Here is a 102,410-nt window from a genome sequence, read left to right on the forward strand (position 1 = left end):
GGCGCTCGATGCACGCTGGGGCCGCTCGGTCATCGACGGCCGCCTGTTCACCGCCCTCGTCTACCGCGGCGTCTGACGTTCGCACCCAAAGGAACATGCAGATGAACCGTCACCTCGCCACATTCGCGCTCGCGACCGTGCTGCTCGCGTCGGCCGCGCACCCGGTCCATGCCGCGCCGCCGCGCGCCGCCGCGATGGCTCCCGTCCCCGTGCCCCACTACCGCAGCATGGTCATCGACGGGGTCCGCATCGCCTATGTCGAGGCGGGGCCGAAGGACGGTCCGGTCGTGCTGCTGCTGCAGGGCTTCCCGACGTCCTCGCACCAGTTTCGCAAGCTGATCCCGCTGCTCGCCGACCGCTACCGCGTCATCGCACCCGACTATCCAGGCTTCGGTGAGAGCGACGCGCCCGACCACAAGGCGTTCGAATACAGCTTCGCCAAATACGCGACGCTGATGGACCAGCTGCTCGGCCAGCTCGGCGCGAAGCGCTACGCCATCTATCTATTCGACTATGGCGCGCCAGTCGGGCTGCGGCTGGCGCTGAAGCATCCCGAGCGCGTCAGCGCGCTGATCGTCCAAAATGGCAACGCCTATGAAGACGGTCTCGGCGACTTCTGGAAGCCGATGAAGGCGGACTGGAAGGAACGCTCGCCCGAAACGCGCGAGAAGCTCGCCTTCCTGGTCGCGCCCGAGACGACGAAGTTCCAGTACACCGACGGCATGCAGGACGTGTCGCGGATCGACCCGGCCAACTGGCGGCACGACCAGCCGCTGCTCGACCGGCCCGGCAACCGCGAGATCCAGCTCGACCTGTTCCGCGACTACGGCGGCAACGTCGGCCTGTACCCGCAATTCCAGGCGTTCTTCCGCAAGTACCAGCCACCGACGCTGATCGTCTGGGGGAAGAACGACAAGATCTTCCCGGCCGCCGGGGCCGAGCCCTATCGCCGCGACCTGCCCAAAGCCGAGTTCCATCTGCTCGACACCGGCCATTTCGCGCTGGAGGACCAGCTCCACGTCATGGCGCCGATGATCCACGACTTCCTCGACCGCACGGTGCGCAAATGAGCCGCACCCTCGCCCTGTTCGGAGCCGCGATGATGACCGCCCAGCCTGCCGTGGCGCAGAGCGCCTATGACATCCTGGGTGCCGCCGGCGTCGTGCCGCTCGATAGCCCGCAGCCCGCGCCGAAGCTGGTCGTCGACCCGCCGCTGCCCGGCCCGCTGTCGTTCGGCCGCGTCGTCATCCAGTACCGCGCCGAGAACCTGCGCATCGTGCCGGTGTTCGGCCCCAAGGCGCTCGAGGTCACCCCGCGCATCGGCCATATCCACGTCACCGTCGACGACCTGCCGTGGCACTGGGCCGACGCCAGCGGCGAGCCGCTGATCCTCAACGGCTTTCCGCCAGGGCCCCACAAGGTGCTGATCCAGCTGGTCAACGCGAACCACGTGCCGTTCACGCAGAGCGCGGTCGAGTTCGTCATCCCGACCCCCAAGCCGCGCCGCTAGGCGGGGCGATGGTCCGCTATCACGCCGAAGGGCTGTCCGGTTATCTGGTCGCCCTCGCGCAACCGGCGCTGGCCGAGATCGACTTCGACGACCTCGCCGACCTCGCCGAGGACCCCGCCAACGGCTGGAGCATCGGCAGCTTCGGGGCGCTCGGCGAGTTCGTGCGCGATGCCGATGAGCCCGCGCAACTTGTCCGGACAAGCGACCGCCTGACCATCGTCACGGCGCGCGGCGCGATGCGGCTGGAGCGACGGCCGCTCGCTGGCCTCGCCTGGGAAAGCCTGTCGTCGGACGGGCGCGGCTGGGGGCATAATCTCGCGCTGTGCGTCCCGCGCGGCGACGCAGACTTGTGCGGTATCGTCCCGCTGGGCCCCGACGACGGGGCGGCACGTCCGGAGGACCGCGAGGGCTGGCTGTTCGACCTGGGCGTCGCACGCGGCTGCGTCAGCATGTGCGTCCGGACCCGCGATGCCGTGCTGAAGACGATGCTCGACGACGCGGCCGGCCAGTCCCTGCTCGGATTGCCGGATCTCGGCGCGGCGATCCTGCGCGCGCAGCCGCATCGCGTGATGCTGTCGCCGGCGGGACGGATCGAGGTGTTCCAGCCGATTCCCGCGCCGCACGACGTCTCGCCGGAGGGGCCGCACACGCATCTGCTGCCCGGCCTGATTGCCAGCGGTCGCCTGCACGGCGCCAACGATCCGATCCCCGCCGGCTGGCAGGCGGCGCTGTCGATGCATCCGCCGCCGCCTTGGCCCGGGCCGCGCGGCCAGCGCCGGCTGGTCGAGGCACGCGTCGCCGCCTTCGCGCCACTGCTCGCCCGCTACGGGAGCCGGGACGACGCGGCCACCGCCCGGCGCCTGATCGGAGCGCTGGTCGAAGGCCGCTCGCCCGAAGGCTTCGCATGGTTCGAAGACCGTCGCAGCCGCGCGAAGGCCCGGATCGTGCTGCGCCAGCTGGCGGCGCGCGATCGTTCGGGCGTCGTCGCCCGCTGGCGGCGCGTCCATGACCGCGGCGCCTCGTCGTGCCGCGAGGTCGTGGTCTGGCAGCCGCGGCTTTCGCGAGCGGTGCCGCCGCCGGCCCCGTCCGGCGACTATCTGCGCTCGCTCGACGTCGCCGCAGGCATCTTCCGCATAATCGACCGCGAGGCGGGCGAGGGGTTGCGCCCGCTCGTGCGGATAGGCCTCGCTGCGCTGTTCCAGGCCAGCCGGCACGTCGCGGGGGACCGCCATGTCCGATGACCGCTTCGCGACCGTTTTCCCCGAGGGCGAACGGGCCGCGTTCAAGGCCGGCGACCGTGTCCGCATCGCGACGCGCGCGCCGATCGGTCACTACCGCGTGCCGACCTACCTGCGCGGCCGAGCTGCAGTCGTCGAGGCCGTCATCGAGCCGGCGGCGGTCGACAACGAGGCCGAGGGCTTCGGCCGCGATGCCGGGATGAAGCGGCACTATTACCGCGTCGCCGTGCCGATGACCGAGATCTGGCCCGACTACGCCGGCTCGCCGCGCGACGGCCTGTACATCGAAGTGTTCGAGACCTGGCTCGAGGAGGCACCATGAGCGGCCACGACCATGACCACAACCATCCCCATGCGGAGGTCGGCGGCGAAGGCCCGCCCGGCTATTACGACATCATGGAGACGGCGGTCCGCGAGCTGCTGATCGAGCGCGGCCTGCTCAGCGCCGCCGAGATCCGCCGCCAGATCGAGGTGCTCGACTCGCGCACCCCCGCGCTGGGGGCGAAGGTCGTGGCGCGCGCCTGGGTCGACCCGGCTTTCAAGGCGCGGCTGCTCGCCGACGGCTGGGCGGCGTGCGGGGAGCTCGGCATCACCTCGTACGACGAGACCGCGATGATCGTGCTCGAGAACACGCCGCAGGTGCACAACCTGATCGTCTGCACCCTGTGCTCCTGCTACCCGCGCCCGCTGCTCGGCCTGCCGCCCGACTGGTACAAGCTCAAGCCCTATCGCGCGCGGGCGGTCAGCGAGCCGCGCAAGGTGCTCGCCGAGTTCGGCACGGTCATTCCCGACGACGTCGAGATCAGGGTCAGCGACTCCACCGCCTTCGTCCGCTTCCTCGTGCTGCCGCAGCGGCCCGCCGGCACCGAGGGCCTCAGCGAGGACGAGCTTGCGGCGCTGGTCACGCGCGACGCGATGATCGGGGTCGTGCCCGCAACGCCCATCGGAGGACCCGTGCCATGAGCGATACGCGCGACTTCGTGCGCCGCCTGCCCAACGACATCGGCGGGCTGGCGGCCGACCGCATCGACCGCGTCGAGCACGCGCTGCAGCCATGGGAAAAGCGCTGCCACGCCCTCGCCGACGTGCTCGACTATCACAAGATCATCAGCACCGAGGCCAAGCGCCGCGGTGTCGAGGCGCTGGGCAGCGAGGTCATCGGCAAGCTCAGCTATTACGAACGCTGGATCGTCGCCTTCGCCAACATCCTGTTCCAGCAGCAGATACTTACGCCCGTCGATCTCGCCCGCAAGATGGCCGAGGTCGGGGCGCGGTGGGAGACACACGCATGACGCCCGAAGGCCTGACCCGCTTCGCCAGCCGCTACGCGGTCGGCGTCACCATCGACCATCTCGCGGCGGCGGTCTTCGCGCGCGGCATGACGGTCTTCGCGCGGATCGACCACGCCGCCGGTGCCGCCGCCGCGGGCCTGTCGATACCTCCGACCGAACTGCTGATTTTCGGCAACGCGCGGGGCGGCACGCCGCTGATGCAGGCCGCCCCGACCATCGGCATCGACCTGCCGCTGAAGGCGCTGGCGTGGCAGGACGACAGCGGCGCGACCTGGCTGGGCTTCAACGATCCTGCCTGGCTCGCGCGGCGTCACGCGCTGCCCGCCGCCTGCGACGCGAACCTGCAGGCGATCACCGCCAGCCTGATCGCCGTGGTGCGCGAGGCGATCGCAACCGGCTGACGCGCGGCGTGTGGATTCCGGGCGCGGCCGCGTCCTGACAAGCGAGTACCGGCGACGGCGCTCGTGTTGCCCCGGATAGACCGGCATCGATCACCCCCCCCTGATCGATCGCCGGGCGGCAGCACTCAGGACGGGCGGCCCGCCACCCCACCGGCCGCCCGTCCCATTTTCAACGCTTGCGTGGAGACCGTCGGATGCCGAGCGTCACACCGGCCACTTCCACCGACTGCCAGCTGCGCTGGGCGTACCAGCGCACCGCGATGGCGTTCGAGCGCACCTTCGCCGCGTGGATCAGGACCGGCCTCGCGGCGCTGGCGTTTGGCATCGCCATCCACGGCCTGAAGGGCGACGCGCCGGGCTGGCTGTCGCGCGTTGCCGAGACCGGGCTGATCCTGTTCGCCGCCTTGTGCTTCGTCACCGGCCTGCGCCGTTTCCACGCCTTCGCCGGCGCCGCGCCTGCGGACAGGTTCCTCGCGCTGCGCCTGTTGCCCGCGATGAGCTGGACCCTGCTCGGCGCGTCGCTCGCGGCGCTGTTCGAAATCTGGCTGGCATAGCGCGCGGTCCCGCTGCGGGGCGGCGACGATTGGCAGATCGGGCGCGACTGGTTTACGGGCACCCGCCTCGATGATGCGTGCCGTCCCCCTCCATCAACCCGATCGCGCTGCCGCCGGCCTCGAGGCCGTGTTCCTCGACAATCGCGCCGTGCTGCTCGCCTTCCTGCGCGCGCACGGCGCCGGTGAAGCCGCCGAGGACGTGCTGCAGGACCTGTGGCTGCGGGTGATCGCGGCCCCGCCCGGGCCCGTCGCGCAGCCGCTGTCGTACCTCTACCGCGCGGCGAACAACCTGATGCTCGACCGCTACCGCTCGGCGCGACAGGCGGCGCGGCGCGACCACGACTGGAGCGAGACGCGGCCCGAAGCGCAGGCCGCGACCGGCGAGCGCGCATTGATCGCGCGCGACCAGATCGAGGCGGTGCGCAGGGCGCTGACCGCGCTCGGCCCGCGCACCGAGGCGATCTTCCGCCGGCACCGCCTCGACGGTGTCGCACAGCGCGACCTTGCATCCGAGTTCGGCGTCAGCCTGAGCACGGTCGAGGCCGACCTGCGCAAGGCCTATGCCGCGCTGATCGCCCTGCGCCGGAGCTTCGACGATGCATGACCCGTCAAGGCTGGCCCGCCGCGCCTCCGTCTTGGGGTTGAGAGTCGCATGACCGAGGACCCGACCCTGCACGACGAGGCGCTCGACTGGATCATCCGGCAGCGCGATCCCGCGTTCGACGCCTGGCCCGAGTTCGCGGCGTGGCTCGGTGCCGACCCGGCGCGCGCCGAGGTGTATCAGGCGATGGCGGACGCCGACCGCGACCTGCCCGCGATGCTGCCTGCCGCACCCCGGCCGCAGGCGGTCCCCGCGCGCCGCGTCGGGCGCCGCGCCTGGCTGGGCGGGGCCGTCGCCGCGTCGCTGGTCGCGGCCGGCAGCTATTCCTTCCTGTCGCTGCGCCCCGAGCCCTACGAGGTCGCGACCGCCGCCGGGCAGACGCGGCTGCTGGTGCTCGTGGACGGTACGCGGATCGACATGAACGGCGCGACCCGGCTGCGGCTCGACCGCAACGACGAGCGCTTCGTCGAACTGGTCGACGGCGAGGCGGTGTTCACCGTCGTCCACAACGAGGCACGGCCGTTCGAGATGCGGGTCGGGGGCGCGACACTGCTCGACGTCGGCACGGTGTTCAACGTCAAGCGCCACAAGGGCGCGACCGACGTCGCGGTCGCCGAGGGCGAGGTCATCTTCAACCCGCAGACCGAGAACATCCGCCTGCCCGGCGGGCGCTGGCTGCGCACCGTCGACAAGGAAACGCGGCTGGTCATCGGCGAGATCGAGCCTGGCGTGATCGGCGCGTGGCGGACCGGCCGGCTGGTCTATCCGGGCACCCCGCTCGAGCTGGTCGCGCAGGACCTGTCGCGCAACCTGGGCATGACGATCGAGGCCGCGCCCGCCGTCGCGGGGCGCAGGTTCCGCGGCGTCATCAGCTTCGGGCGCGACCGCCAGGGCGCCGTCGCACGGCTGGGGCCGCTGCTCGGGGTGCAGGTGCGCGGGGCCGGCGACCGCTGGCTGCTGACCGACGAGGACGGATGACGGGCGGCTGGCTCCCCGTCGCTGCCCTGCTGATCGCAACCCCCGCGCTGGCAGGCCCGGCGATCGACCTGCCGGCCGGGCCGCTCGGTCGCTCCGTCGAGGCTCTCGCGCGGCAGAGCAATATCAGCGTCGCCATTGCGGACGGGGTCGCCTGGGCCGCGCCGGTCAAGGCGGTGCGCGGACGGCTCACCCCGGTCGCGGCATTGAAGCGGATCGTCGCGGGCACCGGCGCGCGTGTCGTGGCGATCGACAAGGTGACGTTCCGCATCGAGCCGGCTCTGCGGTCCAAACCAGTGGCGCGCTCCATGCCGCCACTGCCGGTGGCAGCCGTCGAAGATGATCCCCCGATCATCGTCACCGCCAGCAAGCGCGACACCCGCTTCGGCGACTATCAGGGCATCGTGCAGCGGATCGACGGCGACGCGCTCGGCTTCGGCGGCGAGATGGGAACCGACGGGCTGATCTCCCGCTTGGGCAGCCTGTCGTCGACGCACCTCGGCGCGGGGCGCAACAAGCTCTTCATCCGCGGCGTCGCCGACTCCAGCTTCACCGGGCCGACGCAGGCGACGGTCGGCCAGTATCTCGGCGACATCCGCCTGACCTACAACGCTCCCGACCCCGACCTTCGCCTGTACGACATCGCCGCGGTCGAGGTGCTCGAGGGGCCGCAGGCGACCTTGTACGGCGCAGGCTCGCTCGGCGGTATCGTCCGCATCGTGCGCAACCCGCCGCGGCTGGGCGCTGCCGAAGCCGCGGTCTCGGCCGGCGTGTCTTTGACCCAACACGGCGACCCCGGCCTCGACGTCGGCGGCAGTGTCAACCTGCCGGTGCTGGACGACCGCATCGCGCTGCGCGCCGTCGCCTATGGCATCACCGAAGGGGGTTATATCGACGATCCCGGGCGTGGGCGCGACGACGTCAACCGGACACGCATCGCCGGCGGCAGGGCGGTGCTGCGCTTCGATGCCGGCAACGACTGGACGGTCGATCTCGGCGCTACGCTGCAGCACATCCGCGGCGAGGACAGCCAGTTCGCCGACCGCGACGCCCCGCCGCTGACCCACCGCAGCGCCTTTGCGCAAGGCTTCACCGCCGACTACCGCCTCGCCGAGCTCGTCGTCGGCAAGGACTGGGACGGGCTGCGCCTGTTGTCGTCGACCGGCGTCGCGCGCCAGCGCCTGTCGGAGCGCTATGACGCCGGTTCGGGGCGCGTCTTCACGCAGGACAACCGCACGCTGCTGATCTCCAACGAGACACGGCTGTGGCGGCCGATGGACGACCGTTTCGGCTGGGTGGCCGGCGCCAGCCTGGTGCACAACCGCGCCGAACAGGCGCGCGCGCTGGGGCCGGTCGATGCGCCGGTACCATCGACCGGGGTCACCAACCGCATCTTGGAGACCACGGCGTTCGGCGAGGCGAGCCTGATGCCGATCGCAGGCCTTACCCTGACCGCGGGCGGACGCCTGACCCACGCGCGCCTGTCGGGCGACGGCGAGGACGCGGCGCCCGCCTTCAGCGCCGCCGCCGCCGCAGCGCGTGCGCGCATCGTCGCCGACCGCAGCGAGACGCGCTTCCTGCCCTCGGTCGCGGCGTCGGCGTCGGTGCTGCCCGGCACAATCCTATTCGTCCGCTACAACCAGGGCTTCCGGCCCGGCGGCCTGTCGGTCGACAACGACTTCGTCCAGCGCTTCCGCAGCGACCGCGTCGCGACGCTGGAATCGGGCGTGCGCTACGGCCAGCCCGGGCGCGATAGCCTCGACCTGGCGGCGTCGGCCGCGTGGACGCGCTGGTCCGACATCCAGGCCGACTTCATCGACGGCGCCGGGCTGCCCGCGACCTCCAACATCGGCGACGGACGCATCTACAGCCTCGCCGTGAACGCCGGCTGGCGGCCGACGCGCGAATTTTCGTTCGACGCGGCGATGGTCTTCAACGACAGCCGCGTCACCGACCCCAGCACCGCGGCACAGACCCGGCCGGCGATCCCGCTGCGCCGCATTCCCAATGTCGCGCGCTGGACGGGGCGGCTGGGTGCCGAATATCGGACCGATCTCGACGGCGACCTCGAACTCAGGGTCGGGGCGTCGGCGCGCTACACCGGGCGCTCGCGGCTCGGTGTCGGGCCGATGCTGGGCGACGCGCAGGGCGACTATCTCGACACGTCGCTGACCGCGCGCGTCGGCCGAGATCGCATGGGCGTCACGCTGTCGCTGACCAACCTTGCCGACAGCATCGGCAACCGCTTCGCGCTCGGTACGCCCTTCGCGCTCGACCGCGAGCAGATCACGCCGCTGCGGCCGCGCACCGTCCGCCTCGGGGTCGACGCCCGCTTCTGAGATTTTCGCGCGCGTCCGGCCAAGGCTGAGCGGCGACGTCCCCGTCTTCCCTCCTGACGGCAGCCCGCACTGGCGCGGGACGCCCCCCGGAGACTTGCCTTGCGCCTGTTGTTCGCTTCGACCTGCCTGACGCCGATCGCCCTGCTCGCCCTCGCGCCCGTCCATGCCGAGACCCTGATCGACACCCGCCGCACTACCCCCGCCGCGACCGCGACGATCAAGTCGGGTGCTGCCGACGATATCCGCATCACCACCGCCGGCTCGGTCGTCCTGACCACCGGCACGGGCGTGACGCTCGACAGCGCCAGCAAGGTGACCAACGAGGGCACGATCCAGATCACCGATGCCGACGGCGCGACGGGCATCCTCGCCGTCGCCGGCAGCACGGGCACGATCGCCAACAGCGGCAGGATCACGATCGACGAGACCTACGAGCCGACCGACACCGACAAGGACGGCGACCTCGACGGCACGCTGGCGAAGGGCAGCGGGCGGACCGGCATCAAGACTGCGGGCGGCTTCACCGGGACCATCACCAGCACCGGCCAGATCACCGTCGAGGGCAACGATTCGGCCGGCATCGCACTCGGCGGCCCGCTGACCGGGGCGCTGGTCAACAACGGCACCATCGCCGTCGTCGGCGACCGCTCAATCGGGATCCGGACCGAGGCGGTCAGCGGCTCGGTCCGCCTCGCCGGCACCATCGCGGCGCAGGGCAGGGACGCCGTCGCCGCCGCGATCCGCGGCGACATCGGCGGCGGGCTCGTCGTTCAGGGCGCGCTGACCGCCAGCGGCTATCGCTCGACGGCGCTACCCGGCGACGTCAGCAAGCTCGACGCCGACGACTTGCTGCAGGGCGGCCCGGCGCTGGTTGTCGCGGGCAATGTCGCGGGCGGCATCGTCTTCGCCATCCCGCCCAAGGACGCCGACACCAAGAACGACGACGAGGACAAGGACGGCATCCCCGACGCCAGCGAGGGCTCGGCCTCAGTCACCTCCTATGGCGCCGCCCCAGCCGTTCAGATCGGCAGCGCGACGCGTGCAGTCAGCATCGGCGCGGTCGCCGGAACCGGCCTCGGCATCGTCGTCGACGGCCGAATCGAGGGCAGCGGCGTCTACAAGGATGTCGCCGCGACCGGCTTCGCGATCGGCGGGCTGGGCGGCACGGTGAGCATCGCGGGCGGCATGAGTGTCACCGGCACCGTCCAGGCGACGTCGAACAACGCCAGCGCCACCGGCATCCGCATCGGCAGCGGCGCGACCCTGCCCGAACTGCGCATCGGCGGCACGGTCGCCGCAGCCGGCGGGGGAATTGCGGTCGCGCAGAGCAGCGCGCTCGCCATTGACGCCGGGGCCACCATTCAGACCGTGCGCAACACCGGCCAGGTCAAGGCGACCGCAGCGGGCGTGGACGGCTCCGCGACCGCTATTCTCGACCGGTCGGGCACGCTGACGCTGATCGAGAACAGCGGGACGATCGCCGCATCGGGGGCCGCCACCACGTCCGCGCGCAACGTCGCGATCGACCTGCGCGCCAACACCAGCGGCGCGACCGTCCGCCAGATCGCGGGCGCGACCGGCGCGGCGGCGCCGAGCATCGCGGGCGACGTGCTATTCGGCACCGGCAACGACACGCTGTCGCTCGCGGGCAAGTCGAGCCTGCGCGGCACCGTCGACTTCGGCGGCGGCACCGACCAGCTGACCATCGTCGAAAACAGCAGCTTCAGCGGTGCGCTGTTGCGCAGCAATGGGCTGGCGGTGAACGTCGCGAGCGGCACGCTGGCGCTGAGCACGCGGGGCCCGGTGGCACTCGGCTCGCTCGCCGTCGGCGCGGCGGGGGTCATCGGGGTCACCATCGATCCCGCGGCCAAGACCAACACGCAGTTCCAGGTCGGCGGCAACGCCAGCTTCGCGGCGGGCTCGAAGGTCGCGCTGACGCTGACCAACGTCGGCAATGCCGAGGGCAGCTACGTCATCGTCAAGGCGGGCTCGGTGACCGGCGGCGGCAATCTGGCGGCGAGCGCGATGCAGCTGCCGTTCCTGTTCAGCAGCAGCATCAGCAGTACGGCGACCAGCGTGTCGGTCGACCTGAAGCGCAAGACCGCGACCGAACTCGGCCTCAACGGGTCGCAATCAGTCGCCTATGACGCGGTCGTCAAGGCGCTCGACAGCGACGCCAAGGTGGCGAGCGCCTTCCTCGACATCGGCGAAGCCAAAAGGTTCGGCACCCAGCTGCGCCAGATGCTGCCCGACCATGCCGGCGGGGTGTTCGAGGCGGTGACACAGGGGTCGCGCGCGACCGCCCGGCTGCTCGCCGACCCCGGGACGCCGGTCGCCGTCCGCGGCCGCTTCACCTCGTGGCTGCAGCAGGTCGCCTGGGGCTCATCGAAGGACCTGAAGAGCACCGCCGCATACGACGTCAACGGCTGGGGCGTCGCGGGCGGCGGCGAGCTCGCGACCGGGGCGGGCAGCTTCGGCCTGTCGGCCAGCTTCTTGAACGGCAAGGTCGCCGACGGCGGCACCGACAACGAGGTGACGTCCGGCCAGTACGAAGCCGCCGCCTATTGGCACGGCCAGTGGGGCGGGTTCAGCGCCAACGCCCGCGCGTCGGCCGCGCATATCGACCTGAACGGCCAGCGCCGCTTCCAGGGCAGCATCGGTAACGAGGCCGTCGAGCGCACCTCGAAAGGCGACTGGAACGGCCGCCTGCTGTCGGCGTCGGGCGGCATGGCTTACGAGGTGCGTGTCGGCCGGCTGACGCTGCGGCCGATCGCGGCGGTCGACTATTACCGCCTACGCGAGGGCGGCTACACCGAGCGCGGCGGCGGGAAGGCGTTCGACCTGACGGTCGACAGCCGGCACAGCGACGAGCTGGCGGTGTCGGGTACGGTCGCCGCGGGCCTGAACTTTGGCGGCAGAGAGGCCGAAGACAGCTGGATCCGCGTCGAGGTCGAGGGCGGGCGGCGGCAGATCGTCGGCGGCAGCCTGGGCGATACCATCGCGCGCTTCGAGGGCGGCCAGAGCTTCACCCTGCGCGCCGAGGACCGCACCAGCGGCTGGGTCGGCAAGCTTCGCGCGGTCGGCGGCAACCAGGGCTTCAAGATCGCCGGCGAGTTCGGCGCCGAGGAGCAGCAGGGCAAGGCCGCGGTCGCCGCCCGCGCCAGCGTGACCTTCGCGCTGTGACGGGCAGCCGGCGCAAGCATCTGGCCGCGGCGGCAGGCCTCGCGCTGCCGCTCTGGCTGCTGCCGGCCGGCACCTCGGGCGGCACCGTCGGCGCCCCACCGCACGTCGATGCGGCGCTTTTCGGAGACGATGCGGGGGCGGCCCGCCGCCTCCGCGTCGTAGATCGGGCGGTACTGCCGCAGCTGCGGACAGCGCGGTCAGAGCCCAAGTCGTTCAATCCGGCATGACCGTCCGGCCGGCGGCCCGGCGACCATTGCCGCCGGGCTCCGACCTCTTCACGGTCACCGTTCGTCCTCGGGCAGGCGGTTCGGCACGGTGTTAGGATCGACGGGCGCCAGGCCGGCGAAGTGCCGGGCATAGGCGGCGATCTGCGGGTCGGGCATGTTATGCGCGATCCGCGCCATGTTGCCGGGCACTGCGGCATCGCCGCGCGCGCCGTCGCGGAATAGCCGCAGCTGGTTGGCCAGATAGCGCGCGTCCTGGCCACGCAGCTGCGGATAGACGAGCGCATTGCCCGCCACGAGACCATGGCATCCGTTGCAGCTGCTGGCATCGACAGCGGGTGCGGGACTAGTCGGCGCGGCCCGCGCGACGGCGGGCGTGAGGCCAGCGTAATAGCGGGCGACGCCGTCGATCTGCGCCGGCGACAATTGGGCGGCCACAGATTGCATGATGGCGCTGCGCCGCGTCCCGTCCGCGAACTGCGTCAGCGCCCGGCGCAGCTGCGCCGCCGTCTGCCCGGTCAGGTTGGGGAACCCGCCCTCCGGCCGGCCGGTGCCCGCGACGCCGTGGCAGCGCGCGCAGGTCGACAGCGGATTGCCGTCGCGGGCGAAATCGGCAGGGCCCCAGACGGGCGTCGTGAAGCTGCTGGTCTGCGGCGGGGCGCTGGAGTTGCGGCTTGCGTAGGGGCGCAGCGGGGAGGGCGGCCCGAATGCGATCGCCGGCAGCGCCGCGGCCTCGGCATCGCCGACGGTTAGCTGGCGAAAGCTCGCCTGCGTCTGGCGCGGTAATGTCCGGACAAAGGCGACCATCGACCAGATTTCGTCGTCGCGGCCCTGCGCGGGCCAGCCCGGCATCGCGGTGAACTTGACGCCGTGCTTGATGACCCAGAACAGGTGCCGGTCGCTCATGCCCCGTACCTGCGCCGGCAGCCACGGCGGCCGCGGCGACATGGCGAGCGCCGACGGGCTCTGGCCGAAGCCCGGCGCGCCGTGGCAGTTGGCGCAGACATTGGCGAAATGCCCCGCGCCGATCGCGATCCGCGACGGGTCGTTCAGGTCGCCGGGCACCTTGACTCCGGCCGACTGGACCTTGGTCGAGCGCTCGAAGACGGCATGGACGACCGTGCTGAACAGCGGCGGATCGGGCGTCGTCGCGGACAGGTCGAGCCAGCCGCTCGCCGCCACCGCCGCCGCCCCCGCGGCGACCACAACCCCGGCGACGGCAACGGGCAGGACCCATCCGAACCGGCCTCGTCCGCGTGGTTCCTGCACCATCGTCTGCTCTCCCCTGCGGCGGCTTCTCGCGTCAGAACCGGTAGCCTACCCCGGCGAGCTGGTTCTGGCGGAAGCCGCCCGATGTCCGGCCGAGGCGATCGTCACGACCGTAATGAGACTAGCGATACTCGCCCGAAACATAAATGTTTCCAGCAATCGCTTACTGCTGGCCGCTGCCGACGCGGACGCCGCTGCGAGTGGTCACCAGCCGTAGGGACCGAAGCCCCAATGAGAGCCCCACGGCCCCCAACCGCCCCAATTCCAGCGGGCATCGGCATAGGTCTGCGCGGCGAGCGTCTGCTGATCGGCGAGGCGCCGGTCCTGCATGTCGCGCAAGTACTGGGCATAGGCATCCTGCGTGCCGACGTAGAGGCAGGCGCACACCTTGGGGTCCGCGTAGACGTAGGTGACGGCGTCGCCGTTCGCGCGCTGGACGAAGGTGTTTGCGGGCAGGCGCGTCAGCATGTCGACGCGCTCGGGCGTGTTCGCCGGCTTCGCCAGGAACCCGGCGGCGGTCAGGTTGTCCTCGATCTTCTCGATGTGCCGCTTGGTCTTGGCCGCGACCGGCGATGCGATCAACATCGCGAGCGCGGCAGCGGTCAGCAGGGGCATGGATTTCGGCGCGCGTTCGACTGCAGACATTTTCGATCTCCGGCTAATCCGTTCGGTCGAGCCATCGGCTGTCGACACAGGTTGAGGACGCAGGAGGGCCGGAGACCCGCATCGGCAATTCGCGTTTCGACCAGCAGGGCGCGCAGCGGTCTGGCGGGGCGCCGCCGCCAGGCACCGCTGCCGCACCGGTCCGAAAATCGCGTCCGGAAATGCGGTTTCCGCACCCAACCCACGGAAAAGGCAGAGGCGAAACAAGCGCGCGGCGGGCGCCATCGTCAGGAACCATCGGACAAAATCATGGTTTTGTTTAGGTTCGGTTAAGCAGTCTTACTTGGCCCGGTCGATTTTTCCGTCCTGAGCGACCTGCATTTCGATGAGGCTCTCATCGTGATTGGGTGGGGGCTGGTGCTCAAATGGGGGGCTGCGAGGAGGCGTCGATGTTTCGCGACCGGCATGTCGACTTCGGGGGCTCGAGGCCCGATGAACCATCGATCGGGGTCGCTATCGCGGCAGATGCGGACCTTGAGATCTTGTTGCATCGCGTCCTGCGGCTGCTTGCAGCGACCGATGTCTCCGCCTTCGTGCACCAGGGCGGCAAGGCGCCGCGCCTGCTCGGCAGGGTCGGAGCGTCAGACGATGAGGGCGGATGTTTCGGCGCGTCTCCCCAACCCGTCGGCCAGGGCCGTCCGGCCGATCGCAACGGCGTGTCGGTCGCCCGGCAGAGTGCCGATGGCGGTCCCGCCAATATCGTGATCACGATCGACGTCGACGCCACGACCGTGCTGACCGTCGTCGCGCAGCGCGAAGGCGATACCACGCTCGAGCTCGGCCTGAACGAGGAGCGTGCGGCGCGGCGTGCCGGCGACTGGATCGGCGATTACCTGCGGCTGTGGTGGCGGCTGCGTCGCGACCAGGAGCGCAGCGAGGGCCTGCGCGACGGGCTCGACCTGTTCGGGATCGGCGTGCTGATGATCGATGCGGGCGGCGGGCTGTTCGAGGTCAATCGCGCGGCGCAGGTCATGCTCGACGATCGTGACGGGCTGACCGCGCATGACGGGCGGCTTGGAGCCGCGAACCTCAACGACGCGGCACGGCTGCAGACCGCGATCATGCACGCCCGGACCGACCATGGCAGCCGCGACCGCTCGGGACGCCAGGATGCGCCGCTGATCAGCATCCGGCGCCGGGGGCGACGGCCGCTGTCGGTCGCGGTGATGCGCGGCGTCGCCAGCCTCGCCGGCCCCAACGCGGTGGTCATCCATGCCGTCGATCCCGAGCACGACCTGGAAAGCGCGATGGCCCCGACCTGCGCGATGTTCGGGCTGACCGGTGCCGAGACGCGCCTGACCAACCTGCTCGTCACCGGTGCCAGCCTCGCCGAGGCCGCGGCCCGGCTGCGCATCCAGGCGCCGACGGCGCGCACCTATCTGAAGCAGGCGTTCGCAAAAACCGGCACCAACCGGCAATCTTCTCTGGTTCAGCTGCTGCTGACCAGCATCGTCCGCGCAGGGCCAGGCGTGGCGCTAACCGCACTGCGCTGATCCAGGTAAAGCGTTTCGGCCCCTCATCCAGATGGGCGGGTTGCATCGGTACGGGCGATGCCGCCGCTGCGGCCCCTCGACTACTACGCTGACGGCCCTCCGAACCGGATGGGCGCCGGTCGTCCGTCCGGATGTTCGTAGCGTAAAGGATTAGTCTCGATGAAGAATCTGTTCATGATCACCGTGTCGGCGGGCGCGATGGCGTTCGCGAGCATGGCGACCGCCCAGTCGGCCACGCCCAACACCAGCAGCTCGTACAACGACCAGTCGGTCGCCGATTCGTACAACGACAATTCGACCGCCAGCACCGACAACACGCGCAACACGTCGACCAACACCGACAACACGCAGACCACGACGAACACCGATGGCTCGACGCGCACCAGCAGCAGCGACAGCAGCAGCGGCGTCGTCTCGGGCACCGTGGGCGCGAACAACGGCGGCTCGGCCAGCGACTACCGCGATTCGTCGAACAACAGCGACAACTCGGTCCGCAACACGTCGACGAGCACCGACAACACGCGGAATACGTCGACCAACACCGACAACACCCGCAACACGTCGACCACGACGACGAACACCGACAACAGCGACAGCTCGCAGCGCTACAGCGACAGCAGCGGCGTCGGGAGCGGCACGGTCGGTGCCAACAACGGCGGCAGCGCCAGCGACAGCAGCGACAATTCGGTGCGCAACACGACGACCAGCACCGACAACACGCGCAACACGTCGACGATGACGACGAACACCGACAATAGCGACAATTCGTACAGCGACAGCAGCGGCGTCGGCAGCGGCACCGTCGGCGCCAACAACGGCGGCAGCGCCAGCGACAGCCGCGACATGTCGGATCGCAGCGACAATTCGGTGCGCAACACCACGACGACCACCACCGACGCCAGCGCCGCGAACGCCGGCACGGTCGGCGCCAACAACGGCGGCACCGCGACCGACAACAGCGACCGCTCGACCAACGAGCAGACGTACAACTCGAACGATCAGCGCACGACCAACACCGACAACACGCGCAACACGACGCGCAACACCGACAACAGCGACAACTCGATGCGCACGACGACGACGAACACCGACAACAGCGACAATTCGCAGCGCACGCGGACCACGACCACGACCAACACCGATGCCAGCAGCGCCACCGGTGCCCAGGTTGCGGCGAACAACGGCGGCAGCGCCAGCGACAGCCGCGACATGTCGGACAGCTCGACCAACGGCTCGTACAACGACAGCTCGAACAACTCGGTCAACGACTCGGGTAACGACAGCTCGCAGCGCACGGCCAACACCAGCTCGGGCAGCGGCTCCAGCGTCGGTGGCGGGTCGGCGACCTATAGCGACAGCTCGACCTACACCTACGGCTACGCCACGACCACGGCACCGGGCACGGCCGCGACGAACAACCAGTTCGGCGGCGGGTCGGTCGTCTCGTCCTCGACGCTCGCGGGCTACGTGACTGGCAACAGCGTCAGCTACGACATCCCGGGCAGCGGCGGCAGCGGCACCAGCAACGGCGGCACCGCCACCGATCCGACCGGCGGCTCGACGACGAGCGGCCAGCCGGGCGGCACGGCCACGGGCGCCGCGGCGTCGGGTTCGGTGAACAACAGCCTGAACGTCTCGGGCTCGGCGTTCCAGAACTTCGCAGGGTTGCAGGGCCTCAACCAGAACACCGGCGTCGGCGCGTTGCAGAACGCCTCGGTCAACGTCGCGGTGTCGGCGGGCACGATCAACGTCGGCGGTCCGCGCTGACCTGACCGGTCCCTTCGAGTCCGGGGCGGGCGTTCGCGCCCGCCCCGGCTCTTCTCATGCCGAAAGACACCACATGGTTCGCGATCTTCTCATCTTCGCGGTCGGCTTAAGTGCCGCAACCGCAGCGTCCGCCGGCCCGTTCGACGCTGCGCCAGTCGCCGACACCGCGCTCGCCACCATCGCCGGCAAGGCCGATCCAGTGCAGGCCGTCCTCGCCAGCAACAGTTCGACGGTCGCCAACAACCGCATCGTCGGCATCTCGACGACCGGCGTCATCAGCATCGACGGCAACGCCTTCCAGAACCTCAACGGCCTCGCGGTGATCAATGCCAACACCGGCAACAACGTCGCGATCAACGCCTCGCTGAACGTCAATGTCGCGATCCGCCCGTAACGTCGCGGTGGTCGCGCTGCTGCTCGGCGGGTGCAGCGCGGCGACGCCGTCGGGCACCAATCGGCTGGCGATCGGCAATTTCGAGGCCGGGCTTCCGGTCGCGTCGATGTACGAGCGCCGCTTCGCCACCGTCATCCGCCAGAATTACGATTTCAGCTGCGGGTCCGCCGCGCTCGCGACGCTGCTGCGCTTTCATTACGCGCGCCCCGTCGACGAGCAGGCGACCTTCGTCGGCATGTGGGCGGGCGGCGACCGCGCCGCGATCCGCAAGCTGGGCTTCTCGCTCCTCGACATGAAGCGCTACCTGGCGGCGAACGGCCTCAGCGCCGACGGCTACCAGGTCAGCCTCGCGCAGATCGCGAAGGCGCGCATCCCCGGCATCGCGCTGATCGAGACCGGCGGCTACAAGCATTTCGTCGTCGTGAAGGGCATCAAGCAGGGCCTGGGCGACGAGACCGTGCTGCTCGGCGACCCCTCGACGGGCCTGCGCCGCATGCCGGTGCACGAATTCATCAAGGCGTGGAACGGCGTGTTCTTCGTCGTCGGCACGTCGGGGCCCGAGGTCCAGGCGACCTTCGCCCGCGCGTCGGAGCTGGCGCTCGCGCCGGGCGCGCGCACGACACTTCAGATGGAGCCGATCAGTCAGGCCGCGCTGGCGCTGACGCGGCCGGGACCGGGTGACCTATGATCGCTGCCGCACTCGTCGCCGCGACGCTGTTCAGCGCCGTGCCGCTGCCCGATCCTGTCCTCGCCGCGCAGCGCGGGGGCATCCTGCTGCCCGACGGATCTAGCGTCGCGATCGGCATCGCGCTCGAGACTCGCATCGACGGCGTCCTCGCGCTGCGCACCATGTTCTCGACCGAGACGTCGGGCGTGCAGGTCTTCGCCGGCAACGGTCAGGCCGCGTCCGACGACGGCACGACCCCCGCGACGACCGGCTGGATGATGCCCGAGGTCAGGATCACCCGCACCGGCGTCGGCACGACCATTGCTGCCGCGCCTGCGGCCGGCGTTTCGCAGATCCGCTTCGGCACCGTGACCGCGGCTCCGTCGGGTCCGGCGCTCGACCTCGACGGCGGGCGCAGCGTCGCGACCCAGTTCGGCACGGTGCAGGCGCTGCAGACCGCGAACGGCACGATCGTGCAGCTGACCGGTCCCGACCTGACGGTGCAGCAGAGCATCGGACAGGCGATCGGCACCGTCGTCGCGAATACCGCCGATAACCGGATTATCGATACAGTAACCTCAGTTAACATTGACTTGCGCGGCATGGTTATACCGTCGGGCATGACCTCTGCGCTCGAAGCAGTGGCGATTTCGGTCGCGACGCGCGGGCGCTGACAAGCAAGGAACGATTATGCGCCGTACCGGGACCTGGGCCTGTCTGCTGCCCGTTGCGCTGGCTGCCGCACCGCTGCATGCCGAACCCGTCTTCGACAGCCTGAAGGCCGAGATCGCGGCACAGCGGCAGGAGCTCGAAACCCAGCGCCTGCGCCTGCAGAAGCTCGAGGACCGGTTGCTCGGGCTCAGCCGCGGCACCGCCGCCGCCGACCAGATTGCCGCGCCGTCGCCGCTCGCCCCCGATCCCGCCGCACCGCCGTCGTCGCCGGTCCCGGGCACCCAGGTCGTCGGCGTCGCGCCGCCCGAGCGCGACCGCGCACCCGAGGTCGCGGTGATGTCCGAACAGGGCGGCATCGTCACCCGCGCCGGCCAGTTCACCGTCGAGCCCAGCTTCGAATATGCCCGCGCCGACCGCAACCGCGTGATCTTCCGCGGCATCGAGGTGCCGCAGTCGGTGCTCGTCGGCGTGTTCGATATCAACGAGAGCCGCCAGGACATCCTGACTGCAGCGCTCGGCCTGCGCTACGGCGTCAGTTCGCGGATCGAGCTCAACGGCCGCGTGCCCTTCGTCTACCGCAACGACGTGTCGGTGCTGACCGCCGCGGCGCCCAACCAGAACAGCAGCGTCGACCGGTCGGACGTGCCGGCACGCGGCCGCAACATCGGCGATGTCGAGTTCGGCGCGCGGTACCAGCTGACCAGCGGCCGGCGCGGCTTCCCCTATCTGATCGCCGGCATCCAGGCGGTCGCGCCGACGGGGAGCAACCCATTTACCGTGCGCCGCGACACCGGCACCGGCGTCGCGCTGCGCTCGGCGACGGGCGCGGGTTTCTGGGGCGTCACCCCGACGCTGACCGCGCTGCTGCCGACTGACCCGGCGGTGCTGTTCGGCTCGCTCGGCTATACGCGCAACTTCGGGCGCAGCTTCGAAGGGGTGCAGCTCAGCCAGGACGTGCTGATCGACTACGTCAAACCCGGCGACGCGATCCAGGGCAGCGCCGGCATCGGTATCTCGCTCAACCCGCGCGTCGCGCTCAGCCTCGGCTATGCGCACAGCTGGTCGTTCGGGACGCGCACCGTCGGCCGCGCCATCCAGCGCGGCGGGCTGACCGGCCCGACGACCAGCGCGCCGTTCGACAGCCGGCTGCGCGATCTGCAGGTTGCGCGATTGCTGTTCGGCGTCAGCTACCGCACATCGCCGTCGACGACGGTCAACTGGAACGTCGAGCTGGGTGCAACTGCGGATGCCCCCGACGTCCGCACGACGCTGCGCATCCCGTTCAGCTTCGGCGGCCGGAACTAGCCGCCTGAGTCACGCGACGGCGGGCAGCTTCTCGAAGAACTTGTCGAGGGTGATCGGATAGTCGCGGACGCGGACGCCGGTGGCGTTGTAGATCGCGTTCGCCACCGCCGCCGCGACGCCGCAGATCCCGAGCTCGCCGACGCCCTTGGCTTTCATCGGCGACGACAGTGGGTCGACCTCGTCGAGGAAGATGACCTCCTGCGCCGGGATATCGGCATGGACGGGCACCTCGTAGGTCGCGAGGTCGTGGTTGACGAAGAAGCCGAAACGCTTGTCGACAGCGAGCTCCTCCATCAACGCCGCGCCGGCGCCCATCACCATGCCGCCGATGACCTGGCTGCGCGCCGACTTGGGGTTGAGGATGCGGCCCGCCGAGCAGACCGCGAGCATGCGCCGAATCCGCGTCTCGCCGGTGTAGCTGTGCACGCCGACCTCGACGAAATGCCCGGCGAAGGTCGACTGCTGCGCCTTCTCCTCGTTCTTCTCGCCGTATTCGATGCCGTCCTCGGCGACCAGCGGCGCATCATGCGCCGCATCGCGCAGCGACACGCTGCGGTTGCCCGCGCGCACCTTGCCGCCGGCGAAATCGACCTCGCCCGAGTTGAACCCCAGCTTCTGCGCGACCTGCTCGCGCAGCTTCACGCACGCAGCGTAGACACCAGCGGTCGAATTATTGCCGCCCCATTGGCCGCCCGATCCCGCCGACACCGGGAAGTCGGAATCGCCGAGCTTCACGACGACGTCCTTCAGGTCGACGCCCGTCATCTCGGCCGCGGTCTGGGCGATGATCGTGTAGCTACCGGTGCCGATGTCGGTCATGTCGGTCTCGACCGTCACGACGCCCTTGCTGTCGAGGCGGACGCGCGCCGCCGACTTCATCTGCATGTTGTTGCGGAAGCCCGCGGCGACGCCCATGCCGACCAGCCACTGGCCGTCGCGGACCTGGCCCGGCTTCGCACTGCGCTTGCTCCAGCCGAAGCGATCGGCACCTTGGCGCAGGCACTCGACGAGCTGGCGCTGCGAGAAAGGCCGCTCGGGCTTCTCGGGGTCGACCTGCGTGTCGTTGACGATTCGCACCTCGACCGGGTCCATGCCCAGCTTCTCGGCAAGCTCGTCCATAGCGATCTCGAGCGCCATCAGGCCCGGCGCCTCGCCGGGCGCGCGCATCGCATTGCCCTCGGGCAGGTCCATCACCGCACGCCGCAGCGAGGTCAGTCGGTTGGCACCGGCATAGAGCAGCTTGGTCTGGGCGGTCGCGGTCTCGGGGTCGCCCTTGGGCAGGTTGCCCGACACGCTGTCGTGCCCGATTGCGGTCAGCCGGCCGTCGCGCGTCGCGCCGAGGCGGATGCGCTGGATCGTCGCCGGGCGGTGGGTCGTGTTGTTGGCGACCAGCGGGCGTTGCAGCGTCAGCTTGACCGGCTGCCCGGCAGCCTTTGCGCCGAGCGCCGCGAGCACGACATCGGCGCGGATGAACAGCTTCGCGCCGAAACCGCCGCCGATGTAGGGCGAGATCACCCGCAACCTGTCCTCGGGCACGGTCAGCGTCTTGGCCAGGTCCTTCTTCGCCCAGGCGATCATCTGGTTCGACGTCCAGACGGTCAGCTTGTCGCCGTCCCAGCGCGCCAGCGTGGCGTGCGGCTCCATCATCGCGTGGCTCTGGTCGGGCGTCGTGTAGCGCGCGTCGAGCTTGACCGGCGCCTTGGCATAGGCGGCCTCGAAGGCGCCCTTGCGCGTGATCGGGTTCTCGTTCTCCTTCTCCGGGCTCTCGGCCTTGTCGGGCGGTGCGGTCGGGGCGAGGGTCGCGAGGTCATGCTTGCCCTTTACGCGGGCATAGTCGACGCGGATGAGATTGGCGGCGGCGCGAGCCTCTTCGAAGGTCTTGGCGACGACGAGCGCGACGGCCTGGTGATAATGCTCGACGACCGCGCCGCCGAACAGGTGCGCGGTATTGTGCTCGGATAGCGGCAAGGGCTGCATGTCGAGGGTCGAGACGACCGCAATGACGCCGGGGGCGGCACGCGCCTGCGTCGTGTCCATCGAATTGATCCGGCCCTTGGCGATCGCCGAGCCGAGGAGGTAGCCGTAGGCGGCGTCGGGCGCGATGTCGTGGCGCTCATAGGCGTAGGGCGCGGTGCCGCTGGTCTTGTACTTGCCGTCGATGCGATCGGTCGGCTGGCCGACGATATTCAGCCGGTCGATCGGGTTGGGGCCGGCGGCGGTCTCGAACTTCATGCTGTCCTCGCTTCGGCAAGGACCGCGCCGAGCGTGCGCTCGACGAGCGGAACCTTGAATTCATTGTCGCGGGTCGGCGTCGCACCCGCGAGCAGGAGCGCGGCAGTGGCCTTGGCACCCTGGGGCAGGGCGGCCTCGGCATTCTCCCGGCGCCACGGCTTGTGGGCGATGCCGCCGATCGCGACGCGACCGGTGCCGCCCGGCTGGATGACCGCGGCGACCGAGACCAGGGCGTAGGCGTAAGACGCGCGGTCGCGGACCTTGTGGTAGATGTGGCGGCCGCCGATCGGGGGCGGCAGCGTTACCGCAGTAATCAGCTCGCCGCGCTCAAGCGTCGTGTCGATGTGCGGCGTGTCGCCGGGCAGCTTGTGGAAGTCGGCAATTGGAATGGTCCGCGTCGTGCCGTCGGGGCGCACCGTCTCGACGGTCGCGTCGAGGACGCGCATCGCCACCGCCATGTCGCCGGGATAGGTCGCGATGCACGTGTCGCTCACGCCGATCACCGCGAGCTGGCGGCTGTACCCGCCGATCGCGCCGCAGCCCGACCCCGGGCGACGCTTGTTGCACGGCTGGTTGGGGTCGTAGAAATAGGGGCAGCGCGTGCGCTGGAGCAGATTGCCCGCGGTCGTCGCCTTGTTGCGCAACTGGCCCGATGCACCCGCGACGATCGCGCGGCTGAGCACACCGTAGTCGCGACGCACGCGGGCGTCTGACGCGAGCTTCGTGTTCGTTGCCAGCGCGCCGATGCGGAGGTCGCCGTCACGCGTCGCCTCGATCGCGTCGAGCTTGAGGTCGTTGACGTCGACGAGGTGCGCCGGCGCCTCGATCTCCAGCTTCATCAGGTCGAGCAGGTTGGTGCCGCCAGCGATGAACTTGGCGTTCGGCTGGCGCGCTACCGCCGCAGCGGCCTCGGCCGGCGTGCGGGCACGCTCATAGGTGAATGGCTTCATGCCCGGACCCCCGCGACGTCGTTGATCGCGTCGACGATGTTCGCGTAGGCGCCGCAGCGGCAGATATTGCCGCTCATCCGCTCGCGCAGCTCGTCGTTGCTCAGGCTCGGCCTAGTCGTCAGGTCGTCGGTGACGTGGCTCGGGATACCCGCCTTGATCTCGGCAAGCACCGCGACCGCCGAGCAGATCTGGCCCGGGGTGCAATAGCCGCACTGATAGCCGTCGTGCTTGACGAACGCCGCCTGCATCGGGTGCAGGTCGCCGGGCGTGCCGAGCCCTTCGATCGTCGTGATCTTGTCGCCCTCGTGCATGACCGCGAGGCTGAGGCACGTATTGATGCGGACGCCATCGACGAGCACGGTGCAGGCGCCGCACTGGCCATGATCGCAACCCTTCTTGGAGCCGGTCAGTTGCAGGTGCTCGCGCAGCGCGTCGAGCAGGGTGGTGCGGGTGTCGAGCTCCAGCGCGCGACGCTTGCCGTTGACCTCGAATGCGACCTTCATCAGCTTCGGTGCTTCCACTTTGCCAGGCGCGGCGGTCGCGACCGCCGGCAGGGCCGCCGACGCCGCACCCGCGGCGAGCACGCCACGCCGCGACAGTCCGAATGCTTCGGGGCTGTCCATCATTACCTCAAGTTCCGGGATTCAGGACAGTCAACGCGCGCAAAGCCGCATTGGCTGCACAAAAAAAGGGGGGCGTCGCGATGTGCGACACCCCCCGCATGCGTGGGACCGATCAGAACACCAGGCGAAGGCCGCCGGTGATGCCGTTGATGTTGCGGTCCTTGGCGAACTCGCCGGTGTAATCGACGACGAGCGACAAGGGGCTGGTCGCGCCGCTGACCGTGAAGCCCGCGCCCGCGGTGTAGTAGCTGCGGCGCAGCGGCGTCGGCGTGAAGGCCAGCGCGCCGTTGTTGCCGGTGCCCGCAAAGCCGAAGCTGAAGGCCGCCTCGCGGTCGTCCTTGAACTCGTAGCGATAGGCACCGCGGACTTCGGGACGCACCGTCGCGTTGCCGACGGTGAACTCGCCGCCGACCTTGGCGCCGAAGTTGCCGAGGACCGACTCATAGGTCGTGCGGCCCAGCGTCAGCGCGCCGATGCCCGTGCCGTCGCTGAACCCGTCGATCTTGACGCGGGCGTAGCGGGCACCGGCGAACGGCTCGAGGACGAAGCCGCCGGCCTTGATGTTGATGCCGACCGTACCGCCGCCGAAGTAGGTGCGGCTCTCGGTCGTCGAGGCGAAGTCGAGTGCGGTGGTGCCGCCGCCGAACTGCACCGTGCGGCGCAGGTCGTAATCGGCCTCGCCGTACGAACCGAACAGGTCGATGAAGCCCGGCCCCAGGCGCGCCGTCGCGTACCCGCCGACGAACCAGTTCTCGATCTTCGAATTACGCGTGCTGCCGAGGCGGACGCGGGCATCGTCGTAGCCGCCGGTGATGCCGACCAGCAGGTTCTCGCGCAGGCGCAGATCGACGCCGCCAATGACGCCGGCTGCGCCATACTCGACGCGGCTGCGGTCGGTGGCGGCGTCGTAGCGCCCCTCACGCCCGCTCGCGACGAGGAAGCTGCCGATCTTGGCATCGCCGCCGACGCGGTTGCCGGTGCCGCCGTCGCGGAAGTCGCGCAGGTAGCGCTGCAGCGTGTCCTGCTGGAACTCGACGGTGCGCAGCGTCACTTCGGGCAGCAGCGAATAGGCGGCGGGCGTCAGCTGCGACAGTGCATCGGCGCGGGCACCGGGGGCGAGGCCGTCGATCGACGCGAACAGCGCGCCGAGCCCGGCGCCGGGGACGCCAACGAAATTGTCAAGCGCGCCGCCGACCGCGGTCTGGTTGGCGGTCGTGCCGAAGCTGGCGACGCTCGGCAGCGCGATGGCGAGGCCGGTGTAGGTCTGGCCCGCGGTGCCGACGGTGCCGATCAGCGTCGCGGCGCCCGTCGCCAGGTTCAGGCTGTACAGCGAGGTCGTGCCCGTCGCCGGCGAGGTGAAGCTGGCGAGCACGGTGCCGTCGCGGCCGATGTCGAAGCCGGCGGCATCGGTGCTCGTCACGCCGGTCGCGCCGACGGTGAACAGCTGGCCCGAATTGGGCGACACGGGCGCCGAATTGACGCTGCCCTGCGTCGCCAGAACGCCGCGGCCGGTGTCGATGACGTACAGCGTCGTCGGCGTCGCGCCCGGCAGGTTGTTGGTATAGGCGGCGGCCGTGACCCGCGGTGCGGTGCCGAAGCCCGCATCACCCGCGGCATAGGCGAGCGGCGCGTCGGTCGCGGCGAGCGCGCCGTTGTCGGGGTTCAGGCGCAGGTCCTGGCCCGCGCTGGTGACGACGCGAATGCGGTCGACCGACGGGTTGAAGTCGACGCCCGCGGCGGTGCCGGTGATCACCACCGGCGCACCGAGCGCAGTGGCGCCACCGGTCAGCGGGTTGATCGCATAGACGCGGCCGGTGCTGCCGAGGCCGTAAAGGACGCGCGGCGAGGCGGGGCGATAGTCGAAGCCGAGCAGCGTTTCGCCCGCCTGCAGGCCGGTCAGCGCGGTGGTCGAGCTGACGGTGCCGGGGGTCGCGCTGTCGACGCGGATCAGGCGGTTGGCGTTATCAAGGAAATTGACCGGCACGGCGTGCGCCGCGCCACCCGACACGAGCGCCAGCGCAAGGCTGGCGGAGAGCTTCGATCGGATAAACATCTATCATTTCCTTCGGCAAGTGAGCCGCAGGAACGTGGGCCATGGACAATGGACGCATGATCTTTCCCATTAATCGGTGTCGTGGCGGACGGGACACATTGGTCCGATGGCAGTTCGCTGCCGAAACTACCAGCGCCAGCGCCAGGCAAATCCGCCGATCAGGACAGGCAGCGTCGCGTACACCATCGGCGCATAGACCGCTGCGCGCCCGCCCTGCGCGGCAAGGATGGTCGAGACGATCGCGGTGCCACACAGGATCAGCCAGATGATCATGTCGCCCAGCACGGGGGCCCGCTGCGCCGGGGTCAGGTCGGGACGCCGCAGCACGTCGGCGAACAGCGCCGCCATCGTCGCCGACATGGCGAGGAAGGCGACCCCGTAGATGGTGAACAGCTCCTGCAGCGAATGTTCGTCGGGACGGCCGAGGATATAGGCCGAGAAGCTGTCGGCCATCGCCGCGAGCGGGAAGACGAAGACCAGTACGACGAAAACCAGCACGAAGGTCAGCAGGACCGACAGACCGTCGCCCGGCCCGCGGTGCCGCCGCCAGCGGACATGCGCGTGCCAGAACATGCCGATGATCGCGAAGCCGATCGCGAACGCCGGCACGTCGGCCAGGCGGCTCCACAGGTCGGTCCCGCCGTTGCCGCCGCCGCCTGCGACCAGCAGCGACACCGCGAACGCGAAGGCTGCGTCGGTGAAGCCGTCGAGGCGCTCGGCGGAGCGGTCGGTCATTCGGCGGCGATCGCCTCGATGCCTGCCACGGGCGTCGCGGCGATTTCGGTCAGGCGTTTTTCCAGCGCGCGCAGGCGGGCGGCGTTGTCGACCTTCTGGCCGGTCAGGTCGGTCAGGTAGAACGTATCGGTGGCACGCTCGCCGTAGGTCGCGATGTGGGCGCTGTGGATGGTCAGGCGCGCGGCGAACAGCGCGTGGGTCAGGCTGTAGAGCAGGGCAGGGCGGTCGAGCGCCGCGACCTCGATGACGGTGTAGCGGTTCGACGCCTTGTTGTCGGTCAGCACCGCGGGCTCGACGCGGAACACCTCGGCACGGCGGCGTGCCAGCGGCCGGGCCGCGAGGCGATCGGCGAGGCGGATCTTGCCGGTCAGCACGTCCTCGATGCTCCGCTTCAGGCGCGACAGCTGCGCCGCTTCCGCGAACGGCCTGCCGAGCGGATCGCAGACGACGAAATTGTCGAGCGCCTGGCCGTCGCGCGTCGTGTGGATGCGCGCGTCGAGGATGTTCGCGCCGCCGAGCGAAATGGCGCCCGCGATCCGGTAGAACAGGCCGGGGTGGTCGGCGGCGTAGACGGTGACCACGGTCGTGCCGCTGCCCGGGTCGGCGGTCATGCCGATCGACAGCGGCGCGCCCTCGAAATCGGCGCGCTCGACCAGCACGGCGTTGCCGACCAGCACCTCGTGCGGCTCGGCGATCCAATAGGCCTCGGTCATGCGGCGTGCGTAGGTGGCGAATTCGGCCGCAGGCCATTCGAGATCCGCGGCAAGCGCTGCCTGCTTGGCGGCGACGCGCTCGCTGCGGCCCTTCTGCTTGTGGCCGAGGCGCAGGACTTCCTCGGCGGCGTCGTAAAGCTCGCGCAGCAGCTGGCCCTTCCAGCCGTTCCACACGCCCGGCCCGACCGCGCGGATGTCGACGACGGTCAGGATCAGCAGCAGGCGCAGGCGTTCGGGGCTCGCGACGACCTCGGCGAAGTCGAGGATGGTCTTGAAGTCCGACAGGTCGCGCTTGAAGGCGGTCGATGACATCAGCAGGTGGAAGCGCACGAGCCACGCCACCGTTTCGGTCTCGGCCGCGGTCAGCCCGAGCCGCGGGCACAGCCGCTCGGCGATCTCGGCGCCCAGTTCGCTATGGTCGCCGCCACGCCCCTTGGCGATGTCGTGGAGCAGCACGGCCACATACAGCACGCGGCGCGACACCAGCTGCTTGACGATCGCCGACGACAGCGGATGGTCGGCCTTGAGCTCGCCCGCTTCGATCCGCGCGACCAGCCCGATGGCGCGGATGGTGTGCTCGTCGACGGTGTAGTGGTGGTACATGTCGTACTGCATCTGCGCGACGACGCGCCCGAAGTCGGGCACGAAGCGGCCGAAGACACCCGCCTCGCTCATCCAGCGCAGCGTCCGCTCGGGCGTCTTGTGCGAGGTCAGCAGGTCGAGGAACAGCGCATTGGCACGCGTATCGCGGCGCACGCTCTCGCCGATCAGGTGGGCGTCGCGCCCCGCCTGGCGCATGGCGAGGGGGTGGACCTCGAGCCCCTCGGCATCGGCCAGCGTGAACATCTCGAGCAGGCGGGTGGGGTCCTTGGCGAAGAAATCGTCCGCCGGCACGCCGATCTTGCCGTTCCGCACCGTGAAGCCCGCCAGCCGCCGCGGCCGCCGCGTGAAGCTGGGCAGCCATGACTTGCTCGCGAAACTCTCCTCGACATGCGCGAGGAACAGGCCCGTCACGTCGCCGACGTGGCGCGCCATCAGGAAATAATGCCGCATGAAGCGCTCGACCGCCGCCAGCCCCGCACGCTCGGTATAGCGCAGCCGCAGGCTCAACTCGCGCTGGACGTCGAAGGTCAGCCGCTCCTCGGCGCGACCGGCGATGTCGTGGAGGTTGCAGCGCACCGCCCACAGGAAATTCTCGGCGCGGCGGAACTGGCGCAGCTCGGGGGCGGTCAGCAGCCCCTTGTCGACAAGGCCCTCGACGGTCTCGACCTGGTACGCGAACTTGCCGATCCAGAAGAGGGTGTGGAGATCGCGCAGGCCGCCCTTGCCCTCCTTCAGGTTGGGTTCGACGACATAGCGGCTGTCGCCCATCTTCAGGTGGCGCGCGTCGCGCTCGGCCAGCTTGTCGGCGATGAACTGGCGCGCGTTGCCCGCGACGATCTCCTTGCGGAAGCGCGCCGACGCCTGGTCGTAGAGCGGACGGTCGCCCCAGATGAAGCGCGCCTCCAGCAGCGCGGTGCGGATCGTCAGGTCGGACTTCGCCATGCGGATCATGTCGTCGAGGCTGCGCGTCGAATGGCCGACCTTCAGCTTCAGGTCCCACAGCAGGTGGAGGATCGTCTCGATCACCTGCTCGCCCCACGGCGTCTGCTTCCACGGCGTCAGGAACAGGATGTCGATGTCCGAATAGGGCGCCATCTCGCCGCGGCCATAGCCGCCGACGGCGACGAGGCTCAGCCGCTCCGACGCGGTCGGGTTGCCGAGCGGGTACAGCTCGGTGGTGACGAAATCGAAGGTCAGGCGCAGCAGCTGGTCGGTCAGGAAGGACTGGCCCGCCGCCGCCTCCAGCCCGCGCGACGGCGCCGCGAGCAGCCGGCGGCGCAGCTCGAGGCGGCCGGCGGTGAGCGCCGCACCGATGACGCGCGCGCACGCGTCGCGGCGCGCCTTGACGCCGTCGAGCCCCGCCACCGCCTCGCGCAGTGTATCGGTGACGACGACGCGGTCGATGATCGCGCGGCGGTTTGCGACGGTTTCGAAACGAGAAGCCATGGCAGCCAGATAAGGGGTTCGATCGCCGCGCGCTACACTATCGCGCCCGCGACGCGCTTGAGCTCGTAGATCAGGTCGAGCGCGGCGCGGGGGGTCAGCGTGTCGGCGTCGATGTCCGCCAGGGTGTCGCGCAGCGCGTCACGCGGCGGCGGGGCGGGGGCTGCGGCAAACAGCGGCAGGTCGGTGAGTGCGGCGGCGAGCCCGCCGGTCTTGTCGCGCTGGCTTTCGAGGCGGCCCAGCACCTCCCTGGCGCGCGCGATGACGGGGGCGGGCAGCCCGGCGAGGCGCGCGACCGCAAGGCCGTAGCTGCGGTCGGCGGCACCGGGGGCGACCTCGTGCAGGAAGACCAGTTCGCCCTGCCATTCGCGGACGCGGACGGTCGCGAGCATCATGCACTTCAGCCGCTCCGACAGGCGCGTCAGCTCGTGGTAGTGGGTCGCGAACAGGCAGCGGCACGCCAGCCCGTCGTGCACCGCCTCCAGCACCCCCCAGGCGATCGCCAGCCCGTCGTAGGTCGAGGTGCCGCGCCCGACCTCGTCGAGGATGACGAGGCTCGACTTGGTCGCCTGAGTCAGGATCGCGGCGGTCTCGACCATCTCGACCATGAAGGTGCTGCGGCCCGCGGCGAGATCGTCGGACGCGCCGACGCGGCTGAACAGCCGGTCGACGATGCCGATATGCGCCGACGCCGCTGGCACGAACGACCCCGCCTGGGCGAGGACGGCCAGCAGTGCATTCTGGCGCAGGAAGGTCGACTTGCCCGCCATGTTGGGGCCAGTCAGCAGCCACAGGCGCTGATGCTCCGACAGGTCGCAGTCGTTGGCGACGAACGCCTCGCGCTTGGCGCGCTGCGCCGCCTCGACGACGGGGTGCCGCCCCGCCGAGACCGCGAACGCACAGCTGTCGTCGACCGTCGCCCGCACCCAACCGTCGCGCGCCGCCAGTTCCGCCAGCGCGCTCGCGACGTCGAGGCGGGCGAGCGCGCGCGCGGTCGCGGCGATGATGTCGGCGCGCGCCAGCAACCCCTCGCGCAGCTCCTCGAAATGCGCGGCTTCGGCAGCGAGGGCATGGTCGCCGGCTTGCGCGATCTTCAGCCCCAGCTCGTGCAGTTCGGGCGAGCCGAAGCGCACCGCGCCCGCCATCGTCTGGCGGTGGGTGAAGCCCGAATCGGCGCGCAGCAGCGGGTCCGCCGCACGCGCCGCGACCTCGATATGATAGCCGAGCACGTTGTTGTGGCGGATCTTGAGGCTCGCGACCCCGGTATCGGTGCGCAGCCGCGTCTCGAGGCTCGCGACGAGCCGCCGCCCGTCGGTCGCTGCCGCACGAAGCTCGTCGAGCGACGCGTCGTAGCCGGGGGCGATGAAGCCGCCCTTGGCCGCGTCGACCGGGGGCTCGGGGACCAGTGCGGCGCGCAGGCGATCGATGTCGTGGCCGTGCGCGCCGATGCCGTCGAGCGTCGCGCCGAGCAGCGCGGGCAGGCCCAGCGCGTCCTGCGCCGTCAGCATCTCCTTTAGCGCCAGCGCGACGGCGAGCGCGTCGCGCACGTTCGCCAGGTCGCGCGGACCGCCGCGCCCGAGCGCCAGGCGCGCGGTGGCGCGCTCCAGATCGGGGGCGGCCTTCAGCGCGTCGCGGGTGCGGGCGCGCACGACGCTGGCGCCCGCGAACCACGCCACCATGTCGAGACGCGCGTTGACCGCGCCCGCGTCGGTCAGCGGCCCCGCGAGGTCGTCGGCGAGCAGCCGCCCGCCGCTCCCCGTGACGGTCAGGTCGATACAGTCGAGCAGGCTGCCCGCGCGGCCGGCCGGGGTGCGCGTCAGTTCGAGGCTGGCGCGCGTCGCCGCGTCGATCGCCATGCAGCCGTCGGCGAGCACCCGCTGCGGCGGGTCGAGCCGCGGCATCGCACCCGCGCCCGCGCGGTCGAGATAGGCGAGCAATGCACCCGCCGCCCCGCACTCGGCGCGGCTGAACTGTCCGAAAGCGTCGAGGGTGGCGACGCCGTAGTGATCCTGCAGGCGACGGCGACCCGCCTCGCTGTCGAAGTCCCGCGCGGACCGGGACACCGCCGGGTGACCGTCCCAGCCCTCGGGCGCGATGACCTCCGCCGCGCCGATCCGCGCCAGTTCGGCGGCGAGCGCCGGTGCCGGGCAGGCGAGGGTGCGGAATGCGCCGGTCGACACGTCGCACCACGCCAGCCCGATGCCGCCGGGTGTCGGCGCGACAGCGGCCAGCCAGTTCGACGCCCGCGCATCGAGGAGTGCGCCCTCGGTCAGCGTGCCCGGCGTGACGATCCGCACCACCGCGCGCGCCACCACCGCCTTGCTGCCGCGCGCCTTGGCGGCCTTGGGGTCCTCGATCTGTTCGGCGATCGCGACGCGGTGCCCGGCGCGGATCAGGCGCTGCAGATAGACCTCGTGGCTGTGCACCGGCACGCCGCACATCGGGATGTCGGCGCCGTCGTGGACGCCGCGCCTGGTCAGCGCGATGTCGAGCGTCGCGGCGGCGGCGGCGGCGTCGTCGAAGAACAGCTCGTAGAAGTCCCCCATCCGGTAGAACAGCAGGCAGTCGGGCACCCCGGCCTTCAGGCCCAGGTACTGCGCCATCATGGGGGAGGGCGGCGGGGCAGGTCCGGGCATCGCCACCGTCTAGCGGCGCGATGCCCGGTCTGTCATCTATGCTCGCGCCGGTGTCAGGCGGTCAGGACGGCGCGGCGGCGCATCGCGGCGCCGACCATGCCGAAACCGGCGATCATCAGCGCCCAGGTCGCGGGTTCGGGGACGACCGGACCGTCGGCGACGACGCCGAGGTGCAGGTTGTCGAGCGACGGCCAAACACCGATTTCGTCACCGATCAGGAAGGAGAGCGAAACGAGGGTCGAGTCGGTGATGAAGCCGCGGAAGGTGCTGGTCGTCGGGTTCAAAGCGATCTCGGTAACCGTGCCGCTCGAGTCGGTGGCGAGGATCGTGATCGACGTCGCCGCTGTCGTGAAGCCGTTGATGTCCGAGCCGAAGAAGAAGCCGCCCGCCGCCTGGATGCCCGGTGCGAAGCCGTCGAGAACGACGGTATCGAAGCGGTTGTTGGTCGACAGGAAAATGTCGGTGCCGTCGTCGGAGCCGGGGAAGAAGTTGGTGCTCTCCGAGCCGACGGTCGCGGTGTAGCCATAAGTCCCCGCGCTACGGCTGAGCGGTCCGGGAGTGGACGAGACGGCGAGGTCGTTGAAGTCGTCAACGCCGAAGTTATCGACCGCAGCGAGAAAAGCCGCGGCGTCGGTGTAGACGGTGATGGCGGCCTGTGCCGCGCTGCCAAAGGCAAGCGACATTGCAAGTGCGAGCGGTGCAAACTTCGAGATGATCATCATACTCTCCTAAACAACTACGGGTTATGCCTGACCAGCCGGGATGCCGTGCAAGGACCGGGCCAAAATCGTGCAACCCGGATTGTTTATTGATTTGAAACGGTTGTGCAGGAGCGAACCGTGGCGCTCGAACCGAAGTGTAAGGAATCATTACACATAGGTGTAGATTTCAGCCGGCGACGGCGCGGGTGATGGAGGTTACGCCGCCCTCGCCCTTTCGCGATCCCTTGCGAACCCCTAAACCCGGCGCTGGTGCGGTTGGGAGGGTCACGATGGCGGAAGACACGGGTTCGGGACAGGTCTCCGACCGCGAGGCACTGCTGTTCCACTCGATGGGCAAGCCGGGCAAGCTGGAGATCGTCGCCACCAAGCCGATGGCGACACAGCGCGACCTGAGCCTCGCCTATTCCCCCGGTGTCGCGGTGCCCGTGCTGGCGATCGCCGCCGATCCGGAGACCGCGTACGACTATACCGCCAAGGGCAATCTCGTCGCGGTGATCTCCAACGGCACCGCGATCCTGGGGCTCGGCAACCTCGGCGCGCTCGCGTCGAAGCCGGTGATGGAAGGCAAGGCAGTGCTGTTCAAGCGCTTCGCCGACATCGATTCGATCGACATCGAACTGGCGAGCGAGGACACCGAGAAGCTGATCGCGGCGATCGAGATCATGGAGCCGAGCTTCGGCGGCATCAACCTCGAGGACATCAAGGCGCCCGAGTGCTTCATCATCGAGACGACGCTGAAGGAGCGGATGAACATCCCGGTCTTTCACGACGACCAGCACGGCACCGCGATCATCGCCGCCGCCGGCCTGATCAACGCGCTCCACCTGACCGGGCGGACGGTCGCGGACATCAAGATGGTGGTCAATGGCGCCGGCGCCGCGGCGATCGCCTGCACCGAGCTGATGAAGGCACTGGGCGTCCGCCACGTCCTGATGTGCGATACCAAGGGGGTGATCTTCCAGGGCCGCACGACGGGCATGAACCAGTGGAAGTCGGCGCACGCCGCGGTCACCGACGACCGCACGCTGACCGAGGCGATGCGCGGCGCGGATGTCTTCCTGGGGCTCAGCCAGAAGGGTGCGGTGAATGCCGAGATGATCGCCTCGATGGCGCCGCGGCCGATCATCTTCGCGATGGCGAACCCCGATCCCGAGATCCTGCCCGAGGAGGTCGCAGCGGTCCGCCAGGACGCGATCGTCGCGACGGGGCGGAGCGATTATCCGAACCAGGTCAACAACGTGCTGTGCTTCCCGTACCTGTTCCGCGGTGCGCTCGACGTGCGCGCGACGACGATCAACGAGGAGATGAAGCTGGCCGCCGCGAACGCGCTTGCCGCACTGGCGCGCGAGCAGGTGCCCGACGAGGTCGCCGCCGCCTACGGCGGCCGGGCGCGCTCGTTCGGGCCCGAGTACATCATCCCCGCACCCTTCGACCCGCGCCTGATCGAGCGCATCCCCGCCGCCGTGGCGCGTGCCGCGATGGATTCGGGCGTCGCGCGCAAGCCGTTCTTCGACGAGGCCGCGTACCGCCACCAGCTGCGCAGCCGCCTCAACCCGACCAACGCGCTGCTCGCGGGGTCTTTCGAGATCGCCAAGGCGCGGCCCAAGCGCGTCGTGTTCGCCGAAGGCGAGCAGGAGGTCGTGCTGCGCGCGGCGATGACCTTCCAGAACCTCGGCTACGGCACCCCGGTGCTGGTCGGTCGCGAGCAGCCGGTGCGCGAGGGGCTGGAGGCATTGGGCGTCCGGGACATCGACGCGTTCGAGATCCACAATTCGGCAGTCAGCCCGCTCGTCGAGCGGATGGTCGAGTTCCTCTACAAGCGGCTGCAGCGGCGCGGCCATGTGCTTCGCGACGTTCAGCGGCTGGTCAATCACGAGCGTAATATCTTCGGCGCGCTGCTCGTCGAGCTGGGCGAGGCGGACGCGATGATCACCGGGATCACGCGCAACTTCGCCAACACCTTCCGCCAGATCCGCCAGGTGCTCGACCCGGTCGCGGGCCACACGCCGTTCGGCATCCACATGCACGTCGGGCGCAGCGACACGATCTTCATCGCCGACACCACGGTCACCGAACGCCCGACCGCCGAACAGCTCGCCGACATCGCCGAGGGGACGGTCGCGGTGGCGCGCAAGCTGGGGCAGGACCCGCGCGTCGCGTTCCTCAGCTATTCGAACTTCGGCAACCCGCCGGGATCGTATCTCGCGGCGCTGCGCGATGCGGTGCGGCTGCTCGACGAGCGCCGCGTCTCGTTCGAATACGAGGGCGAGATGTCGCCCGACGTTGCGCTCAACCGGCGCATGAAAGCGAACTATCCGTTCAGCCGCCTGTCGGGGCCGGCCAACGTGCTGATCATGCCCGGGCTGCAGTCGGCGAACATCTCGGCGAAGCTGCTGCGCGAACTCGGCGGCGGGAAGATGATCGGGCCGCTGCTCGTCAACATGTCGAAGGCGGTGCAGATCGCGCCGCAGACAGCGAGCGCGGGCGACCTGGTGACGATGGCGGTCCTCGCCACGTCGGGCGTGGTGCGTTGACCTCGCTGTACTTCATTCACGGCATGTGGAGCACGCCTGCGGTCTGGGACGGGCTGCGGGCACGCTTCGAGGCGGCGGGCCATGCGACGCATGCGCCGTCGTTGCCGTACCACACCAACCGCCGTGCCGACGGCCCGCCGCCGGGCCTCGCGGCGCTGGGGCTGCGGGATTACATCGAATATCTGGTCGACGACGTGTCGCGCCTGCCCGAGCCGCCGGTGATCGTCGGGCACTCGCTGGGCGGGTTTCTCGCGCAGGCGGTGGCGGCGCGGGTGCAGCCTGCGGGCGTCGTGCTGCTGTCGCCCGCCGCGACCGCGAAGACCAGCGCGGCGGGAATCGCGCCGGTCCGCACGCTGTGGCCGATCCTGTCGAAATGGGGCTGGTGGAAGCAGCCCACGATACTCGACGCCGAAGCCGCGCGCTGGGGCATCTTCAACGAGGTGCCGACCGACATCGCGACCGCCGAGATCGACGCGCTGGTCTGGGATTCGGGGCGCGTGCTGGCGGACCTCAGCGCGCCCTGGGCGGTGCGAAACGGGGCGGCGAACGTCGATTATGCGCGGCTGACGGCGCCTGCATTGATCGTCACGGGTACCGCCGACCGGATCACGCCGTTGGGCATCGCGCGGGCGACGGCGCGGGTGTGGCAAGGGCCGGTGGACTACCACGAGCTGCCGGGGGTGGGGCACTGGCTGTTCCACGAACCCGTCGTGGAGCGCGTGGGCGCGTTGATCGGGGACTGGTTGCCCAGCAAGTTCGTCATCCCCGCGAAGGTGGGGACCCACGGTCACTGAGTTCAGAGCAGATAGCGCGGCCCTCTGCGACGACAATTTGTGACCTTGGGTCCCCGCCTTCGCGGGGATGACGACTTCAAACTACCGGCGAGACTCAGCCCTCGACCGCCGCCTCCGGCCGGTCGTCGCCGCGCGCCGTCTCCTCGTGCCACTTGCCGTCGGCGTCCTGCCAGCTGATCGGCACGTCCTCGCCGCCCAGCTGCTGCTCCTGCGCGGCGACATCGGCGGCGGCGCGCGCTTCGTCGTGGGTGCGGTAGGTCTCGGCGAAGACGTCGCCCAGCTTGTAGGTCCAGCCGCCGTCGTGCTCGACGATCTCGTAGGTGATCTTGGTCATGATACCGCTCCCGTTCTGAACTGCCTCAACCGGTCGGGCGGCCGCGTGGTTCCGCGGCTCAGCGCCGGTCGCGCCGGTCGTCGCGCTCGTCCTCCAGCCGCTCCTTCTCGCGCTTGGCGGCCTTGCGCGCGGCCTTGCGGTCGCGCTCCTCGCCCTTGCGGATTTCGCGGCCGCGGTTGCGGTCGGCCTCGTCCTGGCTGGTGGTCAGCCAGTCGGCGGTCTGCCCGACCGCCTGGAAGGGCGCCTTGGCCACCGCGACGGCGGTCGACACGCAGCCCGGCAGGGCGAGCAGCAGCGCTAGACTGTAAAGCTCTCGCCGCATCCGCAGGCCCCCTTGGCGTTGGGGTTTTCGAACACGAAACCGGCGGTGAAATCGTCTTCGCGCCAGTCCATCGTGCTGCCGATCAGGTACATCAGCGACCCGCCGTCGACGTACAGCGTGCCCGCGGGCGTCGCGACCGCCTCGTCGCCCTTCTTGGGCTCGGCGACGTACGACAGGTCGTATGCGAGGCCCGAACAGCCGCGCTTCGGCGTCGTCAGGCGGACGCCCGCGGTGCCCAAGGGAGCCTTGGCCATCAGTTCGGCGATGCGCGCCACGCCGCCCTCGGTGACGATGATCGCCGGCGGGCGCTGGCGCACGGGGCGTTCGCGGACGTCGCTCACAGCATGCCCAGTTCGAGCTTGGCCTCGTCGCTCATCTTGCCGGGGTCCCACGCCGGATCCCAGACGAGGTTGACCTCGCAGGTCGCGATGCCCGGCACGCTCATGACGCGCATCTCGACTTCGCCCGGCATGGTCTCGGCGACCGGGCAGTGCGGGGTGGTCAGCGTCATTTGGACGGTGGCGTGCCCCTCGTCGATCTCGACGCCGTAGATCAGGCCGAGATCGTAGATGTTGACCGGGATTTCGGGGTCGAAGATCGAGCGCAGCGCGTCGAGGACGGCCTCGTACAGCTCGCCGCCGGGGGCCTCGCCGCTAGGGGCGGGCTTTTCGCGCAGGAAGCCCTCGAGGTAATCGGGCTGGCGTTCGCTGCCCACGGGCGGGGCCTTCGCCACGACGGGCGCTTCGCTGACTTCCTCGGTGGTGAATCCGCTCATCCGAAAATCCTCGTCACACGCTTTACGCCGTCGATCAGCCGTTCGACATCGCTCGCGTCGTTGTAGACCGCGAAACTCGCACGCGCCGTCGCGGGTACGCCGAGCAGGCCCATCAACGGCTGGCAGCAATGATGCCCGGCGCGGATCGCGACGCCGCTCTCGTCCAATATGGTGCCGATGTCGTGCGGATGCACCCCGTCGAGCGCGAAGCTGACGATGCCCGCCGACTCCTCGGGACCGAACAGCCGCACCGAGTTGATGCGGCGCAGCCCCTCGCGCGCAAGGGCCGCCAGTTGCCGCTCGTGCGCGTCGATCGCGCCCAGCCCGATGCCCTCGACATAGTCGATCGCCGCCGCCAGCCCGATCGCGCCGACGATGTGCGGCGTCCCCGCCTCGAAGCGCTGCGGCGCGGGGGCGTAGGTCGAGCCTGCGAAGGTCACGGTCTCGATCATCGCGCCGCCGCCCTGCCATGGCGGCATGGTGTTCAGGATCTCGGCGCGCGCCCACAGCACGCCGATGCCGGTCGGGCCGTAGAGCTTGTGGCCCGAGAAGACGTAGAAATCGCACCCCAGCGCCGCGACATCGACCGACAGGCGCGGTGCCGCCTGGCAGCCGTCGACGAGCAGCAGCGCACCCACCGCATGCGCCGCATCGGCGACCTTCGCGATGTCGGCGATGCTGCCGAGCACGTTCGAGACGTGCGCGATGGCGACCAGCTTCGTCCGCGGGGTCAGCATGGCGATCAGCGCCGCCTCGTCGATGCGGTGGTCGGCGGTCAGCGGTGCGACGTCGACCTCGATGCCAGTCCGGTCGCGCAGCAGCTGCCACGGCACGATGTTCGAATGATGCTCGAGCGCCGAGATCAGAATGCGGTCGCCGGGCTTGAGGCTCGACCCCCACGTCTGCGCGACGAGATTGATGCCCTCGGTCGCGCCGCGCACGAACACGACCTCGTCGGGGCGCGCGCCGATGAAGCGCGCGACAGTCGCCCGCGCCGCCTCGAACCGCTCGGTCATCGTCGCCGAGCGCGCGTAGACGCCGCGGTGGACGGTCGCGTAGTCGGGGCCATAGCCCTTGGCGATCGCGTCGATGACCGCCTGCGGCTTCTGCGCCGTCGCGGCCGAATCGAGGTAGGCCCAGTTGTCGGCGAGGCCGGGAAAGTTGGCGCGGTGGCTATGCGCCGGGTTCAGCGGCGCGGTCATCGTGCCGCTTCCAGCCACGCCACCGCGTCCGCCGTCACCGCGTCGCGCACGACCTCGTCGCCGATCCGGTCGAGCGCATCGCCGAGGAACGCGCGCGTCAGCAGCGCCTTCGCCCCCGCCGGATCGACACCGCGCGACTGCAGGTAGAACAGCGCGTCGCGGTTCAACTCGCCGACCGTCGCGCCATGGGCGCATTTGACGTCGTCGGCCCAGATTTCGAGTTCGGGCTTCGCGTTGGCGGTCGCGGTGCGCGCCAGCAGCAGCGCCTTCAGCGACTGCACCGCGTCGGTCTTCTGCGCGTCGCGCGCCACCGACACGCGGCCCGCGACGCTCGCGGTCGCCAGGTCGTCGGCGACCGAGCGCCACACCTGATGGCTCGTGCCGCCGGGCGCCGCATGATCGACGAGGGTGAAGGCGTCGAGCGTCTGTGTCCCGCGTGCCAGCAGCACGCCGTCGGCCTCGGCAAACGCGCCGGTGCCCTGCAGCCGCACCCGCGCCTCGATGCGCGCCGAGTCGGCCCCCGCGACGAGCGCCGCGCTGGTGTAGCTCGCCGCGCCTGCCACGGTCGCGAGCGTGAAATCGGTATGTGCGCCGCCGTCCTTGAGCACGCGCGTCGTGCGCATCAGGCGCGCGCCCTCGGCGAGCGCGACGGTGCAGGTGACGTTGCTCCAGCCCGCGCCGACGTGCGTCTCGATGATCTCGGCGTGCGCGCCGGCCGCGAGTTCGATGCGGCTCGCCAGGTGCGACGCCCCCCCGCTCGCGACATGGACGATCTGCACCGGGCCGATCGCCGCGGCGTTTGCCGAGCGCGTCAGCCACAGGCCGCTCGTCGCCTTGGCGGCGGCGATGTCGCCGAGCGGATGGCGCGGCGCGCTGCGCACCGCCGTCACCGCCAGCCCGCGCCGGTCGCTCAGGCTCTCGACGAAGCGCCCGTCGACGAACACCAGCCGCGGACCATCGAGGTCGAGCCAGTAGTGCGCGAGGTCGGGCGCGGCGTCGTTCGCCGGCTGCGCGGCGAGCGCGTCGAGCCCCGACAGGTCGCTCCAGCGCCAGTCCTCGGTCTTGCGGGTCGGGAGGCTCACGCCGCCACCCTCACATAGCCCTCGCGCTCGAGCTGGTGCGCGAGTTCGGGGCCGCCGCTGCGCTCGATCCGCCCGGCGACGAGGACGTGGACCCGGTCGGGCACGACATAGTCGAGCACGCGCTGGTAGTGAGTGATCAGCAGCGTCGCGCGGTCGGGCGCGCGCATCCGGTTAATGCCGTCGGCGACGACCCGCAGCGCGTCGATGTCGAGGCCCGAATCGGTCTCGTCGAGCACCGCGACGCGCGGGCGCAGGACGGCCATCTGGACCATCTCGTTGCGCTTCTTCTCGCCGCCCGAGAAGCCGACGTTGACCGGCCGCTTGAGCATGTCCATCGACAGGCCCAGCCCCTCGGCTTCGACCTTGATCAGCTTCATGAACTCGGCGCCCGACGCCTCGGCCTCGCCGCGCAGCTTGCGCTGGGCGTTGAGCGCGGTGCGCAGGAACAGCAGGTTCGATACGCCGGGGATCTCGACCGGGTATTGCAGGCCGAGGAACAGCCCCGCCGCGGCGCGCTCGTGCGCCGGCAGCGCGAGCAGGTCGCGGCCGTCGAGGGTCACGCTGCCGCCCGTGACCTCGTACCCCGCGCGGCCCGCTAGCACATAGCTCAGCGTCGACTTGCCCGCTCCGTTGGGGCCCATGATCGCGTGCACCTGGCCCGCGCCGACGCTGAGCGTCAGCCCGTTGAGGATCGCCTTGCCGTCGACGGTGGCGTGGAGGTCGGTGATTTCGAGCAACTAACTGGCCTTCAGCTTGGCGCGAACGATCGCGGTATTGGCGCGCTCGCGCAGTTCGGAATCGGCGAGGCGCACCGAACGCTCGGCAACGAGCCGCGCGGTCATCGGATCGACCCCGCCCGACGTGCCCGCGAGCTTGACCGCCTCGACGAGGGCAGTTCGCTGGTTGATGCACGCCTTGAGCGCGCGGTCGGTCAGCGCCGCGGGCTGGTCGGCACTGAGGTCGACAGCTGCAGCCGCCTTGTCGACGCACGCGGCGTACGCAGCCCCGGCCGCATCGGCAGCAACCTGCTCCGGCTTCGCGGCGGCTGTCTCGTTGGTCCCACACGCTGCGAGCGCGAGGAAAGGCAGAAGGAGGAGCGCGCGGATCAACCGACGCTCCCCTCGAGCGAGATCCCGAGCAGCTTCTGCGCCTCGACCGCGAATTCCATCGGCAGCTGCTTTAGCACCTCGCGGCAGAAGCCGTTGACGATCAACGCGACCGACTCCTCGGCGTCGAGGCCGCGCGACTGGGCGTAGAACATCTGGTCGTCGCTGATCTTGGAGGTCGTCGCCTCGTGCTCGATCTGCGCGCTCGGGTTGCGCACCTCGATGTACGGCACGGTGTGCGCGCCGCACTCGGAGCCGAGCAGCAGCGAGTCGCACTGGGTGAAGTTGCGCACCCCCTCAGCCATCGGCGCGACGCGGACCAGCCCGCGATAGGTGTTCGACGAACGGCCTGCCGAGATGCCCTTGCTGACGATCGTGCTGCGCGAGCCCTTGCCGAGGTGGATCATCTTAGTGCCGGTATCGGCCTGCTGGCGGTTGTTGGTCACCGCGACCGAGTAGAATTCGCCGACCGAGTTCTCGCCCGACAGCACGCACGACGGATATTTCCAGGTAATCGCGCTGCCGGTCTCGACCTGCGTCCAGCTGACCTTGCTGCGCTTGCCGAGGCAGTTCGCTCGCTTGGTCACGAAGTTGTAGATGCCGCCAACCCCGTTCGCATCGCCCGGGTACCAGTTCTGCACGGTCGAATATTTGATCTCGGCATCGTCGAGCGCGACCAATTCCACGACCGCCGCATGCAGCTGATTCTCGTCGCGCATCGGGGCGGTGCAGCCCTCGAGATACGAAACGTGGCTGCCCTTGTCAGCGACGATCAGCGTGCGCTCGAACTGCCCGGTGTTCTGCGCATTAATGCGGAAATAGGTCGACAGCTCCATCGGGCAGCGGACGCCCTCCGGAATGTAGACGAAGGTGCCGTCGCTGAAGACCGCCGCATTGAGGCAGGCGAAATAGTTGTCGCGCTGCGGCACGACCGAGCCCAGCCACTTGCGGACGAGGTCGGGGTATTCCTTCACCGCCTCGCTGATCGAGCGGAAGATGACGCCCGCACGCTCGAGCTCGGCGCGGAAGGTCGTCGCGACCGAGACGCTGTCGAACACCGCGTCGACCGCGATGCGGCGCGAGCCCTCGACGCCCGCGAGCATCTTCTGCTCCTCGATCGGGATGCCGAGCTTCTCGTAGGTGCGGCGGATCTCGGGATCGAGCTCGTCGAGGCTCGCCAGCGTCGGCTTCGCCTTGGGCGCGGCGTAGAAATACATGTCCTGATAATCGATCGGCGCGATCTCGAGCTTCGCCCAGTCGGGCGTCGGCATCGTCAGCCACAGGCGATACGCCTTCAGCCGCCAGTCGAGCAGCCACTGCGGCTCGCCCTTCTTGGCGCTGATATAGCGCACCGTGTCCTCCGACAGGCCCTTGGGCGCCATGTCGGACTCTATGTCTGAGACGAAGCCCCACTTGTACGTCGCGAGGTCGTCGACCGCGGCATGCGCGGCGGCGTCGCGGATCAATACGTCGTCGGTCATGCCGTCACCTCTACGCGCGCCGGCTGAAGCAGGTCGGCGAGGCTGACCGCGACCAGCGCATCGCGCACCGCGCTGTTGATCGGCCCCCAGTGCGGGCGCACCGCGCAGCTGCCGTGCAGCGCACAGGCCGAGACTTCGCCGTGCTGGCAGTTGGTCAGCGCGATCGGCCCGTCGACCGCCTCGACGATCGACGCGACGCTGATCACCGATGCCGGCCGCGCGAGGTGGAAGCCACCCGCGACGCCGCGCGTCGAGACCAGCAGCCCCGCGCGGGCGAGCGTGCCCATCAGCTTGGCAACTGTCGGTGCGGAGATGCCGGTGTGCGCCGCGACCGCCGCTGCGGACAGCCGCGGATCGTCGCACTTGGCGGCGGCGGTCATCACGACCACCGCATAGTCTGCAAGATTACTGAGCCGGATCACGCACGTCCCCAAAAGCGGAGCGAATTGGTCCGGCTTATGTGGGGGAGGGTGCGGTCAAGTCAAGCCGGGGGCACGCGCCGGGTCGCACGCGTGCCCCCGGCGGTCAGGCCGCGACGACCTGCCCCCGGCGTCTCCGCCGCGCCGCCGCGCCGACACCTGCAAATCCGGCCAGCAGCATTGCCCAGGTGCCGGGTTCGGGCACCGTGGCGCCGGTTGCCGCGAGGGTCGTTCCGCCCCGCGCCGGTGCCGCGATCAGCGCAGCAGCCAGGCCGATGGCAAAGATCGTTACAGCCACCGCGCCGCGCGCCGTAGGATGCTTCGACCAGGACACGGGTGAAACCCTCCACTCTTCGCAAACAAGTAATTGTTAGCTATGGGCGTAACGGTTCGCATCGGCCGCATGGCCGAACCGGATGGGGGAGGTGGCGCGACCGGATGGACACGGGGGCTCAGGCGCGGGCGGCGGTGATCGCCGCCGAATTGCGCGGCGCACGCGGCCCGACCCTGATCGGCGTCGTCATCATGACCGCCGTGCTGATCTTCGTGACCCTCGCGATCCGCCCGCTCGCCGCGACGCCGTGGCCGATCGATGCCTGGGTCGCGGCAATGGCGATGGTGCTCGTCGGGGTGCTGACACTGATGGTGGCCGGCACGCTGACCGACCGCCCCGGCCGTCCGGTCGAGCCCTGGGTCCGCGGGGCGCGCGCGCTTCAGTCGACGATGTCGGCACTGATCGTCGTCAGCGTGTGGATCCTGCTGCCGCCGGCGGGCCCCGACCTGCGCGCGCTGATGTTGATGATGTACGTCTGGTACATCGCCACCGTCATCGCGGCGTCGAGCGAGGCGTCGCCGATGCCGGCGCGCGACATCGTCGTGCTGACCCTCTCGATGGTCGGCTGGGTCGTGTGGGACCGCCCGCCGTACTGGGAGGCGTGGGCGGTGTTCCTGACGATGGCGGGGGGCACGATGCTGGCCTTCCGCCGCATGATCCGCCGCGCAGTCGTCGCGGCGCTGGAGGCGCGCATCGCGAGCGAGACTGCCGAGGCCGCGACCCGCGCCGCGCTCGCCACCGCCGAGGCCGCACGCGATGCCAAGACACGCTTCATCGCGTCCGCCAGTCACGACCTGCAACAGCCGCTCCAGGCGGCCGCGCTGTTCTTCGAGAATGCCGTGGCAACCGGCGATGCGGCAGCGCGGGCGCGCGCGGTGACGGGGGCGCGCGCGGCCTTCGCCTCGACGCAGGGGCTGATCCGCCAGATGCTCGATCACCTGCGGCTCGAGGCAGGCGCGGTGCGGGCGCGCCCCGAACCCGTCGCGCTGGGACCGCTGATCGCCGAGGTCGCGGCCGAGCATGAGCCTGCGGCACGTGCCGCAGGCATGCGCCTGATCGCGCTGCCGTGCCGGCTGGTGGCGACGGCCGACCCGGCACTGCTGCGCCGCGCGGTTGGCAATCTTATCGCGAACGCGGTGCGCCATGCAGCCGGCGAGCGCGTGCTCATCGGTGCGCGCGCTTGTGGCGGCACGGTGACTTTGTGGGTGATCGACGACGGGCGCGGGGTGAGTGCCGCCGACGCCGGGCGGCTGTTCGAGGATTATGCGCAAGGGTCCGACAATGCGACGCGCGGCGGCTTCGGGCTGGGGCTGGCGTCGGTGCGGCGTTCGGCACGGCTGATGGGCGGCGACGCGGACCTCGACCCGCGCTGGACGGGCGGCGCGGCGTTCCGCCTGATGCTCCCGCGCGCGGACACGGTGGAGGCCCTGTGCGAAGCTGCCTGATCGCCGACGATCATGCGCTGGTGCGCGACGCGCTGGCCGCGACGGTCGCGGCGCGCTGGCCCGATGCCGAGATCCTGCAAGCGAGCGACTTCCCGACCGCCTGGTCTGCGGCGGCGCGTGCGCCAGACCTGTGCCTCGCCGATCTCGACATGCCGGGGGCCGCACCGGTCGAGGGCGTCGAGGCGTTGCGCGCGGCGGCGCCGGCCATGAAGATCCTCGTCGTCACCGGGTCGTTCGACGATGCCATGATGCTCGACCTGCTGGCGCGCGGCGTCCACGGCTTCGCGCCCAAGTCGCTGTCCGCCGACGTCATCGGCGCGGCGATCGCGCTGGTGCTGGCGGGCGGGCGCTATCTGCCGCAGCGGCTGGCGGAGATGCAGATGCCCGAGCGGCACTTCGCCCCCGCGCCGCCGCCGCGCCTGCTGACCGAGCGCCAACTGGAGGTTGCGCGGCTGATGGCGCGCGGCCAGACCAACAAGGACATCGCGCGCAGCCTGGGCATCGCGCCCGCCACCATCAAGACGCACGTCGCGCAGGTCATCGCACTGACCGGCGCCGCCAACCGCACCGAGGCGGCGATGCGCGCGACCGCGCTGGGGTTGCTGTAGACGCGCGAAGACGGCTCTGTTATGGCCCCCGCTCTTCCGCCGACGGGACTCGCCCGCCGGCCCCAACCTTATGACAAGCGCGTGCCATGCTGAGGTGCGTTGCGTGAATGGAGCGACAAGGCCCTTATGCAGATCGTAGTCCGCGACAATAATGTCGATCAAGCGCTTCGTGCGCTCAAGAAGAAGCTACAGCGTGAGGGCGTGTACCGCGAAATGAAGCTGCGCCGGCATTACGAGAAGCCGAGCGAGAAGCGTGCCCGTGAAAAGGCCGCCGCGGTTCGCCGCGCGCGCAAGCTCGAGCGCAAGCGCGCCGAGCGCGACGGCGCCAAGTAAGCATAATGGCGGATAGCGCAGCGCGGTCGGGCTCGGCCCGCTGGATCGTCGTGGCCATCGTGGTCGCGGCGCTGGTCGGCGGCCTCGTGTGGCTGGGTACCCAGTCGGCCGTCGACGCCGTCCGCCCTGCCGATGCGGCCTATCTGAAGGCCAACAAGGGGAAGCCAGGCGTGATCACCACCGCGAGTGGCCTGCAGTATCAGGTCCTGACCGAAGGCAAGGGCGCCAAGCCGACCAAGAGCGATACCGTCGCGGTCCATTACGAGGGCAAGCTGATCGACGGCACGGTCTTTGATTCGAGCTATCAGCGCGGCCAGCCCGCGGTGTTCCCGCTCGACGCGGTCATCCCCGGCTGGACCGAAGGCGTGCAGCTGATGACCACGGGGTCGAAGTACCGTTTCGTCATCCCGCCCGAGCTCGGCTACGGCAAGCGCGGCGCACCGGGCGCGATCCCGCCGAATTCGGTGCTGCTGTTCGATGTCGAATTGCTGGCGGTTCGGGGCGCTTAACTACCCCTTCGTCGTCATCCCCGCGAAGGCGGGGACCCAAGGTCACTAACTTGGCGGCAAGAACCGCTCGCCTCATGGCGCGGCTTGGGTGCCCTTGGGTCCCCGCCTTCGCGGGGATGACGAGGGGAATGGCGGGGACCTGCTCACGCCAAACCCCCGGCCGGCGATCCTATCGCCTCCGCTCCCAAGCTCAGCCCGTCGTCTCCGGCTTGACCCCCCATCCGGCGCTGACTGGACGAGGAACCGGCAGACGATGCAGGTGCGGTCGCGAGTGCCCGGGCGAGGGCGGCAGTGACGTGAAACTGGGTACAGGGGGATCGAAGATGTCGCTGCCGGCGTCCGGCCTCGTCATGCCCGGGCAATCGCTCGCGTGTCCGTCACCCCGCTAGCGCGTCGGGGATCGGGCCGGCCGCGGGGTTGCTATGCCCGCCACCTGGACAGCGGGCTTGCCAGGGCCCGCCGCATGCGAGCGTATTAACCGATCTGGTTCAGAAAGTCAAGGCCCGACCTTGGCGTGCAGGCTGGTGAAGGCGCGGCCCGAGCGGAAGGCGCCCAGCCAGGTCGCGGGGTTCAGCGTCCACGATCCGTCGACCGAATAGGTCAGGAACTCGGCACGGCCGACGACATTCTCGATCGGCAGCAGCCCCAGGCCGCCGCCCTCGACGGGGACGCGACTGTCCTGCGAATTGTCGCGGTTGTCACCCATCAGGAAGACATGCCCCTCGGGCACCACGATCGGCGCGGTATTGTCGTTGTCCCAGTTGCCGAGGTCGAAGACGTCGTAGCTGCGGCCGTTGGGCAGCGTCTCGCGGAAGCGCGGATAGCGGCAGACGGGCACCCCTTGCGCGTTGGTCGTCTGGAAGGCCGCGTCGACGACGCCGTTGCAGGTTGAATTGGGGGTGATCTTGATCTCGGCCGGGGCCATCGGGACCTTGGGCACCGCGGTGCCGTTCAGAAACAGCACGCCGTTCTTCATCTGCACAGTATCGCCGGGCAGGCCGACGACGCGCTTGATCCAGTCGTCGTGCTGGATCGGCGACTTGACGACGACGATGTCGCCGCGCTCCGGGTACGAGCCGAAGACGCGGCCCGGGATCTCGGGCAGGATCGGCAGGCTGGGCGACAGATAACTGTAGCCATAGGGGAATTTGGAGACGATCAGCTGGTCGCCGACCAGCATCGTCGGCAGCATCGACGCGCTGGGGATATAGAAGGGCTTGGCGATGAAGCTGTGCACAGCGAGCACCGCGAGCGCGAGCAGGAACAGCTGCCACGCCTCGTGCGCCCAGTTGGTCTTCTTCTTCGGTGCAGCCACTACAGCCTCGGTCATGTCGGGGTCGCCGTAATCAGGACGATCGCCTGCGCGAAAGGGTGATCGTCGGTGAGCGTCAGGTGTATTACCGCGCTATAACCCGCAGGCGTCAGCAGCGCCAGCCGCTCCGCAGCCCCGCCGCTGAGCTGCAGCGTCGGCGCGCCCGACGGCAGGTTGACGACCCCCATGTCGCGCATGAACACGCCGTCGCGAAAGCCCGTGCCCAGCGCCTTGGAGCACGCCTCCTTGGCGGCGAAGCGCTTGGCATAGGTGCCGGCGCGGGTCAGCGGGCGCCGCTCGGCCTTGGCCTGTTCGTGGGGTGTGAAGACGCGGGCGATGAAGCGGTCGCCGAAGCGGTCGAGCGATTTCTGGATCCGCTCGATGTTGCAGATGTCGTTGCCGAGACCGAGGACAATCACGACCCCTCGTCCATCGCCGCCCGCATCGCCCGCACCGCCGCGTCGAGGCCGATGAACACCGCCTCACCGACGATGAAATGGCCGATGTTCAGCTCCGCGAGGCCCGGGATTGCCGCGACCGGCCCGACATTGGCCGTCGTCAGCCCGTGGCCGGCATGGACTTCGAGCCCCAGCCCCAGCGCATGCGCGGCGGCCGCCTGCAGCCGCTCCAACTCGCCGTCGCCGCCGTGCGCGTAGGGGCCGGTGTGCAGCTCGACGACCGGCGCCCCAAGCCGCGCCGCAGCTTCGAGCTGGCGGATGTCGGGGGCGATGAACAGGCTGACGCGAATGCCCGCATCGCGGAGGCGCGCGACGAAGGGCGCGAGGCTGTTGTGCTGTCCCGCGGCGTCGAGCCCGCCCTCGGTGGTGCGCTCCTCGCGGCGTTCGGGTACGATGCAGACCGCGGGCGGACGGTGGGTCAGCGCGATGCCGAGCATCTCGGGCGTGGCCGCCATTTCGAGGTTGAGGGGCAGCCCGGTGGCGTCGATCAGGCGGGCGATGTCGTCGTCGGTGATGTGCCGCCGGTCCTCGCGCAGGTGCGCGGTGATGCCGTCGGCGCCGGCCGCCGCCGCCATCTGCGCGGCGCGCACGGGATCGGGATGCTCGCCGCCCCGCGCGTTGCGGATCGTCGCGACGTGGTCGATGTTGACCCCTAGGCGGAGCACAGGGCCGCGCTCAGCAGTTCGTAGGTGACGCCCTTGCCCTGCCACGGCTCGCCGAAATCGGTCGGGCGGTCGGTGAAGGCGACGACGATGCGGCCCAAAGCGGGCGCGATGACGTTGCAAATCTCGACGCCGCCGATCTGGCCGCGGCGCTCGACCAGCGCGACGGGCGTGGCGCAGCCCTTCAGCGGCACGGTGTACGACCATTGGCCGAGTGCGACGAACCCCAGCTTGGGCTCGCCCTTCCACATCTCGGCACGTGCCGCCGCACCGATCAGGCGGCCGCCGAGCAGCGCCTGGTCGAAGCGCACCAGATCGGCGGGCGGCCCCGCGACCGCGCCCGCCGCGCCGAAGCGCCCGACATCGACATAATCGTCGGCGACCCCGTCGGCGAAATAGCCGCGCCGCCCGGCCGGGTCACCGGCGGCGAGCAGGCGCGCGCCCGTCATGCCCGCGGGCCGGAAGATGCGTTCGTCGAGCAGCTTCGCCAGCGGCCGGCCGGTTACCGCCTCCAGCACCGCGCCGACGATCTCGGTATCGCAGTCGTTGTATTCGAAGCGCGCGCCCGGTTCCGCCTTGGCGGGGCCGAGGCAGATCGGGCTGATCCCCTGCCACGCCGGCGCCGTGCGCAGGAACTGGACGAGCATGTCCTTGCGTTCGTTGACCGGCCCGTCCTCGACATTGGGCAGGCCGCTGGTGTGCATCAGCAGCTGGCGCAGCGTGACCTTGCCGGCGTTGGCGATCTTCAGCTTGGACGCATAGCGTGCGATCGGCGTGTCGAGGTCGAGCTTGCCCGCCTCGACCTGCTGCATCACCGCGGTCGCGACGATCTGCTTGCTGACCGATGCCCAGCGCCACATCGCTGGCAGCATCATCTTCACCTGCGGGCCGACCTCGGCGCCGTGCTGCGCGGTCAGGTCTCCGACCCGCAGGTGGCCGCGCAGGCCGGTCTTCAACGCCGCAGCGTTCGCGGCCTCCCACATCTTCGCCAGCGCTGGCGGCGGTGCGGCGGCGGCGCACGGGACGGCGACCGCAAGCAGGACGGCGAACAGGATCTTCATGCAGCACGACTCCCCGGCTTCACCGCCGGCAGCGCCGCAAGCTCGGGCGGCAGCGCGTCGGCACTGTAGGTGGGCACGTCGAGTGCGATGAGGCTGGTCAGAGGCACGCCGATGTCGGCCTTGCCGTTCGAGCGGTCGACGAGGCAAGCGCCCGCAACGACGCACCCGCCCGCGGCTTCGATGGCGACGATCGCCTCGCGCGAGCTGAGCCCCGTGGTGACGACATCCTCGACCATCAGGACGCGCGCGCCCTCGGTCAGAGTGAAGCCGCGGCGCAGTTCGAACACCCCCTGCGGCCGCTCGACGAACAGCGACTGAACGCCCAGCTGGCGCGCCACCTCGTAGCCGACGACGACGCCGCCCATCGCGGGGGCGACCACCGCATCGACCGCCAGCCCCTCGCGCGGCAGCTTGGCGATCAACGCCGCGACCAGGCGCGCGGCACGCGCCGGGTCGGCGAGGACGCGCGCGCACTGCAGGTATTTCGCGCTGCGCAGGCCCGACGACAGGATGAAATGCCCCTCCAGCAGGGCGCCTGCGGCGTGGAATTCGGACAGGATTTCGGCGTCGGTCATGGCGCGGGTCTAGCAGCCCGCCAAGCTGCGTGAAACCACGCCCGTAGAATCTGGCCAACACCGTTACGAATCGGTATGGCTGCCGGCGTAACTAGGGGAGTAGAGCGTGGTGAAGCGAGTTTCGATCGGGCGCCTGTGCGGTGCCGCCGTGGCGGTTTCATTGGTGGCGACGCCGCTGCCCGCCGCCGCCCAGCTGAATTCCAAAGCAGGCAAGACCGCCGAAAAGACGCGCGCCGCGGCGCAGGCGACGCTGCCCAATTGCGCGCGGCCGCTCGGCACGCTGGCGCTGGCCGAGCCCGAGACCAAGTGGTGGGGCGGCGTCGGGCTGGGCTCGCCCGAGGCGCTGATCCGCGTCTATGTCCAGAAGTCGAAGTGCTTCCGCCTCGTCAACCGCTCGAACCGCGGCATGGAGTCGATGCAGCGCGAGCGTGATCTGGCGGGCAGCGGCGAGCTGCGCCGCGGCGGCGTCGTCGGCAAGGGCCAGATGGTCGAGGCCGACTTCACGATGATCCCCGACATCGTCACGGGCAACAACAACAAGGGCGGCCTCAACGTCGGCGGCCTGGTCGGCGGCATCATGGGCGGTACGCTCGGCGGCATCGTCGGCGGGATCAGCATCAAGAAGAAGTCGGCGAACGTCATCCTGAACGTCGTCAACAACAAGACCAGCGAGGAGTTCGTCGCGGAAGGCCAGTCGAAGAAGTCCGACCTCGGCTTCGGTGGCGGCGGCGGTTTCTTTGGCGGCGGCGCGCTGGGTGGTGCTGCGGTCGGCGGCTACGACAATACCGAACTGGGCCAGGTCGTCGCGCTGGCGTATCTCGACGCCTATGCCCGGCTGGTCAGCGACCTCGGCGGCATGGAGGCGGCGATCAACTCCGCGCCCGCGGCCGAAAAGGCGCTGACGCTCGGCCGTCCGGGCCGCATGTTCGCAACGCCGTCGCTCAAGGGTCGCGTCGTCAAGGCGCTCGACGCCGGCGCGATCCTCTACCCGACCGGCCAGCGCGCCCCGGGCTTCCGCGAGGTCGAGGACGAGATCGGCACCAAGGGCTGGGTGTCCGAGGCGTCGCTGCAGGTCGCGCGTTGATCGTCGGCGTCGGAGCGCGATAGTCGTCATCCCCGCGAAGGCGGGGACCCAAGGTCACGAGGTTCGGCGCGAAGGGGTATTTCCCCGGGCGAGATTTGTGACCTTGGGTCCCCGCCTTCGCGGGGATGACGACCTAAAAACTCAAGCCTTTACCCGCTCCACGCTCACCACCGCCGGCGCACCCCGCAGCGCCGCGGTGATCGCGGTCAGCTGGGCCAGCCCCTCGACCTCGATGTCGATGATGTTGGTGTGGAATTCCCGGTCGCGGTGCTTCAGCGCGAGGCCGACGATGTTGCCGCGCGCCTGGGCGATGATGCTGGCGACCGCCGCCAGGCTGCCGGGCTGGTTGTACACCACCGTCGCGACGCGCGCGACCGCGCCGCCCGAGTTCGCGTCCCACGCCAGTTCCAGCCAGTCCTGCGGTTCGTCGGCGAGCGTCGCGCAGTCGATGCCGTGCACCTCCACCCCCATGCCGGGGCGCGACAGGCCGGCGATGCGGTCGCCCGGCACCGGGTGGCAGCATTCGCCCAGCGTGAAGGCCGCACCCGGCGCCAGCCCCTTGATGGTGATCGCGCCGGCGCCCGGCTTGACCTTGCGCGGCCGCTTGGCGCCCTCGGTCGAGCCGGGGCTCAGCGCCTCGCGCAGCGCGAGGTCGCCGACCGTCTGGCGGGCGAGCGCGACGTACAGCGCGTTGCGGTCCGCCAGCTTCAGGCCGCTCAAGGCGGCGTTGACCGTCGCGTCGTCGGACGGCAGGCCGTGCCTGGCGACCGCGGCGTCGAACAGCTGCCGCCCCATCGCCAGCTGCGCGTCGCGGGTGCGGGTGCGCGCCGAGCGGCGGACCGCGGCGCGCGCCTTGGCGGTGACGACGTACGACTCCCACGCCGGATCGGGGGCGCGGATCGACGAGCGCAAAATCTCGACCTGGTCGCCGTTGACCAGCTTGGTGCGCAGCGACACGACCCGCCCGTTGACGCGCGCCCCGACGCAGGTGTCGCCGATCTCCGAGTGCAGCAGATAGGCGAAATCGACCGGCGTCGCGCCCTTGGGCAGCTGCTGCAGCTCGCCCTTCGGCGTGAAGACGAAGACCTGGTCGTGGAACATCGCGAGGCGCGTGTGCTCGAGCAGCTCCTCGGGCGTCGCGGCATGGTCGAGGATTTCGAGCAGGTCGTTGAGCCACGGATAGGACTCGCGCGCTGCCGCACCCTCGTTGCCCGACTTGTACGCCCAGTGCGCCGCCAGCCCCAGCTCCGCCTCGCGGTGCATCGCGGCGTCGCGGATCTGCACCTCGATGCCGATGCCGCTGTGCATCACCGTGGTGTGCAGCGAGCGATAGCCGTTCGCCTTGGGGGCCGAGATGAAGTCCTTGAAGCGCCCGACGAACGCCGGCCAGCGCTGGTGGATGATGCCGAGCGCGCGGTAGCAGTCGGCGGGACTGGCGACGATGACGCGGAACGCCATGACGTCGGTCAGCGCCTCGAAGCTCTTGTGGTCGGCGTGCATCTTGCGCCAGATCGACAGCGGCTGCTTCTCCCGCCCCCAGACGTCGGCCTCGACGCCGTTCTGGGCGAGCAGCAGCTTGAGCCCGCTGGTGATGCGCGACACCACGTCGCCGCCGCCCACGCGCAGCCGTTCGAGGCGCGCGGTAACGCTGGCATGGCCCTCGGGCTCCAGCTCGCGGAAGGCGAGTTCGTTCAGCTCGTCCATGAACTCGTACATGCCGATGCGGCCCGCCAGCGGCGCGTAGATGTCCATCGTCTCGCGCGCGATGCGGCGGCGCTTGTCGGGGTTCTTCAGGTGCTTGAGCGTCCGCATGTTGTGCAGCCGGTCCGCCAGCTTCACCAGCAGCACGCGGATGTCGTCGGACATCGCGAGCAGGAACTTGCGCAGGTTTTCGGCAGCCCTCTCGCTCTCGGTCTGCGCCTCGATCTTCGACAGCTTGGTGACCCCGTCGACCAGCCGCCCGACCGCGGGGCCGAACAGCTTGTCGATCTGCTCCTGCGTCGCGACCGTATCCTCGATCGTGTCGTGCAGGATGCCGGTGGCGATTGTCTCGTCGTCGAGCTTCAGGTCGGTCAGGATGCCCGCGACCTCGATCGGATGGCTGAAATAGGGGTCGCCGCTAGCGCGCAGCTGGCTGCCGTGCGCCTTCATCGAAAACACGTAGGCGCGGTTCAGCAGGTCCTCATCGGCCTGGGGGTCGTAGGCGCGGACACGCTCGACGAGTTCGTACTGACGCAGCATTCAGCGAGTGTGGGGCGCGCGTCGCATGCGCGCAACCGTTCACCGCACGCCGGGCTCGTTCAGATGCTCGGACTTCCACTGCATCGCCATCCGGATGCGGGTCGCGCCCGAGGGATGGTCGTAGAAGATCGCCTCCTCAATCGGGCCGGGCTCGAGCTTGCGATACGCCCCCAGCCGCAGCGCCGAGCGCGCGAAGCCGTCGGGGGCGCGTGCGGCGTTGAGGCCGAAGATGTCGGCCTGATGCTCGTTGAAGCGGATCAGCGAGTTGGTCACCGGGGTCAGCAGCAGGAAGAACACGCTGAACACGATCGACCAGACCGCGAAGGCGCCGGGGTCGCCGATGTCCTTGATGCCCCATGCCGGGTTGCGGCGGATGAGCGCCGGGACCGCGACGCTGACCACCAGGAACGCCAGCGTGATCAGCACGACGAAGGACAGGATCAGCACGACGACATGGCCGAGGACGTAATGGCCGAGTTCGTGACCCATCACCGACAGCGTGCCGGCATCGTCCTTGGTCGCGAGCAGATTGTCGTTGAGCGCGACGCGTGTCGTCGGCCCCAGCCCGGCGACGTTGGCGGAGATGCGCTTGGTCTGCTTCGATGCATCTACCACCAGAACATCGTGCGCGGGTACGCCGTTGGCGCGCGCCATCGACAGGATCTGCGCCTGCAGCGGCGACGCCGGCATCGGCTTGTAGGTGTTGAACAAAGGCTCGATGAACACCGGCCCGGCGGCGATGAAGAACGACATGACGACCGCGGTCCCCGCCGCGCCGTACGCCCACCAGCGCTTCGGCGACCGGCGCACCCCGATGAACAGCGCGGCGATGGCGAGCGCCGTTATCGGCAGGCTGATCGCCGCGCCCTTGAGCATTTCGACCAGCCACTCGCCCAGCGTCTGGTTCGACATGCCGTACTGATGCTCGCGGAAATACCCGGTGTACGCCTGCCACGGCAGCTCGATCACCGCGGTCAGCAGGCTGAAGACGAGGAGGAACAGCGCGGTGGCGAGGAACATCCGCCCGCCCGTCTGGCGCTGCGCCCAGGCCGACAGCCGGGCCGCCCAGCCCATGCGCAGGAACAGATACGCGACGCCGATGCTGATCAGCGCGCCCCACAGGGTCAGCCAGTAGCCGCCCTCGAAATAGGCGTCGGAGCGGATGCGCGCGGCCCCCGACACAGTCGCCAGATAGGCGCGCGTCGCGGCCTCTACATCGAATGCGGCTTGCGCGATGGCCATGATCGTCCCCCGACAGTGTCTGGTCTGTGTAACACACCTGCTGTGGTGCGCAAGCGGGTGACGCGGCGTTGAGGGCACGCTACATCGCACTGCACAAACGAAAGTTCACGATGCTCGACGCGCAGTTCACGCCGCAGGTGCCGCATACCGTGCGGCTGTCCGACTATCGCCCGCCCGACTGGCTGGTGCCGACGGTGGCGCTCGACTTCGATCTCGCGCCGGGCTGCACGCGCGTTCGCGCGACCCTCACCGTCACCCGCAACGGCGCGCACGACCGGCCGCTGGTGCTCGACGGGCAGGAACTGCGCCTGTTGTCGCTGACCGTCGACGGCGTGGCCGACGCGACCCAGCCGGTGGGCGAGCATCTGACGCTCCGCCTGGCGGGCGACACCGCGGTCATCGAGACGCTGGTCGAGATCGTGCCATCGGCCAACACCCGCCTGATGGGGCTGTACGCCTCGGGCGGCAATCTGTGCACGCAGTGCGAAGCGGAGGGCTTCCGCCGCATCACCTTCTTCCCGGATCGCCCCGACGTGCTGTCGACCTACAGCGTCCGCATGAAAGCCGATGCACGCGCCTATCCGGTGCTGCTGGCGAACGGCAACATGGTGGCGCGCGGCGACGATGACGGCGGCGACACGCATTGGGCGGAGTGGACCGATCCGTGGCCCAAGCCGTGCTATCTGTTCGCGCTCGTCGCGGGCGACCTGCAGCCGCTGCGCGACCGCTTCACGACGATGTCGGGGCGCGAGGTGCAACTGGCGATCTGGACCGCGGCGGCCGACGTGCCGCGCTGCGCGCACGCAATGGCGGCGCTCAAGACCTCGATGGCGTGGGACGAGGTGCACTACGGCCGCGAGTACGACCTCGATGTCTTCAACATCGTCGCGGTCGCCGACTTCAATTTCGGCGCGATGGAGAACAAGGGTCTCAACGTCTTCAATTCGAAATACATCCTCGCCGACCCGGAGACCGCGACCGATGCCGACTTCGACGCCGTCGCGGCGGTGGTGGCGCACGAGTATTTCCACAACTGGACGGGCAATCGCATCACCTGCCGCGACTGGTTCCAGCTGTCGCTGAAGGAAGGCCTGACGGTCTTCCGCGACCAGCAGTTCTCGGGCGACCAGGGCAGCCGCGCGGTGCGCCGCATCGACGACGTGCGGTCCCTGCGCGCCGTGCAGTTCCAGGAGGATGCCGGCCCGACCGCGCACCCGATCCGCCCCGATCATTATATCGAGATCGGCAATTTCTACACCGCGACGGTCTACAACAAGGGCGCCGAGGTCATCCGGATGCTCTACACGCTGCTGGGCGAGGCGGGCTTCCGCGCCGGCACCGACCTGTACTTCGAGCGCCACGACGGCCAGGCGGTGACCTGCGAGGATTTCGTCCGCGCGATGGAGGATGCGTCGGGGCGCGACCTCACCCAGTTCCGCCGCTGGTACGAGCAGGCGGGCACGCCCCGCGTCGGCGTCACGCTGGCGCACGAAGGTTCGACCGCGACGATCACTTTGACCCAGACGACGCCGCCGACGCCGGGCCAGCCGATCAAGCTGCCTGTCCATCTGCCGCTGCGCCTCGCGCTGTTCGACCGCGCGAGCGGCGCGCGGATCGGCGACGAGCGGCTGGTCGAGCTGACCGAAGCGACGACGACGGTCGTGATCCCGGACGTGCCCACGCGCCCGGTGCTGTCGCTCAACCGCGATTTCTCGGCCCCCGTCATCGTCGAGCACGCCTGCCCGGCGGCCGACCGGGTGTTCCTGTCGGCGCATGACGACGATCCGTTCGCGCGCTACGAGGCGCTGCAGCAGCTGGCGCTCGACACGCTGTCGGCCGAGGGGCCGTGCGACGATCTGGTGGCGGCGCTCGGCGCGACGCTGGGCGGTGACGACCCGGCGTTCATTGCCGAGGCCGTGCTGCTGCCGACCGAGGCGTTCATCGGCGATCAGGCCGCCGTCGTCGCGGTCGACGCGATCCATGCGCGGCGCGAGGCCGTGCGGCATGCAGCGGCGACCGCGCACCGCGATGCCTGGTGGGCGGCTTATCGCGGCAATGCCGACGCCGCCTATGCCCAGACACCCGAGGCGAAGGGCCGGCGCCGCCTCAAGAACGTCGCGCTCGGCTATCTGATGGCGACCGGCGAGCGCGAGGCGGAGGTTGCAGCGTACGCGCAGTTCGAGAACGCGAACAACATGACCGACCGCATCGCGGCGCTGAGCGTGCTGGCGAACAGCGACGCGCCCGAGCGGACGGCGGCGTTGGCGGCGTTCTATGACCGCTTCAAGGGCGACGCGTCGGTGATCGACAAATGGTTCTCGGTGCAGGCGATGTCGAGCCGCGCCGATACGCTTGCGGCGACGATCGCGCTGACCCGCCACCCCGATTTTTCGCACAACCCCAACCGGCTACGCTCGCTGGTCGGCGCGTTCGGGGTCAACCAGCTGCGCCTGCACGCCGCCGACGGCGCGGGCTATGCCTTCCTCGCCGACCAGGTGCTGAGCGTCGATCCGGTCAACCCGTCGACCGCGGCGCGGCTGATGACCCCGCTCGGCCGCTGGCGGCGGTTCGACGAGGGGCGGGCGGCGTTGATGCGGGCGCAGCTGCAGCGGCTGCTGAAAACGCCGCGACTGTCGAAGGACGTGTTCGAGATGGCGTCGAAGTCGCTAGCTTGACACGATTTCGCGGCGGCAGCGCCGCGTCGCGAGGCCGATCATCGCGAAGCCGGCGAGGAGCTGCGCCCAGACCTGCGGCTCGGGCACGGTGCCGACGCCACCGGTGATCGTCGCGTTGACGTCGATGGTCATGTGCGACAGCGCGAGATCGTCGAGGCCGAGGAAGCGGCTGAAACTCTCGAGCAGCAGCGTGCGCGAGTAATTGCCTGCCGTCAGGCCCGCGGTGGCGAAGCTGAGTTGCGCGCCGGTATAGGTCATGTCGCCGTCGATGCCCGCGAACGACGCGCCAGTCAGGCTGAACGGCCCGCCCGCACCGGTGAAGCTGCCGCCGAGATTTTCGGAGAAGGTCGAAAGCGCGATGTCGTTGAGCACGCCGAAATCGGTGGTGATCGTCTGCGTGCCTGCTGCGAAGCTGCCGAGATCGAGTGTGTAGCTGTTCGCCCCCGTCGCGGTCAGCGTGCCGAACCCCGCCGCCTTGAACAGCGAGGCGAGCGAAACCTGGGTGACCTTGCCGGTCAGCGTCAGCGTCGCGTCGGCGACGTTGTCGAAGTTGTTGGCGATCGTCAGCGACTGGCCCGCGAAGTCGCCGCTGACGCTGCCATAGGCGAGGGTGGCGTCGGCGGTGCCGCCGTTCGCAGCGACGACGAAGTCCGCCCCCGTCACGCTGACACTCGCGGCGTTCGTATTCTGCACCGCGCCGCGCAGCGTCGTCTCCGTGCCGAGGTTGGTGATCGTCAGCGTCCGCGTCGCCGCGCCGACGCGCTGCACGCCGAGGTCGAGCGTCGATCCCGAAAGGCCGGTCGCCGACAGCGTCTGCGTCGCGCTGGTCGCCTCGATCGTGCCGGTGCCGGTGACGTTGGCGCGCGCGGCGAAGCTGTTGCCGCTGCCGAAGCCTGCGTTCTGATAGTCGGCGGTGACCGCGACGACGTTGGCCCCCAGCGACAGCGCGCCGTTGATGACGAGCAGGCGTGGCGTGTAGGTCCCCGTGCCGAACGCCAGTACCGCGCCCGCGTCGCTCTGCCCGGTGCCGCCGGTGAGGCCGGCGAGGGTCAGCGTGCCCTCACTGGCGCGGACGATGCCGCTGAAGCCACTGATGCTGTTGGTCACCGATGTCCCGATGAATCCGTGGCCGAAGATCGTGCCCGAATTCGCCAAGGTGCCAGGGGTGGTGAAGCTGCTGTCGACCTGCGCGGCGGTGCCGCCGAGCAGCACGATTCCCCGGTTGGCGAAGTTATCCCCTAAGCTGAATTCCCGTCCATCGACAATTTCGAGGCGGCCGCTGGCGTTGATCACCGACAGCGTTTCTTCGAGCGCGTTACTCGCCCCTCCAACATCGTAGCCCGTCAATATTTGCGATGCTTCGCCCGACAGGCGGACCACCGTGTCGGTCGCGGTGCCCGTCGTGCCGATGGACTGGATAAAGGCGGATCCTGAATCTGTGCGCAGCGTCAGCGTTCCCGCGCGCGACGCATAGACACCCTTCGACAGGTTAGCACCGCTCAGGTTGGTGAGCGCGGAGTTGGTTCCCATCGTCAAATTCTGACCGTCGGCGAACATCGTCGCGTCTTTCGAGTTCTCGTAGAGGCCGCCAGCGAGCGACATCTGACTAGTTCCCGCAATCAACGAGCCCGTATTGTACAGCCCGGCGTTGCGGTTGGTGCCGACCCCGGCACCCGACAGTCCCGACGCCGTGCCCAAGGGGTCGATATTGATCTCCCTGGGCCCCGTCGACCGGATCGTACCTTGGTTGTTGAGGATGCCCGCATTAGCCAGGATGCGCGCCGAACCGAGCACCGTCTGACCCGCGCCCAGCGTTATCGAACTGGCGCTGCCATTGAACAGAACTGTATTTGCCGCATTTGCCAAGACGATCGTGCCCGTCCCGCTGACGATCACCGTCGCCCCAGTTGTTGCGCGGAGACTGCCCGTGACATCGATCAAGCCGTTGTTGACGAGCGCGCTGACGGTAAAAACACCTCCGGTCTGCCGTAATGCAGCGCCCGACGCAATCTGTACCGAGCCTGTAGACGTGGTGCTTGAAACATCCGCTCGCCCCGTGCTGATGATCGCCGTGTCAGTGGTCCCGGGAACACGGCCGCAGTCCCAGTTTGCGGCGGTGGCGAAATTGCCGCCGACGCTACCATTCCAATTGCAGTCCGCCGCCCGCGCCGCCCCCGGCAGCGCGGCGACGCCGAGCAGGATGGCGGCGCGGACACCGCGCACGCGGTCGATCGTCAGTTTGGTCATGTGGCCCCCGGCATCGCAACGTACCGCGAGCACAACGCCCGCCCGCGCAGGGGTCGCAGAGGCAAAAGCCCTTGTTAAGCAGTCAGCTACCCAAAATGGGTCAGTTGCGCGGCTTTCTCGGTCGCGGGTGCCCCGGGGTCAGTTCTTCTCGCGCGTCAGGCGGTCGACCCAGGCGATGCCGACCGCCGACACGATGAAGATCGTGTGGATGATCGTCTGCCACATCACGCCGGTCTCGGTGACGCGCGCGCCCGCGGTGCCGATGTTCGACGCCTCGATGAAGGTGCGAAGCAGGTGGATCGACGAGATGCCGATGATCGCCATCGCCAGCTTGACCTTGAGGACGCCGGCATTGACGTGGCTCAGCCACTCGGGCTGGTCGGGGTGGTTCTCCAGCCCCAGGCGCGACACGAAGGTCTCGTAGCCGCCGACGATGACCATGACGAGCAGGTTGGAGATCATCACCACGTCGATCAGGCCGAGGACGATCAGCATGATCTCCTGCTCGCCGACGCTGTTCGCGGTCGCGACGAGGTGCAGCAGCTCCTTCAGGAACAGCCAGACATAGACCGCCTGCGCGACGATCAGCCCGATATACAGCGGCACCTGCAGCCAGCGCGATCCGAAGATCAACAGCGGCAGCGGCGCAAGCCGCTTCGCGGGTCCGGTGGGGGCAGGGGTCATTTCGGCGATATAGTGCGGCGGCTCAGCGCGGCAACCACGCCGCGACCTCGCCCGCCACCGCATTCGCAGCGCTGTTCAATGCGACCGCGACATCGCCCGGCGCCTGGCTCGACACCGGCACGCGCCGGTCGAAGCGGCGGACCAGCAGCGTCTTGCCGCCGTCGCCCGACAGCAGCGCATCGTAGCGCAGCACTACCGCGGGGGCGGCGGCATCGCGCACGTCGAGGCTGAACTCGACGAGTTGTCCTGACAAAGTGCGCGCCGCGCCGACGTTCGACTGGCGCGCGTCGATCACCGGCACGCCGCCCGCCGCAATCGTATCGGCCAGCACGCGCGCGAACAGCTTGTTGGGCTGCTCGGCCCAGGTCGCGCCGGTCAGGTAGGCCAGCTCGGTATCGCGGGTGATGACCGGCAGGCGCAGCGTCTGCAGCGGCCCCGGTACCGTCGGCGTGACGACGCTGACCGACCGCGACAGATCCGCCGCCGGTGCCCCGACGGTTGCGGTGGCACGCAGCGTCAGCAGCGCGACCGGCGCCTTGTCGTTGCCGCCGATCTGCACGAGCGGGCCGCAGGCGCTCAGCGCGAGGGCGGCGAGGGGGATCAGCAACCGCATCTTACTTGGCCTTCGCATTGGGGTCGTATTCGGGCAGGCGGCGGCCGCCGAGCAGCGCGCTCGCCGGGTCCTCGTCGAGCTTCGCCGACACCGCGCCCAGCGACGTCGTCACGGCGCGCAGGTCGCTGATCAGCTGGCCGATTTCGGGCACCGTGCGCTGCGACAGCGCGTCGACGCCGGGCTTGGCGGCCCCGACCAGTTCGTCGACTTTGGTCAGCGAACTGTTGGCGCGCACCACGGTCTTGTCGAGATCAGCGACGAGCGTCCGCACCTCGCCGTTGAGCAGGCGGTCGGTCGAGCCCGCGACCTTGCCCAGCTGCTCGACCGCCAGCGTCGCCGCGCGCAGCGTCTGGCGCGTCTCGGCGATGGTCGCCGCGATCTCCGGCCCGCGGTCGGCGAGCGCGTTCGACAGGCGATTGGTGTTCGCGAGGATGCCGCCGATCGATTCGCGGTTTTCGGGGTTCAGCAGCTTGTTCAGGCTGGCGGTTAGCTGCGAGACGTTGTTAAGCAGCTCAGGCGCACTGGCGAGCAGCTGGCCCAAACCGCCGCGCTTGGCGGGAATGATCGGCCGGCCCCAGCCGCCGACTGCGGTAATCGGCGGCTGGCCGCCCATCGCGCCGGTCAGCGCGATCTGGCTGACGCCGGTGAAGCCGACGCCCTCAACCGTCGCAGTGGTGCCCTGCAGGATCGGGGTATCCTTGTCGATCGCGATGCGGACACGGACGAGCTGCGGCGCCTTGGGGACCAGCGCGATCTTCTGCACCGATCCGACGGGCACGCCGTTGAAGGCGACCGCGCTGCCGACCGCAAGGCCGGTGATGCCGTTCGAGAACAGGATGTCGTATTCGGGCTTGTCCTCGCCCGAGAAGCGCGCGAGCCACAGCACGGCGGCAAACAGCAGCACGGTGAAGGCGAGCACCACCGAGCCGACGAGGACGTAAGAGCTGCGCGTTTCCACTTCAGGCGGCCTTTTCACTTGGCATCGCGGCGCGGCCGCGGGGCCCGCGGAAATATTCCTGGACCCATGGATGGTCGAACGCCATTAATTCCGCAATCGTTCCGACCTTCAGGACCTGCCCGTCGGCGAGCACCGCGACCCGGTCGCAGATCGCGTGCAGCGTATCGAGGTCGTGGGTGATCAGGAATACCGTCAGCCCCAGCGTGTCGCGCAGCGTGCGGATCAGCTCGTCGAACGCCGCCGCGCCGATCGGGTCGAGCCCCGCGGTCGGCTCGTCGAGGAACAGCAGCCGCGGATCGAGCGCCAGCGCGCGCGCCAGGCCTGCCCGCTTGCGCATGCCGCCTGACAGCTCGTTCGGGAAGCGCGGCCCGGCATAGGCGGGCAGGCCGACCATGGCGATCTTGTAGCCCGCGATCTCGTCCATCAGCTTGGGCTCGAGCTTGAAGAACTCGCGCATCGGCACTTCGATATTCTCGGCGACGGTCAGCGAGCTGAACAGCGCGCCGTTCTGAAACAGCACGCCCCAGCGGCGGCGCAGGTCCTTGGCCTCGGCGGCGTCGAGCGACGCGACATTCTCGCCGAACACCTCGATCTCGCCCGCCTGCGGGGTCTGCAGCCCGATGATCGAGCGCATCAGCACCGACTTGCCGGTGCCCGAACCGCCGACGACGCCCAGGATCTCGCCGCGCCGCACTTCGAGGTTGAGGTCGCGGTGCACGACCTGGTCGCCGAAGCCGTTGTCGAGGCCGGTGACGCGGATGACGATCTCCGCATTGTCCGCCGCCCGGCTGCGCGCGGCGTTGGTCGAGGGGTTGCGCGGCGCGGCCATCAGATGAACCCCAGCGCGGTGAAAAACACCGCGAAGAACGCGTCGAGGACGATTACCAGGAAGATCGACTGGACCACCGCCGCGGTGGTGCGCTGACCGACCGATTCGGCGTTGCCGCTGACCTGCATGCCCTGGAAGCAGCCCGTCACCGCGATGATCGCGCCGAACACCGGCGCCTTGAACAGCCCGATCCAGAAGTCGGCGATCGGCACGACCTCCTGCAGGCGCTGGACGAAGGTCACCACCGGCATGTCGAGCGACAGCCAGCAGAACAGCCCGCCGCCGATGATCGCCATCAGCGAGCCGTAGAAGCCGAGCAGGACCATCATCAGCGAGGTCGCGATGACGCGCGGCAGCACCAGCACCTCGAAGGCGCTAAGGCCGATCGTCCGCATCGCGTCGATCTCCTCGTTCAGCTTCATGCTGCCGATCTGCGCCGCGAAGGCCGAGCCCGAGCGGCCCGCGACCATGATCGCGGTCAGCAGGATGCCCAGCTCGCGCACCGTCGAGCGGCCGATCAGGTTGACGACGAACACCTCGGCACCGAACTGCCGCAGCTGCACCGCGCCCTGCTGCGCCAGCACGATGCCGACCAGGAAGCTCAGGAGCCCGACGATGCCGAGCGCGTGGACGCCGACGACGTCCATCTGGTGGACGATCGAGTTCCAGCGGAACGAGCGGCGCGAAAACAGCGTCTGCGCCAGCGTCACCAGCGTCTTGCCGAGGAAGGCGAGGAAGTTGCCCAGCGTGTCGACCGCGCCGACGACGCCGCGGCCGATCTCTTCCAGGCGGCGGGTCATGCGCGGGCCGGGGTCGGGGCGAATCTTGACGTCGGGATCGGCGGCGCCGACCTGCTCGATCAGCCGTGTCGCATCTTCGGACGCGCCGGTCAGCGTCGTGCCGGGATGATCGCGCGTCAGCCGGTGGACGAGCCACGCGCCGATCGTGTCGATCCGCTCGATCTGCGACAGATCGACGGTCAGCCCGCTGCCGCCGGCAGGCAGCGCTCGCAGCTGCGGCTCGACCGGCCCGATGTGCGCGACGGTCCAGCGTCCGGTCAGCACGATACGCCGGCTGTCGCCGGTGGCTTCGTCGAGAAACGCCGCATCGTTCATCGTATCTGTGGTGGCGGATGCAGGCATGGTTCGACAAGCCCCAATCGTTGGGGTCGCGTAAAGTTGCGCTTGGGCGTTCACGCCGTCATGAGCGGCAGCCATGTGGACCGCGATCATCCTGGCCGGCGAGCGCCCCGGCGGCGACCCGTTCGCAGCCTCGCTCGGCGTCGCGGCGAAGGCCCTCATCCCAGTCGGCGGCGTGCCGATGCTGGCGCGGGTCGCCAGCACCCTGCTCGACTGTCCGGACATCTCGCGCATTCTCGTGCTGGCGCAGGACATCGACCGGCTGCGCGCCCATCCGGGCACGGCGTGGCTGGCGGACGAGGCGCGGGTCGAGTTCGGCGTGTCGGCGGCGGGGATCGCAGGCTCGGTGCGCGCGGTGGCGGGGGTCGCGGCGCCCTGGCCGGTGCTGGTCACGACCGCCGACCATGCGCTGCTGACCCCGCCGATGGTCGCGGCCTTCCTGGGCAGCGCGGGCAGCGCCGACGTGGCGTTCGCGGTCGTCGAGCGGCGCGTGCTGCTCGCCGCCTATCCGAACAATGTCCGGACCTGGCTGCGCTTTCGCGGCGGGGCATGGTCGGGGGCCAATCTGTTCGCGCTGTCCGGGCCGCGGGCCTTCGCCGCGCTCGACCTGTGGGCGGGGGTGGAGCGCGAACGCAAGTCGGGATGGCGGCTGATCCTGAAGCTCGGCCCCGGGCTGCTGCTCGGCGCGGTGCTGCGCGTGCTGACCATCGAGGCCGCGGCGGCGCAGCTGGGGCGGCGGCTGGGCCTGACCGCGAAGGCGGTGGCGCTGCCGTTCGCGGAAGCCGCGATCGATGTCGACAAGGCGTCGGACCTGGCGTTGGCCGAAGCGATCGTCGCGGCGCGATGACCCCGCTCAGCATCTTCGACATGGACCGCACCATCACGCGCAGCGGCACCTGGTCGCCGTGGCTGTTGTTCTGGGCGGCGCGCGAGGCGCCGTGGCGGCTGGCGCTGCTGCCCGTCGCGGCGGTGTTCGGCGCGGCCTATCTGGCGAAGCGCGTGTCGCGCGCCCGGCTGAAGGAGCTGAACCAGCGCCTGCTGATGGGCGACGCGGTACCGCGCGCCCGCGTCGAGGCGGCGGCGCGGGCGTTCACCGCGCGGCTGCTGGACCGCGGGGTGTTTCCGGACGCGCTCCTGCGGCTCGAGGCCGAGCGCGCGGCAGGGCGCCGCGTCGTGTTGGCGACCGCAAGCTGCGAATTCTACGTCCGCGCCATCGCCGACGCGCTGGGTGTCGCCGATGTCGTCGCGACGCGGTCGGTGTGGGACGGCGACGTGCTGCGGGCGCGGTTGGCGGGGCCGAACTGCTACGGCCAGGCCAAGCGCGACATGGTCGAGGCGTGGCTGGCCGCGGAAGGCCTGACCGGCGCGCCGATCCGCTTCTTCTCCGACCATGTCAGCGACGTGCCGATGTTCGAGCTTGCCGACGAGCAAGTGGTGACCACGCCGACCCCGAAACTGCGCGCCGTCGCCCAGGCGCGCGGCTGGCCGATCATCGACTGGGTCTGAATACGAAAACGGGGGGCACATGGCCCCCCGTCACGCTGCCATGAAGGCAGTCGAGGCTTTAGGCGGTCGCGACGCCCGAGCGACGGCGGCGCGCTGCTGCGCCGACGAGGCCGAAGCCGCCGATCATCAGCGCCCAAGTGCCGGGCTCCGGCACCGCGATCGCTGCGGTCGTGTTCAGGATCTTCGTCGAGAACGACTTGGTCGGCGCTGCCAGCACGTCGAACGCGATGTTCCAGCCCATCGCGTCGTAGGCGGCGAGGTCGAGCGCGTCGATCACGCTCTGCTGGCCGAAGGCGACGGTCGGGTCGAGGATGCCGAGCTGCGGCTGGCCGGGGGTGTTGTCCTTCCAGTGCGACGCCTGACGACCGTCGCCATAGGTGCGGCCGGTCGACATGTAGGCCGGGCCGTTGGCACCCTGGAAGATGGTCAGGCCGCCGTCGATCGAGAAGTAGGGCGCATCGCCGTTGGCGATCGTGCCGCCGACCGCGAGGTCGAGAACGCCGACGCCGATCGCCGTGCTCGCGGCGCTGTAGCGGAACGAATCCCACACCGTGAAGATCGCGAAGTCGTCGAGGTTGCCCGTGAAGCCCGTGTTGGTGTCATAGACATCGACGCCCGAGCGGAAACCGAGCGCGTGGCCGATCTCGTGGATCGCGACGCCGATGAAGTCGATTGCGTTCGACGAGATGCCGTCTTCCGGGTTGAAGTCGAAGTTGAACTGGGTGCTGAACTGCACCGTGCCGTCGGCCTGGATGCCTGCGTTGGCGCCCGTGTAAGTCGGGGTGAAGCCCAGCGCCTTCAGCAGCGAGGTGTTCGCCGAGAACACGGCGTTGTTGCCGCTCTGGTCGTTGTCGAGCACGCGGGTCAGCGGCAGGGCAACGCCGGTGCCGTCCTGGCGCGGACCGGAAATCAGCGCGTCGAAGGTCGCGAAACCCGGATCGCCGGCGACCGGCGTCAGGGTCGGCAGGACGGCGCGCTGGTCGAGGCGCGAGTTGCCGGTCGCCTTGATCTGGGCGAGCGTCTGCTCGGCACTGACGACCTGCGTCGTGCTGCCGGTCGAGCCGAGGACGTTCGGCGCGAGCTGCGAGAAGCCGACGTTCAGCTTGACGTTGACGTCGTTGGTGATGAGGTTTTCCCAGAAGTTCGCGGCGGCGCGGAAGCCGTCATACGCCTGGGTACCCGGGGTGACGTTGTTGAGATTGCGCAGTTCGATGGTCAGCGCATTGGCCGGAACGGCGGCGGCGCTCGCCAGCAGGGCGGCCCCGATCAACTTGGTGAAGCGCATGAATTTTTCCCTCTCTCACGGTGTGTGATCCCGCAGGGCAAGCGGCCGTCGTGGTGCCGCCGCATTTGCGGTCTGAGCACCACGAGCGGCCTCGCCACCCCACTCACGCCCCCGCTCCCTCCGCGACGCCGTTGACATTGATTAAGACAGAATATTGCGAGTCCATAGTGTAATAATACCACAAAGCCCTTTAATCATAATTCGTTACGGACATGATACGGGGCGCCCGAATCGGGTACGGCGGTGTTTTCGGTTGGCGACCGGATCTTCAGAGGGTCGGAAGCCTCGTCGGCACCGTTTTCGAGCCGACCTGCCCATGAAAACTGCGGCATCTTCGCAACACCCGGCCAAAATCTGACGGCAAAATCCCTAATGTCTGTTAATTACAATGATTTCGGCCGTCGCCGGCGATGACGGCGGCTTGTCGAAATCAATCGCTGCAATTTACAATTTTTCTCGTGCGAAACATTCCTCGCGCCGGGTCCAAAAGGGGTAAGTTCATGCGATTCAGTACGTTTGCTTTGCTTGGTGCAGCAGCGCTCGCGCCGCTTTCGGCGGCGCACGCCGCACCTCGGGTCGCCACGGGCAGCCTCAACGGCGTCGACTGGCGGGCGGAGAGCCGGATCATCGGCCAGACGTCGACCGCCACGGTCGTCGGCGGCGGCAACCCGATCTATCTCGGCACGGCGGCGCAGTATCGCGGCACCGTCGGCCTGCTGATGGATTACGGCGCGGGCGGCGCGTTCGTCTGCTCGGGCAGCCTCAGCGCGAATGGCACGTCGATCATCACTGCCGCGCATTGCGTCAGCGACGGCACGTCGGCGCGGCCCAACAGCGTCACCGCGTTCTTCTACAATCCGGCCCAGGGCGATGCGGCCGAGACGCCGATCTACAGCATCGGCTCGCCGGGCGTGACCGCGGTCGACGTCGGCTTCATCCACGTGAATCCGCTGTATACCGGCGAAGTCATCGACCAGAACGACATCGCGGTGCTCAAGCTGACGGCGCCGGCCCCTTCGTTCGCGGTCGGCTATGACCTGTACACCGGCAATGATCTGACCGGCCTCGGCTTCAACGTCGCCGGCTACGGCGGTCGTTCGGACGTCGGCGGTGCGCTCGGCCAGAACCTCGGCACCGGCCGTCTGCGCCAGGGTGACAACCGCTACGACTTCGCCTTCGGCGACGACGACTTCGGCGGCTTCTTTACCGATGTCGTCGACGGCACGAACTTCTTCGGCACCGCCGACATCGAGTTCTCGTACGTCTCGGACTTCGACAACGGGCTGGCTGCCAACGATGCCTCGTGCCGCCTCGCGACCCTCGGCCTCGGCGTCGCAGCGAGCGACAAATACTGCAACACCGGCGTCGGAGCGCTCGAGGTCAACATCGCCGGTGGCGACTCGGGTGGCCCCGGCTTCATCGACGGCAAGCTCGCGTCGGTGAACAGCTACGGCCTGTCGTTCGGCGCGACCTTCGGTGACTTCAATCCGGGCCTGAACAGCAGCTGGGGCGAGTTCAGCGGCTATGCGCCGATCTTCGCCAGCCTCGCCTTCGTCCAGGGCGCAATCCCTGAGCCCGGCACCTGGGTGATGATGATCGGCGGCTTCGGCCTGGTCGGTGCGGCGTCGCGCCGTGCTCGCAGGGCTGCGCTGACCGCCTGATCGGCATAGGCGTGAACGAAAGAGGGGAGGGGCCGCGGCCCCTCCCCTTTTTTGCGTCCCGGTGATGCGCCGTTTCCGGCGCATCACGTCTTGGTCAGGCGGCGGTCGCCACGCGGCGGCGCGCCCGCAGCGAGCTGCCGACCATCCCGAAGCCGCCGATCATCAGCGCCCAGCTCGCCGGCTCGGGGATCCCCGCCAGCACCGCGACCTGCGCGGTCGAGAAGTTGTAGCCCTGGTTCTGCGCGACGTTGAAGTTGATGTTCCAGCCGATCGCATCGAACGCCGCGAGGTCGAGGGCGGTGATCGAGTCCATCTCGCCGTCGCAGGCGTAGGGGTTCATGATGCCGATGAAGTTCGCGCAGGTATTGTTCGACTTCCAGTGCGACGCCTGCCACCCGTCACCATTGTACGACCCCGTCGAGAAGCCGGCGAGGTTGGTCGCGCCGCCATTGATCGAGAAGTAGCTGTTGGTGCCGGTCGACCAGTCGAGCACCGGACCGGTGCCCGGGGCGATGTTGGTCGGATCGTTGCTGTAGCGGTACAGGTCGAGCACGCTGCCCCACGAGAACTGCTGCGCGGGCAGGTTGCGGCACTGGATCGGCGACGCGGCCGAACCGCAGTTCGCGGTCGCTGCCGGGCCGCCGGTGCCGAGATAGTCGTAGTCGTCGACGCCGCTGACGAAGCCGAGCGCATGGCCGAACTCGTGGATCGCGACGCCGATGAAGTCGATCGTGTTCGCCGAGATGCCGTCGCGCGGATCGAAGTCGAAAGCGAAGTCAGAGCTGAAGGTCACCTCGGCGTCTGCGGCGTTGGGATCGTAGTCATAGCCCAGCGCCTTGCCGTTGGCGGTGGTGAAATACAGGTTGCGGTTGTTGAAGCCGTTGGCGTTGTTGGTCGGCGTGTCCCATGCCTTGGTGTTGTTGTTGATGCCGTTGCCCGTGCCCGCTCCGGCACGGTAGCCCGGGGTGATCATGCTGAGCCCAGCGCCGGTGGGCAGGTTGTTCGTGGCGACCGTGTCGATCGTGCTGGTCGCGCCCGCGTTGAGCTGGTTGCGCACGCTGACGAAGGTGCGCTCGTCGTAGCTGCTGCCGGTGCCGCCGATGATGTTCGGCCCGAGCGGACCGAAGGAGATATCGAAGTTGACGTTGACGTCGTTGGTGATGACGCTCTCCCAATAGAGCGCCGCGGCACGGAAACCGCGCGCTGCCTGCTCGTCGATCGCCGCGCCATTGTCGCGGAGCGTGATGGTCAGCGCCGACGCCGGCGCCGCGGACGCCATGCCGACGAGCATGGCTGTGGTGCACAAAAGCCTGATATTCATTTGATTGTTCCCCTCTGTGCGGTCCCCTCAACCGCATGCTGCACTGCAACTTATCGCAGCCGTATTGGCTAGTGCAGGAAAGACACAATGCCGGATTTATCAGGCTTTTGATGCCTGACAGTCGGGCAGATCGACGATCGGCCCAGGCTAGAGGCAGGGCATCCGCTTGAAGCGGCGTCCGGGCATCAAATTATAGGCGTGCGCCGTACCGTCGCCGTCGCGGACCTCCAGCGCCAGCCCCGTCGCGGTTTGCCGTGCGATGAAGCGGACCGGGCGGATCGGCGGCGGCGCATCGGCGTCCTGCGGCCCGGGGGTGTGGATCTCGCGGTGGCCGCGTGCACTGAAACCGCCACGCGCGTCGCTGCTGACGGGGCCGTCGATCGTCGCGGCGGCGCAATCCTCGACGAAGCGGCCGCCCGTCGCGGTCAGCGTCAGGGTGGCGCGGTCGCCGCTCCACTCGCCGATCAGGGGTGCAGCTGACGTCATCGAAGCCCCCGTCATCATCACGATCGCGAAGAGCGATTTCATCATGGCTGTAGCCTGACACGAACACGGGGGCCGCGCCAGCGACCCCCGCATCCTTCTGCTGACCGGAAATCAGGCAGTCGCGTAGCCCGACCGCGACCGGCGCGCCTGGGCGCCGACAAGGCCGAAGCCGATGATCAGCATCGCCCAGGTCGTCGGCTCGGGAACGCCGCCGACATTGATCGCTGCGATATACGTGCCCCAGCGCGAGCCGCCGGTGCCGCCCGGATGGCCGCCGGCCGCATTGTTGTACTCGCGCGCAAACGTGCCGCTGACCCAGAAGGTGTGGAAGCTCGTCGGGTCGGTGGTGACGGTCGCATAATCCGCCCAGCGCTGCCGTCCGGCGAACGTCTGACCGAAGAGACTGCCGTTGTGGTAATCGTCGGTGTCGCTGACGCGGAGCACGATCTCCGCCCCCGTCGAGTTGAGACCGCCGATGGCCGTCGTCATGAACGTCCGCGCCGCGAGCGTGATGCGCCCGTCGGTGGGATCGAGACCCGAACGGTTATAGGCGACCACGACCTGACCGATCGAGTTCACCGACAGCGACCCCTGGTAATAGTCGTGGGTCGAGTCGCCGATCGTCGTCTCCGACAGCACGGCGTTGGTCAGCGAGTCGAGGATCGTCACGCGGACCTGCGTGAACTGTCCGCCGAGCGGCGTCACGGTGTGGACGCTGTAGATCTTGCCGTCGTTCTCGAAGGCGCTGCTGCTGATCTGATCGCCGAACGTGTCGATGATCCGCTGGTTTGCCGGGATTGCGACCGACGGCTGACGTCCGGCTGCGTTGTCGGTGTAGGTCGTCCCGATCGTCGTGCTGGCGGTCGCGGTGCGCACGGCGCCTGCGGTGCCGGCGTTGAGAACGTCATAGCGCGTCAGGCCATAGTCGTTGATCGACGCGGCGATGATGTTGCCCGTCGTCGTCACTTCACGGCTGTTGACGCCCTGGATGGCGAAGCCGCGGGTGAAGTCGTTGCCGCTCGAGGCGCTGTTGAACGGCGTCTCGAACTTGACGTTGTTCGCGACCGTCGGACCGGTCTTGTTGAACAGGTCGGAGAGCGGGATGACGTTGAGCGTCGTGCCGCGGAAGCTGTTCGCTCCGCCGTTGGTCGCGGGCGCGAAGTTGTTCGTGCCGATGTAGATGGCGTTGGTGTCCATCGCGAGCGTCGGATAGTCGGCGGTGCCGCCGAAGCCGAGACCGGCATAGCCCTGGAACTGGGTCGCCTGCCACGGGCCGTTCGCGTCGGCGGTCTTCGAAACCGCGATCTGGATGTTGCGCGCATCGGCCGCGAAGGACAGCGCGATCCAGCGGTTGGCCTGCGCGTTGTACAGCACGCGCGAGTCGCCGTTGGCGCCGGGCTGGCCGAGGGCGGACCAGAATGCGAGGTCGGACTGGAACGATTGGCGCGTGCCCGTCGCCTTGTCGTACACGGCGACACCGCCGTTCACGAACTGCATGTACTGGGTGCGGCCGACGGCACCGATGGTGTCGGGCGGGATGAAGTTGCGGCCAACGGCGGCGACGTCATACTGGCTGATGCCTTCGAAGCCCGCCTGGATCATGCCCTGGTTGAAGACCGGGTCCGAGATGCCGGCATTGTCGACGCCGAAGACTTCGCCGAGGTCGGGCGTGATCGCCCTGGGCTTCTTGAATTCATAATAGGTCTTGATCAGGTGCTCTTCGGCGCTCGCGGCCGACGCGATGCTCATCACTGCGGCCGACGCGGCCAACACATGAAACAACTTCATTGAAACCCCCTGATAAAATTTTCTTCCGATCAGCCCCTCTCGCCGACGCAATAATGATCTGCCTGCTTGGCGCACTTGGCAAGCAACCATTGTTAGCCTGCACGCAAGATTCTTCCCGGACGGCCGTTAAACTGTGCCGAGTCAAAGGTTTGGCTAAATTTCCGGGCTTTTTGTCTTGCGCGTGCCAAAAAGAAGGGGGAGCCGAAGCTCCCCCAATTTCAACGTCTTAAAGAAAATGCCGGCACCGCCGGACAAGTGCGCGGCTAGGCTGCCAGCTTGCGCAGCACGTACGGCAGGATGCCGCCGGCGTAGAAATAATCGAGTTCCTGCTCGGTATCGATCCGCGCGCGGGTGGTGAACTCGCCGGTGCTGCCGTCGGCGCGGGTGAAGCGCACGGTCACGTCCTGGCGCGGGCTAAGGGTGGCGACGCCTGCGATGTCAAAGGTTTCGCTGCCGTCGAAGCCCAAAGTCTTGCGGTCGGTGCCTTCGGGGAACTGTAGCGGCAGCACGCCCATGCCGACGAGGTTCGAACGGTGGATACGCTCGAACGACTCGGCGATCACCGCGCGCACACCCAGTAGGGTGGTGCCCTTCGCCGCCCAGTCGCGCGACGACCCGGTGCCGTATTCCTTGCCCGCGACGATCACCAACGCCGTGCCCTCGGCGCGGTACTTCTCGGCCGCGTCGAAGATCGCCAGCTGCTCGCCCGAGGGGATGTGCTTCGTCACGCCGCCCTCGACGCCCGGCACCATCTCGTTCCGGATGCGGATGTTGGCGAAGGTGCCGCGCATCATCACCTCGTGGTTGCCGCGGCGCGCGCCGTAGGAGTTAAACTCGGCACGCGCGACCTGGCGCTCGTTCAGATAGACGCCGGCGGGCGACGCTTCCTTGATCGAACCCGCGGGCGAGATGTGGTCGGTGGTGATCGAGTCGCCGAAGATCGCCAGCGGGCGCGCGCCGCTGATGTCCTGCGTCGGCACCGGGGTCATCGTCATGCCCTCGAAATAGGGCGGGTTCTGCACATAGGTGCTGGCCGGGTTCCACTTGTAGGTGGCGCCGCCCTCGACCTTGATGGCCTGCCAGCGCTCGTCGCCGGCGAAAACGTCGGCATAGCGGCCGCGGAACATGTCGGCGGTGACCGACGACAGCACCATGTCGCTGACCTCCTGGTTGGTCGGCCAGATGTCCTTCAGATACACGTCCTTGCCCTCGGGCGTCTGGCCCAGCGGGTCGGTGACCATGTCGTTGCGGATCGTGCCCGCCAGCGCGTACGCCACGACCAGCGGCGGCGAGGCGAGATAGTTGGCGCGCACGTCGGGCGACACGCGGCCTTCGAAGTTGCGGTTGCCCGACAGCACGCTGACCGCCACCAGATCGTTCGTCGCGATCGAGTCGCTGATCGGCTGCGGCAGCGGACCCGAGTTGCCGATGCACGTCGTGCAGCCATAGCCGACGAGGTTAAAGCCGAGGTAATCGAGGTCGTCCTGCAGCTTCGACGCCGCGAAATAATCGGTGACGACCTTCGACCCCGGCGCGAGGCTGGTCTTGACCCAGGGCTTCGACTTCAGCCCCAGCGCACGCGCCTTGCGCGCGACGAGGCCGGCGGCGACGAGGACGTTGGGGTTCGACGTGTTGGTGCAGCTGGTGATCGCCGCGATGACGACGTCGCCGTGGCCGAGGTCATGCGCCGCGCCGGTCACCGCGTAACGCTCGGTGTTGGTCGCGTGGGGCTTCTTGTAGCCGCTCGCCAGCTCGGTTTCGAACGCCTCGTCGGCCTGGCTCAGCAGCACGCGGTCCTGCGGACGGCGCGGACCCGCCAGCGACGGCTGGACGCTGCCGAGGTCGAGGTGGAGCGTGTCGGTGAAGACGGGGTCGACGCTGGTGTGGTCGCGCCACATGCCCTGCGCCTTGGCGTACGCCTCGACGAGCTCGATGCGGTGCGGGTCGCGGCCCGACAGGCGCAGATAGTTGATCGTCGCCTGGTCGACGGGGAAGAAGCCGCACGTCGCACCGTACTCGGGCGCCATGTTGGCGATCGTCGCGCGGTCGCTGAGGCCCAGCGAGTCGAGGCCCGGCCCGTAGAACTCGACGAAGCGCCCGACCACGCCCTTGGCGCGCAGCATCTGGGTGACGGTCAGCACCAGGTCGGTCGCGGTCACGCCCTCGGGCAGCACGCCGTCCATCTTGAAGCCGACGACCTCGGGGATCAGCATGCTGACCGGCTGGCCCAGCATCGCGGCCTCGGCCTCGATCCCGCCGACGCCCCAGCCCAGCACGCCCATGCCGTTGACCATCGTCGTGTGGCTGTCGGTGCCGACCAAGGTGTCGGGATAGGCGACCTGCGCACCGCCGGTGTCGTCCGAGATCCACACCGTCTGCGCCAGATATTCGAGGTTGACCTGATGGCAGATGCCCGTGCCCGGCGGCACGACGCGGAAGCCCTTCAGCGCCGACGAACCCCAGCGCAGGAACTCGTAGCGCTCGATGTTGCGCGCATATTCGAGGTCCATATTGTCCTCGAAGGCGTGCGGCGTGCCGAACTCGTCGACCATCACCGAGTGGTCGATGACGAGGTCGACAGGGATCAGCGGGTTGATCTTGGCCGGGTCGCCGCCCAGCGCGGTCATCGCGTCGCGCATCGCCGCCAGGTCGACGACGCAGGGCACGCCGGTGAAATCCTGCATCAGCACGCGCGCCGGGCGATACGCGATCTCGCGGTCGGACCGCCGGTCGCTCGCCCATTGCACCATCGCCTCGAGATCGGCGCGGGTGACGGTGACCCCGTCCTCGAAGCGCAGCAGGTTCTCGAACAGCACCTTCATCGAATAGGGCAGGCGGCTGGCATCGCCGAGCACCTCGGCGGCGGCGGTCAGGCTGTAATAGGCATAATCCTTGCCATCGACCGTCAGCGTGCGGCGTGTGTTCAGGCTGTCGTGTCCGATGGCGGTCATGTGCGTGTCCCTGCGTCTTGCTGCAGGTGCGTCGTAGCAAAGGGGTGGGGTGGGGGCTAGGGCGCGCGGTGCATGGGTATTCGTATAGGGTTTCGGGCTGCACGATGTGCTGCCGACCTTTGCGCCCCGGTAGTTCTGTCTCAGACCTGCTGGAGCGTTTTAGCTACCGTGATACTTCCAATCCAGTCTGAACGTATCGGGAAGCTCAAAGATACCGACAATGGTTCTTATGGTCGAAAGAGCTAAATTCGTTTCTTCAACGGTTGGGTGATATCCATGGTGAGCAACGCGGTTCCTAAGTTCTCTGACCGCATTCGCGCGCTTGATCAACGACCCACGGTCACCGTTATAGAAACTGAGTAGTGCCGGCAGCATGGCATTTACAATGAATTTCAATGTGGTTTCCCGAGGAGCCTTGCTAAATATTCTCGCTCCACGTTGGGTGCGCGTCATTCGACGGCGGGCCGCAAGCAACGCTACTTCGAATATAGACGTTGCCTCAACAATGGCCGCCCGTGGACGCTTACCCGGAAATGCCAGCTCAGCTAGCCTTTCTAACTCTATCAAATTCTCGGTTAGCTGGAAACCGTGACGCGTAAATCCTCCGAGCGTCTCGGCTCGTTCAAGCCTTGCAGGCTCGTCATCAACGTGATCCTGAAGGGCTTTCGCTCCGCGGTTGGCAGATATCAGCGAGAGCGATAAACTTGCTGGTCGAACACCGGCGATGCGCTCTTCAAACTGCGCTTGGCGTTCTGAAGGCGAGTACGAATGGTAACCAACCCGAAGCGGGGCGGACTCCACAGCCGCAAGTTCATCAATCGTCAATCGAAGGTCAGGGTAAAGATATCGGTATGTTGTGATAAAACGCTCAAGAATCTTAGCGTATGGCGTCAAGATTTGGGCGTCTTGTGGTACCTGGCATTCCCAAGCGACGTGTAGTTCCGTAAATATCTCTTGATGAAACACACGCCCTTCTTTGCGTTTTTCGACTGCGATGACGGGCCCCGATCGACCTTCGTGTCCTCGTGCGTCGATAACGAAAGCATCATCGTCGACATCCAGAACCGGTCGTCGAATGCGAGTGAAGGTATGACCTAGATCATCAACCGAGCGATACAAACTGTTATCGAAATCTGTAACCACTAGCGGACGCACATGAGAAATTATCTCAACGGTGCCACGAAAGTCATCCCCGACAACAATAAAGAAACAAAAAGTTGGTAAGTCCAGAAAGCCAGGATAGTATAAATGAGCTATCATCACGCCATGGGGTTGATTGAGTTCAGGCATACCGATACCGGTCTGCAACACTCGCCCAGGCTCCGATTTCCCGCTGTCCATTGATCTGGGAGCTAGCTCAATTAGGCCGCTGTAACAATGGGATTCCGGTTAGTAGGCAGCGTACGCATTATGGCTGAGCATTTTTGTAACTGCCGGTGGATAAGGCGGCAAGATCTACGCCGCCAGCCGCGTCTCCGCCTCGGTCAGCATGCGGATGAACGCCACTTCCGTCGCATCGTGCGGCACGCCGCCGGGGGCGAAGATGTCGTGGAACCACGGCTCGGTGGTCGGCTCGAGGCGGGGGTTGGCCCAGCTGTCCCACGGCAGATGCGTCTGCGTCTTGCCCTGGACGAGGCCCCAACAAAAGGCGCCGACCTTGTTCTTCTTGGCGACCGGCAGGATCGCCTCGAACGTGCTGCCGACCGGACGCGCCATGAACTCGGTGCACAGCATCGGGCGGCCCATCGCCTTCAGCCACTTGACCCGCGTGCGGAAGTCCTTGGCCGAACCGTAGTTGTGGAAGCTGATGACGTCCGAGTTTTCGGTCTGCGCGACCTGGATCGGGCTCAGCAGGTCGGGCGCTGACCAGTCGCCCAGCCAGATGCCGCTGGTCAGCGGCTGCGTCGCGCCGGCCGCGCGTGCCCAGCCGAACGCGGCGATGAGCAGGGGCACGACGAGATCGGCCTTGGCCTTGAGCTGCGCGGGATCGCACAGAGCGACCTCAGGGCCATTGTCGGGCTCGTTCCAGATGTCCCAGGCGAGGACGCGGGGATCGTTGGCATAGCGGCCGACGACGCCTTCGACATAGTCCTGCAGGCGGCGGTGGTGCGACGTGTCGGCGAGCACCTTCATGCCCGGCGACTGGACCCAGCCGGAGTTGTGGACGCCGGGCGTCGGCGCGGGCTGGGGGCCGAGTTCGGGATGCGGGCCCCAGCACGAATCGAACAGCACCAGCATCGTCTTGATGCCGTGGCGGTCCGCAGCGGCGAGATACTGGTCGATGCGCGCGCTGAAACCCGCGCTGTCCTGCCACCACAGCAAATCATGGAGATAGACGCGCGCGGCGTTCATCCCGAGCCCCGCGGCGAGGGCCAATTCGCTGTCGATTGCGGCGATGTCGAAGCTCTCGGCCTGCCACATCTCGAGCTGGTTGACGGCATAGCTCGGCGTGAAGTTGCAGCCGACCTGCCAGGGCAGGGACTTGTGCCACTTACGAGCAGCTTCGGGCGTCCATCGCGTGTTCGATACCATGTGTCCCCCCCGGGGTGTCTGGATCACGTGTCGTCTCCGACTCAGTCGTAATCACAGTTACGGGGTACGCAATCGAACGGTTCTCAAAATGCGACGAATCGAGGCAGCCTGCCTGAAAATTGAGCAGACTGCCTCGAATCAGGGCCTTAGCGGGCGGCGCCGCTCGCGATGACGGTCACCGCGCGACGATTGCGCGAGTAGGCGGCGTCGTCCGAGCCATCGGCCTCGGGCTTTTCCTTGCCGAAACTGATCGTCGTGATGCGGCTCGCGGCGACACCCTGCGCGGCCAGGAAGTTCTTTGCCGCATTGGCGCGGCGGTCACCGAGCGCGAGGTTGTATTCGCGCGTGCCACGCTCGTCGGTGTGGCCCTCGATGGTGACGCGGACGTTCGGATAGCGCGCCAGCCATTCGGCCTGCTTGCCCAGGATGCCGCGGCCCTCATCGTCGATCTCGTAGCTGTCGTAGCCGAACAGCACCCGGTCGCTGCCCGACTGGGCGACGAAGTCGGCGACGCCGCCGGGCGTGTTCGACGTGCCGATCGGCGCGTCGGTGACCCCGGTGGTGCCCTGTCCGGTCGTGTCGCCGCCGGGGACGGTGCCGACCGCGGCGGGGGGCGGCGGCGCGTCGGGCAGCGGCTTCTTCTTGCCCGAGCACGCCGCGGTGGCGATCAACGCGACCGCGAGGCCGGCATTGAGGAGGTGGTGGCGCATATCTGGGCTCCTTCTTTCCAGTGTCAGGGCAGTAACGGCGACCAGGCCGGATCGGACCCATCGAGCGGCGTGCGCAGCTTGCGCTCGTTCTGCCCCGACAGGTCGACCGAATAGAGATTGGCGGTGCCCGCGCGGCCGGCCAAACTGCGGAAGAACAGCACGACGCGGCCGTTAGGCGACCAGGTCGGGCCCTCGTCCTGATAGGCGTTGGTCAGCAGGCGCTCGCCGCCGCCATCGGGCTTCATCACGCCGATGCGGAACTGGCCGCCGCCGAGCTTGGTGAACGCCACCAGGTCGCCGCGCGGGCTCCACACCGGCGTGGCGTAGCGGCCCGACCCGAAGCTGATCCGCGTCTGCCCGTCGCCGCCGGCGCCCATCGTGTAGAGCTGCTGCGTGCCGCCGCGGTCGCTCTCGAAGACGATGCGGCTGCCGTCGGGGCTGTACGACGGCGCGGTGTCGATGCCCGGCGCCGTGGTGAGGCGCGTCAGCTTGCGGCTGCCGAGGTCGAGGCGGTAGATGTCGGTATTGCCGCCGACCGCCATCGAGAAGATCAGATTGTCGCCCGACGGCGAGAAGCGCGGCGCGAAGCTCATGTTGGGGAAGTCGCCGACCGCCTCCTGCGTGCCCGACCCGATCGTATAGACCCAGACGCGCGGCCGGTTGCCCTGGAAGCTCATGTAGGTGATCGTCTGCTGGTTCGGCGCGAAGCGCGGGGTGAGCACGAGGCTCTGCCCGTTGGTCAGGAAGCGGTGCCCCGCGCCGTCCTGGTCCATCACCGCGAGGCGCTTGATGCGCTTCGTCTTGGGTCCCGTCTCGCTGACATAGACGATGCGGCTGTCGAAGTAGCCGCTCTCGCCGGTCAGCCGCGAATAGACGAGATCGGCGCACTTGTGCGCCGCCCGCCGCCAGTTCGCCGCGGTCGTGACGAACCCCTGCCGCGCCAGCTCCTGCCCCGCGAACACGTCATAGGCATAGCACGCCAGCGTGATGCCGCCGTCGGGGTTGGCGGTGACGCTGCCGGTGACCAGTGCCTGCGCCGCGACGGTGCGCCAGCTCGCATACTGCGGCACGGTGGTGTCGGCCATGGTGACGGTCGTCGTGTAGGCCGCCGGATCGATCGGCCGGAACAGCCCCGACGAGCCGAGGTCGTTCGCAATGACCTGCGCGACCTGCGCGCCGAGAGCGGCGGTGCTGCCCGCCGCGGTCGAGGTGGCAGCGGGGGTGGCGAACGCCGGCACCGCGATCGGCAGCGGCTGAGCGATGCCCGAATTGATGTCAACGCGGATCACCGCCGCGGCGGGGGTGGCGGCGAGGAGGGCGGCGAGAAAGATATGACGCATGGAGCTACCTTAACGAAAGAATGCGGCTAGGTCATTTCAGAGGGATCGAAGTTCAGCTCGAAGGCCTTCCACGCGTCGTACATGTCGGCGGGGAGTTTCAGCGGGGCGCACCTTAACACGGCCCGAACGGCGGTGTCGGCGAAGGCTTTCGCGTAACCGGCGTTGCCGCCCGTCGCGCCAGTCTGCGAGACGACCGTCGGCTGGCCGACCACGCGGCCGTCCCTGGTCAGCTGGATCGCCAGCACCACGGTCATCTTCTTGACGTCGCTGCCGCCGATCGGCGGGTTCCAGCACGGCGCGATCTGGGCGCGGATCGCGGCCGCGAGGCTCGCGGTCGCGCGGCCGTCGAGCTTGGCCGCCTTGGGCACCGAGATTTCGATCGACTTGGCGAAGGCCTGGGGGTCGCGGACCTTCTTGGGCGCCTTGGGCAGGCTCTTGTCGATCAGGCTGCTGAGTTCGGCGAGGTCGAGCTTCTCCGGCTTCGGCACCGGCTTCGCGGCGGCGACCTTGGGAGGCGTCGGCTTGGGCTTGGGCTTGGGTTCGGGTTTCGGCGGCTGGGGCTTCGGCACCGGATCGGGGGTCGGCGCGGGTTCGGGCGGTGCAGGTTCGGGCGGCGCCGGCTCGGGCTCGGGCGCGGGCGGCGGGGCGCTCGTCTCTTGCGGCGCGGCGTCCATCGACGGCTTGGGCAGTTCGGTCACCCGCGTCTCGGGCGCGACGTCGAGCAGTTCGACCGCGACCGCCTCCTCGAACAGCGGCGGCCGCTCCATCGACGCCCAGCCGAGCGACAGCGCCGCGAACAGCGCGATATGCGCCACGCCCGCGCCGAGCAGCGCCTGGCGTTCGGTCACCGCCCCGCCTTCTCCGGCTGGCTGACCAGCGCGACGCGCTTGAAGCCCGCGGCCGAGACTTCGCCGACGACGCCCATGACGCGGCCATAGTCGAGGCTGGTGTCGGCGCGGACATAGACGCGCGTGTCGTCGCTGCGCGCGCCCCGGATGGCGCTGAGCTTGGCGGTCAGTCCGCCGCCCTCGATTCTCATCTCGTCGACGAACACGTCGCCCGCCTTGTCGATCGACACCTGGACCGGGGTGTCGTCGGCCTTCAGAGCGCTCGCCTTGCTGTCGGGCAGGTCGACCGGCACGCCGGTGACGAGCAGCGGCGCAGTGACCATGAAGATGATCAACAGCACCAGCATCACGTCGACCATCGGCGTGACGTTGATCTCCGCCATCGGCAGGCGGCGCCCGCCGCGATGCTTGGGGGTGATCATGAGCCACACCGATTGTCGTCATGCTGGCGAACGCCAGCACCCACGGCGGTGCAAGCTCGGCCGATCGTGTTTGCTCGACCATGGGTGCTGGCGTTCGCCAGCATGACGATGATTGCGGGGGCTGGCCTCACCGGTCCTCCATCCCATCCAGCTGCCGCGACAACAGCCCGTGGAATTCCTCGCCGAACGAACTCAGCCGCGCCTCGAGGCGGCCGAGACCGTGCAGCAGCCGGTTGTACCCGATCACCGCGGGGATCGCCGCGAACAGGCCGATGGCGGTGGCGAACAACGCCTCGGCGATGCCCGGCGCGACGACCGCGAGCGTCGTGTTCTGCGACGCCGCGATGCCGGTGAAGCTGCGCATGATCCCCCATACCGTGCCGAACAGCCCGACGAAGGGCGCCACCGCGCCGATGGTCGCGAGCACGTTCAACCGGTCGCCGAGGTCGTCGATTTCGCGCGCGATCGCGACGCCCAGGATCGAGGTCAGTCGGGCGCGCACGCCCTCGCGGTCGATGCGGCCCTTGCCGAGGCTGCGCCGCCACTCGTTCATCCCCGCGACGAACATCCGCGCCGAGGGGTGCTTGGCCTTCGACGCCGGCTCGTACAGCGCGTCGAGGCTGTCGGCCTTCCAGAACCAGTCCTCGAAGCTCTTCGCCTGCGCGTTGATCGTCTTCAGGCGGCGCGTCCGCTCGAAGATGATCGCCCACGACCAGACGCTCGCCGCGAGCAGCCCGAACATCACGATCTTGATGACGATATCGGCCTGCACGAACAGCGCCCAGGGGCTGAGATCGGCAGCGGCTTGCACGACGGGTTCCATCAATTCTCCGTTTCGGCGCTTTGCCGCAGTTGTTCGAAACGCTGGGCCCATTCGCGCGGTTGCCGCTGCGGGCGCCCTTGCGCGTCGAGCCAGCACGCGGTGACGGCTGCGTCGGTCAGCACTTCGTCGCCGCGGCGCACCTGCTGCGTCATCACCGTCGCCGCGGCGCGCACCCGCGTCACCCAGCTGACGACGGTCAGATCATCACCCAGCCGCGCCGGGCGCTTGTAGGCGATGCTCAGGTCGGCGACCGCGAAATAGCCCTGCGCGGCGCCCAGCAGCGCAAGCTGGTCGATGCCGCACAGCACGAGCATGTCGGAGCGCGCGCGCTCCATGTAGCGCAGATAGTTGGCGTGGTAGACGACACCGGTCAGGTCGGTGTCCTCGAAATACGCACGCGCGGCGAAGCGATGGACGCCGCGCGCGTCGAACTGGCCGGTGGCTGCAGACATTGCGAATGCGTTTAGGCGACCGTGCGTCGCGTTGGAAGCTCGCCCCGTCGCGGTCGCTAACCGGCGCGGCGTTCGGAACGGTAATAGGCGTAGCTGCAGGCGATCGCCGCCGCACCCAGCAAATGCCAGATCGCATGCCCCTGCAGCCAGCTTTCCGGCGCACAGACGCGCCCCGTGTTGTCGAGGATCCAGATGCCGAACGCCACCGCCTTGGCAGCGATGCCCGCGAGGTACCAGCCGGTCACGACCCCCGGCCGCCGGGGCCGCGCGAACGCCATCTCGATCAGGATCGAGGTCAGCAACAGGACGAGGAAGGCATAGCGCCGTGCGTCGGGGACGATGTAGAGGATCGCGACCAGCGCCGCGACGAGCGCGACGTAGAGCAGCGCCGCCTGGCCGGTGCCGAGGCCCCGCCAGCGCGCGATCGCGTAGGTCAGCGAGAAGCCCGTCAGCAGATACATGCCGACGACATCGGCGAACTGCCCCCATAGCGTCAGCGTCGCGTGCAGCAGCGCGCTGCCGACCCCGATGACGACGGCGCTGAACCCGTACCAGACGACGCCCGGCCCCTGGAACGCGGTGTCGGTCCGCGACCGCGCCGACACCATGATCCAGCTGCCGACGAGCAGATAGCCGATCACCGAGATCGTGTTCGACGGCTGCAGCATCAGCTGGCCGGTGCGCGGCAGCTCGCAGAAACAGCGCGTCGCCTGGCACGACGCGGGCAGGTAGCGCGTCCAGTCGGGACCCAGCATGACGAGGATCGCCCAGGTGGCGAGCGACCAGGCCGCGGCGAGGGCGATGGCGGGAAGGGCGCGGCGGCTGGTCATGCGCGCAGCTTATAAGAACGCGGGCGCACCGCAACTCGCGAACTCCTGTCATCCCCGCGAAGGCGGGGACCCGTACGCTGGACCGATGAAGCACGGCGCCGCCCTCGACCCCGCAGCCCGGGACTATGGGTCCCCGCCTTCGCGAGGATGACGACGGCTGTGCTTCTATTCCGAGCTCACACCCCGAAACGCATCGATGGTAAGCCGCAGTCCCTTGGCGAGATCAACCTCCGGCCTCCAGCCGAGCACCCGCTGCGCCAGGGCGATGTCGGGCCGGCGCTGGCGGGGTTCGTCGGGGATGGGCGGGGCAAGGCGGATCTCCGACCGGCTGCCGGTCAGCTCGACGATCAGCTGCGCCAACTCGCCGATCGAGACTTCCTCGGAGTTGCCGATGTTGATCGGCCCCAGCCCGACCGGCGCATCGATCAGCGCGGCGAAGGCCGCCGTGAAATCGTCGACGAAGCAGAAGGAGCGGGTGCGGCTGCCGTCGCCGTTGACGACCAGCGGCTCGCCGCGCAGCGCCGCACCGATGAACTGGGGGATGACGCGCCCGTCCGCCGGGTTCGTGCCGGGGCCGTAGACGTTGAAGATCCGGGCGATCGTGACGTCGACCCCGTGCTGCCGGGCATACGCCGCGCACAGCGCCTCGGCGGCGCGCTTGCCCTCGACGTAAGCTGCGCGCGGACCGACGGGGCTGGTCCGCCCGACATAGGCCTCGGACTGAAGCGCATCGTCGGGGTCGCCGTAGATCTCGGAGGTCGACGCCTGGACGACGCGCGCGCCGTCGCGGCGTGCCGCATCGAGCACCTGCGCCATGCCGGTGACGTTGGTCATCACCGTGCGCACGGCGTCGCGCATGTAATCCGCGGGCGCAGCGGGGGAGGCGAGGTTCAGGATGACGTCGTAACGGCCGGTGATCGGCTCGCGGACGTCGGCATGGATGAAGTCGCAGCCGGCAGGCACGTTCTCGGCGTGTCCCGACGACAGGTCGTCGAGCGCCGTGACGCGCCAGCCTTCCTCGAGCAGCCGCGCGCACAGCGCCCCGCCCAGGAACCCGGCACCGCCGGTCACCAGAACAGCACGCGGCCCGCCACCTGCCGGGACGCGGCGGGTGGCGGGCGCGGTGGTCGTCATGCAAGCAGCTGCCGAAGCATCGCCGCGCGCGGATTACTCCGCGGCGACGGCCTTCGCCGGACGCGGGTCGCGCTTCTCGACGATACGCGCCGACTTGCCCGAGCGACCGCGCAGATAATACAGCTTGGCGCGCCGCACTACGCCGCGACGCACGACCTCGATCGTGTCGATGTTCGGCGAATACAGCGGAAAGACGCGCTCGACGCCCTCGCCGAAGCTGATCTTGCGGACCGTGAAGTTGCTGCCCATGCCCTTGTTCGAGCGCGCGATGCACACGCCCTCGTAGTTCTGGACGCGGGTGCGCTCGCCTTCGACGACCCGCACGCCGACGCGCAGCGTGTCGCCGGCACGGAACTGCGGGACCTTCTTGGTCTCCATGAACTTGGCGATGTTTTCCGCCTCGATCGTCTGGATGAGATTCATCTCATTCCTCTTTCTTCTGTCGTCGCGCGCCAGAGGGCGACAGAACCCGAGCGCTGGAGTAGCGCTCCCACAGGTCCGGCCGCCTTAGCCGTGTATCCGCCTCCGATTGCGCCTGTCGCCAGGCCGCGATCTTCGCGTGATCCCCCGATCGCAACACTTCGGGAATCCCGAGGCCCTCCCAGACGGGCGGCCTCGTATAGTGCGGATGTTCGAGAAGGCCGCTTTCGAAGCTCTCGTCGTCCCCGCTCAAGGGCGCGCCCATTACACCGGGGAGCAGCCGCACGCAAGCATCGAGCAGCACAAGTGCCGCGGTCTCGCCGCCCGACAGGATATAGTCGCCGATGCTGACTTCCTCGATGCCCCGCGCGGCGAACAGGCGCTCGTCGAACCCCTCGAACCGGCCGCAGAGGAGGGTGACGCCGGGGCCCTTGGCGAGGTCGCGCACGCGCGCCTGGGTGAGGGGGGCACCCCGCGGCGTCATCGCCAGCACAGGCGTCCCGTCCGCCACGCCGTCGATCGCCGCCGCGACGACATCCGCCCGCAACACCATCCCCGGCCCCCCGCCGGCGGGGGTGTCGTCGACGCTCCGGTGTTTGTCGGTCGCGAAGTCGCGGATGTTTGCGGCGCGGAGGGACCATACGCCGTCAGCGAGCGCGCGCCCGGCGAGGCTCTGGCCCAGCGGCCCGGGGAATATCTCCGGGTAGAGGGTGAGGACGGTGGCGGACCAGGTCAAAGCGGCAGGGTCCAGTTTTCGACCTTCAGGCCCGGCACGTCGGAAAAGTGCTTCAAATTGTCGGTTACGACGATCAGGTCTTGGGACAGCGCGTGAGCCGCGATGAGTCGATCATAACTGGCGCGCTTGAAGGGCAAGGTGCTATAGGCCATCGCGGCCTTGTAATCGAAGCTAAGTATTGGAACCTCTTCGACAAATTCCCTCAACTGCTCGACGGGTGGCGGCTTGCTGTTGAGCGAACCATAGACAACCTCAGCAAAAGCAACCGCCGAAGTGACGATGTCGCCCTCGTCGCATTCAGCCGCACGGCTCACGATGCCGACGTCGTCATTGAGGACCAGCGCGATGATCACATTGGCGTCGAGTAGATACTTCATCCGTCGTTGTCAGCTTCGCGATCCCATCGAAGGGCCCGCTCTTCGAACAGTCGATCCTCGTCCTTGATGTAGTTCAAAGCCTTCGCCGAACCTGCAACTTTTGCGACGTTGAACTTGCGCTTCGGCTGATGGACAGGCTCGAAGGACAGGAACATGCCATGTTCGACCGTCAGGTCCATCTCCATTCCAGCAGTCAGATTGGTACCAGCCGGGATCCGTACCGCCAGCGAGTTACCTGACTTGAAGATTCTCGTACGGGTCCGCCGTTTGTCGATTGGCTTCAACCAAGGCACTGAGCCAAACACCCGATCGAGCGCAAGACGACGCTCTTCCAAATCGCTTATGTCCGCCATCACCGCCTCCGTATATACTCCGCGTATATACTAATCGACGTAGGCAGGGTCAATCGTCACCGCTTCGCCGACATCGGGCACGGCGGCGGGGGTGAAGGGGACCATGAAGGTCTTGCCGTCGGGTTTGGCGATCTCGAGGATGTCGCCTGCGCCGAAGTTCTCGACCGCGACGATCTCGCCGAGGGGCGCGCCGGCGGTGTCGACGGCGGCCAGCCCGATCAGGTCGCTGACGTAGAATTCGCCCTCGTCGAGCGCGGGCAGCGTGTCGCGGGGCACGGTCAGGGGAATGCCGCGCAGGCCTTCCGCCGCGGTACGGTCGGCGACTTCGGCGAACTTCGCTACGGCACCGATCTTGTCGGGGCGCAGGCGGGTCAGGGTCAGGGTGCGGCCGCCCGCCTCGAACACCTTGTGGCGTTCGAGGCTGGCGAGCGATTCGGCGAACAGCTTGAGGCGAACCTCGCCGCCGATGCCGTGCGCGCCCGCGATCCCTGCGAGGGTGACGCGGGCGCTCATGCGCGTCAGACCGCCGGGCCGGCGGGGCTGGCGTCGGTCTCGGTGGTTGCGTCGAGCGTCGCGTCGCCGGCGGGGGCGTCGCCCTCGACCGCCGTCTCGGCGTCGGCGGTGCTGCTGTCGACGACGGGCTCGGCGTCGGCCGGGGCCTCGACCGCAGTCTCGGCGTCAGCCGGGGCTTCGACAGCCGCCTCGACCTCGGGCGCAGCTTCCGGCTCGGGCTCGGGGGCCGGTGCGGCGGCGGCAGCGGCAGCAGCCTCGGCAGCGGCGACCTTGGCGGCCTCCTGCGCTTCGAGCGCCTCGCTCGCCTTAGTCGCCTTGACCTCGGCGCGCTCCTTGGCGTTGGCGCCGGGCTCGCCCTTCTTGGCGTTCATGCGCGCCGCACGGGTGCGGATGCCCATCGCGTCGAGGAAGCGCGCGACACGGTCCGACGGCTGGGCGCCGACGCCGAGCCAGTAGGACGCGCGCTCGCCGTCGAGCTTGATGCGCTCAGGCGATTCCTTGGGCAGCAGCGGGTTGTACGTGCCGATCTTCTCCAGGAAGCGGCCGTCGCGCGGCTGACGGCTGTCCGTCACCACGATCCGGTAGAAGGGACGCTTCTTCATGCCGCCGCGCGCCAGGCGAATTGCAATTGCCATGTCTGTCGTTCTCTCTCGTTTCTAGCGTTTGAACTTGTCGAACCCGGGGGGCATGCCGCCTGACCCGAGCATTTTCTGAATATCCGGCATTCCGCCGCCGCCGCCCATGCCGGGCCCGCCGCCCATCTTGCCGAGCATCGCGGCCATGCCCTTCATGCCGCCCATCTTGCGCAGCTTCTTCATGGCGCCAGCCATTTCCTGGTGCATCTTGAGCACCTTGTTGACTTCCTGCACGGTCGTGCCGGCGCCCTTGGCGATGCGGATGCGGCGCTTGGCGGTGATGATCTCGGGCTTGCCGCGCTCCTTGGGGGTCATCGAGCAGATCACTGCCTCCATGCGCCCCAGGATGCGGTCGTCGACCTGGCCGTTCGCCATCGCCTTCTTGGCCTGGGCGACGCCGGGGATCATGTTCGCGATCGCGCCCAGTCCGCCCATCTTCTTCATCTGGCCGAGCTGGGTGCGCAGGTCCTCCATGTCGAACTGGCCCTTGGCCATCTTGGCGGCCATCTTCTCGGCCGCCTCCTGCTCGAAGACTTCGGCCGCGCGCTCGACCAGGCCGACGACGTCGCCCATGCCCAGGATGCGGCCCGCGACGCGCTGCGGATCGAACGCCTCGAGCGCGTCGAGCTTCTCGCCGGTGCCGGCGAACTTGATCGGCTTGCCCGTCACCGAGCGCATCGACAGCGCCGCACCGCCCCGCGCATCGCCGTCGAGGCGGGTCAGCACGACACCGGTCAGCGCGACCTGGCTACCAAAGGCAGTGGCGACATTGACCGCGTCCTGGCCCGTCAGCGCGTCGACGACGAGCAGGATCTCGTTCGGCGCACCTTCGCGCGCCACCGCCTGCATCTCGCCCATCAGCGCGTCGTCGACGTGGAGGCGGCCCGCGGTGTCGAGCATCAGCACGTCGAAGCCCTGCAGCTTCGCCGCCTGGCGGGCGCGGATAGCGATCTCGACGGGCTGCTGGCCCGGCACGATCGGCAGCGTCGCGACCTTGGTCTGCTCGCCCAGGATGCGCAGCTGCTCCTGCGCCGCCGGCCGTGCGACGTCCAAGGACGCCATCAGGACCTTCTTGCCCTGCTTCTCGGCCAGGCGCTTGGCGATCTTGGCGCAGGTCGTCGTCTTGCCCGACCCCTGCAGCCCGACCAGCATGATGACCGCGGGCGGCGTGACGCCGAGGTTCAGCTCGACGGCTTCGGAGCCCAGCATCTCGACGAGCGCGTCGGAGACGATCTTGACGACCTGCTGCCCCGGCGTGACCGAACGGATGACCTCGTGCCCGATGGCACGCGTCGTGACGTCGTCGATGAAGGTCTTGACGACGGGCAGCGCGACATCGGCCTCGAGCAGCGCGATCCGCACTTCCCGCATCGCCGCACGCACGTCGAGTTCGGTCAGCGCGCCGCGCCCGCGGAGCTTGTCGAATACGCCGCTCAGGCGGTCGGAAAGACTATCGAACAGACGCGGTCGCTCCAAATAGTAAAGCGCCGGTGAGCGCACCCGCGCAGACCGGCGTGCGCCCTCGGGCGCTTCGCTCCCCACCGGGGAACAGGCGGCGTGTAGGTCAGGCGGGCGTGCGGGTCAAGATCAGGTGCTGCGCCGGCTGGACAGCGCTCGTGACAAGTCGTCGATGACTGGCCGTTACAGGAGCGACTCCGAGGACCCTTATTTGCGGATCTTGAAGGATATGCCCTGCTGAATGCCGCCGCACACCACGCTGGCGCCATCGCGAAACGCGGGTTTGTACCGGAAATCGCGCGCGCTGCGTGCGGCAGCTTCGCTGAAGACCAATGGTGGATGGGCGACGACCGTCCTGACGCCCTGTGGAAGGCCCTTGCTGTCGATGTCGTAGCCGACCCGGACTTTTCCCTCGAAGCCCCAGCGCATCGCCTCGTTCGGAAAGTCTGCAGCACCGACCGTGGCGCGGGTCAGCGTCGGAGGCACCGGAACTGTCGAGCACTGTTCCGCCGTCAGCCCGGTCTCGGCCAACAGGGCGCGCGCCGTGTCGATGCGCCGGGCGGCAGCTTCGATCGAAGCGAGACCCAGTCGTGCGACCTGTCGAAGCTGATCACCGTCCGCCAGCGCTGCCGAAGGGGTGGCAAGGATACGCCGGTAGGCTGCGGCCTGAGCTTCGGTATTTTTATTGGACGCGGTCCAACTCGCCAGCCGCACAGCGACCAACGCCGATCCGCGCGTCGCTCCCAGCCCTTCACGATCGAGCGCGACGAGCAGCGCTTCGAGGGCCTGTGCCGATTCGCGAGACTGACGCCGCCAGTCGCCCTTGGCGCGCACTTCGGAGTCGATCTCGGCTTGGCGCAGACGCAAGTAGATCAGCAGGTCGGCGGGCGCGCCGTTCGCAGTAGCAATGCTGTAGGCGCTTGCAACGGCGCTCGCGGCCTCCGCGGCAGTGCGTACACCATTACCAATCAGCGCGAGCTGGACGGGCAGCAAGCGCGTCGACGATACGCCGTCGCTTACGGTACGCCGCGCGAGTTCGGCGCGCAGCACAGGTAGCGCGGCAGCCTCGGCGGGCGGTAGGTCGGTGACAGTACCCTGACGATCGAGCCAGGCCTCGCTGGCGGAGCCATAGGCGATGCGGTCGACCACCGCGGGCCCGCGATTGGCGCAGCGCAGCTCCAGCCGCACCGTCTGCCGCCAGAACGCCGGAAGCTTGACCGCAGCTTCGGGCCGCCACGACCAGCCGCGTACCGCCTGCGCGAACTCGACCGCCGCCGTCGGCGACGTCGCATAGACGGGCGTTGCGCCGGTGACGCGGCCGTCATTGGCGATCTGGAATTCGACCACGGCCATGTCGTCGCGTCCCACCGCACCCACTGGCGCGCACGACGGCAGCGGCATGTCGGCGCCGAGCTCGAAGCCTTGCTCGGGCAGCTGGCCAGCACCGGTATAGGCGAGATACTTGCGCGTCGCCTCCTCGTCGCCGGCAAAGAACGCCGCGAGCCCGAGGTCGCCGCGGATGCGCACATCGGCGGCGCTGACTCGCGTGCTCAGCCCGCCCGCCGCACTCAGCGCCTTGTCGAGCCAGACGCGCGCCGCCTTCGGCTGTCCTGCGTTGAGTTCGATCCGCCCGCGCAGCGAGAGCAGCTGGGCATAGCTGTCGCGCTTCGTCTTGTCGGCGAACGCCGCCGCCCCGGCGCGCAGCGCCTCGTCGGCATAGGTGCGCGCCGCGGCGGGATCGCTGAAGGTCAGCACGCGCGCCGCGCCGATCGTCGCGCTCAGCCGTGCGCCTTCGTCGGGCGTGGCGGTGATCACCGCGCGGTAGCTGCGCGCCGCCCCGTCGAAATCGATCAGCTGCTCCTGCGTCAGCCCCAGCTCGAGCATCGCGTTGACCCAGTCGGGCGACTTCGGGTCGAGCACCGGCAGCGCCGCCTGGATCAGCGCTACCGCCGCCTCGGGCTCGCCCAGCCCGAAAGCCGCAGTCCCCATGCGCGAGCGGACGATGGCGGCCTGCGTCTTCATCTTGGGATTCGCGTCGAGGCGCGGCAGGATGGCCGCGAACCCGCTGCGCGCTTCCGCAAACCGGCCCGCGTCGAAGGCGGCCTGCGCCGCGGCATATTGCTCCTGCAGCGTCGCCGCACCGGCGGGGACCGCGGCGAGAATCGCCAACGCCGTCAACGTCGTACGCATGAAATCCCCTCGCAACCGCTCCGGCGATTTTTAACGCGGGGGCACACTGTCCGCCAGTCATTTCGGGCTTTCCGGGACGCGCCCGGAGCGATATCGGCGGGTGGTAATCGGGAGACACGCACATGAAGGCGACCGGACTGGCGATGCTGCTCGTACTGGCAGGCTGCGGCTCCGCACCGCCGCCGCCGACCGTGGTGAAGGAGGCGGCGTCGGCCACGCCCGTCGCCGACGCCTGGGCCGGGAAGTGGGTCGGGCCCGAAGGGCTGGTCATGGGGATCGTGGCCGAGGGCGACGGCCGCTACCGCCTGACCAACCAGTACACCCTCGACGACAAGGGTGTCTTCGAGGGTCGCATCGAGGGCGACGCGCTGGTCGTCGACCGCGCCGGCCAGACGGTCAGCATCCGCAAGGGCACGGGCGACGAGACCGGCATGAAATGGCTGGCGGGCAAGCAGGACTGCCTCGTTGTCGGCCCGGGCGAGGGATATTGCCGGGGGTGAGGGAATAGCCATGCCGCGGTCATCCGCAAGCGAAGGGCCTTCTGGCTTTGCCAGTTGCCGGTCGCGATAGTCTGCGAATACCGGATCGTCACGCTCGGATGAAGCGCATTTACCTCCTAATCATGATCGCAGTTTTCGCGCTGTTGCTCATGGGTGGACTCCTTGTGCAGGTCCTCCGAGCCAAGGACTGTACAGATCGGGGCGGCACGATCATCAGCATGCTGACACGCGATCAGCAGTGTGCCGAGAAGAATAACCCATGATCGCCAGTATGGCCGTCGGGAGAGCTTAATTGTTCATCTTCGCCGGCACGCCCGCCAGCGCGCTCGCAAACTCCGCCGCGTCGAAGCTGCGCAGGTCGCCCATGCCCTCGCCGACGCCGATCGCGTGGATCGGCAGGCCGAAGCGCTCGGCCGCGGCGACCAGCACGCCGCCGCGCGCGGTGCCGTCGAGCTTGGTCATCACCAGGCCGGTGACGCCGGCGATGTCGCGGAACACCTCGACCTGGTTTAGCGCGTTCTGGCCTGTGGTCGCGTCGAGGACGAGCACCGTGTCGTGCGGCGCGGTGATCGACAGCTTCTTGAGCACCCGGCGGACCTTGGCGAGCTCGTCCATCAGCCCCGCCTTGTTCTGCAGGCGGCCGGCGGTGTCGATAATCAGCACGTCAGTGCCCTTGGCACGCGCCGCCTCGAAGGCGTTGAACGCCAGCCCCGCCGCGTCGCCGCCCTCTGGGCCCGCAATGACCTCGACCCCGGCGCGCTCACCCCAGATCTTGAGCTGGGCGGTCGCGGCGGCGCGGAACGTGTCCCCGGCGGCGAGCATGACGGTATAGTCCTGCTCGACGAAACGGTGCGCCAGCTTGGCGATGGTCGTCGTCTTGCCGCTGCCGTTGACGCCGACGACCAGGATGACCTGCGGGCGCGGGAAGACGGTCACCGCCAGCGGCTTGGCGACCGGGGCCAGCGTCGCGGCGATCTCGGTGGCGACCGCCGCACGCACCCCCGCATCGTCGATGTCGCGCCCGAACCGCTCCTCGCGCAGCCGCGTCGTGACCCGGCCCGCGACCGCGACCCCCAGGTCGGCGCCGATCAGCGCCTCCTCGATCTGGTCGAGGCGCGCATCGTCGAGGCGCGTCGCGGCGACGAAGCCGAGGCCCGCGCCCAGCTTCTCGCTGCTCCGCGACAGCCCGGTCCGCAGCTTGGTCAGCCAGTCGCTCATGCACACTCCAATACGCCGTCGGCGACGCGGACGCCGGTGACGGTAACGATGCTGCCGGGCGCGGCCGGGGGCACGCGCGCGGGGTGAAAGCCCTCGGTTCGCCCGCGCGTTCCCGACCGCTCGACGAGGACCCGCTGCGGGCGGCCGCACTGCGCGGCGAGTGCCGTGGCGGTGCGTAGCTCGCCCAAGGCGCGCAGGCGGGCGGCGCGGTCGCGTGTCGTCGCGGGCGGCACCTGCGGCATTCGCGCGGCGGGCGTGCCGGGGCGCGGCGAGTAGGGGAAGACGTGGAGCTGGGTCAGGCCGCACTCGTCGACCAGCGCTGCCGTCTGCTCGAACATCGCCTCGGTCTCGGTCGGGAAGCCGGTGATCAGGTCTGCGGCAAAGGCGATCTCCGGCCGCCGCGCCCGCAAGCTCGCGCAGAAGCGGATGGCATGGTCGCGCCCGTGGCGGCGGCGCATGCGCTTCAGGATCAGGTCGTCGCCCGCCTGCAGCGACAGATGCAGCTGCGGCATGATCCGCGGCTCGGACGCGATCAGGTCGAGGAGGAGCGGGTCGGCCTCAATCGAATCGATCGAGCTCAGGCGCAGGCGGGGCAGGGCGGTCTCGGCGAGGATGCGGCGGACGAGCTGGCCCAGCGTCGTGCCGGCATGGGCATAGCTCGTCAGGTCGACGCCGGTCAGCACGACCTCGTTGCAGCCGGCTTCGTGAAGAGCGGCGATGCGCGCGACGACGGTGTCGGGAGCTTCGGAGGTCGAGGGGCCACGCGCGCGGGCGATGATGCAGAAGGTGCAGGCGTGGTCGCAGCCGTTCTGGACGGGGACGAAGGCGCGGGTGTGAATGGGGGCGTCAGCTCCCCTCCCGGTACGGGAGGGGCCGGGGGTGGGCAGTGTCGACAGGCTCGACATTTGGAGCTGGGGGTTACTGCCCACTCTCAGCCCCTCCCGTACCGGGAGGGGGGCACGATACGAGCTAGCCTCGAACTTGCCCCGCCGCCCCACCGTCGCGAACCCCGCGAACGCCCCGGCCTCGACCTCCGCCGCGCACCCCGTCACGACCACCCGCGAACCGCCCCGCGCCGCCCGCCGCGCCGCCTGCGCGCCCGTCCGCACGGCCTCGGCGGTGACCGCGCACGAGTTGACGATGACCAGATCGGGATCGTCGACCAGCCCCCCCAGCACCGCCGATTCGGCGATGTTGAGCCGGCAGCCGAAGCTCAGCACCTGCGTCACGCGAAGTCGTCCGGGTCGATCTCGCCGTCGAACACCCGCGTCGCGGGGCCGCTCAGCGTCGCGCCGCCGCCCTGTGCCCACGCGACCTCGACCGTCCCGCCGGGCAGCGTCACCGCGACCGGCGAGCGCACCAGCCCGCGCCGTATGCCGGCGACCGCCGCCGCCACCGCCCCGGTCCCGCAGGCGCGCGTCAGTCCCGCCCCGCGCTCCCAGACGCGCAGCGTTAGCCCCGCGTCGGTCACCTGCGCGACGCCGACATTGACCCGCTCGGGGAACAGCGCGTCGGTCTCGATCTCCGGCCCGAGCGTCTCGAGCGGCACCGCAGCGGTATCGGGCACGAAGAATACGACGTGCGGGTTGCCGATGCTGAGCGCCATAGGCCCTTCGAGCTCTCCCCACGCCACCGGCAGCCGCGCGCTGTCCATCGCATAGGCCAGCGGCACCGCATCCCAGTCGAACCGCGGCACCCCCATGTCGACGCTCGCCGCCCCGGCGGTGGCGGTCGCGTGAAGCAGTCCGCCCGCAGTGTCGATCGACGGCGCACCGCCCAGCCACGCCGCGACGCAGCGCGCGCCGTTGCCGCAGCTCTGCACCTCGCCGCCGTCGGAGTTCCAGATCCGCATAAAGACGTCGGCGCGGTCGCTGGGCTCGAGCACGAACAGCTGGTCGCAGCCGATACCGGTGTGGCGGTCGCTCAGGCTCCGCACCTGCTGTGTGGTCAAGGGCAACGGCTCAGCCCGCGCATCGAACAGCACGAAATCGTTGCCCAGGCCGTGCATCTTGGTGAAGGGGCGCCGCATGGGGCGACGATGTAGCGCCTCGATGCCTTGATGACGAGGGCGTGCGCGCTCGCTATATCGCGGGCCATGCCTTCGAAAGCCCGAACATGAGCGTCCGCCCCTGGCGCGATATCGTCCGCCGTCCCTCGCGAAGGATCATGGTCGGCAAGGTGCCCGTCGGCGGCGGTGCGCCGATCGCCGTCCAGACGATGACCAACACGCCCACCGAGGACGCCGCCGCGACGATCGACCAGATCCGCCGCTGCGTCGAGGTCGGCGCCGACATCGTCCGCGTCAGCTGCCCGACCGTCGAGGCGACCGCCGCGATGGGCGCGATCTGCCGCGCCAGCGAAGTGCCGATCGTCGCCGACATCCACTTTCACTACAAGCGCGCGCTCGAAGCCGCCGACGCGGGCGCCGCCTGCCTGCGCATCAACCCCGGCAACATCGGCAGCCAGGAGCGCGTCCGCGAGGTCGTGCGCGCTGCCAAGGCCAACGGCTGCTCGATGCGCATCGGCGTCAACGCCGGCAGCCTGGAGCGCCACCTGCTCGAAAAGTACGGCGAGCCGTGCCCCGAGGCGCTCGTCGAATCGGCGCTCGAACATATGAAGATGCTGCAGGACGAGGACTTCCACGAGTTCAAGGTCAGCGTGAAGGCCAGCGACGTGTTCCTCGCCGTCGCCGCCTACCAGGGGCTGTCGGAGGTCTGCGACTATCCCCTCCATCTCGGGATCACCGAGGCCGGCGGCCTGCAGGGCGGCACGGTCAAGTCGTCGATCGGGCTCGGCATGCTGCTGTGGGCGGGTATCGGCGACACGATCCGCGTCTCGTTGTCGGCGGACCCGGTCGAGGAGGTCAAGGTCGGCTATCACATGCTCAAGTCGCTCGGCATCCGGGCGCGCGGCGTGCGGGTGGTGTCGTGCCCCAGCTGCGCGCGCCAGGGCTTCGACGTCGTGAAGACCGTCGAGCGCCTCGAAACCGCGCTCGCCCACGTCACCACCGAGCTGTCGCTCAGCGTGCTCGGCTGCGTCGTCAACGGCCCGGGCGAAGCGCGCGAGACCGACATCGGCATCACCGGCGGCGGCGGTGGCAAGCACATGGTCTATCTGTCGGGCGTCACCAGCCACCATATCGACGAACCCGCGATGGTCGACCACATCGTGTCGCTGGTCGAGAAGAAGGCGGCGGAGATCGAGGCGGCGAAGGCGATGACGCTGCTGGCCGCCGAGTGATCCGCGCCATCACCCCCGCCGACGTCGGAACCGTCCTGCAACTGATCCGCGACCTCGCGGCCTATGAGCGCGACCCCGATGCGGTGAAGGCGACCCACGAGACGCTGCACGAGGCGCTGTTCGGCGCGACGCCTGCCGCCGAGGCCGTGCTCGCCGAGATCGACGGCGAGGCCGTCGGCGTCGCGCTGTTCTTCTTCAACTTCTCGACGTGGAGCGGCAAGCGCGGCCTGTACCTCGAGGACCTTTTCGTCCGCGAGGCGGCGCGCGGGACGGGGACGGGCACCGCGCTGCTGCGCCACCTCGCGCGCATCGCCATCGAGCGCGACTGCGCGCGCTTCGAATGGGCAGTGCTCGACTGGAACGCGCCCGCGATCGGCTTCTACAAGTCGATCGGCGCGGTCGCGATGACCGACTGGACGATCATGCGCGTCGAGGGCGACGCGCTGGCGAAGCTCGCCGCCTGATGGCGTGGGCCGCGCTCGTGCTGGGCGGGCTGTTCGAAGTCGGCTTCACCACCGCGCTGCGACACGTCGATGGATTCCGTAACTGGCCGTGGGTGCTGGCGTTCCTGATCTCGGTGAGCCTCAGCATGGGCCTTCTCGAATACGCGTCGCGGTCTATCCCGCTCGGCACCGCGTACGCGGTCTGGGTCGGCATTGGTGCGGTCGGGACGGTGCTCGTCGGCATTCTCGCCTATAACGAAGCGTCGAGCTGGCCGCGGCTGTTGCTGATCGCCGCGCTCGTCGGCTGCATCGTCGGACTCAAACTGCTGCGCTGACTTGACACAGACGAACCGATATGGTACATCTTGTCGGTCGGTGTGGTGGGATCCGGCAACGACGCGTTTTCGAGCCGATGAATTCCTGAAAAACACGTCTCTGGTGTCAAAGTCGCTCACTTGTTCATATTCAGCTGCGGAGAAAGCGCCGGTGGATGACAAAACCCGGCCTGCCGCCTATCAGCCGCGCACCATGGCCGAAAAAATCCAACGCGTTCGCGGCACCCAGGACCTGTTCGGCGACGACATCGCGCGCTTCGACCATGTCGTCGAGACCTTCAACCGCGTCCGCAAGCTGTACGGCTTCCGCCGCGTCGACACGCCGATCTTCGAGCCGACCGCCGTGTTCGCGCGCTCGCTCGGCGAGACGACCGACGTCGTGTCGAAGGAGATGTACTCGTTCGAGGATCGCGGCGGCGACTCGCTGACGCTGCGGCCCGAGTTCACCGCCGGCATCTGCCGCGCCTATATCCAGAACGGCTGGCAGCAGCATGGTGTTCTGAAGCTCGCGGCACACGGGCCGTTGTTCCGCTACGAGCGGCCGCAGAAGGGCCGCTACCGCCAGTTCCACCAGCTCGACGCCGAGGTCATCGGTGCCGCCGAGCCAGCCGCCGACGTCGAGGTCATCGCACTCGGCGCGCAGCTGCTGAGCGAGCTCGGTATCGCCGACAAGGTGACGCTGCAGCTTAACACGCTAGGCGACGCCGAGACGCGCGCGGCGTGGCGTGAGGCGCTCGTCGCGCACTTCACCGCGCACCAGGACGCGCTGTCGGGCGAGAGCCTCGAGCGCCTGGCCAAGAACCCGCTGCGCATCCTTGATTCGAAGGCCGAGTGCGACCGACCGCTGGTCGCCGCGGCGCCGGGCATCGACGCGCACATGACGAGCGCCGCGGGGGCGTTCTTCGAAGGGGTCCAGAAGGGGCTGCAGGCGGCAGGCGTCGACTTCGTCCGGACAACCTCGCTCGTCCGCGGCTTCGACTATTACCGCCACACGGCGTTCGAGTTCGTCACCGTCCACCTGGGTTCGCAGGGCACGGTGATCGGCGGAGGGCGCTACGACGGCCTGATCGAGACGATGGGCGGACCGAGCACGCCGGCGGTCGGCTGGGCCGCGGGGATCGAGCGGCTGGGGATGCTGGTGGCGGTCGCTACCACGGACGAAATCGATGTCGCCGTGATTCCGGACGCCCCCGCCGCCGAGTCTGAAGCGCTGGCTATTGCTGCACGGTTGCGCTCGCAGGGTGTAAGCGTCGCTACGGCTTATCGCGGAAACGCCAAACGTCGCGCCGAACTCGCAGCGAAGGATGACGTGGGAGCGATCCTGTTTGTGCGAGACACACAAGACGCCGACCAGAAGCTGAATTTCAGTGGTCGAAAGCGCGACGGTAAGGGCAAGGACCGCTTTCAGCGTGTCCTGAGCGCCTTGCACCCAACTTACGATGCAATGGGCGGCACTTACGAATGACCCCCATCTCCCCCGACCGCATCGCGCAGATCGAGCGGCGCCATGCCGACCTCGCAGCGCGCATGGGCAATCCCGACCTGGCCTCGGATCAGTTCGTCCAGCTGTCGAAGGACTATGCCGAGCTGACCCCCGTCGCCGAGGCCGCGGCGCATGTCCGCAAGCTGCGTGAGGAGCATGCCGACCTCGCCGTGCTGCTCGCCGACCCCGAAATGCGCGAGATGGCGGAGGCCGAGATCGGCGCAGTCGCCGACGCGATTCCGCTCGCCGAGCGGGCGCTCGCGCTCAAGCTGCTGCCGCGCGACACCGCCGACGACCGGCCCGCGATGCTCGAGCTGCGCCCCGGCACCGGCGGCGACGAGGCCGCGCTGTTCGTCGGCGACCTGTTCCGCATGTACCAGCGCTATGCCGAGAGCCAGGGCTGGCGCGTCGAGACGATCAGCGCGAGTGCGGGCGAAATGGGCGGCTTCAAGGAGGTCATCGCCTCGATCACCGGCGCCCAGGTGTTCGCGCGGCTGAAGTTCGAGGCCGGGGTCCACCGCGTCCAGCGCGTGCCCGCGACCGAGACGCAGGGGCGCATCCACACCAGCGCCGCGACGGTCGCGGTGCTGCCCGAGGCCGAGGAGGTCGACGTCCAGATCGACGAGGCGCGCGACCTGCGCATCGACGTCTTCCGCTCGTCGGGCCCCGGCGGCCAGTCGGTCAACACCACCGACTCCGCCGTCCGCATCACCCACATCCCGTCGGGGCTGGTCGTTATCCAGCAGGACGAGAAATCGCAGCACAAGAACAAGGCCAAGGCGTTGAAGGTGCTGCGGACGCGCCTGTACGAGGCCGAGCGCGCCAAGCTCCACGACGCGCGCGCCGCCGACCGCAAGTCGATGGTCGGCTCGGGCGACCGGTCGGAGCGCATCCGCACCTACAACTACCCGCAGGGCCGCGTGACCGACCACCGCATCAACCTGACGCTGCACCGCCTCCCCGAAATCCTCGAAGGCCCCGGCCTCGACGAACTCGTCACCGCGCTGATCGCCGAGGACGAGGCGGCGCGGCTGGCGGACCTGGAGGGGTGAGGGCGGCGGAGGCGCTGCGCGCGGCAGCGTCCCGCATCGACCGGCTCGATGCCGAGGTACTGCTCGCGCATGCTGCGAGGGTGGGGCGGATGGCGATACTGCTCGATCTCGACCGGGCGGTGCCGCCGGGGTTCGACGCGCTGGTCGAGCGGCGCGCGAAGGGCGAGCCGGTCGCTTACATCACCGGCAGCCGCGAATTCTGGTCGCTCGACCTGCAGGTCACGCCCGAAGTGCTGATCCCGCGACCCGACTCCGAAACGCTGATCGAGGCGGCGATCGCGCATTTCGGTGAGCGGGCGCCCGACACCATCCTCGACCTCGGTACGGGCTCGGGCGCGCTGCTGCTCGCGGCACTCGACGCGTGGCCCGGCGCGCGGGGCGTGGGGATCGACGCGTCACCGACCGCACTGGCCGTCGCCGCCGCGAATGCCGCACGGCTGAGGTTCGGCACCCGCGCCACCTTCGCACCCGGTGGCTGGGACGGCGACGGCGGTGTCCACGACCTCATCCTGTGCAACCCCCCCTATATCGCCACGAGCGAAACCCTCCCGCGCGACGTCGCCGACTGGGAGCCGCACGACGCGCTCTTCGCCGGCCCCGACGGTCTCGACGATTACAGGCACATCGTACCATTGCTGTCCGGACAACTCACGCCCCACGGCGTTGCCTGCATCGAGATCGGCGCGACGCAGGCGGGCGCCGTCGCCAGGCTGCTCGAAGCACAGGGCCTGACCACCGCGCTCCGCCGCGATCTCGCAGGCTTGCCGCGCTGCCTCGTCGTCACCAAATAGCGCTTGGAAGCCCCGGCGGAACACGCTAGGGCTTGGTTCCAAGGCAGACGTGGAGCACGAAGCTTCCCTGCCCGACCGACCTACATGCAGACGCGGGCGGCCATTCGGGCCAGACGCACAGGAACCCTGCCGCAGGTCACCCTCAACGCAGAACGGCGCAGCCTCGCTCGCCGTCACCCGGGGACGTTCGATTTGATACGCAATAATAATCAGCAGAATGGCCGCCGGCGCGGTCGTGGCGGCGGGCAGGGCGGCGGCGGCATGGGCGGCGCGCCCCGGCCGCAGGGCCAGAATTACGGCAACAACCGCCTCGACATCCGCCAGCGCGGCAACGCGACGCAACTGCTCGAGAAATACAAGACGCTGGCGCGTGACGCCGCGCAGCAGGGCGACCGGGTCGTCTCCGAATATTACCTTCAGTACGCCGACCATTATTTCCGCGTGCTCAACGAAATCCGCGAGCGCCAGCCCGAGAACCAGCGCGGCCCGCGTCCCGGCTATGACGCCGACGACGACGACGGCCAGGATGTCGGCAACGGCTACAATCCCGCCTATGCCGCGCAGAACACCGCAGCCGGCAACGTGTCCGAAGACGATGGCGAGGACCGCGAGTACGCGGCCGACGACAATCAGCGCGCCGACAACCAGCGTGGCGACAACCGCCGCGACGAGCCGCGCGCGCAGCAGCGTGACGACCGTCCGCGCCGCGACGACCAACGTGGCCAGCAGCGCGGCGATGGGCGCAACGATCGCCAGTACGAACCGCGCCAGAGCGAGGGGCGTCAGTACGAGCCGCGCCAGGACGGGCGCCAGAACGAGGGTCGCCAAAACGACAACCGCCAGGGCGAGGCCCGCACCAGCGGCGAGTACCGCCGCGACGAGCCGCGTGGCGACAACCGACGTGAAGAATCGCGTCGTGACGAGCCGCGCCGCGAAGACTCGCGTCGCGAGCCGCGGCAGGATGCCCGCCGCGAGGACGGCCCGCGCGACCAGCGCCCCCGCCGCGAAGCCGCCGAGCGCCCGGTCGAAGCTGTCCAGCGCGCCCCGATCGTTGAGGACGAGCCGATGATCGCCGGCCTGCCGGGTCCCGCGACGATCGTGCCGGAGCCCGTCGCCCCGGTCGCCGCCGCGCCTGCGCCCGAGGAAGCGGCCGTCGAGGAAGCGCCGCGCCGCCGCCGCGGTCGTCCGCGCAAGGTCGATGTCGAGGCGGCTGCTGCCGCCGCGGCGCTCGCCGACGCCGAGGGCTGAGGCCCCGGCGTCGCCTTTTTATCACGCTTTGCGGACGAATTCGGCTGTCACACACCCGCAACAATTACGTCACTTACCCGTGACAAAGCCCCTCTAGGCGCGGCGGTGCAATCGGCACACCAGCCTTACAGGGGGTTTCCTAAATGACGACGACCAAGTGGACCGCGGCCATCCTGGCCACGACCGCACTCACCGCGTTCGCCTTCACCAGCGTCGCGGCGCAGGAGGCTCCCGCTGCCGACGCCGCAGCCGAAGCACCGCTGTCGGCCGAAGAGTCGGCCGCCCAGCTCGAGTTCCTTAAGGCGCAGGTTCAGGCGATGCAGGAGCAGCTCGAGATCCTGAAGGCTGCCAACGCCGCCAACACCGCGTCGTTCAAGGCGGCGCCCGAGCTGACCGGCCAGAAGGGCACTGCGAACGAGGGCTTCAAGTTCAAGGTCCGCGGCCGCTTCATGTACGACTCGGCCTATACCGAGAACCCCAACAACGCGATCGCCACCAAGGACCTGGGCTTCACGACGCGCGTTCGCCGCGTCCGCCTGGGTGTCGAGGGCGGTCTGCCCGGCGGCTTCGGCTACAAGGCGGAATTCGACTTCGCCAACGCCGCGGTCGGCTTCGGCGACGTCGTGCTGAGCTATCGCAAGCCGAACTCGCCGTGGGAGCTCACGCTGGGTAACTTCGAATCGCTCGACGGCCTCGAGCAGATCACCAGCTCGCGCTTCATCTCGTTCGTCGAGCGTGCGCAGTTCAACGAGGCGTTCAACAACACCCGCCGCCTCGGCTTCGCGGCGACCTACATCAGCGCCGACAACGTCTTCCGCGCATCGATCGGTGCGTTCAACGACACGATCAACGCCGATCGCGGCTTGAACGACGACTATATCCTGGCGGCGCGCGTTACCTACTCACCGCAGGCACTGGGCGGCCAGCTGCACTTCGGCGGCAACTATCAGTACCGCAAGTTCCAGACCAACACGCTGGGCATCACCTACCAGGCGCGTCCGTTCACGCAGAACA

General features: G+C 69.0%; 98 protein-coding genes and 3 pseudogenes (2 of these 101 running past the window's edge). 40 read left to right on the forward strand and 61 right to left on the reverse strand.

Annotation, left to right across the window (positions count from 1 at the left end; all coding sequences use genetic code 11):
- From FMM06_RS03205 to FMM06_RS03270, 14 genes are all read left to right on the forward strand, one after another.
- Positions 1 to 76: the 3' end of an MBL fold metallo-hydrolase gene (locus FMM06_RS03205; RefSeq protein ID WP_207790228.1), read on the forward strand. It extends 902 nt beyond the left edge of the window; only the last 76 of its 978 coding nucleotides appear in the window; the start codon falls outside the window, past its left edge; its stop codon occupies positions 74 to 76.
- Between the two features lie 25 nt (positions 77 to 101).
- Positions 102 to 1,070: an alpha/beta fold hydrolase gene (locus FMM06_RS03210; protein WP_143554762.1), complete on the forward strand. Its 969-nt coding sequence runs from the start codon at positions 102 to 104 to the stop codon at positions 1,068 to 1,070.
- On the forward strand, positions 1,067 to 1,510 hold the full coding sequence (locus tag FMM06_RS03215) for a DUF6130 family protein (protein ID WP_143554763.1): 444 nt from the start codon (positions 1,067 to 1,069) through the stop codon (positions 1,508 to 1,510). The genes FMM06_RS03210 and FMM06_RS03215 overlap by 4 nt, the downstream gene beginning before the upstream one ends.
- A gap of 8 nt (positions 1,511 to 1,518) precedes the next feature.
- The gene (locus FMM06_RS03220; protein WP_143554764.1) at positions 1,519 to 2,751 is read left to right on the forward strand and encodes a DUF6925 family protein; all 1,233 of its coding nucleotides are present in this window, start codon (positions 1,519 to 1,521) and stop codon (positions 2,749 to 2,751) included.
- Complete coding sequence (locus FMM06_RS03225) at positions 2,741 to 3,070, forward strand: SH3-like domain-containing protein (protein WP_143554765.1); 330 nt, start codon at positions 2,741 to 2,743, stop codon at positions 3,068 to 3,070. Before FMM06_RS03220 ends, FMM06_RS03225 begins: the two co-directional genes overlap by 11 nt.
- Positions 3,067 to 3,711, forward strand: coding sequence for a nitrile hydratase subunit alpha (gene nthA / locus FMM06_RS03230; protein WP_143554766.1), 645 nt, complete (start codon positions 3,067 to 3,069; stop codon positions 3,709 to 3,711). The genes FMM06_RS03225 and nthA overlap by 4 nt, the downstream gene beginning before the upstream one ends.
- A complete protein-coding gene (locus tag FMM06_RS03235) occupies positions 3,708 to 4,040 on the forward strand; it encodes an SH3-like domain-containing protein (protein WP_143554767.1) in 333 nt (110 codons plus the stop codon). Before nthA ends, FMM06_RS03235 begins: the two co-directional genes overlap by 4 nt.
- Positions 4,037 to 4,441, forward strand: coding sequence for a DUF302 domain-containing protein (locus FMM06_RS03240; RefSeq protein WP_143554768.1), 405 nt, complete (start codon positions 4,037 to 4,039; stop codon positions 4,439 to 4,441). The genes FMM06_RS03235 and FMM06_RS03240 overlap by 4 nt, the downstream gene beginning before the upstream one ends.
- A gap of 194 nt (positions 4,442 to 4,635) precedes the next feature.
- A complete protein-coding gene (locus tag FMM06_RS03245) occupies positions 4,636 to 4,995 on the forward strand; it encodes a YidH family protein (RefSeq protein WP_143554769.1) in 360 nt (119 codons plus the stop codon).
- Positions 4,996 to 5,065: 70 nt separating this feature from the next.
- Entirely contained in the window at positions 5,066 to 5,599 is a 534-nt protein-coding gene (locus tag FMM06_RS03250) for a sigma-70 family RNA polymerase sigma factor (RefSeq protein ID WP_235889047.1), read from the forward strand.
- A 48-nt stretch (positions 5,600 to 5,647) separates the two neighbouring features.
- Positions 5,648 to 6,574: a FecR family protein gene (locus FMM06_RS03255; protein ID WP_143554770.1), complete on the forward strand. Its 927-nt coding sequence runs from the start codon at positions 5,648 to 5,650 to the stop codon at positions 6,572 to 6,574.
- Complete coding sequence (locus FMM06_RS03260) at positions 6,571 to 8,910, forward strand: TonB-dependent receptor (protein ID WP_143554771.1); 2,340 nt, start codon at positions 6,571 to 6,573, stop codon at positions 8,908 to 8,910. Before FMM06_RS03255 ends, FMM06_RS03260 begins: the two co-directional genes overlap by 4 nt.
- Before the next feature lie 99 nt (positions 8,911 to 9,009).
- Positions 9,010 to 12,093 (forward strand): autotransporter outer membrane beta-barrel domain-containing protein, encoded by a 3,084-nt coding sequence (locus FMM06_RS03265; protein WP_143554772.1) that lies wholly within the window; start codon positions 9,010 to 9,012, stop codon positions 12,091 to 12,093.
- Positions 12,090 to 12,320, forward strand: a complete 231-nt coding sequence (locus tag FMM06_RS03270; protein WP_143554773.1) for a hypothetical protein — start codon at positions 12,090 to 12,092, stop codon at positions 12,318 to 12,320. Before FMM06_RS03265 ends, FMM06_RS03270 begins: the two co-directional genes overlap by 4 nt.
- 54 nt (positions 12,321 to 12,374) lie before the next feature.
- Here FMM06_RS03270 and FMM06_RS03275 read toward each other — a convergent pair whose 3' ends face one another.
- Positions 12,375 to 13,589 carry a c-type cytochrome gene (locus FMM06_RS03275; RefSeq protein ID WP_143554774.1) on the reverse strand — a complete coding sequence of 405 codons (1,215 nt, stop codon included), beginning with the start codon at positions 13,587 to 13,589 and terminating at the stop codon, positions 12,375 to 12,377.
- 201 nt (positions 13,590 to 13,790) lie between these two features.
- Positions 13,791 to 14,201: a hypothetical protein gene (locus FMM06_RS03280; protein WP_207790229.1), complete on the reverse strand. Its 411-nt coding sequence runs from the start codon at positions 14,199 to 14,201 to the stop codon at positions 13,791 to 13,793.
- Positions 14,202 to 14,731: 530 nt separating this feature from the next.
- On the opposite strand from FMM06_RS03280, the gene FMM06_RS03285 reads away from it, so the two are divergent.
- The 6 genes from FMM06_RS03285 to FMM06_RS17090 all read left to right on the forward strand — a co-directional run bounded on the left by FMM06_RS03285 (position 14,732) and on the right by FMM06_RS17090 (position 20,547).
- Positions 14,732 to 15,742: a helix-turn-helix transcriptional regulator gene (locus FMM06_RS03285; protein ID WP_143554775.1), complete on the forward strand. Its 1,011-nt coding sequence runs from the start codon at positions 14,732 to 14,734 to the stop codon at positions 15,740 to 15,742.
- Between the two features lie 159 nt (positions 15,743 to 15,901).
- Entirely contained in the window at positions 15,902 to 17,509 is a 1,608-nt protein-coding gene (locus FMM06_RS17085; protein WP_235889049.1) for a beta strand repeat-containing protein, read from the forward strand.
- 73 nt (positions 17,510 to 17,582) lie between these two features.
- Positions 17,583 to 17,903 carry a hypothetical protein gene (locus FMM06_RS03295; protein WP_143554776.1) on the forward strand — a complete coding sequence of 107 codons (321 nt, stop codon included), beginning with the start codon at positions 17,583 to 17,585 and terminating at the stop codon, positions 17,901 to 17,903.
- The gene (locus tag FMM06_RS03300) at positions 17,884 to 18,591 is read left to right on the forward strand and encodes a C39 family peptidase (protein WP_143554777.1); all 708 of its coding nucleotides are present in this window, start codon (positions 17,884 to 17,886) and stop codon (positions 18,589 to 18,591) included. Before FMM06_RS03295 ends, FMM06_RS03300 begins: the two co-directional genes overlap by 20 nt.
- On the forward strand, positions 18,588 to 19,244 hold the full coding sequence (locus tag FMM06_RS03305) for a hypothetical protein (protein ID WP_143554778.1): 657 nt from the start codon (positions 18,588 to 18,590) through the stop codon (positions 19,242 to 19,244). The genes FMM06_RS03300 and FMM06_RS03305 overlap by 4 nt, the downstream gene beginning before the upstream one ends.
- A 16-nt stretch (positions 19,245 to 19,260) precedes the next feature.
- Positions 19,261 to 20,547, forward strand: coding sequence for a hypothetical protein (locus FMM06_RS17090; protein WP_143554779.1), 1,287 nt, complete (start codon positions 19,261 to 19,263; stop codon positions 20,545 to 20,547).
- 9 nt (positions 20,548 to 20,556) lie between these two features.
- Here FMM06_RS17090 and paoC read toward each other — a convergent pair whose 3' ends face one another.
- The 8 genes from paoC to FMM06_RS17095 form a co-directional block, all read right to left on the reverse strand.
- Positions 20,557 to 22,779 carry an aldehyde oxidoreductase molybdenum-binding subunit PaoC gene (gene paoC / locus FMM06_RS03315; RefSeq protein ID WP_143554780.1) on the reverse strand — a complete coding sequence of 741 codons (2,223 nt, stop codon included), beginning with the start codon at positions 22,777 to 22,779 and terminating at the stop codon, positions 20,557 to 20,559.
- Positions 22,776 to 23,729 (reverse strand): FAD binding domain-containing protein, encoded by a 954-nt coding sequence (locus FMM06_RS03320; RefSeq protein ID WP_143554781.1) that lies wholly within the window; start codon positions 23,727 to 23,729, stop codon positions 22,776 to 22,778. The genes paoC and FMM06_RS03320 overlap by 4 nt, the downstream gene beginning before the upstream one ends.
- Positions 23,726 to 24,355: an aldehyde dehydrogenase iron-sulfur subunit PaoA gene (gene paoA, locus FMM06_RS03325; protein WP_207790230.1), complete on the reverse strand. Its 630-nt coding sequence runs from the start codon at positions 24,353 to 24,355 to the stop codon at positions 23,726 to 23,728. The genes FMM06_RS03320 and paoA overlap by 4 nt, the downstream gene beginning before the upstream one ends.
- A 109-nt stretch (positions 24,356 to 24,464) precedes the next feature.
- A complete protein-coding gene (locus FMM06_RS03330; RefSeq protein WP_143554782.1) occupies positions 24,465 to 26,405 on the reverse strand; it encodes a DUF4394 domain-containing protein in 1,941 nt (646 codons plus the stop codon).
- Between the two features lie 126 nt (positions 26,406 to 26,531).
- Positions 26,532 to 27,140 (reverse strand): TMEM175 family protein, encoded by a 609-nt coding sequence (locus FMM06_RS03335; protein WP_143554783.1) that lies wholly within the window; start codon positions 27,138 to 27,140, stop codon positions 26,532 to 26,534.
- Positions 27,137 to 29,902 (reverse strand): [protein-PII] uridylyltransferase, encoded by a 2,766-nt coding sequence (locus tag FMM06_RS03340; protein WP_143554784.1) that lies wholly within the window; start codon positions 29,900 to 29,902, stop codon positions 27,137 to 27,139. Before FMM06_RS03340 ends, FMM06_RS03335 begins: the two co-directional genes overlap by 4 nt.
- A 32-nt stretch (positions 29,903 to 29,934) precedes the next feature.
- A complete protein-coding gene (mutS, locus tag FMM06_RS03345) occupies positions 29,935 to 32,535 on the reverse strand; it encodes a DNA mismatch repair protein MutS (RefSeq protein WP_235889050.1) in 2,601 nt (866 codons plus the stop codon).
- A gap of 53 nt (positions 32,536 to 32,588) precedes the next feature.
- Entirely contained in the window at positions 32,589 to 33,254 is a 666-nt protein-coding gene (locus tag FMM06_RS17095) for a PEPxxWA-CTERM sorting domain-containing protein (RefSeq protein WP_185965014.1), read from the reverse strand.
- 272 nt (positions 33,255 to 33,526) lie between these two features.
- Here FMM06_RS17095 and FMM06_RS03355 point away from each other — a divergent pair, with 272 nt between their 5' ends.
- A complete protein-coding gene (locus FMM06_RS03355) occupies positions 33,527 to 35,791 on the forward strand; it encodes an NADP-dependent malic enzyme (protein WP_143554786.1) in 2,265 nt (754 codons plus the stop codon).
- Positions 35,788 to 36,585 (forward strand): alpha/beta hydrolase, encoded by a 798-nt coding sequence (locus tag FMM06_RS03360; protein ID WP_143554787.1) that lies wholly within the window; start codon positions 35,788 to 35,790, stop codon positions 36,583 to 36,585. The genes FMM06_RS03355 and FMM06_RS03360 overlap by 4 nt, the downstream gene beginning before the upstream one ends.
- 94 nt (positions 36,586 to 36,679) lie before the next feature.
- Here the strand turns inward: FMM06_RS03360 and FMM06_RS03365 are convergent, their stop codons facing one another.
- The 11 genes from FMM06_RS03365 to FMM06_RS17100 all read right to left on the reverse strand — a co-directional run bounded on the left by FMM06_RS03365 (position 36,680) and on the right by FMM06_RS17100 (position 43,640).
- On the reverse strand, positions 36,680 to 36,919 hold the full coding sequence (locus tag FMM06_RS03365) for a DUF2188 domain-containing protein (RefSeq protein ID WP_143554788.1): 240 nt from the start codon (positions 36,917 to 36,919) through the stop codon (positions 36,680 to 36,682).
- Between the two features lie 58 nt (positions 36,920 to 36,977).
- Complete coding sequence (locus tag FMM06_RS03370) at positions 36,978 to 37,241, reverse strand: hypothetical protein (protein WP_143554789.1); 264 nt, start codon at positions 37,239 to 37,241, stop codon at positions 36,978 to 36,980.
- Positions 37,217 to 37,582: a HesB/IscA family protein gene (locus tag FMM06_RS03375; protein WP_143554790.1), complete on the reverse strand. Its 366-nt coding sequence runs from the start codon at positions 37,580 to 37,582 to the stop codon at positions 37,217 to 37,219. Before FMM06_RS03375 ends, FMM06_RS03370 begins: the two co-directional genes overlap by 25 nt.
- Positions 37,579 to 38,016: an SUF system Fe-S cluster assembly protein gene (locus tag FMM06_RS03380; protein WP_143554791.1), complete on the reverse strand. Its 438-nt coding sequence runs from the start codon at positions 38,014 to 38,016 to the stop codon at positions 37,579 to 37,581. The genes FMM06_RS03375 and FMM06_RS03380 overlap by 4 nt, the downstream gene beginning before the upstream one ends.
- Positions 38,013 to 39,218 carry an aminotransferase class V-fold PLP-dependent enzyme gene (locus tag FMM06_RS03385; protein ID WP_143554792.1) on the reverse strand — a complete coding sequence of 402 codons (1,206 nt, stop codon included), beginning with the start codon at positions 39,216 to 39,218 and terminating at the stop codon, positions 38,013 to 38,015. The genes FMM06_RS03380 and FMM06_RS03385 overlap by 4 nt, the downstream gene beginning before the upstream one ends.
- Positions 39,215 to 40,300, reverse strand: a complete 1,086-nt coding sequence (locus FMM06_RS03390) for a SufB/SufD family protein (protein ID WP_143554793.1) — start codon at positions 40,298 to 40,300, stop codon at positions 39,215 to 39,217. Before FMM06_RS03390 ends, FMM06_RS03385 begins: the two co-directional genes overlap by 4 nt.
- Positions 40,297 to 41,037: a Fe-S cluster assembly ATPase SufC gene (gene sufC / locus FMM06_RS03395; RefSeq protein ID WP_143554794.1), complete on the reverse strand. Its 741-nt coding sequence runs from the start codon at positions 41,035 to 41,037 to the stop codon at positions 40,297 to 40,299. The genes FMM06_RS03390 and sufC overlap by 4 nt, the downstream gene beginning before the upstream one ends.
- Entirely contained in the window at positions 41,038 to 41,409 is a 372-nt protein-coding gene (locus tag FMM06_RS03400) for a hypothetical protein (RefSeq protein ID WP_143554795.1), read from the reverse strand. It abuts the gene before it with no gap.
- The gene (gene sufB / locus FMM06_RS03405) at positions 41,406 to 42,887 is read right to left on the reverse strand and encodes a Fe-S cluster assembly protein SufB (protein ID WP_143554796.1); all 1,482 of its coding nucleotides are present in this window, start codon (positions 42,885 to 42,887) and stop codon (positions 41,406 to 41,408) included. Before sufB ends, FMM06_RS03400 begins: the two co-directional genes overlap by 4 nt.
- Positions 42,884 to 43,306 (reverse strand): SUF system Fe-S cluster assembly regulator, encoded by a 423-nt coding sequence (locus FMM06_RS03410; RefSeq protein ID WP_144237059.1) that lies wholly within the window; start codon positions 43,304 to 43,306, stop codon positions 42,884 to 42,886. The genes sufB and FMM06_RS03410 overlap by 4 nt, the downstream gene beginning before the upstream one ends.
- A gap of 106 nt (positions 43,307 to 43,412) precedes the next feature.
- On the reverse strand, positions 43,413 to 43,640 hold the full coding sequence (locus tag FMM06_RS17100) for a PEPxxWA-CTERM sorting domain-containing protein (RefSeq protein ID WP_235889052.1): 228 nt from the start codon (positions 43,638 to 43,640) through the stop codon (positions 43,413 to 43,415).
- 104 nt (positions 43,641 to 43,744) lie between these two features.
- Here FMM06_RS17100 and FMM06_RS03420 point away from each other — a divergent pair, with 104 nt between their 5' ends.
- The 4 genes from FMM06_RS03420 (at position 43,745) to FMM06_RS03435 (ending at position 46,535) form a co-directional block, all read left to right on the forward strand.
- Positions 43,745 to 45,085, forward strand: coding sequence for a sensor histidine kinase (locus FMM06_RS03420; RefSeq protein ID WP_143554797.1), 1,341 nt, complete (start codon positions 43,745 to 43,747; stop codon positions 45,083 to 45,085).
- Positions 45,070 to 45,693 carry a response regulator transcription factor gene (locus FMM06_RS03425; RefSeq protein ID WP_185965015.1) on the forward strand — a complete coding sequence of 208 codons (624 nt, stop codon included), beginning with the start codon at positions 45,070 to 45,072 and terminating at the stop codon, positions 45,691 to 45,693. Before FMM06_RS03420 ends, FMM06_RS03425 begins: the two co-directional genes overlap by 16 nt.
- Positions 45,694 to 45,819: 126 nt before the next feature.
- Positions 45,820 to 46,026, forward strand: coding sequence for a 30S ribosomal protein S21 (rpsU, locus tag FMM06_RS03430; protein WP_143554799.1), 207 nt, complete (start codon positions 45,820 to 45,822; stop codon positions 46,024 to 46,026).
- A 5-nt stretch (positions 46,027 to 46,031) separates the two neighbouring features.
- The gene (locus tag FMM06_RS03435) at positions 46,032 to 46,535 is read left to right on the forward strand and encodes an FKBP-type peptidyl-prolyl cis-trans isomerase (RefSeq protein ID WP_143554800.1); all 504 of its coding nucleotides are present in this window, start codon (positions 46,032 to 46,034) and stop codon (positions 46,533 to 46,535) included.
- A 496-nt stretch (positions 46,536 to 47,031) separates the two neighbouring features.
- Here FMM06_RS03435 and lepB read toward each other — a convergent pair whose 3' ends face one another.
- Genes lepB through pyrE form a run of 5 tightly spaced genes read right to left on the reverse strand, consistent with a single transcriptional unit; the run spans position 47,032 to position 50,603 of the window.
- Positions 47,032 to 47,865, reverse strand: a complete 834-nt coding sequence (gene lepB / locus FMM06_RS03440; RefSeq protein ID WP_143554801.1) for a signal peptidase I — start codon at positions 47,863 to 47,865, stop codon at positions 47,032 to 47,034.
- On the reverse strand, positions 47,862 to 48,263 hold the full coding sequence (acpS, locus tag FMM06_RS03445) for a holo-ACP synthase (RefSeq protein ID WP_144237060.1): 402 nt from the start codon (positions 48,261 to 48,263) through the stop codon (positions 47,862 to 47,864). The genes lepB and acpS overlap by 4 nt, the downstream gene beginning before the upstream one ends.
- Positions 48,263 to 48,970: a pyridoxine 5'-phosphate synthase gene (locus FMM06_RS03450; protein WP_235889053.1), complete on the reverse strand. Its 708-nt coding sequence runs from the start codon at positions 48,968 to 48,970 to the stop codon at positions 48,263 to 48,265. The genes acpS and FMM06_RS03450 overlap by 1 nt, the downstream gene beginning before the upstream one ends.
- Positions 48,958 to 50,028, reverse strand: coding sequence for a serine hydrolase domain-containing protein (locus FMM06_RS17105; protein WP_143554803.1), 1,071 nt, complete (start codon positions 50,026 to 50,028; stop codon positions 48,958 to 48,960). Before FMM06_RS17105 ends, FMM06_RS03450 begins: the two co-directional genes overlap by 13 nt.
- Positions 50,025 to 50,603 (reverse strand): orotate phosphoribosyltransferase, encoded by a 579-nt coding sequence (pyrE, locus tag FMM06_RS03460; RefSeq protein WP_143554804.1) that lies wholly within the window; start codon positions 50,601 to 50,603, stop codon positions 50,025 to 50,027. Before pyrE ends, FMM06_RS17105 begins: the two co-directional genes overlap by 4 nt.
- Before the next feature lie 106 nt (positions 50,604 to 50,709).
- Between pyrE and FMM06_RS03465 the strand changes: the two genes are divergently transcribed.
- Positions 50,710 to 51,687, forward strand: coding sequence for a CsgG/HfaB family protein (locus FMM06_RS03465; RefSeq protein ID WP_185965016.1), 978 nt, complete (start codon positions 50,710 to 50,712; stop codon positions 51,685 to 51,687).
- Positions 51,688 to 51,828: 141 nt separating this feature from the next.
- On the opposite strand, the gene FMM06_RS03470 is transcribed toward FMM06_RS03465, so the two are convergent.
- A complete protein-coding gene (locus tag FMM06_RS03470; protein ID WP_143554805.1) occupies positions 51,829 to 53,928 on the reverse strand; it encodes a RelA/SpoT family protein in 2,100 nt (699 codons plus the stop codon).
- Between the two features lie 39 nt (positions 53,929 to 53,967).
- Positions 53,968 to 55,170, reverse strand: coding sequence for a M48 family metallopeptidase (locus FMM06_RS03475; protein WP_143554806.1), 1,203 nt, complete (start codon positions 55,168 to 55,170; stop codon positions 53,968 to 53,970).
- Between the two features lie 110 nt (positions 55,171 to 55,280).
- On the opposite strand from FMM06_RS03475, the gene pepN reads away from it, so the two are divergent.
- Positions 55,281 to 57,845 (forward strand): aminopeptidase N, encoded by a 2,565-nt coding sequence (pepN, locus tag FMM06_RS03480; protein WP_144237061.1) that lies wholly within the window; start codon positions 55,281 to 55,283, stop codon positions 57,843 to 57,845.
- Here the strand turns inward: pepN and FMM06_RS03485 are convergent.
- From FMM06_RS03485 to FMM06_RS03510, 6 genes are all read right to left on the reverse strand, one after another.
- A complete protein-coding gene (locus tag FMM06_RS03485; protein WP_143554807.1) occupies positions 57,837 to 60,092 on the reverse strand; it encodes a beta strand repeat-containing protein in 2,256 nt (751 codons plus the stop codon). The genes pepN and FMM06_RS03485 overlap by 9 nt on opposite strands.
- Before the next feature lie 138 nt (positions 60,093 to 60,230).
- The gene (locus tag FMM06_RS03490; protein ID WP_143554808.1) at positions 60,231 to 60,776 is read right to left on the reverse strand and encodes a TIGR00645 family protein; all 546 of its coding nucleotides are present in this window, start codon (positions 60,774 to 60,776) and stop codon (positions 60,231 to 60,233) included.
- A 22-nt stretch (positions 60,777 to 60,798) separates the two neighbouring features.
- Positions 60,799 to 61,389, reverse strand: coding sequence for an ABC-type transport auxiliary lipoprotein family protein (locus FMM06_RS03495; RefSeq protein WP_185965017.1), 591 nt, complete (start codon positions 61,387 to 61,389; stop codon positions 60,799 to 60,801).
- 1 nt (position 61,390) lies between these two features.
- The gene (locus tag FMM06_RS03500; protein ID WP_143554810.1) at positions 61,391 to 62,347 is read right to left on the reverse strand and encodes an MlaD family protein; all 957 of its coding nucleotides are present in this window, start codon (positions 62,345 to 62,347) and stop codon (positions 61,391 to 61,393) included.
- A gap of 1 nt (position 62,348) precedes the next feature.
- A complete protein-coding gene (locus FMM06_RS03505; RefSeq protein ID WP_143554811.1) occupies positions 62,349 to 63,176 on the reverse strand; it encodes an ABC transporter ATP-binding protein in 828 nt (275 codons plus the stop codon).
- Entirely contained in the window at positions 63,176 to 64,291 is a 1,116-nt protein-coding gene (locus FMM06_RS03510) for an ABC transporter permease (RefSeq protein ID WP_144237062.1), read from the reverse strand. The genes FMM06_RS03505 and FMM06_RS03510 overlap by 1 nt, the downstream gene beginning before the upstream one ends.
- A gap of 100 nt (positions 64,292 to 64,391) precedes the next feature.
- Between FMM06_RS03510 and FMM06_RS03515 the strand changes: the two genes are divergently transcribed.
- Both FMM06_RS03515 and FMM06_RS03520 read left to right on the forward strand, forming a co-directional pair.
- A complete protein-coding gene (locus tag FMM06_RS03515; RefSeq protein ID WP_143554812.1) occupies positions 64,392 to 65,162 on the forward strand; it encodes an NTP transferase domain-containing protein in 771 nt (256 codons plus the stop codon).
- Positions 65,159 to 65,821, forward strand: a complete 663-nt coding sequence (locus FMM06_RS03520; protein WP_143554813.1) for an HAD family hydrolase — start codon at positions 65,159 to 65,161, stop codon at positions 65,819 to 65,821. Before FMM06_RS03515 ends, FMM06_RS03520 begins: the two co-directional genes overlap by 4 nt.
- A gap of 58 nt (positions 65,822 to 65,879) precedes the next feature.
- Here the strand turns inward: FMM06_RS03520 and FMM06_RS17390 are convergent.
- Both FMM06_RS17390 and FMM06_RS03525 read right to left on the reverse strand, forming a co-directional pair.
- A pseudogene (locus FMM06_RS17390) lies at positions 65,880 to 65,984 on the reverse strand (PEPxxWA-CTERM sorting domain-containing protein); the annotation flags it as partial.
- Between the two features lie 78 nt (positions 65,985 to 66,062).
- Positions 66,063 to 67,106, reverse strand: a pseudogene (locus FMM06_RS03525) (NF038122 family metalloprotease); the annotation flags it as partial.
- Positions 67,107 to 67,606: 500 nt separating this feature from the next.
- On the opposite strand from FMM06_RS03525, the gene FMM06_RS16665 reads away from it, so the two are divergent.
- On the forward strand, positions 67,607 to 68,767 hold the full coding sequence (locus FMM06_RS16665) for a PEPxxWA-CTERM sorting domain-containing protein (RefSeq protein WP_185965018.1): 1,161 nt from the start codon (positions 67,607 to 67,609) through the stop codon (positions 68,765 to 68,767).
- 94 nt (positions 68,768 to 68,861) lie between these two features.
- On the opposite strand, the gene FMM06_RS03535 is transcribed toward FMM06_RS16665, so the two are convergent.
- The 22 genes and pseudogenes from FMM06_RS03535 to FMM06_RS03645 form a co-directional block, all read right to left on the reverse strand.
- The gene (locus FMM06_RS03535; protein ID WP_143554815.1) at positions 68,862 to 70,088 is read right to left on the reverse strand and encodes an NF038122 family metalloprotease; all 1,227 of its coding nucleotides are present in this window, start codon (positions 70,086 to 70,088) and stop codon (positions 68,862 to 68,864) included.
- 147 nt (positions 70,089 to 70,235) lie between these two features.
- A complete protein-coding gene (locus FMM06_RS03540) occupies positions 70,236 to 70,616 on the reverse strand; it encodes a hypothetical protein (RefSeq protein ID WP_143554816.1) in 381 nt (126 codons plus the stop codon).
- A 69-nt stretch (positions 70,617 to 70,685) separates the two neighbouring features.
- Positions 70,686 to 70,793, reverse strand: a pseudogene (locus FMM06_RS17475) (PEPxxWA-CTERM sorting domain-containing protein); the annotation flags it as partial.
- Positions 70,794 to 72,625: 1,832 nt separating this feature from the next.
- Positions 72,626 to 75,313: an aconitate hydratase AcnA gene (gene acnA, locus FMM06_RS03550; protein ID WP_143554817.1), complete on the reverse strand. Its 2,688-nt coding sequence runs from the start codon at positions 75,311 to 75,313 to the stop codon at positions 72,626 to 72,628.
- A gap of 159 nt (positions 75,314 to 75,472) precedes the next feature.
- Positions 75,473 to 76,624, reverse strand: a complete 1,152-nt coding sequence (locus FMM06_RS03555) for a hypothetical protein (protein ID WP_143554818.1) — start codon at positions 76,622 to 76,624, stop codon at positions 75,473 to 75,475.
- Positions 76,625 to 76,768: 144 nt separating this feature from the next.
- Positions 76,769 to 77,845, reverse strand: coding sequence for a cellulase family glycosylhydrolase (locus FMM06_RS03560; RefSeq protein ID WP_143554819.1), 1,077 nt, complete (start codon positions 77,843 to 77,845; stop codon positions 76,769 to 76,771).
- 146 nt (positions 77,846 to 77,991) lie between these two features.
- Positions 77,992 to 78,555 carry a peptidoglycan-associated lipoprotein Pal gene (gene pal / locus FMM06_RS03565; protein ID WP_143554820.1) on the reverse strand — a complete coding sequence of 188 codons (564 nt, stop codon included), beginning with the start codon at positions 78,553 to 78,555 and terminating at the stop codon, positions 77,992 to 77,994.
- Between the two features lie 23 nt (positions 78,556 to 78,578).
- Complete coding sequence (gene tolB / locus FMM06_RS03570; protein ID WP_143554821.1) at positions 78,579 to 79,895, reverse strand: Tol-Pal system beta propeller repeat protein TolB; 1,317 nt, start codon at positions 79,893 to 79,895, stop codon at positions 78,579 to 78,581.
- Between the two features lie 26 nt (positions 79,896 to 79,921).
- On the reverse strand, positions 79,922 to 80,743 hold the full coding sequence (locus FMM06_RS16670; RefSeq protein WP_185965019.1) for an energy transducer TonB: 822 nt from the start codon (positions 80,741 to 80,743) through the stop codon (positions 79,922 to 79,924).
- Positions 80,740 to 81,165 (reverse strand): ExbD/TolR family protein, encoded by a 426-nt coding sequence (locus FMM06_RS03585; protein WP_235889215.1) that lies wholly within the window; start codon positions 81,163 to 81,165, stop codon positions 80,740 to 80,742. Before FMM06_RS03585 ends, FMM06_RS16670 begins: the two co-directional genes overlap by 4 nt.
- Positions 81,166 to 81,292: 127 nt before the next feature.
- Positions 81,293 to 81,988, reverse strand: a complete 696-nt coding sequence (gene tolQ, locus FMM06_RS03590; protein WP_143554824.1) for a protein TolQ — start codon at positions 81,986 to 81,988, stop codon at positions 81,293 to 81,295.
- Complete coding sequence (locus FMM06_RS03595) at positions 81,988 to 82,440, reverse strand: YbgC/FadM family acyl-CoA thioesterase (protein ID WP_143554825.1); 453 nt, start codon at positions 82,438 to 82,440, stop codon at positions 81,988 to 81,990. The genes tolQ and FMM06_RS03595 overlap by 1 nt, the downstream gene beginning before the upstream one ends.
- A 56-nt stretch (positions 82,441 to 82,496) precedes the next feature.
- Positions 82,497 to 83,270 carry a ceramidase domain-containing protein gene (locus tag FMM06_RS03600; protein WP_143554826.1) on the reverse strand — a complete coding sequence of 258 codons (774 nt, stop codon included), beginning with the start codon at positions 83,268 to 83,270 and terminating at the stop codon, positions 82,497 to 82,499.
- Positions 83,271 to 83,435: 165 nt separating this feature from the next.
- Complete coding sequence (locus tag FMM06_RS03605) at positions 83,436 to 84,404, reverse strand: NAD-dependent epimerase/dehydratase family protein (protein ID WP_143554827.1); 969 nt, start codon at positions 84,402 to 84,404, stop codon at positions 83,436 to 83,438.
- 33 nt (positions 84,405 to 84,437) lie between these two features.
- The gene (rplS, locus tag FMM06_RS03610; RefSeq protein WP_143554828.1) at positions 84,438 to 84,827 is read right to left on the reverse strand and encodes a 50S ribosomal protein L19; all 390 of its coding nucleotides are present in this window, start codon (positions 84,825 to 84,827) and stop codon (positions 84,438 to 84,440) included.
- 1 nt (position 84,828) lies between these two features.
- Positions 84,829 to 85,560 (reverse strand): tRNA (guanosine(37)-N1)-methyltransferase TrmD, encoded by a 732-nt coding sequence (gene trmD, locus FMM06_RS03615; protein WP_143554829.1) that lies wholly within the window; start codon positions 85,558 to 85,560, stop codon positions 84,829 to 84,831.
- Positions 85,557 to 85,937 carry a type II toxin-antitoxin system VapC family toxin gene (locus FMM06_RS03620; RefSeq protein WP_143554830.1) on the reverse strand — a complete coding sequence of 127 codons (381 nt, stop codon included), beginning with the start codon at positions 85,935 to 85,937 and terminating at the stop codon, positions 85,557 to 85,559. Before FMM06_RS03620 ends, trmD begins: the two co-directional genes overlap by 4 nt.
- Complete coding sequence (locus tag FMM06_RS03625) at positions 85,934 to 86,290, reverse strand: AbrB/MazE/SpoVT family DNA-binding domain-containing protein (protein ID WP_235889055.1); 357 nt, start codon at positions 86,288 to 86,290, stop codon at positions 85,934 to 85,936. Before FMM06_RS03625 ends, FMM06_RS03620 begins: the two co-directional genes overlap by 4 nt.
- 30 nt (positions 86,291 to 86,320) lie before the next feature.
- Complete coding sequence (rimM, locus tag FMM06_RS03630) at positions 86,321 to 86,803, reverse strand: ribosome maturation factor RimM (RefSeq protein WP_143554831.1); 483 nt, start codon at positions 86,801 to 86,803, stop codon at positions 86,321 to 86,323.
- Between the two features lie 5 nt (positions 86,804 to 86,808).
- On the reverse strand, positions 86,809 to 87,438 hold the full coding sequence (rpsP, locus tag FMM06_RS17330) for a 30S ribosomal protein S16 (protein ID WP_143554832.1): 630 nt from the start codon (positions 87,436 to 87,438) through the stop codon (positions 86,809 to 86,811).
- 21 nt (positions 87,439 to 87,459) lie between these two features.
- Complete coding sequence (gene ffh, locus FMM06_RS03640) at positions 87,460 to 88,899, reverse strand: signal recognition particle protein (RefSeq protein ID WP_144237067.1); 1,440 nt, start codon at positions 88,897 to 88,899, stop codon at positions 87,460 to 87,462.
- Between the two features lie 204 nt (positions 88,900 to 89,103).
- Positions 89,104 to 91,086, reverse strand: coding sequence for an energy transducer TonB (locus FMM06_RS03645; protein WP_143554833.1), 1,983 nt, complete (start codon positions 91,084 to 91,086; stop codon positions 89,104 to 89,106).
- A 122-nt stretch (positions 91,087 to 91,208) separates the two neighbouring features.
- Here FMM06_RS03645 and FMM06_RS03650 point away from each other — a divergent pair, with 122 nt between their 5' ends.
- Entirely contained in the window at positions 91,209 to 91,586 is a 378-nt protein-coding gene (locus FMM06_RS03650; RefSeq protein ID WP_143554834.1) for a hypothetical protein, read from the forward strand.
- Between the two features lie 288 nt (positions 91,587 to 91,874).
- On the opposite strand, the gene ftsY is transcribed toward FMM06_RS03650, so the two are convergent.
- Genes ftsY through dapF form a run of 3 tightly spaced genes read right to left on the reverse strand, consistent with a single transcriptional unit; the run spans position 91,875 to position 94,833 of the window.
- Complete coding sequence (gene ftsY, locus FMM06_RS03655) at positions 91,875 to 92,804, reverse strand: signal recognition particle-docking protein FtsY (RefSeq protein ID WP_143554835.1); 930 nt, start codon at positions 92,802 to 92,804, stop codon at positions 91,875 to 91,877.
- The gene (locus FMM06_RS03660; protein ID WP_143554836.1) at positions 92,801 to 94,033 is read right to left on the reverse strand and encodes a MiaB/RimO family radical SAM methylthiotransferase; all 1,233 of its coding nucleotides are present in this window, start codon (positions 94,031 to 94,033) and stop codon (positions 92,801 to 92,803) included. Before FMM06_RS03660 ends, ftsY begins: the two co-directional genes overlap by 4 nt.
- Positions 94,030 to 94,833 (reverse strand): diaminopimelate epimerase, encoded by an 804-nt coding sequence (gene dapF, locus FMM06_RS03665; RefSeq protein WP_143554837.1) that lies wholly within the window; start codon positions 94,831 to 94,833, stop codon positions 94,030 to 94,032. Before dapF ends, FMM06_RS03660 begins: the two co-directional genes overlap by 4 nt.
- A gap of 86 nt (positions 94,834 to 94,919) precedes the next feature.
- On the opposite strand from dapF, the gene ispG reads away from it, so the two are divergent.
- The 8 genes from ispG to FMM06_RS03705 all read left to right on the forward strand — a co-directional run.
- A complete protein-coding gene (ispG, locus tag FMM06_RS03670) occupies positions 94,920 to 96,044 on the forward strand; it encodes a flavodoxin-dependent (E)-4-hydroxy-3-methylbut-2-enyl-diphosphate synthase (RefSeq protein ID WP_143554838.1) in 1,125 nt (374 codons plus the stop codon).
- The gene (locus FMM06_RS03675) at positions 96,041 to 96,508 is read left to right on the forward strand and encodes a GNAT family N-acetyltransferase (RefSeq protein WP_143554839.1); all 468 of its coding nucleotides are present in this window, start codon (positions 96,041 to 96,043) and stop codon (positions 96,506 to 96,508) included. The genes ispG and FMM06_RS03675 overlap by 4 nt, the downstream gene beginning before the upstream one ends.
- The gene (locus tag FMM06_RS03680; RefSeq protein ID WP_143554840.1) at positions 96,508 to 96,822 is read left to right on the forward strand and encodes a DMT family transporter; all 315 of its coding nucleotides are present in this window, start codon (positions 96,508 to 96,510) and stop codon (positions 96,820 to 96,822) included. The genes FMM06_RS03675 and FMM06_RS03680 overlap by 1 nt, the downstream gene beginning before the upstream one ends.
- A 193-nt stretch (positions 96,823 to 97,015) precedes the next feature.
- A complete protein-coding gene (gene hisS / locus FMM06_RS03685) occupies positions 97,016 to 98,287 on the forward strand; it encodes a histidine--tRNA ligase (RefSeq protein ID WP_144237068.1) in 1,272 nt (423 codons plus the stop codon).
- A complete protein-coding gene (gene prfA, locus FMM06_RS03690) occupies positions 98,284 to 99,357 on the forward strand; it encodes a peptide chain release factor 1 (RefSeq protein WP_143554841.1) in 1,074 nt (357 codons plus the stop codon). Before hisS ends, prfA begins: the two co-directional genes overlap by 4 nt.
- Complete coding sequence (gene prmC / locus FMM06_RS03695) at positions 99,354 to 100,148, forward strand: peptide chain release factor N(5)-glutamine methyltransferase (protein WP_143554842.1); 795 nt, start codon at positions 99,354 to 99,356, stop codon at positions 100,146 to 100,148. The genes prfA and prmC overlap by 4 nt, the downstream gene beginning before the upstream one ends.
- A gap of 84 nt (positions 100,149 to 100,232) precedes the next feature.
- A complete protein-coding gene (locus FMM06_RS03700) occupies positions 100,233 to 101,396 on the forward strand; it encodes a DUF4167 domain-containing protein (RefSeq protein ID WP_268900673.1) in 1,164 nt (387 codons plus the stop codon).
- A gap of 143 nt (positions 101,397 to 101,539) precedes the next feature.
- On the forward strand, positions 101,540 to 102,410 hold the 5' portion of the coding sequence (locus FMM06_RS03705) for an OprO/OprP family phosphate-selective porin (protein ID WP_143554844.1). The gene runs 620 nt beyond the window's last position; the window shows 871 of its 1,491 coding nt (coding positions 1-871); it begins with the start codon at positions 101,540 to 101,542; the stop codon falls past the right edge of the window.

This window comes from Glacieibacterium frigidum (assembly GCF_007097155.1).
Taxonomy (GTDB): Bacteria; Pseudomonadota; Alphaproteobacteria; order Sphingomonadales; family Sphingomonadaceae; genus Glacieibacterium; species Glacieibacterium frigidum.

Coding starts and splice junctions, on each gene's coding strand:
- tolQ (WP_143554824.1), bottom strand. CDS start 81,988: ATGGAACCCGTCGTGCAAGCCGCTGCCGATCTCAGCCCCTGGGCGCTG.
- rpsU (WP_143554799.1), top strand. CDS start 45,820: ATGCAGATCGTAGTCCGCGACAATAATGTCGATCAAGCGCTTCGTGCG.
- prfA (WP_143554841.1), top strand. CDS start 98,284: ATGACCCCCATCTCCCCCGACCGCATCGCGCAGATCGAGCGGCGCCAT.
- FMM06_RS03300 (WP_143554777.1), top strand. CDS start 17,884: ATGTCGCGATCCGCCCGTAACGTCGCGGTGGTCGCGCTGCTGCTCGGC.
- lepB (WP_143554801.1), bottom strand. CDS start 47,865: ATGACCGAGGCTGTAGTGGCTGCACCGAAGAAGAAGACCAACTGGGCG.
- FMM06_RS03520 (WP_143554813.1), top strand. CDS start 65,159: ATGACCCCGCTCAGCATCTTCGACATGGACCGCACCATCACGCGCAGC.
- FMM06_RS03625 (WP_235889055.1), bottom strand. CDS start 86,290: ATGGCGGACATAAGCGATTTGGAAGAGCGTCGTCTTGCGCTCGATCGG.
- FMM06_RS03220 (WP_143554764.1), top strand. CDS start 1,519: ATGGTCCGCTATCACGCCGAAGGGCTGTCCGGTTATCTGGTCGCCCTC.
- rpsP (WP_143554832.1), bottom strand. CDS start 87,438: ATGGCAATTGCAATTCGCCTGGCGCGCGGCGGCATGAAGAAGCGTCCC.
- FMM06_RS17085 (WP_235889049.1), top strand. CDS start 15,902: ATGAAGAATCTGTTCATGATCACCGTGTCGGCGGGCGCGATGGCGTTC.
- FMM06_RS03680 (WP_143554840.1), top strand. CDS start 96,508: ATGGCGTGGGCCGCGCTCGTGCTGGGCGGGCTGTTCGAAGTCGGCTTC.
- FMM06_RS17105 (WP_143554803.1), bottom strand. CDS start 50,028: ATGAAGATCCTGTTCGCCGTCCTGCTTGCGGTCGCCGTCCCGTGCGCC.
- FMM06_RS17090 (WP_143554779.1), top strand. CDS start 19,261: ATGCGCCGTACCGGGACCTGGGCCTGTCTGCTGCCCGTTGCGCTGGCT.
- sufB (WP_143554796.1), bottom strand. CDS start 42,887: ATGACCGACGACGTATTGATCCGCGACGCCGCCGCGCATGCCGCGGTC.
- mutS (WP_235889050.1), bottom strand. CDS start 32,535: ATGCCCGGACCTGCCCCGCCGCCCTCCCCCATGATGGCGCAGTACCTG.
- FMM06_RS03475 (WP_143554806.1), bottom strand. CDS start 55,170: ATGGCCATCGCGCAAGCCGCATTCGATGTAGAGGCCGCGACGCGCGCC.
- FMM06_RS03435 (WP_143554800.1), top strand. CDS start 46,032: ATGGCGGATAGCGCAGCGCGGTCGGGCTCGGCCCGCTGGATCGTCGTG.
- FMM06_RS03370 (WP_143554789.1), bottom strand. CDS start 37,241: ATGCGGCGAGAGCTTTACAGTCTAGCGCTGCTGCTCGCCCTGCCGGGC.
- FMM06_RS03420 (WP_143554797.1), top strand. CDS start 43,745: ATGGACACGGGGGCTCAGGCGCGGGCGGCGGTGATCGCCGCCGAATTG.
- FMM06_RS03225 (WP_143554765.1), top strand. CDS start 2,741: ATGTCCGATGACCGCTTCGCGACCGTTTTCCCCGAGGGCGAACGGGCC.
- FMM06_RS03210 (WP_143554762.1), top strand. CDS start 102: ATGAACCGTCACCTCGCCACATTCGCGCTCGCGACCGTGCTGCTCGCG.
- FMM06_RS03255 (WP_143554770.1), top strand. CDS start 5,648: ATGACCGAGGACCCGACCCTGCACGACGAGGCGCTCGACTGGATCATC.
- FMM06_RS03245 (WP_143554769.1), top strand. CDS start 4,636: ATGCCGAGCGTCACACCGGCCACTTCCACCGACTGCCAGCTGCGCTGG.
- rimM (WP_143554831.1), bottom strand. CDS start 86,803: ATGAGCGCCCGCGTCACCCTCGCAGGGATCGCGGGCGCGCACGGCATC.
- FMM06_RS03485 (WP_143554807.1), bottom strand. CDS start 60,092: ATGACCAAACTGACGATCGACCGCGTGCGCGGTGTCCGCGCCGCCATC.
- FMM06_RS03305 (WP_143554778.1), top strand. CDS start 18,588: ATGATCGCTGCCGCACTCGTCGCCGCGACGCTGTTCAGCGCCGTGCCG.
- FMM06_RS03355 (WP_143554786.1), top strand. CDS start 33,527: ATGGCGGAAGACACGGGTTCGGGACAGGTCTCCGACCGCGAGGCACTG.
- FMM06_RS03470 (WP_143554805.1), bottom strand. CDS start 53,928: ATGCTGCGTCAGTACGAACTCGTCGAGCGTGTCCGCGCCTACGACCCC.
- FMM06_RS17095 (WP_185965014.1), bottom strand. CDS start 33,254: ATGATCATCTCGAAGTTTGCACCGCTCGCACTTGCAATGTCGCTTGCC.
- FMM06_RS03280 (WP_207790229.1), bottom strand. CDS start 14,201: ATGCCCCTGCTGACCGCTGCCGCGCTCGCGATGTTGATCGCATCGCCG.
- paoC (WP_143554780.1), bottom strand. CDS start 22,779: ATGAAGTTCGAGACCGCCGCCGGCCCCAACCCGATCGACCGGCTGAAT.
- paoA (WP_207790230.1), bottom strand. CDS start 24,355: ATGATGGACAGCCCCGAAGCATTCGGACTGTCGCGGCGTGGCGTGCTC.
- FMM06_RS03295 (WP_143554776.1), top strand. CDS start 17,583: ATGGTTCGCGATCTTCTCATCTTCGCGGTCGGCTTAAGTGCCGCAACC.
- FMM06_RS03535 (WP_143554815.1), bottom strand. CDS start 70,088: ATGAATATCAGGCTTTTGTGCACCACAGCCATGCTCGTCGGCATGGCG.
- ftsY (WP_143554835.1), bottom strand. CDS start 92,804: ATGAGCGACTGGCTGACCAAGCTGCGGACCGGGCTGTCGCGGAGCAGC.
- pal (WP_143554820.1), bottom strand. CDS start 78,555: ATGCGCCACCACCTCCTCAATGCCGGCCTCGCGGTCGCGTTGATCGCC.
- hisS (WP_144237068.1), top strand. CDS start 97,016: ATGGCCGAAAAAATCCAACGCGTTCGCGGCACCCAGGACCTGTTCGGC.
- acnA (WP_143554817.1), bottom strand. CDS start 75,313: ATGACCGCCATCGGACACGACAGCCTGAACACACGCCGCACGCTGACG.
- FMM06_RS03365 (WP_143554788.1), bottom strand. CDS start 36,919: ATGACCAAGATCACCTACGAGATCGTCGAGCACGACGGCGGCTGGACC.
- FMM06_RS03495 (WP_185965017.1), bottom strand. CDS start 61,389: ATGCGGTTGCTGATCCCCCTCGCCGCCCTCGCGCTGAGCGCCTGCGGC.
- pepN (WP_144237061.1), top strand. CDS start 55,281: ATGCTCGACGCGCAGTTCACGCCGCAGGTGCCGCATACCGTGCGGCTG.
- FMM06_RS03515 (WP_143554812.1), top strand. CDS start 64,392: ATGTGGACCGCGATCATCCTGGCCGGCGAGCGCCCCGGCGGCGACCCG.
- FMM06_RS03585 (WP_235889215.1), bottom strand. CDS start 81,165: ATGATCACCCCCAAGCATCGCGGCGGGCGCCGCCTGCCGATGGCGGAG.
- FMM06_RS03510 (WP_144237062.1), bottom strand. CDS start 64,291: ATGAACGATGCGGCGTTTCTCGACGAAGCCACCGGCGACAGCCGGCGT.
- pyrE (WP_143554804.1), bottom strand. CDS start 50,603: ATGACCGACGCCGAAATCCTGTCCGAATTCCACGCCGCAGGCGCCCTG.
- FMM06_RS03385 (WP_143554792.1), bottom strand. CDS start 39,218: ATGACCGCGCCGCTGAACCCGGCGCATAGCCACCGCGCCAACTTTCCC.
- FMM06_RS03215 (WP_143554763.1), top strand. CDS start 1,067: ATGAGCCGCACCCTCGCCCTGTTCGGAGCCGCGATGATGACCGCCCAG.
- FMM06_RS03605 (WP_143554827.1), bottom strand. CDS start 84,404: ATGACGACCACCGCGCCCGCCACCCGCCGCGTCCCGGCAGGTGGCGGG.
- FMM06_RS03260 (WP_143554771.1), top strand. CDS start 6,571: ATGACGGGCGGCTGGCTCCCCGTCGCTGCCCTGCTGATCGCAACCCCC.
- FMM06_RS03330 (WP_143554782.1), bottom strand. CDS start 26,405: ATGTTTATCCGATCGAAGCTCTCCGCCAGCCTTGCGCTGGCGCTCGTG.
- FMM06_RS03650 (WP_143554834.1), top strand. CDS start 91,209: ATGAAGGCGACCGGACTGGCGATGCTGCTCGTACTGGCAGGCTGCGGC.
- nthA (WP_143554766.1), top strand. CDS start 3,067: ATGAGCGGCCACGACCATGACCACAACCATCCCCATGCGGAGGTCGGC.
- FMM06_RS03700 (WP_268900673.1), top strand. CDS start 100,233: ATGCAGACGCGGGCGGCCATTCGGGCCAGACGCACAGGAACCCTGCCG.
- FMM06_RS03320 (WP_143554781.1), bottom strand. CDS start 23,729: ATGAAGCCATTCACCTATGAGCGTGCCCGCACGCCGGCCGAGGCCGCT.
- FMM06_RS03540 (WP_143554816.1), bottom strand. CDS start 70,616: ATGAAATCGCTCTTCGCGATCGTGATGATGACGGGGGCTTCGATGACG.
- FMM06_RS03600 (WP_143554826.1), bottom strand. CDS start 83,270: ATGACCAGCCGCCGCGCCCTTCCCGCCATCGCCCTCGCCGCGGCCTGG.
- FMM06_RS03645 (WP_143554833.1), bottom strand. CDS start 91,086: ATGCGTACGACGTTGACGGCGTTGGCGATTCTCGCCGCGGTCCCCGCC.
- FMM06_RS03250 (WP_235889047.1), top strand. CDS start 5,066: ATGATGCGTGCCGTCCCCCTCCATCAACCCGATCGCGCTGCCGCCGGC.
- FMM06_RS03490 (WP_143554808.1), bottom strand. CDS start 60,776: ATGACCCCTGCCCCCACCGGACCCGCGAAGCGGCTTGCGCCGCTGCCG.
- rplS (WP_143554828.1), bottom strand. CDS start 84,827: ATGAATCTCATCCAGACGATCGAGGCGGAAAACATCGCCAAGTTCATG.
- FMM06_RS03560 (WP_143554819.1), bottom strand. CDS start 77,845: ATGGTATCGAACACGCGATGGACGCCCGAAGCTGCTCGTAAGTGGCAC.
- tolB (WP_143554821.1), bottom strand. CDS start 79,895: ATGCGTCATATCTTTCTCGCCGCCCTCCTCGCCGCCACCCCCGCCGCG.
- FMM06_RS03235 (WP_143554767.1), top strand. CDS start 3,708: ATGAGCGATACGCGCGACTTCGTGCGCCGCCTGCCCAACGACATCGGC.
- FMM06_RS03380 (WP_143554791.1), bottom strand. CDS start 38,016: ATGAGCGGATTCACCACCGAGGAAGTCAGCGAAGCGCCCGTCGTGGCG.
- ispG (WP_143554838.1), top strand. CDS start 94,920: ATGAGCGTCCGCCCCTGGCGCGATATCGTCCGCCGTCCCTCGCGAAGG.
- dapF (WP_143554837.1), bottom strand. CDS start 94,833: ATGCGGCGCCCCTTCACCAAGATGCACGGCCTGGGCAACGATTTCGTG.
- FMM06_RS03595 (WP_143554825.1), bottom strand. CDS start 82,440: ATGTCTGCAGCCACCGGCCAGTTCGACGCGCGCGGCGTCCATCGCTTC.
- FMM06_RS03275 (WP_143554774.1), bottom strand. CDS start 13,589: ATGGTGCAGGAACCACGCGGACGAGGCCGGTTCGGATGGGTCCTGCCC.
- FMM06_RS03335 (WP_143554783.1), bottom strand. CDS start 27,140: ATGACCGACCGCTCCGCCGAGCGCCTCGACGGCTTCACCGACGCAGCC.
- FMM06_RS03340 (WP_143554784.1), bottom strand. CDS start 29,902: ATGGCTTCTCGTTTCGAAACCGTCGCAAACCGCCGCGCGATCATCGAC.
- FMM06_RS03505 (WP_143554811.1), bottom strand. CDS start 63,176: ATGGCCGCGCCGCGCAACCCCTCGACCAACGCCGCGCGCAGCCGGGCG.
- FMM06_RS03240 (WP_143554768.1), top strand. CDS start 4,037: ATGACGCCCGAAGGCCTGACCCGCTTCGCCAGCCGCTACGCGGTCGGC.
- FMM06_RS16665 (WP_185965018.1), top strand. CDS start 67,607: ATGCGATTCAGTACGTTTGCTTTGCTTGGTGCAGCAGCGCTCGCGCCG.
- FMM06_RS03620 (WP_143554830.1), bottom strand. CDS start 85,937: ATGAAGTATCTACTCGACGCCAATGTGATCATCGCGCTGGTCCTCAAT.